Origin of the sequence: Marinobacter shunpengi, from assembly GCF_045449715.1 — a bacterium.
GTDB lineage: Bacteria > Pseudomonadota > Gammaproteobacteria > Pseudomonadales > Oleiphilaceae > Marinobacter.
Genome location: NZ_JBJJLA010000003.1, coordinates 1 through 112,046, shown reverse-complemented (window position 1 = coordinate 112,046; position 112,046 = coordinate 1). Strand labels below are relative to the sequence as shown.

Sequence of the window (112,046 nt, the reverse complement as noted above, 5' to 3'; positions counted from 1 at the left end):
TGGGCCTGGAAGCCCTTGTCGTCGAGAAGATTCCAGGCCATCTGCACCATGACCCCTTCCACCATCGGCATCATACGCACCGTCGTGACCTGCTGTTTAGCCAACTGGGCCGAGCGGATACCCCCGGAGGCTCCCCCGTAGCTCACAAAACCACAGGGCTTGTAGTTCCACTCCTTGTAGAGGTAGTCAACGGCATTGACGAAGGAGGGTGGCGGGCAATAGTTGTATTCGGGAATGACGAACACATAGGCATCGGCGTCCGCGATCGTCTCCGACCACTTCAGGGTATGTTCGTGTTCGTACTTCTGCATCGCCGGGTGGTTGGGCTCATCGAGCACCGGCAGGTTGAAGTCCGCCACATCCACCAGGGTGCTTTCGAACTGTCCCTGTTGATTGGCGTAGTTGTTGAACCACTGACCGATGGGTGGGCCGATACGGCCGGGACGGGTGCTGCAGATAATGGTCTGGAGTTTCAGTGTCATGGTTGGGCTTCCTTTCATAATGGTTAGCGAACGGGGCTTCCCTGGGGGGAAGCCGGGTAACTTGTTTGACTATAGCCCAGTGGCTTCCCGGAGTGATAACGGAGATATCCGCCTGATTTAATCAATCGGATTGAACATCCGGTTTTCACCGACCGACCATAGCGTGGTGTAGTGGCATGCATTATGACAACCAGTTAATGCCTGACCTTTCTGGCGATATTTATCGCAAGCTGACCTGTCACGTATACTGACGTTGACGCGCTGGTCGATCAGTAAATGATCAGCTTTCTTCAGGAAGGAGAGAGCCATGAAAGCCGCAACACTCTGGGTAGCTATCGGAATACTCTGCCTGCTGACCATTCTTGCCACCCCCACCCGGGCCACGCTTATCGCCTTTGAGGACCTTGACCCCTACGTCTGGCATTGGGATGAACGCGATCTCGGCTAAGCCAGGGAACACTTCCTTGCTGGCATGATGGGGCTGGAACTGTTGGTTGTGCGACGACTTTGACCTTGGCCTGCGGTTGCAGTATGAAGGAGGCGAGCTGGTAGATCCCTACCGCGATTTGTTGAAGCCGCCACGGAGCCTCTGCATGACCAATGCCATTGATTTTGCCCCCCGGTTTTCCCTGGAGCGACCCTACAACCGCAGAGCGAGGGAGGAAGACCCGTCCGGGTTCAGCCTGAAGGTCTGTGGTATCGGGAAGCTGGAGAACCAGTTGGAGAGCGACCGGGGGCGGATCATCAATTCGGCGGCGGTGCGGCGGCTGCAGCAGAAAACCCAGGTGTTCCCCCTGGAGCGCAATGCGGCGGTGCGCAGCCGCCTGACCCATTCCCTGGAGGTGCAGCAGACCGGGCGGTACATTGCCCGTATGGTGTTCAAGCGACTGGGGCGGGATGCGGAACGCTATGGCCTGCAGGGGCTGGATCGTGCCGTGGAAAGCCTGGTGGAAATGGCCTGCCTGATGCACGACGTGGGCAATCCGCCCTTTGGTCACTTCGGTGAGGCGGCCATTTCCCGCTGGTTTTCGGACAACCTCCCGGATCTGGAGCCGTTCGCCGGGGATGCCGGCAGCGGTCCACTCAGGCAGCCGTTGTTCCGGGAGTTGTCCTGCTTTGAAGGCAATGCCCAGGCGATGCGGCTGATCAGCCACCTGCAGAAGCTCAACCTGACTTATGTCCAGGCCGCCAGCATCTTCAAATACACCCGTGAGGCGACGGAACCCAAACCGGGAAAGGGGGAACCGCTTCATTACCTGCGAAAGAAGCCAGGCTACTATTTTTCGGAAGCCGGGTTCATCTCGGACATGCAACAGGCCCTGGGTATGGAGCCCGGGCATCGTCATCCACTGGCCTACATCATGGAGGCGGCGGACGACATCTCCTATTGCCTGGCGGACCTGGAGGACAGTGTCGACAAGGGCATCATGACGTTTCCGGCCATGGCGGAGGCACTGACGTCGGCGTTTGCCGACCAGCGACCGGAGGATCACCAGGAACGCCACTTCCGGGGCCCGAAAAAGGACCGGTCCTTTGCGGAACTGGTGGACGGCGCCTTGAGAATGGCCAGGGCGGAACCCATCAATGCCGACCACGAGTTCTTTGTCTGGTTGCGGGTCAACCTGATCCATCCGCTGGTGGACCATGCCGCGGGCGCGTTTATCGACAACATTGAGGATATCTTCCACGGCCGCCTGAACCGGGCGCTCCTGGAGGATGATTCTCCCTGTCACAGCGTCATTGATACCCTGAAGCAGGTGGCGGTACAGAAGGTGTTTTCGGTGCCGGAGGTGGAAACCCTGGAATTGCAGGGGTACCGCATTATTTCCTGTCTGCTGGAGCACTACCGCCCCCTGCTGGTGCTGTCAAAGGCGGATTTTGACCGGCTGGTGGAGGGCGGTCGCAAGGGGCTGCTGGTGGAGAGCCGGCTGTTCAAACGCCTTCCCGACAAACACGTCAGGGCCTACCTGACGCTGAGGGAAAATACCCCGGATGATGCCAGCGACGAGCTGTGGGAACGCTACTGCCGTTGTCGCCTGATGCAGGACATGGTCAGCGGTATGACGGACCAGTTCGCGCTGGATGAATTCCGGACCCTGTCCGTAATGGAAACCCTGTAGCGGGTTATGGGAATCGCTCAGTCGTAGCTCTCGGTTTCCAGCCGGAAACCTCGTGGCTGCACTTGCCCGGCGACCGCTTCCAGCATGCCGGAATGACCACAGGCATAGACCCGCGTGTTCCGGGGGCCCAGGCCGTGGTGTTCCAGGACATCGTCCACCAGAGAGTCGACACGACCGGTGTGCCCTGTCCACCCCTGATTCCGGGGCTCGTCCGGCCGGCTGACGGTGGGCAGGTAGGTCAGCAGGTCGGGGTGTGCATCCGCCAGGGCCTCCAGCTCCTCCCGGTAGCCGAATTCATCCTGGTAACTGGCGCCATGCATCAACAGCACCTGATGGCCCTGTTTCCCGTGATGGAGGTAATCCCGCACCAAGCTGATGAACGGGTTAATACCGGTAACCGTGGCAATCATCAGGTGGTTCCGCATTCCGTTATCGAACCGCAAACCGCCCTTGGGCGTGCCCAGGGCCAGAGAATCACCTACCTGAAGGCCTCGTAGCCGTTCGGACATCCGGCCACCGGGGGTGAGTTCCACGAAGAATTCCAGGAACGGTTCATGGGGGGCGGAGACGATGGAGTAGGACCGTCGCAGGTCATCCAGCCCCACCTTGACCGACTGGCCCGGCGAGAACTCGAACCCTGCCGGACGGGAGACCCTGAACACGATCAGGTCCGGGGAGACCTGCCGTCGCTCGATCACCGGTACACCATCACTGGTGCCGACTGCCGGTAAATCGACTTGACCGGAATGCCGGGCGTCCGGGGCCGGAGTGTCCGGTTGTCCGGCATCTGACTCGTGCCCTGACATGTCGGGCTGGCCCGGATCCGGAGCCGATATCGGAATGCTGTGCTGTTCATGGTGTTGCAACCACGCCAGCATTCGCCAGGTCTGTTCCGACTTGCGCTGGCCAATGTTGTGCAGGGTCGAGCGCAGGGCTTCGTCGCTGCACCAGGACTGGCGTTGGTCCAGTCTCTCCACCTCCGTCATCGCCTGTCGGGTAGCCTGGCGTGCCCGGGAAAGGTCTGACTCCGTGGTCATGGTGGCTATTTCTTCCGGATCAGGGTGCAGATGGCACCGGGTTCCTCCACCCGCATGACCAGGCTCTCGCTGGCAAACATCTGGTGGTGGATGCCATCGTTGGAGGAATAGCCGGTCATCAGGTCCTGGCCGATGATGATGCGGCCAACGCGGGGATCCAGCAGTACCCCACCTTCGATTTCCGCCTTGAAGACGCCCACCTCACACAGCCGCTTCAGGTGTTCGAGCTGCAGCATGTCGGTCCCCTCGTACCGGCGGAACAGCAGGTTGTACCAGGAGGGAGACAGGGCCAGGGCGTAAGGGCCGTGGAAGCCATTCTCGTCCAGGTGGTTAACCGCAGCGAGCACATTGTTAAGGGCCTGTTCCACCTTGCTCCAGTCGTCGCACTTGACCTCGTTGCGGCCCTTGGCGGTAAGCAGGCCTTCCAGTCCGAAATCCGGCTGACCATAGTAGATGAATTCCTCTTCCCGGCGGGCCACCGCCTCGGCAGCGTCTTCCACGGAGCGCAGGTCCAGGGGCTGGCCCATGGACTCGTAGCCCTCGATCCGGCGGACGCTCAGGCCAAAGCTCTTGCGCAGCATGGGGATGGCGCTGGCGCGACTGAGCACTGCGCCGGCTTCTTCCGGCGCAGGCTGGCGGCAGTAGTCTTCTTCCCCCACTTCAATGGCGGTCAGGCCCACGCCGTAGGGGCCGTCCACTTCCAGGAAGCGGCGCCCGGTAAGAACCTCCCGTGCCGCGCCAATGGCGGCCTCGTCAATCCGTTCCCAGATCTCTTTCGAAAAACAGGCATTTTCCCGGTTGAGATAGTTCATGGCGTTTACTCACCCTTCATGGAGCCGATGGTGAATTTGTTCAGCGACCTGGTGGAGGTGTCCTGGCTTGCGCCGCTGAGGTTGGCGTCCTCTTCCTCCGCCTCAAGGATCGGCTTGGTGGTGTAGAGGTAGATGTCCATCTGGGCGGAAAAATCCGGATGGTTGCGTCGCAGCCACTCAAGCACCATGCAGGCGTGTTCGATCTCCTCCCGCATGTTGTGGAGCAACAGGCCCTTGAGCTCCTCGTCGGTGGTGGCATCCGCCCGTTGCTGGTACCAGTCGACGGCCTCCAGCTCCTCCTGTACGGAGACCAGGGCGCGATGCATGTCCCGGGTCCTGTCGGTCAGTTGTTCAATGGGCTCATGGTAACTGTCGCTTGCACCTGCCATGTTGCTCTCCGTAATGAATGCGCGGTGAATTCATGGTGGAAAGATGTTGCGCGTACCTATTGAGCTTATGCCGGGAAGGTGTGATTTCAAGGTGGACAGGTCTGATGTTGCCGAGGTGCAATAAATCGGGCATTTTCGCGGCGCCTTGAATGACAGAGCCCCGGGTGGGCCGGGGCTCTGAAGGGCCGAAGTCGGCCTTTTGCCGTTCGGGTCCGGTTTCAGGAGGCCAGCACGGCGCCGGTCACCGCCAGGGCGGTGCCAATGCCGCGGGTGATGCGGTTGTCGGCCTTCATCAGCAGGGCGCCCAGGCCACTTCCCGCCAGGGTGATGCCCAGTGTCGAGATGCAGAAACCGGCCATGTAGGCGGCCAGGGTGGCGCCCGCCGGCATTTCCGCGCCATGGGCGAAGCCATGGCAGACCATGAAGGCCCCCACCAGCGTGGCGCCGACCAGCGTGGGCAGCTTTGCCAGGGAGGCAATCAGGATGCCTGCGATCAGCACGGACAGGGTGATGCCCATCTCCGCAAAGGGCAGGTTAAGGCCGCCGAAGGCCATCACCGCACCCAGCAGCATGCCGCCGATGACGAACAGGGGCGTGCCGCGTTTCATGACAGTGGACTGGCGTATGCTCCACAAGCCGATGGCCGCCATGGCCAGCAGGTGGTCCAGGCCCATCAGGGGGTGCAGCAGACCACTGAGGAAGCCGCCTTCGGCATGTCCGGGGTGTGCCATGGCGGTGGTGGTGGTCAGCATCAGGGCGATAGTGATCAGGATTTTCTGACTTGGTTTCATGGTGTGTCTCCAACCTGTTTGGATCTGTTGAATTCCTTTAATGCCGCGGGTCGCCAACAGCCCTGATCAGGGCAGGGATGACGGGGTGCGGGGCGTGCTCCCGGTGATGCCGGGGATACGCCAGATCACCCTTCCGAGCACCCGTTCCGGGGGGATGGGCCCCAGGGCTTCTGTGCTGGTACTCCGGGCGGCATTGTCACCCGCCAGCGACAGGGCTCCGTCCTGTCCAATGCCTATCACGCGCTTGATCATGCGCCCGTGAATGGCGTGCTCCACAACGACGACATCATTTACCCGCAGGGTCTGAGCGCGATGCCTCAGGGTCACGACGAAGGAACCCGCGGCGAGGTCCGGCAGCATGCTGTCACCGATTACCCGGTAGAGTTTCAGTTGCATCAGTCCAGCTTCGGGTAGACCACGGTTTCCTGGGGCGGATACGGGCAGGTGGCCCGGAAGGTGCCCACATCCTTGGTAGTCCAGAAAGCCTCGGCGAATTCATTGACCAGGGCCAACAGCTTTTCGCCCTTGTCCCGTTCGATGCCCTGCTTGCAGGCAGAGCCCGCGAGCATGATGTTGTGTACCAGCTCGCTGGCATCCGGGTACTTGTCGAACTGGGGTTGCTTGAAGTAGTCGCCCCAGATCACCCGCACCTCGTGCTTGGCCTTTTCGGCGTGATCTTCCTTTTCCCGCACCAGGCGGCTGAGTTGGGCCTGGTCGGCCACCGTCAGCAAATCCTTGGTGTCCAGGTCAGCAATCAGGTCCATGAACCGGAGAACACTCAGAGCCGCGATCTGGGCGCTGATGGGGTCGTAGATCTTGCAGGGTATATCGCAGTGGGCGGCGACGGTTTCCACGCCAACCTTGCGGTCATACCATGCCAGTAGCTTGCGTATCATGAGGCGCTCCTTCTTTTACGCTGGGCGTTCTGTTAAATACAATTAAAGGCAAATGCAAATCAATGGCATTTAAAGTCTATAGAAACCTGGGGAAGTATGCCAAGGGTGTTTGTCAGAACCGGTGTTATCGAACCCTTAAAAACTCAATGTAGTCGATGCGGTCGCCAGTAAGATGTTCGTTACTTCATGATTGTTGGCGTCCCGGGGGCGCCGGTTTGGCGTTTCCGCAGTGTATCGCGTAGGTTTATCGATACTGGACTGGGATGGAGGCAGTGATGCTGCAAGCTGTGGAAGCGGATCTGCAGGCGTGGTTGATACCGGGCCTGTCGGCGCTGTTTGCCGTGATCGCCACCTACCTCGTGTACAAGGTGTCGCTGGCCCTGATCCGGCGTTTCACCGAACGCAGAACGGTACCACGCCTGTTCCTGGACGCGGCCGCCCGGGCACTGGGCGTGGTCTCCTGCCTGTTGGTACTCCAGGGCATGCTCAATGCGTCACCGGATGACCTGCCACTCCTTTCTGCCGTGCAACAGGCGACCACACTGTTGCTGATCCTGTCCCTGACCTGGGCGGCGGTTCGCCTGACATCAGTGATCGGCGAGGTGATCGTACTGCTCAATCCGGTGCTGGAAGGGCAGTGGAGGCGGGCCCGGAAAGTGGAAACCCAGACCCGTTTCCTGGTTCGCTGCCTGAACATCCTTATCATCATCGTAGGCATTGGCGCCGCGCTGATGACTTTTGAATCGGTACGGCAGGTGGGTGCCAGCCTGCTGGCTTCCGCCGGGGTTGGCGGTATCATACTGGGCTTTGCCGCCCGACCGGTGCTCAGCAACCTGCTGGCGGGTATGCAGATAGCGCTTACCCAGCCTTTCCGTATCGACGATGTGCTCCATGTCCAGGGTGAGTGGTGTTGGGTCGAGGAAGTGACCGCCACCTATGTGGTCCTGCGGGTATGGGACCTGCGACGTCTGATCGTGCCGTTGCAGTGGTTCATTGAAAACCCGTTCCAGAACTGGTCCCGCAACACCGCGGATATGCTGGGCACGGTCTTTATCTGGGTGGACTACACCATGCCCGTCGAGCCGTTGCGTGAGGAATTCTTACGGCTTTTGGGCATCGCGAAACAGTGGGATGGGCAGGTGGCGACGGTTCAGGTCACCGATTCCAGTGACCAGGCCATGCAGATCCGCTTCCTGATGAGTGCGCCGGATTCCAGCCAGAACTGGGATCTGCGATGCGCCATCCGGGAAGGACTGGTGACGTTCATCCAGCAGCACTATCCCTCGCAATTGCCCCGGTTGCGCGCGCGCCTGGTGGACACCGCGCCTGAGGAGGGTGAATCGGATGACTCTTCGGATGAGCGGGCCAGGTCACCCCATGGCTAGAAGGCCTGGCCGAATCGCAGGTAGAAACCGCTGTTGTCGCCCTCGCCCTTGGCATAGTCCATGGTAACGACCATATTCTCGGAGGGTTTGATGACATACTGCCCGCCCAGTCCGTAGCTGAGGTAGAGGTTGTCACTGTCTCCGCATTCCTCACCATCGCCATACAGGCAGGCAGCGCCCGCAAACAGGTTGATGCTGAAACGGTTCCGGACATGCAGGCGTTCCTCAACTTCAACACTGGTGCTGTGTGGCGCCAGGTATTGCCCCCGGGTATAGCCCCTGAGGGTTACGCTGGAATAGCCACCGTTGGGCGCATCATGGGTCCAGCGCCCGCTGACGTGATAGGCCAGCACGTGCCCATCACCGTGGGGCAGGTACTGCCGGAAGTCGAGATTGAGACTGTCAAAGTTTTCCTCACCTCCCAGGGCCTCCCGGTACGCGAAGTTGTTGGCGGTAAAATGGATACCCGAGACAGGCGCATTCTGGTTGTTGCGGCTGTCGTACATCAGGACCAGGCCGAGGGCTCCGGAGTCCACGCCGTTCAGGCCGGCTAACTTGAGGATTTCCTGGGTCCGGAAGTCGTCACCCGCAATCAGGTAGTTGGTGTAGACGCCCTGGACACCGACGAACCACTGGTTATCGATTTCATGGAGATACCTGGTGAAGAAGGCCTTCATCTCGTCGGTTGTGGCGGCCGGCAGCCCCGAACCCAGGAAATCCGAATAGTCGTTGTTGATCCGGCCGCCACCGGCAAAGACCTGCAGGCGCCTGCTGTCGCCGTTCCAGAAGGTCCGGGCAAACAGCCCTCCCAGGAACGAGTCCGTATTGCTGTAGCTGCCGACCGCGCCGACCATGGAGGAGGTGGAATCCTGGTCGAGGCTGAACAGGTAACCGGCCAGGAAGCCGGCGGATGTACCCACTTTGGGGGTGCTGCTCACCTTTGGGACGAGTAGCCAGGGGGATGGCGCTGCGCTCTCGTCCGGTAATTCCGTTTCACTCACCGGGGTGTCGGGTTGAGCAAACGCCGACACCGATAATCCCCAGAGGATGCCCGCCAACACCCATACCTTTTGTTGTCCCTTCACATCCTGATCTCCAGCGTCAGCGGTATTATGCCAGTGTCTTCGTGTGGTGGCCCTACCTTCTACCCATTGCAGGATAGAACACCGGCGGGAAACAGACATGTCGGGATTGGCTGGAAATCAGGAATGGCTGCTCTCGGGCCAGATGGGGGCCGCTATTGTCCGTAGATCGGTGGCGGGGATTTACCGGAGCTGGCTACTGACCAGAAAAGCCATAGGGCGGCTGCCCTATGGCTTTGGTATGTACCAGGAAACTCTGTTGGCGTTTCAGGGCTTCTGGCGACGGGCAGCGCCCAGGCCGACAAGGCCGAGTCCCAGCAGTGCCAGAGTGCCCGGTTCCGGCACGTGAGCAACGGATTGAATGTAGACGGCCAGGTCGTTTACATCCTTGTCAGAGTTGGCGTAGGGAAGGTCTTCCCAGGAGATGATGTAGTCGTCTTCCTCCCAGAGGGTTGCACCGAGCCCAGGCAGGTTCAGCACATCAGTACCGTTGCCCTTGAATGCTGCCATCTGATCAGCGCCACCGGCATTGAGCGTGCTGTCTGAAAAGAACAGCGGCGCTGCGCGACCCAGATAGAACCCGAACTGGTCTCCGGTAAAATCAATCAGGGTGTCGATCCCTCCCTTGAGGACGGAGCCGTCGCCGGCAATGGTCAGTTCGATCTGATCAGCGGCTGTGTCCGAACCGGCGAAGAGTTCGACATAGGTGGCCGGATTACCCTTGTCGTAGATTCCGAAGGTGTTGGAGCCTTTTTTCCCGGCCAACTCAAGGACGAAGGTGGTTGTGGCGCCGCCCCCGAGGATGTTCCAGTGGGTGTCAAACGAGTCGTGAAGCTGGTCTGCATTGGCATCAACCGATGCACCAAGAATGTCCAGGCGTACTTGAAGATCGTTCCCGGTGGATTCGACTACGACAGCGCTGGTGGCGCCTGTCCAGGCCGACAGCGCTACTGCCGCGGCGATCAGTTTCATTTTCATGGCAATTCTCCAGTTGTTAAGCATGTTATCCATTAGCTTTATTTCACAACCAGACTGTCTCAATGTCCGTAGTTCAGAGATCCTTGGCTTTGTCTGGCAACCCGATGAGGTGGGCTGGGTGTAATGACCAGAGGGGATAAAGGCCATCTGTTAATTTTTTAAGCGATAATCGTGCCTGTATTAAAAATGTTTTATAAACATTGGGTTGCGGGCTCATGGAGCCGAAAGCGGCGCAAAGCACTTCGACAGCGAAGGTCCAGAATTAGGCCATAAAGTGTCAACGCTATCGGGGGGGTTATAGAGTTAGTCGACTGATGAGGTTATAAAAATTGAATAAAAACAATTATCTAACGTTTTTACTAGTGACAGATGCATATTGCCGATGCTTGGAAAGCTCATCGACATGTATTTTTTAAATTCTTGTTTGTTTTGAGGGCAGGTGTTTGTTTTCGGAGCCACCGGGAGACCTGACGAATCAATTCGTGGTCAATAGCCCTGACGCAGCATTCAGGTTGTTCATTTTTGAAAAGATACTTGTCAGGTTTTGGGAATACCTGTTCTCAATCAGACAGGCTAGCCTGTTCTCCAGTGGACATATAAAGGAGAGCGCGGCATGAACGTATTGATCGTACTGGCCCACCCGGAGCGGCAGTCCTTTAATGGCGGTCTGGCGGATGTAGCTGCGGCCACTCTGCGGGAGCAGGGGCATGAGGTGCTGCTGGACGACCTGTACGGGGAAGGATTTGACCCGGTGGAGCGTCCGGATTTCTACCCCCGGCGTGAGGCGGATTACTTTGCCCCCCTCACCGAGCAGCGCCGCCACTATGAAAAGGACGCCTTGCCCGAGGATGTCCGACGGGAAATCAGACGGCTGGAGTGGGCGGACCTGCTGATCCTCCAGTTTCCGCTCTGGTGGCACGCCCAGCCTGCCATTCTGAAGGGCTGGTTCGACCGGGTGCTGGTTTATGGCGGGCTCTATTCCGGCCAGCGTCGGTATGACCGGGGGCACTTCCGGGGCAAACGGGCGATCTGCTCCGTGACTGCCGGCTCACCGGAGCAGGCGTTCATGCCATACGGTCGTGCGGGCAACATGGTGGAGTGGCTCTGGCCGGTTCACTCTTCACTGTATTATGTGGGGTATGACGTGTTACCGCCCCAGGTCACCTACGGGGTCCAGGGGGGTGGTATCCGTTATCAGGATGAGTCCGTGTTCCTTGACCACTTGGAACAGGGCAAGAGTGACTGGGGTGCCCGCCTGGCAGGGTTGGACGGAGAAAGGGCCATTCCCTTTACCGGCTGGGATGACTGGGATGAACAGGGAATGCTGAGACAGCAACATCCGCAGCGGTGGCGGCTGTAAGGTCGGTGGACAGACGTGGCCCGAAACCAAAAACCGGGCTACGGATCTGCCGTAGCCCGGATCGGACCCTCACGTTGCCTGGTCCAGCACTGCAATCTTCAGGAACATGCCCTTAGTAGGGACAGGTGCCCCGGTATTCGGAGATGTTCCGGTCGGACTCGTGGTTGGGGCCGCAGACGAACTGATTGTAGCGCTGGTCCTTGTCCAGGTGCAGCTTCATCCAGGACACGCCCAGGCGGCTCAGCACGTCGTTGTAGGTGCCGCCGAAGCCACTGTTGCCGTTGGCGCAGGTGTGACTGCCACCATCCAGTTCAACGAAGGCCTTGGCGGTGGAGTCTGGAATCGCCTCATAGAACGGATCGGCATGGCTCCTGACCGATGCAACTGCGTCGTTTTCACAGGCAAAGATGAGGGTGGGGGTTTCAATGCTGCGGAACTGCAGGCTTGAGCTGTCCCACGGTGCCAGCGGAATGGCTGCGCTGACCCGGCCCTCGGTGGCAACGCGGAGGGTACCGCCGCCGCCCATGGACCAGCCCATAACACCCAGGCGTGCCGTATCAATCATGCCGTTGATCGGGCTACGACTGTTGTCGTTCTGCTCAATCAGGTAGTCCAGGGCATTGTTGAGCTGGGTTGCCCGGCTACCCGGCTGGTCATAGCCGCTGTTGGTGGCGATGGTCATGACCACAAAACCGTGGGAGGCCAGTTTCGGGCCCCACCAGGCGATAGAGGACTCAGGAGACACAAAGCCCGGAATCACAACGATCGCGGCCATGGTCCCCGTGGTGCCGGTAGGATAGTGGATGGTGCCGCCGCCAAAGCCGCTGACGAAGCTCGACACGCTGCTGGTGCGCACGCTGTAGGGTCCACTGGAGGCCTCCAGGAAGGATTCGGAGGGATCCGGGCCGCGCTCGTAGCCGCAGTCGCTCTCGCAACCGCCACCACCACCGCCATCGTCGCCGCCACCACCGACAGCGAGGGCTGTAGCCGAGAACATCAGACTACCCGCCGCGAGCAGCGACAAGGCTGATTTCTTTCCGATCTGCTTGAACATAATGATTTCCCTTTGGTGTTGTTATGTTGTGCATTGTTGGCAGGGAGCTGCGTCCCCGGTCATGAACAGTAGCCGGGTGGACAGGGGGCAGCTTTCACGAAATGGCACCCTTCGGGGCACCCGTCACGTTCTTCCTGGTGCGGGAGACCTGTGTTTCGAGATGGCTCGGAATTTGGCGTTTCGAGCGCTCGCTCTTTTTCGTGGGGTGTCGAGTCGTGGCGGACTTATTGTTCGCTGATCGTCGGTGGCAACGATCAGGGGGATACGCACAAAAACGGGCCATGGCGAACCATGACCCGTTGAGGCTGGCAGGGAAAACCAGCCGGATACGATCAGTCCTATATGACTAGGTTTTCGGTACGTCCCTGCTCAGTAGGGGCAGGTGCCGCGATACTCGGAAATCCGGTATTCGGACTCGTGGTCAGGCCCGCAGAGGAACTGGTTGTAGCGCTGGTCCTGGTCCAGATGCAGCTTCATCCAGGAGACACCGAGCCGACCGAGCTCGTCGTTGTAGCTGTTGTCACCATTACCGCAATAGTGGCTGCCGTTGTTCAGCTCGAAGAAGGCCTTGTCGGTGGAATCCGGGATCGCCTCGTAGAAGGGATCGGAATGGCTGCCCACCGGGGCGACGATGTCGGACTCACAGGCGAAGATCAGTGTCGGTGTCTGGATATTGCGGAACCGGAAGCTGGACGTATCCCAGGGTGCCAGGGGAATGGCTGCCTGGATCCGGCCTTCCGCCGCTACCCGCAGGGTGCCGCCACCGCCCATGGACCAGCCGATAACGCCCAGTCGGTTGGTGTCGATCATGCCGCTGTAGGGGCTGGTGCTGCTGTCGTTTTCCTCAATCAGGTAGTCCAGCGCGTTGTTGATCTGAGTCGCACGGCTGGGTGGCTGGTCGAAGCCGCTGTTGGTGTCGATGGTCATCACCACGAAACCATAGGAGGCCAGTTTCGGGCCCCACCAGTCGATGGAGGACTCGGCGGACACGAAGCCCGGGATAACCACGACCGCGGCCATGGTGCCCGTGGTGCCTGTGGGATAGTGCACGGTACCACCACCGAAGCCGCCCACAAAGCTGGACACGTTGTCGGTCCGTACGGAATAGGGGCCACTGGAGGCCTCCAGGAAGGATACCGTGGGGTCCGGGCCGCGCTGGTAACCGCAATCGCTGGTGCAGTCATCACCGCCATCGTCACCGCCACCGCCGGCGGCAAAGGCAGATGCGGACAGCAGGAGGGAGCCGGCTGCGATCAGTGACCGCAGCGGGTTGTTGGCATAGAGTTTAAACATAGTTGTTGTCCCTGTTTGCAGTACTTTGTTGGATTTGTTGTCGGGGAACCATATCCCCCGCGACAGACGGTATTCCCTCCAACAGGGAGCGTGCTTTTACGATCTGGCACTTAAACGTGCATTTATCACGGGAAGCGAATTTCGTTTGAACACGAGAAGCCAGGTCGAACAAATGAGGAGAGTCTCGGGTACTGTCTTCCCGATGTTGTGTCGAAGCGGAAATGGCTTTTTGGTTTTCGGCAGTGTCCGGACATGCTGGGTTATAGTAGGACCATGCCTGTTCCAATCCCGATATCTGGAGTCGATTCCGAGATGCCCCAAAAGAATCAGAGGACGGTGGCCGCATCGGCCATCGACAAACACGTCTACAAGGTCTTCCCGAACGACATGAACGCTCAGGACACGGTGTTCGGTGGCATGATCATGGCCAAATGCGATCGCCTGGCCCTGGTGGTGGCCGAGCGGCATTCGGCCCGGGTCTGTGTCACGGCCGCAGTGGACTCCATCCATTTCCGGGCCCCGGCCAAGGGCAACGATACCCTGCTGTTCAGCCTGTCACTGAACCGGAGCTGGGGGTCATCCATGGAAATCGGCGCGAGGGTCGAGGCAGAGAACAGTTATACCGGCGAGGTACGGCATATTCTGTCGGCGTTCTTTACCTTCGTGGCCCTGGATGACCATGGCAAGCCGGTGGATGTGCCGGCGGTCATTCCGGAAACCGATGACCAGCAGCGCCGCTATGATAACGCCGAGATTCGCCGGGAAGGCCGGCTGGCCACCCGGGAGAGGTTGTCCCGGTAACCATCACTCCGTCCACTGTGGTCTTTCCGGTAACTGGTCCAGCCAGCGTTGGCCACGACCGGAGGCAATGCCGTCAGCCCAGCGGGTGGTTTCCGGCAACCGGTAGCGGGTGACGCAGGCCATTACATAATGGATGGCCGTGGGCAGGCTGATCCGGTGTCCCGGTGATATATAGAGCGGTTTGACACCCTGGCGGGTACGCAGGACCGCACCAATGGTGTCGCCCCGGTCCTCAAGCACGGTCCAGCCCCCTTTCTCCTCCGGCACTGGGCCGTGACGACCGGTCAGCCGGCTCTTGCCCACACCGATGGTGGGCAGGCCGGTGAGGATGCCAGTGTGGGAAGCCACGCCCAGCCGTCGGGGATGAGCAATACCCTGGCCGTCACAGAGCAGCAGGTCCGGTTTGCGACTGAGTTTGCCAAGGGCTTCGAGGATCACCGGGCATTCCCGGAACGACAGCAGGCCGGGGATGTAGGGCATGGGCACCGGCTGGCGGGCGATGGCATGATCCATGGGTTTGAGGTCCGACAGCCGCAGGACCACGATGGCCGCCCGGGCGATGTCCCGACCCTCGAAACCCACGTCCACGCCGGCCACCGTGGTAACCGTGGGCAGATCGTCCCGGGTAATGACCTCTCCAGCGGCCTGTCGCTGGAGTCTGATGGCCTGTTGAGGCGTCAGGCCCTGCCAGTCAGCGGTTGGATCGTGCATCGGGCTCCCTTATCCTGCGCCGTGAAGGTTTAACGATACACTACACAGGAGGCGACATCATGAATCAGGTACTGATCACCGGTGCCAACCGGGGTATCGGGCTGGAACTGGCCCGCCTGTATGCGGCTAATGGCTGGCAGGTCATTGGCGTCTGCCGCCAGACATCCTCCGAGCTGGAGGCGGTGGCCGCCCGAGTCATCGACCGCATCGACGTAACCCGGGAGGCGGACGTGCTGGAGCTGAAACAGGCCCTGGCCGGCGAGCAGATCCACCTGCTGATCAACAACGCCGGGTTGCTGCAGGATGAGCAACTGGGCACCATCGACTTTGACTCCATCCGCACCCAGATGGAAGTCAACGCCTACGGCCCGCTACGGGTGGTGGAGGCCCTGGTGGATCTGATCCCGGAGGGCGGCAAGGTCGCCAACATCACCAGTCGTATGGGTTCCATTGCTGATAACGACTCCGGTGGTCGCTACGGCTACCGTGCCTCCAAGGCGGCTCTGAATGCCTTCGGCAAGTCTCTGTCGGTGGACCTCAAACCCCGGGGTATTGCCGTGGCACAGCTCCACCCGGGCTACGTGAAGACCCGCATGGTCAATTTTGGCGGCCTGATCTCCCCGGAGGAGGCTGCCCGGGGACTGGCAGACCGTATCGATGCCCTGAACCTGGAGAATACCGGGGGCTTCTGGCACAGCAACGGTGATGAACTGCCCTGGTAAGGGGCTGTCCGCCACAGCTGCCGCGCTTCATGGAAATGCGGCATGTCGTGAGTATGGCGCCAAAGTGCACTTTCAGACCGTGGCCTGGCCTTCAAGGAACGGGGAGACCAATGCCTTGGCCGACTTGTCGAGCACCGAGTCCAGATAGGGTTTGTTCAGAAAGGTGGACGACGGAGTGACACCGTTGACCTGGCGATAACAGCGGGACAGGTGGGCGGAATTGGAGAACCCGGCAAGCAGGGCCGCCTCGGTGATGGAATAGCCCAGCGCCATGATGATGGTGCTGATAAAGACCCGATAGCGAACCCGGTACTGGGTAATGGGCAGGCCCGCCTGTTCTTTGAACAGTTTTTCCAGTCGCGATTCGGACAGGTTTACCTCGTTCGCCAGGGTGGGGAGACTGGGTGCGTCGTGCAGGTCTTCCCGAATGCGTCTGGCAACGGTAAGGGCGCGGGGGTCGTATTCCCGGAAAGTCAGGCCCTGAAGGGCCGGGGGAATCAGGATGTCCCGAACCAGTGTGCGGGCTTCGTGCGGTGTGATGACCGGTCGGTTCCTGGCGTCGGTCATGGCCCGGATAACGGCGGTTTCGTCCTGGTGGTGGCAGTACAGGCCGTCGCCCAGATGAGTCATCCGGCTGGCGAGGGCGGGGTAGTCCTGGGAGAACGGTGACAGGAAATAGATGCCCAGCACCGGTTTGTGTCCTTCGATAAGCGTCCTGTCCAGCCAGGTGCCTGGTGGTATCAGGCAGCTACGGGTGGATACCGGGGCGTTGCTCCCGGGCCAGATGGTCAGGCTGCCCTCGAGGCAGACCACCATGAGCTCCTGGGTGGTCCGATAGGGCTCCTGGCGGCTGGGACAGGTGCCCAGGAACAGCACGTCGTGACTCCATACCAGTAACCTCGGAGTCGTGCATGGAATGCGATTGTTCTTGTTAGTCATGTTTTCTGCCCTGCTGAATGCCGACCAGCGGGAAACCCTCTACGTTCCCAGTGGCTGCCGTGGTTGGTATCCCGTTACGGGAACGAATGTCGTAGATCCAACCGCGCCACCCTGTTAAGTAATAGCAGTAGGTTGCGGTGATGGTGCCTCCGATTGAGCAATGCAGTTCACAATTCCTGAAGCTTCCCATTCTGGAAAGATTCCTTTAGCCAAACGCCCCATAGGTTTCCTGCACTGCTTGTGGTTGCCACCGGAAGTTGTTATTTAACTGTTTGTTTTTATTGGTTTTGTGGTTCTTTCGTAGGCGAAAACTGTAGTTCAGCAATGGGAAGAGGGCTTTCACGAATTGGCACTCATTCGGGCCTGCATCACAAAAAATGGTTGGTTGAAGTGTGGTCAGATTCCGTTAGGGCCGTGATTTCGACACTGGGGTTACCCGGTGAAGCTGGAAACTGCGGCACCAGGGCAACGGATGATTTCCGGATTGGCGAGCCGGTCGGTAGTGGATAGAATCACCCTCATGTCGATTCAACATGCCCTTTTGACCTCACTCCTCGAGAAACCGTCCACCGGCTTTCAGCTCGCCCGGCGCTTTGACCGCTCGATCGGTCATTTCTGGCAGGCCACCCATCAGCAGATCTACCGGGAGCTGCGCCGTATGGCGTCGTCGGGCTGGGTCGAGGTGGAGGAAAAGGGGGATGATGGCAGTCGAAAACGCAAGGTCTATCATGTGCTCCCCGATGGCCGGGATGAACTGGTGCGCTGGGCGTCGGAGCCCGGCAGCTCCGGTGAGAGTAATGAGGCCCTGATGGTGAAGATCCGTGCAGAGGCGGTACTGGGCCCCCTTGGGGTGCGGCAGGAACTTGAGCGGCTGATTGATTGGCATCAGGAACGGCTGGCCAACTACCGGGCGATCGAGGCCCGGGATTTTTCGGGGCCGGACCTGACCAGGGGGCAGCGTCTCCAGCACCGGGTCTTGCTCAAGGGCATTTCCTCCGAGGAAGACTGGCTTCAGTGGGCCCGGGGCACCCTGCCGCTGTTGTCGGAACTGGCCCCGGCCTGAAGGGCGTCAGGATGGATCCGGCGGGGGATACACTGGGGACTTGCCCGCCTGGCAGGTGCCGTACAGCGCCTGGCAGGTCTGAACCGGGGGCCTGGGATGCCCCCGGTGAAATTCATCAGGCGGGTTCGGCAACGGGAGCCATGTCAGCTTCCGTCAGCCCCAGGCGTTGGCGGGCCTGGCCATACTCGCGGATCAGACGGGTCACCAGGGTGTCCACGTCGCCAACATCCTTGACCGCACCCACGCCCTGACCGGCACCCCAGATATCCTTCCAGGCCTTGCTCTTGGACTCACCGCCTGAACCGAAATTCATCTTCGACGGGTCGGATTCCGGCAGGGCATTGGGGTCCATTCCGGCGTTCTCGATGCTCTTCTTCAGGTAGTTGCCATGCACGCCGGTGAACAGGTTGGAGTAGACGATATCCTCGGCGCCACTGTCGACGATCATCTGCTTGTAGGCTTCGTCGGCGTTGGCCTCGCGGGTGGCAATGAAGGCGGACCCGATGTAGGCCAGGTCGGCGCCGGCCGCCTGGGCCGCCAGTACCGCGTTGCCATTGGCGATAGAGCCGGACAGCAGCAGCGGGCCGTCGAACCACTCGCGGATTTCCTGGACCAGGGCAAACGGTGACTGGGTACCGGCATGGCCGCCGGCACCGGCTGCCACGGCGATCAGGCCGTCAGCGCCTTTCTCAATGGCCTTCTTCGCAAAGCGGTTGTTGATAACGTCGTGGAGGGTGATACCTCCCCATTCGTGGACCTTCTGGTTCAGGTCTTCCCGGGCGCCCAGGGAGGTGATGATGATGGGTACCTTGTACTTGGCGCACAGGTCCAGGTCGTGCTCCAGGCGGTCGTTGGACCGATGCACGATCTGGTTGACGGCAAAGGGCGCCGCCGGCTTGTCCGGGTTCTGCGCGTTGTATTCCGCCAGTTCGGTGGTGATCCGGTCCAGCCATTCCTCGAGCACGTGGGCAGGGCGGGCATTCAGGGCCGGGAAGGATCCCACGATACCGGCCTTGCACTGGGCGATGACCAGATCCGGATTGGAGATGATGAACAGCGGAGAAGCCACCGCCGGCAGCGACAGGCTCTTCAGGTTATCGGGTAACGACATGACAGCTCCTGAGTCAGGCCACCGCCAGGTCACAGGTGCTGGCGGTGGAGGGTTTGGCACATGACTGACAGTTCCACCAGGAGTCGGTTGGCTCTACTTGGTGCAACCAGTTGCACAAAATTACCAGTGACCGATTTTTTGTGCAACTGGTTTCATAACTGCACCCATCACCCAGTTACGGGCTGTCCGTGGCTTCTGAGGCAACCTTGCGCAGGGCGGCCACCAGAGTATCCGGTTCCTGGGCGCCGGAAATCATGTATCGCTGGTTGACAATGAAGGCCGGGACACCGGTGACACCGGCCTGCTGCCAGTAGGCTTCCTCCTGGCGGACCTGGTCGGCATAGCGGTCGGAGGCGAGCAGTTCCCGGGCCTGGTCGCCGTCCAGGCCGATGCCTTCGGCCTGTGCACGGAGTACGTCGTGGTCGGCAATATTGGCCGCGTGTCCGAAGTAGGCGTCGAACAGGGCCATCTTCATCTCGGTCTGCAGACCGGATTCGCCCGCCCACTTCACCAATCGGTGGCCGTCGAAGGTGTTTTGGGTATGGCGTTCCTGCATGCGGGAGAAATTCAGCCCCAGTTCTTCGGCAATGCGCATCATGTCGGCCTGGGCGGCTTCCATCTCCTGGGGGCTTCGGCCGTACTTCCTCGACAGGGCCTGGAGGATGGGTTCGCCGTCGCCGGAGGCATCCGGGTTCAGTTCGAAGGCCTGCCACTGGATCTGGAAGCTGATGTCGCTGGCCAGCCTGTCCATGGCCTGCTGTAACCGTGCGTAGCCAATGGCGCACCAGGGGCAGGCGATGTCGGAGACGATATCGATCTGGAGGTTGGTCATGGGAGCTCTCGCTGACGTTAATGGGTGGTCCCGGTCGGGATGCTATAACGTCACTGTATACGAGAGCGCACCGATTGCCGATGCCTGTGGTATCGCAAGGGGAGGGCGGGGCCGCGCCGCGCCGGGCGCCCCGCCCCTGTTAAACCATCTTCGGGGGAAGGGCTACTTTTTGGCGATTACCCACACCGCATGGACGATGCCGGGAATGTACCCCAGCAGGGTCAGGAGGATATTGATCCAGAAATGCTTGCCGATACCGACCTGGAGGAAAACGCCAAGCGGTGGCAGGATGATAGCGATGAGGATTCGGATCAGGTCCATGGACAACTCCTTTAACGGCCTGTGTCGGATGGTTGGGTGGGCCGGTTCCGTGGGTCTGCTGCCAGGACTTCCGGGCACCCAGCGTGCTATCCAGTCTTGTGATGAAGATTAGCAATAAAAGCCGGAGGACGAATTAAAGTTGGGCAATGCAGACGCCGGTACCGGCCTTTTCAACCATCATGACGGGCGACACCGGACATGTTGAGATCATCGCTGTCGGGCGAGCTGGTTCACCATACCCGGGATCGTATCGGGCCGATCATGGTAATCGACTATCGCCGCCACCGGGTGCTGACGTTCGATTCCGTGTTCGAACAGAGCAAGATCGACCGCCGCCGGCCCTGGCTGCCCGTGCACGAATACAACCGGGCGATGCTGTTGCCCGTAGCCTGGCAGCGGCCTTCCCGGGCCGTGGTGCTTGGTGTTGGTGGTGGGACACTGGTGGGGGCATTGCACCACCTGCTGCCTGACTGTCATATCCATGCAGTGGATCTTCGCCGTGAGGTCGTTCAGGTGGCCCGGGATTTCTTCAGCCTGCCGCAGACCGAACGGGTCCGGGTCACCATTGCGGAAGCGCGCCAGGTTCTGGACGATATGCCGGAAGGCAGTGCCGACCTGATCCTGGCGGATCTCTATGGTGCGGACCGCATGAGCCCGGCCCAGTCCCGCCGGCATTTTGTCGAATTGTGCCACCGGGTCCTGTCGGATCGAGGCTGGCTGGCGGTGAACTATCATCGCCCGCCGGATCCGGAGGGACGTCTTTCCCGGCAGTTGCGGCAGCAGTTTGCCAGCCTGTTCAGCTACACCAGCAAATCCAACAACACGGTGTTGCTGGCGTCGAGGCAGCGGGTCCCGCTGTTGCCCGGTAGGGAGCCAATATTCAGGGATCTTGAGAAGACACTGCCTATTGCCTGGCCTAAGCTGATGGCAAAGGTCAGAGAGGGACTGTGAAAGGAGCGACGCGATGTCTATCCAGTTGAAGCGCGCCTATGACCCGTTGGGTCAAGATGGCTATCGGGTACTGGTGGACCGGCTGTGGCCCAGGGGTATCCCAAAGGAGAAACTGCAGGCGGATGAGTGGCTGCGGGAGGTCGCCCCCTCCGACGACCTCCGCAAGGACTTTCACAAGGGCCGGCTTTCCTGGGACGAGTTCCGTCGTGGTTATCTCGGGGAACTGAAGCAACAGCGGGACAAACTGAGGCCGCTGGCCGAACGGGCGTCCGGGGAAACGGTCACCCTGTTGTTCAGCGCGAAGGACCGGGATCGCAATAACGCGGTGGTATTGCGCCAGTATCTGGCCATGCTGGGATGATCCGGGGACTCAGGCCTTGAGGATGCCGACGGCCAGCCGCCCGGCAAGGGCGATGAGCAGGACGCCGAAAAACCGTTCCAGCCATACCACATTGCGCTGGAGTCCGCCGAGGAGCCGGCGGTTGGAGAACAGCCAGGCCACCGTGAGATACCAGACGGTATCGATCACCATGGCCGTTGCCGCGTAACCCAGTTTCGCCAATGTCGGGGTTTCCGGCCCCACCACCTGGCTGAACAGGGCGATGAAGAACACCGCCACCTTGGGGTTGAGGAAGGCCAGCATGAATCCATCCCGCGCCGCGCTGGTGGTGGTCGGAACCTCCGGCAGCTCGTCATGCTGTGACCGCTTTGCCATCAGCCCCCTCACGCCGAGCCATGCCAGGTAGGCGGCCCCGAGCCACTGCAGGCCGGTAAACAGGAGCGGCGAGGCGATGATGATGGCCGCCAGGCCCATAATGCTCAGGAAGGCATACAGGCCGATGCCCAGGCCGTGGGTCACTGCGGCGGTCATGCCGTTTCGTCGGCCCCCGGACACGGTCTGCCTGAGGACCAGTGCCAGTGACGGGCCGGGGGACATGGCCCCGAGGGCGCAGATGGTGACAACAGTCAGCCAGGTGGTCAGGGTCATTGCAGGTTTCCGTTAGTTGTCCTCGTTTGACGGGCTCCCAGCAGGGTCAGGAATACCGCCACACCCAGTCCCCAGAAGCCGTTCAGTATCAGGCCGCCAAACCAGCTCTGTGCTGACACCTCCATCCCCTTGAGGGGAAAGACCACCAGCATGGCGACAGCGGTGGGACCGATGGCCCCCAGAACGATCATCAGGCACCAGAAGGCAGGGGGTTTCAGGTGCCCCAGAAGTGCCCAGAGCAAGACGCCCCAGAGCCCGCCGAAAAATGCCAATGATACCACGGCAGGCACCCCCAGTGGTGGCGCCGGGCTCAGGTTGAAGGGCCCGACCGGGACAACCCCCGCCAGGTAGAACAGGCCGAACAATCCCTGGTGAAAGATCAGGGTGGCCAGGAAACCGCTGATAAATGCCTTGATCCATGACATGGGGTATGCACCTCCAAGCGAGCTATTGACGGGTTCATGGAGTGTAGCGGTTTGCTGGCGATGGGGTAAGGCGGGACGAATGACCCTGGCTGGGCCAGGGTCATTACAACGGTAAGGCAACGGCAATCAGTCTACCCGGGTCAGGGTCACATCGATGTTGCCACGGGTGGCGTTGGAGTAGGGGCATACCTGGTGAGCCAGCTCGATCAGTTGTTGCGCCTGCTCGTCATCCATGCCGGGCAGTGAGATGCGCAGTTCCACCTGGATACCAAAGGCGTTACCGACCGGGCCAATACCCACCATGCCTTCGATGGAGGCGTCTTCCGGCATGGGCAGCTTGGCCTTGCCGGCCACTGCTTTCATCGCACCAATGAAACAGGCGGAATAGCCGGCGGCAAACAGTTGTTCCGGATTGGTGCCTTCGCCACCGGCACCGCCGAGTGCCTTGGGAGTGGCCAGGGCGACATCCAGCACGCCATCGGATGAAATGGCGCGGCCGTCACGGCCACCGGTGGCTTCTGCGGATGCGGTATAGAGTACCTTTTCCAGGGACATGGTGTTTCTCCTTCTGAGGATTGTCGGATGGGTCCCGGGCCGATCTGATGGGGAATGAGTCCGGGAACCTTGGTTGCCGGGGCCGGGGTGACCGGCCCGCTGTACATCACAAGGCACCATACGCCGCAAATTGATTGCTGGCAACTATGTTGTGCACAATTTAAATGACAGAAAGATTAACACGATGCCCTCGCGTGCGCTCAGAACAGGGGTTCGAGAATGGGAATGACCTCGCTGGCGTTATGGGTCCTGGCCAGGTCCAGGGCGGTGTCGCCTTCGGCGTCGGTCAACGCCGGGTTGGCGCCACAGCCCAGGAGAAGATCAGTGATGTCCGCCTGGTTATCCATCGCTGCCTGCATCAGCGGCGTCCGCTGGTGGTTGTCGGGCCGGTCAGGGTCAGCACCCTTGACCAGCAGCAGGCGGGCCGTGTCCAGGTGGCCGTTGCGGGTGGCGAGCATCAACAGGGTGTCGCCCTCGCTGGTGCGCATATTGACCGGAACGCCCGCCTCCAGCAGAGGGGAGAGCATGCCCGTGCCGCCATTCCTGGCAAGATCGAAGATGCCCTGGGCAAAGGCTATGGCGTCCTTGTCCTGTTCGTTTTCCGGTTGCCGGGGACCGGCTGGTTTGCCTTCGCTCATGGCGTCTCCCAAGACCCTGTACGGGTGATGATGGTTATCGGTTTCCGTCCACTGGCGACCGCTTTCGGAGAAGCCGCTGGCCTGTCGCGACCGTGGGACAGCCTGAAAGCGGTACGGATTATCTGTATGATTGCGGGCCATTTTACCAGAGTCTGACTTATCAGAGTCCAGGGAGCCGTGACCGATGTCGTCCCTTGAAGTCTACCAGTATGTGCTGATCGCCCTGATCTTTGTCTGGAGCGGGTTTGTCCGCTCGGGGCTGGGGTTTGGCGGCGCGGTCCTGTCACTGCCGTTCCTGTTGCTGGTGCACAACGAGCCACTGGTGTTCCTGCCCATCATCGCGGTTCATCTGCTGGTGTTCTCGTCCCTGACCATCTGGATGAATAACCGTGGGGGTGGAGGCGAGGGCGTCCCGGTGGAGAGCACCGTGGACTGGCGATACCTGGGGTATCTGCTGGCGGTGATGATCGTGCCCAAGCTGATCGGGGTGTTCGGGCTGATCACGCTGCCGTCACAGGTACTCAGTGCCATTATCTTCGTGATTGTGTCGGTCTACTCGCTCTCCTATATCTTCAACCGACCCTTCCGCAGTGGCAGCCGGGTGGTGGAGTTGGTGTTCCTGATGGTGGGTGGCTATATCAGTGGCACGTCGCTGATAGGGGCGCCGCTGATCATCGCCGTGGCGGCCCAGCACCTGCCGAAGACCAAGCTACGGGACACGCTGTTCGCCCTCTGGTTCATCCTCGTTCTCATCAAACTGGTGGCCTTTATCCTGGCCGATGTCGACCTGCAGCTCATCCATCATCTGTGGTTGCTGCCCTGTGCGGCTGTGGGCCATGTCATCGGGCTGTGGATCCATCAGCGGATGCTGCAGGCGGAAACCCCGGTGTTCTTTCGGGTGCTGGGCACGGTCCTGCTGGTGGTCAGCCTGGTGGGCCTGGTCCAGGCGTTCCTGTGATCCGCAATCGTTGCAGAAGATAGTAATTCTCATTAATATCTGTTCACGATTTTCAGTACGGGCGGGTTCCGTCCCGGTAGTTCACCATCTGGAGAAGTCATATGTTGCCTGATCAGGCTGGCGGTCGTTTTCGGCTGAAGGGGATTGTTCGTCTCACGGGATTGGGAATGATGTTGGCGGGCCTGGCGCCCGTGGCGATGGCGCAATCGACTGGAGAAGAGCAGGAACCCGGCGAGCTGCAGGCCCTCCAGGTGACCGGCAGTGTGCTGAAGGTGGATGTGCCGCTGGCGGAATCGCCGCGCCCGGCTTCCGTGGTGGACCGGGAGGAACTGGATGACCGCAATGTCCAGTCCCTGGACGAGAGCTTCCGTTACCGCGCTGGTGTGGTATCCGGCCACTATGGCGCCGACAACGACACCGACTGGTTCAAGGTTCGTGGTTTTGACCAGTCCACCTACCAGGACAGCCTGCGGATCTACCGTGAGGGCTATTTCCAGTGGTTGCCCGAACCCTTCGGCCTGGAACGGGTGGAGGTGCTCAAGGGGCCGGCGTCCATCCTCTATGGTGAGGCGCCTCCGGGCGGCATCATCAACGCGGTCAGCAAGCGCCCCTCCGACGAGAAATCCGGGATCATTGAATTGCAGGTTGGCAACCGTGAGCACCGCCAACTGAACCTCGACACCACCGGTGCTCTTACCGACACCGCCAGTTACCGGCTGGTGGCGGTCTACAAGGACCGGGAAGGGGATCTGGACCATACCGACAACGAGCGCTATTACCTGGCCCCCAGCGTTGCCATCGATCTGGGGGATCAGACACGCCTGACCGTACTGTCGAGCTTCCAGAAGGATGATGGTGTTCCGGTCAATGGCTTCAAGCTCCCGTACGGCACCATCGACGATACGCCCTATGGCAAGGTGGATCGTTCCACCAACCTGGGGCAACCCGGTTACGACAAGAATGATCGTACCCAGACCGCCATCGGCTACGAGCTGGAACACACCATGGATGAGACCTGGTCATTCATGCAGAACGTGCGTTATAACCGGCTGGACCTTGAATTGCGCAGTAGCTACGCCGGCGCCCAGAACCCCACGGATCCCCGTGTGGCGGACCAGGGCCTGGTCTACCGGGATGGCACCACCGATGGCTGGACCATGGACAACCGGCTGATGGGCCAGTTCTTTACGGATCGCCTGGAGAATACGTTGCTGGTCGGGCTCGACTACCAGCGGTTGACCGCCGAGGGCGACGAGTACGATGTATTTCCATCCTATGATTTCAACAATGGCGTGTACTTTACCCCGCCATTCGGCACGGTCGATATGTTTGATCCGACCTATGGCAACTTTACGCCCGTTACCGATGCCGACCTGACCGAAAGCGAGAGTTACAAGCGTCAGGTGGGCCTTTACCTGCAGAACCAGTTGCGGGTGGATGACCGCTGGGTTCTCCTGGCCAGCCTGCGCCAGGACTGGGCCAACACCGAGGTAGTGACCGGTGGCGCTCCCCAGGAATCCGATGATGAGGAACTGACGGTGTCGGCGGGCATCATGTACCTGGCGGATAACGGCCTGTCTCCTTATATCAGCTACAGCGAGTCCTTCGAGCCTCAGGTCGGTACCGATGCGAATGGTGACCTGTACGAGCCGCTGCATGGTGAGCAACTGGAAGCAGGCGTGAAGTACGCGCCCCTGTGGATGGATGGCTACGTTTCCGCGGCCGCCTTCAGGATCGAGGAAGAGAACGGTCTGGTGTTCGGTGGCGCCTCCCAGGTCCAGTTGGGTGAGAAGGAATCCCGAGGGTTTGAGCTTGAAGGCAACGTATACCTGACGGATCTCTGGCAGGTGACAGCCGCCTATACCTACATGGATACCGAAGTCCGAAACGATTTCGCCAACACCGAGGCCCGGGCGCCGTTGATTCCCCGCCACATGGCGTCGTTCTGGACAGACTATGACCTGAGCCAGCTCCTGCCCGGCCTGAAGGTGGGCGGTGGTCTCCGCTACAATGGTGAAACCAGGGATGGCGATACCACCGTACCGTCCTTCACCGTGGCGGACCTGATGGCGCGCTATGACTTTGACCAGAACTGGCGGATGCAGGTGAACGTCAACAACGTTACCGACAAGGAATACATCGCCAGTTGCGAGTACTGGTGCTACTACGGCGAATCCCGCAGCGTTATCGGTAGCCTGAGTTACCGCTGGTAAATCCCGCCCCAACAGACCTCCCGGCCAGCCCCCTTGCCGGGAGGTGTTTCAGAACAATCCCATCTGCTCCCCCGATGGCCGACGGAAAAGGTCGGTCCTCAGGGCGGCTTCCGCTTCCTGGTTAAGCCCGACGGCCCGCGCCTGCCGATTGAACCGCTGGCGGATCAGGTCCGCGTAGGGCCCGGTTCCGGTCATGCGCTTGCCAAACCCGCTCTGGTACACCTTACCCTCCCGCAGGTCGCGGATGCGGTTCATGACGTGTTCCGCCCGTTGTGGAAAGTGCCGTTGCAGCCAGTCCTGGAACAGTTCGTCCAGCTCCAGGGGGAGTCGCAGCATGACCCAGCTTGCCCGGGTCGCCCCGGCGTCCGCTGCCGATGCCAGAATGTGTTCCAGTTCGTGATCGTTTATGAAGGGGATCACCGGCCCCATGATGATCCCGGTGGGAATGCCGGCCGCGGACAGTTCCCGCAGCATCTTCAGCCGGGTGGCGGGCGCGGCGGTGCGGGGTTCCATGACCCGTTTGAGCTGATTATCCAGGGTGGTCAGGCTCACCCGGACCGAGCACAGCCCCAGCTTTGCAAGTTCGGTGAGCAGGTCCAGGTCCCGCAGTATCAGCGCCCCCTTGGTGATGATGGACACCGGGTGCCGGTATTCCAGCAGGACCTCCAGCAGGTCGCGCGTAATCCGCCGCTCCCGTTCCACTGGTTGATAGGCATCGGTGTTAATGCCCAGCGCGATTGGCGAGGGCGTGTAGCCGGGCTTATCCAGCTCGCGCCGTAGCTGCCGGGCGGCGTTGGGCTTGGCGATCAGCCGGGTCTCGAAATCCAGCCCCGGTGACATGTCCCAGTAGGCGTGGGTGGGTCGGGCAAAACAGTAGATGCAGGCATGTTCACAGCCCCGGTAGGGATTGATGGAACGGTCAAACGGTATATCCGGCGACTGGTTGCGGCTGATGATGGTGCGGACCTGTTCGTCCCTGACCTCGGTGGCCAGGGAGTCCGGATTCAGATCATCCTCCGGATCCCGGTACCAGTCTTCGTCACGGGCCCTGTCGGAGACCAGAGGCTGGAAACGGTTGTGGGGGTTGAGGGCCGTGCCGCGGGTTTTCATGGGAGCACCTGATACTGTCTGCATATACAGTATTCGATAGTACGTGCGGGGCCGCTCCCCTGCAATGCTGACGTTATTCGTTTTGCTTCTGCTTCAGGAACAACACGATCGCAGGTGGCATATGGGCCACGCCAACGGCGGTCAGAAAGGCCGCCAGGCCACCGCCTTCCTCCGCGCCCATGTAGACCCCGGACACCACCCAGCCAAAGGCCACCGCCACCAGAACCAGCAGTCCATGGCCGATCCAGCGCCGGGGAGAGGGCACCTGGCGGGACAGTTGCCAGTGGGCGTAGCCGGCGGCACCCAGGGTGACGACCAGCAAAAGCAGGGTGAGAACAACGCGCAAGGGCTTCTCCTGTCAGGTGGTATGGAATAAGCTGCCGTTAATCTGAACATGGTGGCGGCCCCGGGCCGGTTCAACGCCGCCTTTCCTTCAAAGTCATCCCAACAAGAACAGGAACCGTTCATGGCAGAATCAAATGTTGTAGCAGGCCTCTCGCTGGACCGCCTGGAAAATATCAGTCGCCACCTGGACGAAAACTACATTCGCCCCGGCAAACTCCCCGGAGCGGTGACGCTGGTTGCCCGCAAGGGCGAGGTGGCCTGGGTCAATGCCCAGGGAATGATGGATGTGGAACGGAACAAACCAGCCAGGCGCGACACCCTGTTCCGGATCTACTCCATGACCAAGCCGGTGACCTCTATCGCCATGATGCAGCTCTACGAGCAGGGGCGATTCCTGCTGGATGATCCGGTGCACAAGTACATTCCTTCCTGGAAGCACCTGGGTGTCTACGACAGTGGCATCTATCCGAACTTCGTCACCCGCCCGGCGATCACTACCATGACCATCCGTGACCTGTTCACCCACATGTCCGGGCTGACCTACGGGTTCCTGTTCCGCAGCAATGTGGACGCAGCTTACCGGGCCCTGAAGCTGGATGGTGGCAAGGACCTGACCCTGGACAGGCTGGTGGAGCACCTGGCGGAGATGCCCCTGGAGTTCGACCCGGGTACCGCCTGGAACTATTCGGTGGCCACCGACGTGCTGGGCTACCTGGTCCAGAAACTGTCGGGCCAGCCCCTGGACGACTATTTCCGGGAACACATCTTCGGGCCGCTGGGGATGTCGGATACCGGTTTCCGGGTGCGGGATGACCAGGTCGACCGTTTCGCGGCCTGCTACCTGTACCAGCCCGGCGATACCATGAAACTGCAGGATGACCCGGAAACCTCCCGCTACCGGCAACCGGCCAGCTTCCTCTCCGGCGGGGCGGGGCTGGTGTCCACGGTGGATGACTATTTCCGGTTTGCCCAGGCCCTGTGCCAGGGCGGGGCCCTCGATGGGCAGCGGATTATCGGTCGCAAGACCCTGGAGTTCATGCGCACCAACCACCTGCCCGACAACCAGGACCTGCCTGACCTCTCCATTGGTGCCTTCAGTGAAACGCCCTACGAAGGGAACGGCTTCGGCCTTGGCTTCTCGGTGAAGACCGATGTGGCCAAGTCCCGCACCAATGGTTCCGTCGGGGAATATGGCTGGGGCGGTCTGGCCAGCACCAACTTCTTCGTGGATCCAGCGGAGGAGATGGTCATGGTGTTCATGACCCAGTTGATCCCCTCATCCTCCTATCCGATACGGGAGGAGTTGAGGGCGATGATCAACGGGGCGCTGGTGTAGCGGCCCGGTGTGCCGTCTGGATCGTTCGCTGGCCACTGCGCGGCGAATGATCCAGACGGGACAGCCAGGAATGTCTTAGCCGGTGCGCCCGAACATCCTCTCCAGGAATCCTGCCTCACGGACATTGGGAACCGGCAGGGACTCCAGGGAGTCCATGGCCTCGCGCCAGAACCGGACCGGATTGTCCAGGCAGGCGACCTTTTCCTTTTCCTCCCGGGTAAAGGTGTTGTGGTCGCCGGTCAGGCCGGAGTCCAGGATCGCCCGGGTCCACAGGTACAGGCTGCCGCGGATGGTTTTCAGCACCTCGCAATAGGTGCTGCGGCTGATGTTGATGGCAAGCTCCGCCGACAGGTTGATCTTCTGTTGCAGGTCCAGTAACTGGTCTCCCGGCAGGGCGATGCGGTGGCCGTTGCCCTTCTTGCAGTTCAGACAGGCCTGTTCCAGGTTGGTGACGTCATCCCGCAGGTCCAGGTGGCCAAACTGACGCACCTGCTGCTGGTCGATGGGCGCCGGTATCCAGCCGTACTGCGGCGACCTGGCGACAATATGGCCATTGACGTCGTGGCGGTAGGCGGGCAATTCCGCCGTTTTGTCGTATCCTTCGAATTCCGCCCGGAGCCAGGCGGCGGTGTTCCTGTGGCGAAGCATCATTGCGAGGGTAATGGCTGAAGGCATGATGTCGGCCAGGTGTTCGCTGGCATCGACAACGCGCTCCTGAAGATGATCGACAGGTGCTGGCATGTGTGACTTACTCCCGTACCGGATAATCGTCGTTTCCGGCCTATTGTTGTTGTATATGGGTAAAAAGTAGACGTAGTCTCGTCTCACGTCTGTTTGATAAAAGTAATGACCAGGTAACACTTTGTATACACGAATGTGACCTGGGGCGCCAATAGCTTTCGATAATGTCACATCAGGTTTAGGGGGGCAGTTGTGGCGGGTCCGGCGTGATGTTGGACGTAACGACGAGTGAAAACATGTCGTCATTGGCGTTGTACTTTTTGGGCGACATATCCACTGGTTTCATAATTCTGTAGGGTTCCTCTTCCACTATCTATTACAGGCAGTCCATAATCTGGAAAGGAGAAGCACGAAAGCTGTCGCCACAATCCATATCACGGTAATAGCTTGCGTGGAACACAGCTCATGGTTTGGACACGTTACCTGTCCAGGAGAGCATCGCCAGTCTCCGGTACAGCTAACACCTCCTTCTAGCGAGGTCGTCGGGGTACGCTCACCGTCTGTCGTACTCATTGATTGGCCTGGAGGACGATGATGGGTATTGCCCGCAGAAAATCCGAGCCAGGCACCCAGCGCCAGCTATTGACGCTGCAGCACCTCAGGGGGCTGTTTCGTCGCCTCCCGTGGGTCCGGGGAGTCCGGGGGTTTCGGCTGGTCAGCTACTCGGTGGTCGTCCTGGCGGCCGTGATGCCGGCGCTGGTCTGGAACAGCCTCAGCATGCCCGGTGATACCTGGAGCGAGCCGGCATTACCCTTCCACGGCCCCATTGTGCTCATCGGCGGTATCCTGGTGCTGGAAGTGGCGCTGATTCTCTGGGTCAAGATGTTGCAGTTCGGCAACGAGCGGGTACAGCGGCGGCGTAAATCGCAGCAGCCGGCCCCGTCCATTGACCCCGGGAAGTCGTTTGCCCGGACCTATACGGAATCCCCGGACCCTGCCGTTGCCCCGGACGACAGGCCCCGGGTGCTGGTGGTGGACGATGACCCCATCAACCGCATGATCCTGCGCAAACAGTTGTTGAGGCTGAATGTGGAGCCGGTGAGTGCAGCAGACGGCATGGAAGCACTGGATACCGTGCAGCGGGGACACTGGGACATGATCCTGATGGACGGCCAGATGCCACGCCTTGACGGGCCCGAGACATCCCTGGAAATTCGTCTGAGGGAGCTTCTGCCCGCCGATATCCCCATCATCGGGATCACCACCAACGATACGCCGGAGTTCCGCGAACGGTGCCTGAAGTCCGGCATGCAGGCCTGCTACCACAAGCCCGTGCGCCGCTTCGTGATTGAAAAACTGGTGGACTTCTATATCCGGCAACGGGTCGCCGAGAACCCCGATAATATCCTGGAACGCAGGTTTACCACCTCCACCACGAACGCCTCCTGAGTCGTCCCATAGCCCTGCCTGGCCCGTTACGCATTTGTCATTCCAGATGCCGGAACATCAGGTAACCTGACTGAGCAATGTCGGCACCGGCACTTCAAGGGTGTCGGTGTGAAGGGGGATGTCCATGGATTCCAGGGTACGCCGACGGGAGGAGTGATGATGACCGACTGGCTGCTGGCAAATCCCCATGCGGGGGACGGTGAACGCAATGCGGATTTCTGGCGGGATCACCTGGCACGGGTCGGGTTGGAAAATGTCAGGGCCTGCGACCTGGACAATCTCGACTGGGTCCGGGAGGTGTGCAGCGGCGATCGCATCCTGGCGGCCGGTGGGGATGGGTCGGTCAACCAGGCGGCGGCCATCTGTCTGGAAACCGGGGCCTGCCTCGCGGTCCTGCCCTCTGGCACCGCCAACGACTTCTTTCGCAACCTGGGCATCAACCCCGATCCGGAGGCCATCTGCCGGGCGCTGATGGAATGCCATCAGCATCCGGTGGATGTGGGCCGGTTTGACCGGGGGGTATGCCTTAATGTGGCCCATGTCGGCCTGGGCACGCTGCCGGCCCGGGATGCCAACGCCAATGGCAACCGTAAGAAATGGCTTGGCCAGTTCAGCTACCTGGTGTCCTTGCTGGGGCGCCTGTTCTCCCAACGAGGCTTCCGGGCCACCATCGCGACGGACACGGCAACGGTGACGGGCCGGTGGCTGTCCATTGCCATTGCCAATGGGGCCTGGTTCGGCGGTGGCACTGAGGTGCCCGGGGCGGCCGTGGATAATGGCAGACTGGTGGTGATCGCGGTCCGGCCGGCATCCATGGTCAGCCTGGTGGGGGCGTTCATCATGACCCGGCTGCTGAGGCGAACGCCCAGGGATACGAAAACGGTGGTGGAGCTGGCCTGCCCCTGGTGTCGGATAACCACCCGCCGGCCCAGGACCGTCACCGTGGACGGGGATGTGGTGGGGAAGACTCCCCTTGAGATGACCTGCCGGCCAGGCGAATTGCGGGTGATCCGGAATTCCCCTGAGTAGTTTCGTGCCTCTGGGGGTGGCTATCAGTACCCTGAATAGGCCTCGGGGTGCCAGCCGGCAAAGGTCTCACCCATGGCTTGCGGTTCTGGCTGGGCCTCCGGTGCGACCAGTTCGGCGGTCAGGCGGTGGTCCCGTATCTCCTGCACCACCAGGTCGAAATCCGGTTCCATACGAACACGGGTATTGGCTCGGGGCTGGTTGTCCTTGCGTAACACCGGGAATTCTTCCGCCAGCGCACCGCAGACCCGCAGCAGGCTGATCGTGAGTGCCCCGTGATTGAGCCACGCCATTTCCCGGAGCTGTTTCCACTGGGTCGGGGCTTTGTCGTGCAGCCGGTAGATAACGCCGGCATTGTTGGCCGGGTCCGCCGGGATGACCACCAGTCGGGCGGTCGGAATCCGGCTCTGGTCGAACAGGGAACCACTGCCGAAGCGGGGCTTGATGGTCAGGCACAGCTCCGGGAATTGCAGATTCAGGTGTTCGAGCTGGGCCAGGAAGAAGGCACCGATGCCCGGTTCGATAAACAGGTGTCCATGAAGGGGCTCCCGGTCCAGGAACATCTCGTCACCGGTATCAAGATAACTTTGCAGTGCCAGCATCGGGATCATCTCCCGTACCATGGCGCTGCGCAGGGCCCAGGGGTGGTCCCGAAGCCGGGAAGATAGCTCGATCGCCAGGGGCTGGCAGGTTTCCGGGCAATAGCGAAAGCGTCCCAACTGCCGCTCGGCGGTATTGTAGCGAACGGTGAAGCCCTCACGGGAACGGAGGGTGCCGTTGAAGTACCGTTCGTTACACAGGTCAAACAGCGTCTGCAGGTCATTACAGGGAATGGGGTCGGCGCCGGCTGGCATGGGCGTCGTCCTCCGTCTTGTGGGATTACACCGAATTATAGTGAATTGTAGTTAATCCTCAGTGGCTATGCCGTAACAGCGAGTAACGCTTTGTGTCCCGGAATGCGCGTCGTGTGTAGGGAAGTACCGAGATAAAGTCAGGAAAAGCGGCTATCTTGCAAAATATGGAGTGTTTGGCGATGGATGTTTAGGCGCGTGGAGGAGATGAAGGGGATAATGATGGCCCGACCGCAGAACGGTCGGGCTTTGTGGTCGCTTATCGGTAGTTCTTGAGCACTTCCTTGGCGATGGCGTTACGGTGAACCTCGTCCGGACCATCCGCCGTGCGCAGGTGGCGGGCATACACCCACATATCGGCCAGGGGGAAGTCCTCGGTGTAGCCACCGGCGCCATGGGCCTGGATGGCCCAGTCGATCACCTTCAGGGCCATGTCCGGGGCGGCCACCTTGATCATGGCGATCTGCTGTTTGGCGACCTTGTTGCCCACCAGGTCCATCATCTGGGCGGCCTGCAGGACCATCAGGCGGGTCTGGTCAATGGCGATACGGCAGTCGGCGATGCGCTCGCGCCACACGCCCTGGTCGGCCAGGGTCTTGTGGAAGGCGACCCGTGAAGTCAGGCGCTGGCACATGATGTCGAAGGCCCGTTCGGCCTGACCGATCACCCGCATGCAGTGATGGATCCGGCCCGGCCCCAGGCGCCCCTGGGCAATCTCGAAGCCCCGGCCCTCGCCCAGGATCAGGTTGCTGGCGGGCACGCGGACATTATCGAACTGGATCTCCGGGTGGCCCTTGGGGGCGTGGTAGTAACCATACACCGGCATATCCCGGACAATGGTGACCCCCGGGGTGTCCTTGGGCACGATGATCATGGATTGCTGCTTGTGGCGGTCGGCATTATCCGGGTCGGACTTGCCCATCACGATGAAGAATCTGGTTTCCTCACCACAGCCGCCGGTGATAAACCACTTACGACCGTTGACGACATAGTCGTCGCCATCCCGCTGGATACGGGTTTCAATGTTGGTGGCATCACTGGAGGCCACTGCCGGCTCGGTCATGGCGAAGGAGGAGCGGATCTCACCGTTCAGCAGGGGGTTCAGCCAGGTCTCCTTCTGCTCCTCGCTGCCGTAGCGGGCCAGTACCTCCATATTACCGGTGTCCGGGGCAGCGCAGTTGAAAACCTCGGAGCTCCACAGGACCCGGCCCATGATCTCGGCCAGGGGGGCGTATTCCAGGTTGGTCAGACCGGGACCATATTCTTCCTCCGGCAGGAACAGGTTCCACAGGCCCTGTGCCTTGGCCTTTTCCTTCAACTCGTCAACGATGGGGACTTTGGCATACGCGCGGCCACGTTCTTTGTTGGCGGCCTTCTGCTGCTTGTAGGTTTCCTCGTTGGGGTAGATATAGTCGTCCATGAACGTCAGCAGTTGCTGGCGCAGTTCCTTGACCTTGTCGGAATACTGGAAATCCATGATCTGCCTCCTGGGCATCTAACAGTGATCGGTGGGCCTGAGCAGCGGAAGCTGTTCGGCGTCTGTTCAGTGGGATCACTATGGAGTGGGGTGCTGAATGAATCAACTGAATTATTCTGATTGAATAGTATAAGTTCTGCTTATTAATTGAGGTGCGGGCAGTCAATTCCGTCCGCCGGGGTGGCAAGGGGGGGCTTCCTTCGACCATACTGAGACAACATCCAATCTATCCTGAACAGATCAGAGGCGACGCATGACCAACAAAGAATTGCAGCAGCTGAAAGAGCGGTATGTGGCGGCCGGTGCAGCCAGCCCCAACGAGCAGTTTGCGGACCACGCCCGTAACGCTGAACTGTGGGATGCCGACGGCAAGCGGATGATCGATTTCGCTGGCGGTATCGGTGTGCTCAATATCGGCCATCGTCATCCGAAGGTGGTGGAAGCGGTCAAGGCCCAGTTGGACAAGCTGATGCATACCTGCCAGACCGTCATGCCGTATGAAGGTTATGTGAAGGTGGCAGAGAAGCTCAGCCAGGTGGCGCCGGTCCGCGGCCATGCCAAGGTGATGCTCGCCAACTCCGGCGCCGAGGCCCTGGAAAATGCGCTCAAGATAGCCCGCGCGGCGACCGGCAAGACCAACGTGATCTGTTTTGATGGCGGCTATCATGGCCGGACCTTCATGACCATGGCCATGAACGGCAAGGTGGCCCCCTATGCGTCCGATTTCGGCCCCATGCCCGGCACGGTGTTCCGCGCCCCCTATCCGGTGCCCTACCACGGTGTATCCGAGGATGAGGCGCTCCGTGGCCTGAAAATGGTCCTGAAGACCGATGCCAACCCCAGGGACACGGCAGCCATCGTGATTGAGCCGGTCCTGGGGGAGGGCGGTTTCTACCCGGCGCCGCCGAGCTTCCTGAAGAAGATCCGCGAGATCTGCGACGAACACGGCATGCTGATGATCGTGGACGAAGTGCAGAGTGGCTTTGGCCGGACCGGCAAGCTGTTTGCCATCGAACACAGCGGTGTCGAGCCGGACATCATGACCATGGCCAAGAGCATGGCCGACGGCATGCCCATTTCCGCCATTGTCGGTACCGACAAGGTGATGGACGCTTCCGGCCCCAATTCCCTGGGGGGCACCTACACCGGCAGTCCTACGGCCTGCGCCGCGGCCCTGGCGGTCATGGAAGTGTTCGAGGAAGAGGATATCCTCGGCAAGAGCCAGGTTCTGGGGAACAGGCTCGCCAAGCGCTTTGCCCAGTGGCAGGAGAAGTTTGACCATGTGGACAATGTGCGCAACCTCGGCCCCATGGCCGCCATCGAACTGGTCACCGACAAGCATGACTGCGAACCCCGTGCCGACCTGGCCGCCAAGGTCACCGGTTACGCCAAGGAGCACGGCCTGATCCTGCTCAGTTGCGGCATGTACGGCAACACCATCCGCTTCCTGATGCCGGTGACCATTGAGGATGAGGTGCTCGAGGAAGGCCTGCAGATTGTTGAGGACGCGTTGGCATCCATCGGCTGATCCCGGACGACGGTCAGGCTCCTGCCAGTGAGTTTTTCCTTCAGACAGTTGCGGTATTTCGTGGCGGTATCGGAGATCGGTTCGGTCTCCGGTGCCGCACGGGATCTCGCCGTATCCCAATCCACTGTTACGGAAGCCATCAAGGAGCTGGAAAGCGATCTCGGGGTGGTCCTGCTGGAACGTCATGCCCGGGGTATGGGGCTGACCCACAAGGGGCATGCGTTCCTGCGCCATGCCAACCGGATTCTGGCGGAAGTCAGTTACGCCAGGGGGGTGTTTTCGGAACAGGAGCAGGTAACCGGAACCCTGCATGTCGGGGTCACGTCGATCGTGGCGGGCTACGCCCTGCCGGATCTCCTGGCACGCTACCGGCGGGCTTTTAGTGGAACCGGCGTCCAGGTGGTGGAAGACGCCCCGGAATACCTTGAACACTACCTGCTCAATGGCGAACTGGATGTCGCCATACTGATCCTCTCTGCCCTTCAGGAACGCTCTGCCCTCAACACGGCAGTGATGGAAACATCACCCTTCCGGGCCTGGTTACCCATGGGGCATCGCCTGGCCAACGCGCCGGAAATTGACCGCGACGTTCTGCTGGAAGACCGCTTCATCCTGCTAAACACTGACGAGATCCGACTGGCAACTGCAGACCTGTGGCAGCGGGCGCGCCGAAATCCCCGCATGGCCATGCGAACGTCGTCGGTGGAAGCGGTGAGAAGCCTGGTAGCGACCGGAGCCGGTGTCTCCGTGCTGCCGGACCTTGTCTATCGCCCCTGGTCCCTGGAAGGAGACCGCATTGCCAGCGTCAACGTGGCGTCTCCGCTACCACCGGTGGAGGTTGGGCTGGCCTGGCGCCGTGGTGCCAAGCCTTCTGATGCCGCCCGAGCGTTTATTGATCTGGCCCTGGAGGAACCGGCCCTCCGCCATCGCTGACCACCCAAGCGTCCTTTCGGAAAACCCGATCACTCAATACCCTCCTGTTTTGCATTACATCCCACTACGTGATTCCACCTATAAATATCGGAATAACCGATATATGTTTTCTGATTTTATTTATGGCGATAGCTGAAGTGATTTCTATACTCGAAATGACCATCCGCATTCATGTCGCCATGAAAGACATGGTGAGCCCACACAGTTCGGGAGAGGAATCATGAAAAAGATAATGGTGTCGATGCTGACCACCACATTCTGTGTTGCCACGCTTGCCTCGGCAGCGGATATGAAAAAATCTGTCGGCGCAGGCGAGGGTGCGGTGGATATCGTGGCCTGGCCCGGCTACATCGAGCGTGGTGAAACCGACGAGAACTATGACTGGGTGACCGGATTCGAGGAGGAAACCGGATGTGAGGTAAGGGTGAAGACGGCCAACACCTCGGACGAGATGGTTGCCCTGATGAACGAGGGTGGCTTTGACCTGGTGACGGCCTCCGGTGATGCCTCCCTGCGGATTATATACGGCGACCGGGTACAGCCGGTGAACACGGACCTGATTCCCAGTTGGAGCACCATTGATGATCGGCTCAAGGATGCGCCCTGGCACACCGTGGATGGCGTTCACTATGGCGTTCCCTACCAGTGGGGGGCGAATGTGCTGATGTACAACACCGAGGTGTTCGGGGACCAGCCGCCAAAGAGTTGGCGGGTGGTGTTCAAGGAAATGACCCTTCCGGACGGTAAGTCCAACAAGGGGCGGGTCCAGGCGTTTGATGGGCCAATCTACATTGCCGATGCCGCCCTGTATCTAAAAGAACATCAGCCGGAACTGGGTATCGAGGATCCGTACGAACTGACCCAGGAGCAATATCAGGTGGCTCTGGACCTGTTGCGGGAGCAACGGAAGATCGTGGGGCGGTACTGGCATGACGCCTTTGTGCAGATTGATGATTTCACCAACGAGGGTGTTGTCGCATCTTCCGCCTGGCCGTTCCAGGCCAACATCCTGAAAGCTCAGGGGCAACCTGTCGCCACGGTCATACCGGATGAGGGTGCTACCGGCTGGGCAGATACCACCATGATGCACGTGGAGGCCCCCCATCCCAACTGCGCCTACAAGTGGATGGAGCACTCGCTTAACACCCGGCTGCAGGGGGATCTTGCTTCCTGGTTTGGTTCAGTGCCGGTGGTGCCGGCCGCCTGTGAAGGCAACGAACTGCTGGGTGAGAAAGGCTGCGAGACCAATGGCATGGAGAATTTTGAGCGTATCAGTTTCTGGCGTACCCCGGTTTCATCCTGTGGGGAAGGCAAACAATGCGTGCCCTACTACCGCTGGGTAACCGACTACATCGCCATCCTGGGTGGCCGGTAAGCCAGTCGAGAGTTCCATCGCCCCACTTTGCCGGGTGGGGCGATACGCATCAGGAGAGTTTCATGCCAACCACGGTCCGGAAGCCCATGTACGACACGGAAAAAGACGAGGTGAGCCCCGACCCGGCTGAACGGGTCAGTGCGGTGGAACTGTCGGGGATCAGCCGGCATTTTGGCACCGTTAAGGCGGTGGACCAGGTGAACCTCGATATCCCCGAGGGGGAGTTCTTTGGAATGCTGGGGCCGTCCGGTTCCGGCAAGACAACCTGCCTGAGGCTGATCGCGGGGTTCGAGCAGCCCACAGCCGGCCACCTGAAGATCTTTGGTGACACGGTGGATGGCCTTCCGCCCTATCGCCGCGCCGTTAACACGGTCTTCCAGGACTATGCCCTGTTCCCCCACATGAATGTGATCGATAACGTGGCCTATGCGCTGACGGTGCGCGGGGTAGGTCGCCGTCAACGGCATCGTCAGGCCATGGAGATGCTTGAACTGGTACGCCTGGGCGGGTTTGCGAAACGCCAGCCCGCGCAATTGTCCGGCGGGCAACGCCAGCGAGTTGCCCTGGCCCGGGCCCTGATAGGAAAGCCCAAGGTGTTGCTGCTGGACGAGCCCCTGGGGGCCCTTGACCTGAAGCTGAGGGAACAGATGCAGGTGGAACTCAAGTCCCTGCAGCGGGAACTGGGCATCACCTTTGTGTTCGTGACCCATGACCAGGGCGAGGCCCTGTCCATGAGTGACCGGGTGGCGGTCTTCAATCAGGGGCAGGTGGTTCAGGTGGGTACCCCGGAAGACATCTACGAGCGGCCCGAGCATCGTTTCGTGGCGGATTTCGTCGGTTCCTCCAACATACTGGAGCCGGAGCTCTGCCAGCGTATCGGTGCTCCCGAGGGGGTGTGGAGTCTGCGCCCGGAGAAAATCCACCTGGCCGACCAGTCGGTGTCCCGGGAAGATGGTGTAATCACCGTGTCCGCCACCATCAGTCACGTGCAGTACCAGGGTTCGGTGCGGCGGTGCGTGCTGTCCGTGGCGGGGCACTCGCTGTCCCTGTCGGTTCCCTCTGCGGTGGGTGGACTGGCTACCGGGCAGTCGGTCTATGCCCGCTGGAATCTGGACGACATGCACAGGATGGTGCCGTGATGTCTGACGACGGCATGGCAATCAACCAGCCGGCCGACGGTGTACTGGGCCGGGTATCCGACCTGCTGTTCCGGCGACCGGGGCTGTTGCTGACAATCCTGCTGGGGCCGCCGCTGATCTGGATTGGCGTGGTCTATGTCGGGTCGCTGGTGGCATTGCTGGTGCAGAGTTTCTATTCGATTGACGAGTTCTCAGGTCGTATCGTCCGGGAATTCACGCTCAAGACCTACGCGGAACTGTTGCGTCCCTCAAACCTCGATATCGTGTTGCGCACGGTACTGATGGCCGCGTCGGTGACCCTGGCATCCGCACTCATAGCGTTTCCCATCGCGTTCTATGCCGCCCGTTTCGCCCGTGGGTGGATCAAGGGGCTGTTCTTCATCGCCGTCATGCTGCCGCTCTGGTCCAGTTACCTGGTGAGGGTCTATGCCTGGAAACTGATCCTTGCCAATGAGGGCGTGCTCAACTGGAGCGTCGAGCGGGTGGGGCTCACCCCGCTGGTGGATGCGCTGTTATCCATGCCGGTGATTGGCGGGCCCTCGTTGTCGTTCAGTTATATCGGCACCTTTCTGGTATTCGTCTACCTGTGGCTGCCGTTCATGATCCTGCCGATCCAGGCGGCGCTGGAGCGGGTGCCGGGGTCCATGCTGGAGGCCTCGGACGACCTGGGGGCCCGGCCCGGGCAGACCTTCCGCAAGGTGATCTTCCCGCTGGCCCTGCCCGGTATCGTGGCCGGCTCCATTTTCACTTTCTCGCTGACCCTGGGGGACTATATCGCGCCCCAGATCGTGGGTTCCTCGCGACTGTTCATTGGCCAGGCGGTTTACATGCACCAGGGCACCGCCGGCAATCTTCCGATGGCAGCAGCCTTTTCCATGGTGCCCATCGTGGTCATGGCCATTTACCTCTGGATTGCGAAAAAGATGGGGGCCTTCAATGCGCTTTAGGAAGAGCCGTTCGGGCGCGTCGCTGAAGCTGAAAATCGGAGCGGTCGCCGGTTTACTGTTCTTGCACCTGCCTCTGTTGCTGATATTTCTGTATGCCTTCACCACCGAGGAAAAGAGTTACCAGTTTCCGCCCCCGGACTATACGTTGAAATGGTTTGCGGTGGTCTGGGACCGGCAGGACATCTGGGATGCGTTCGGCCTGTCCCTGAAGATCGCGCTGATCGCCACCGGCGCGGCCATCGTGCTGGGCACCCTGGCTGCGGGGGCGGTTGCCCGCACCCGGTTCTTCGGCCGTGAAACCGTGTCACTGCTGATTATCCTGCCCATCGCGCTTCCCGGGGTGGTAACCGGTATTGCGTTGCGCTCGGCCTTCGATATCGCCGATATTCCGTTTTCCTTCTGGACCATTGTGCTCGGTCACGCGACCTTCTGTGTGGTGGTGGTCTACAACAACGCGGTGGCGAGGCTCCGGCGTACATCGCCCTCCCTGCTGGAGGCCTCGCTGGATCTGGGGGCGAATGGTTTTCAGACTTTCCGGCATGTGCTGCTACCCAATCTTGCCACCGCACTGCTGGCGGGCGGCATGCTGGCCTTTGCCCTGTCCTTTGACGAGGTCATCGTGACTACCTTCACCGCAGGACAACAAACGACCCTGCCCATCTGGATGCTCAGCGAGCTGGTACGTCCCAGGCAGCGACCGGTGACCAACGTGGTGGCCGTGTTCGTGGTAATTATCACCTTCCTGCCCATTCTCATGGCTTATTACTTCACCCGCGGCGGCGAAGCGACCGCCGGGCAGGGTAAGTGACAGGCAATTCAGGCTAACAAGGAGATTTCCCCATGTCCCAGACAGGTAATGCAAGTGGTGCCCAGGCCCTGGATACCCGTTTATTGATTGGTGGAGACCTGGTGGCCGGAAACGGGCCGGAGGAACCCATACTCAATCCGCGTACCGCCGGGAAGATCATTGGTCTGCCCGAGGCCTCCGATGATCAGGTTAACCAGGCGGTTGCCGCGGCCCGCAAGGCTTTCCAGGGCTGGTCGAGAACCACGCCGGGGGAGCGTTCGCTGCTGTTGCTGCGGCTGGCGGACCGGATTGAGCAGCACGGCGAAACCTTTGCCCGGCTGGAGGCACTGAACTGCGGAAAACCGTTCCATATCGTGCTGGCGGAGGAGATCCCGGCGGTCGTGGACTGCCTGAGGTACTTTGCCGGCGCCGCCCGGTGCATGCAGGGAAGCGCGGCAGGGGAGTACATGGCGGGTCACACCTCAATGATCCGTCGCGACCCGGTGGGCGTGGTCGGCTCCATTGCACCATGGAACTACCCGCTGATGATGGCGGCCTGGAAAATCAGCCCGGCCCTGGCGGCGGGCAATACCGTTGTGATCAAGCCGTCCGAGCAGACACCCCTGACCAGCCTGCTGCTGGCACGGGTCGCCGCTGAAGTATTGCCTTCCGGTGTGCTCAATGTGATCACCGGTCGGGGGGAAAGTGTGGGTACATCCCTGGTCTGCCATCCGGATGTGGACATGATCTCGCTGACAGGGGATATCGCCACCGGCAAGAAGATCCTCACCAATGCCGCCAAGAGCGTGAAACGGACCCACCTTGAGCTGGGTGGCAAGGCCCCGGTACTCGTATTTGATGACGCCGATCTGGACGAAGTAGTCGAAGGCATCCGCACGTTCGGTTACTTCAACGCCGGACAGGATTGCACGGCGGCTTGCCGGATATACGCCGGAGCGGGGATCCACGACAGACTGGTGGAGAAGCTGACCGATGCGGTTTCCACCATCCGCTACAACCAGGGCAATGACGATGACAACGAGATTCCTCCCCTGATTTCCGAGCGGCAGCGGGACCGGGTAGCCAGTTTTGTTGAAAGGGCGGCGGAACAGTCTCACATGGAGGTGGCCGTGGGTGGTCGTATGCCCGATGGAAACGGTTTTTACTATGAGCCCACACTGATCACCGGGGCGCGACAGGATGATGAGATTGTCCGTCGGGAAGTGTTTGGTCCGGTGGTATCCGTTACCCGGTTCACGGATGATGACGATGTTGTCTCCTGGGCCAACCAGTCAGAATATGGCCTGTCGTCATCGGTGTGGACCAGGGACATTTCCAGGGCCATGGATGTCTCGTCACGCTTGCAGTATGGCTGCACCTGGGTGAACTGCCACTTCATGCTGGTGAACGAAATGCCCCACGGGGGCATGAAGCAGTCAGGATACGGAAAAGACATGTCGTCGTACTCTCTTGAAGATTACACCACTGTCCGCCATGTCATGATCCGGCACGGCTAGTCGCCGTAATGAACACAGGCAGTGGATTTCCTGTACAGGTACGGTATTCTCGGGATCAAGTTCAAACCTTTTGATCCCGAGGACACTTGGAATTCAGGATATGTCAGAGACCGGTCACGAAGCTGTGTTTTTCCGCGAGGGCGACGTTTTTGTGCCGACGGAACTGGGGCGCGGCCCCTGGAGCCCGGACGCGCTCCACGGGGGCGCTCCGGCGTCGTTGTTGGCGGGCTATGCCGAGGAGCAGGTGGGAGACCCGGACATGCTATTGTCGCGGCTGACCATGGAACTGGTACGCCCGGTTCCCATGGCGCCGCTGGCCATCCAGGCAAGTATGGGGAAGGGGCGCTCGGTCCGGCGGGTGGAAATGACCCTGACCAGCGGCGATACCGTGGTAGCCCGGGCCGTGGCGCTGTTCCTGCGTGCCGAACCCCTGGACATCGAAGCCCGGCTGGGCGGACACCCGCTACCGGGCCCCGACCGGTGCCAGGAACCCTTCGTGATTCCGGGTATGGAGCAGATGACCTCGTTCCACTACACCGCCATGGATATCCGTGTGGCCCACGGCCAGACCATGGGCCCAGGCCCGGCCGCAGGCTGGTTCCGCATGCAGTATCCGCTGGTTGGCGGAGAGAGCGTGTCCGCGGCCATGCGGGCGGTGGCCGCATCGGATTTCGGAAACGGCCTCAGCTGGATTCTTCCCGTTGACGAGTACACCTTTGTGAATACGGACCTGACCGTGTACCTGCATCGCCATCCGAGGACCGAGTGGGTTGCCCTGGATAGCCGTACGGTTATCGAACCCAATGGTATCGGCCTGGTCCGTTCGGAAATCTATGACGAACAGGGCCGTATTGGCACCGCTCAGCAGAATCTGCTGGTGCGGGCCCGGCAGGCCTGAGGACCTGTTACCGGACCCTGACCAAACCGTCATTGAAAGGCCATCACTTTACCTTGCCGGACCCCGTCGACCATGGCATAAACGGGCCTGACATTCATCGGTGGGGCATTTCCATGCGTCAGACAGTTTCCGGGGTGTTGGTCCCCTTGCTTATCATCGGCTTCCTTGCCTCCCAGGCGGTTCATGCCTCCCCTCTGGCGGAGTCGGTGGTTGAGGCGTCTCCCCTCGGGGCCATTGCGGACCAGTCTCCGGCCATGTTGAGGACAGGCATCCGTGATGGGCTGGTGGGCACCGGACAGGTGGACCCGTTCCTGGCGGAAACCATCGCCGGCATCGGCAGCCGGGCCTTCAGCCCGCAGCGGGTACGTTCGCAACTGGCCACGGCCCTGGCGGACGATCTGGGCAACGCCCAGTTGGAAGCGGTGAAGGACTGGTACGATTCGCCCCTGGGGCAGCAGTTGGCCCGGGCGGAGTCGCAAGCGGCGGCGCCCTCAAGCTGGGAGGCCATCCAGGCAGCCGGGCCGGCCCTGCGGGAACGATTCGAGGGCACGGCGCGCCAGCGGCTGTTCGACCGTTATGATCGGGCCACGGGTGCTACGTATACGGCGGTTGAAACCGCCATGGCGGTACAACTTGAACTGGCAGATTCACTGGCGTCGCTCAGTGAGGGAGATACCGTGGAATCCGTGCGAGCCCAGATCGAGGATAATCGCCCTGCGATTGAACGCCGGGTGGGCGAGCAGGTGTACCTGGCCTTCCTGTCCATGTACGAGGCGTTCCCGGACAAGGATCTCGACACCTATCTGACGTTCCTGGAATCTCCGGCCGGGCGGGCGTATACCGTCAGTGCGGGGGATGCGGTCCATGATGCCATCATGGAGCCCGTCAGCAGTGTCGGCAATCAACTGGTGCGTATGCTGGGGGCGGGTGGCCGATGAAGTGGTTGAGGATCACCCTGCGGTGGCTTTTCCTCCTGATACTATCGGTTATTGCCCTGGCACTCCTGTTGCTGTTGCTGTTCCGTTTTGTCAATCCACCCACCACGGCCTTTATCATGGCCTACCAGGCGGAGACCGGTAGCTTATCCGGCGTCCGCCAGACCTGGGTCCCCCTTGAGGAGATCTCGCCCTGGATGCCGCTGGCGGTGATCGCCAGTGAGGACCAGCGCTTCCTGAACCACTGGGGCCTCGACCTGGGGGCCATTGCCACCGCAGTCAATGCCTTCCAGGACGGTGACGGCCTCCGGGGAGCCAGTACCATCACTCAGCAGACCAGCAAGAACCTGTTCCTATGGGGTGGGCGAAGCTTCCTGCGCAAGGGTGTGGAGGCGATGCTGGCATTGGGGATGGACGGGCTCTGGCCCAAGCGCCGGATCATGGAGGTGTACCTCAATGTCGCGGAATTCGGTCCGGGAATCTACGGGGTCGAGGCGGCCAGCCAGGTGCATTTCGGCGTGTCAGCAGAGCAGTTGACGGCCACCCAGGCCGCTCGCCTGGCCGCGGTGCTGCCCAATCCCCGGATATTTGATGCCGGCGCGCCGACGCCCTATGTGTGGGAGCGGGTGTCCTGGATTCGCCAGCAGATGTCACAACTCGGTGGTACCGCGCTGGTGGGGGACTTCTACTGATGCCACTCAGCCGCTGAGCACTTCCCGCTCGAAACGCCCCAGCACCGTCATGGTGATCAGGGCGAAGGCCGACAGCAGTCCCGCCAGGGGCAGGTTACCGACGCCACTGGCAACACCGACGGCACCGGCAATCCAGATGGAGGCGCCGGTGGTGATGCCCTGTACACTGCCCCTGGCCTGGATAATGGAACCGGCGCCGAGAAAACCAATGCCCCCGATCACGCCTTCCACAATGCGGGTTGGATCTATCCTGGCGGAAGGATCCCCGGTGGCCGTGTCAAACAGGATCTGCATACCCACCATCACGAAGGCGGCGGCCCCCATCGACACCAGCATATGGGAGCGCAGCCCCGCCGGTTTGCCGCGCAATTCCCTTTCAAGCCCAAGCAGGAAGCCGAATCCTGTCGCAATGGACAGGCGAATCAGCATGTCGAGGAACGGTAGCTCGGATTGATTCATGGGCGTCAGTCTCCCCGGGAGGTGGTGGACACAAAAGCGGGCCCGCAGCAGGGCTACGGGCCCGGGAACCTGAGTTGCAGGTCTATTGCAAGGATAGACGCCGGTTTGGTCGCCTGCCTGCCGGCGACAGAGCATCCGGTCAGAACATGTATTGCAGGCCAACCCGGGCGGTGTCGAACTCGGGTCCGTCGTTGGTGACCTGACCATTGAAGTCGTCTTCGTCAACATCATCCACGTTGTAGCGGTTGTACTCGGCGAAGGCGGTCAGTGATGGAGTGACCATGAAATCGACACCGGCCCCCACAAACGGGCTTACCTCGTCGTAGGTCTCCTTCTCGTCAAAGGCGCTCACTTCCATATCGGACGCGAAGGCCCCGACCTTGCCGTAGACGCCGAAGGCCTGGGTAACCGGAATGCGGCCCTTGGCGGAGAGGGACAGACCCTTGAGGTCAGAGCGGACGTCATCCTCACCGAACTTGCCGAAGTCGATGTAGTCCGCTTCCAGGGCAAAGAAGGGGTTGAACTGGTAGCCGGCGGAGACGCCGTACAGGTCGCGCTTGTCATCAAACTCCCCACCATGGGATTTGTAGCCACCGTAGCTACCGCTAACGAAGAAACCGGATGAATCCCGTTCCGCCTTGCCCTGTGCCATAACGGCGGGGGTTGCCAGGACGGCGGTTGTGATAACAGTCATATACGCAATACCGGATGTCATTCGCATAATTCAGACCTCCCTGGGTCATCAGATAATGTCACTGCTGCGGGTCGAGACTGTGGGCTCGATCACGCGATTCCCAGCCTAAATCAAATTGGGTAGGTTCCAAGTTAAAGTCGAAGTACGCTTTGGTAATTGGCCTGTAACTCGTTAACTCATTGAAAAATATGATTTAAGAACCTGCCGGAAAGGTTTTCCCTGATGCGCCGCGCGAGGCCGGAAGGAGGAAAAGGCCGGCCCGCAGTCCGGGGCCGGCAATGAGGAGGAAGGGGGCAGCCCGGCAATGCCGGGCTGTTACTGCTGGGGAACGTCAGATTCCCCGATCAATGACGGCCTGGGTCACCACATCGTCTATGGAGCAGATCGGGTTCTCCTGCCCCACCCAGGGATCACCGCCAAAGTACTTCTGGAAGATCTTTTCGGCGGTTCGGGTCGCCAGTGCCTGGGACGTCAGGGTGGGGTTGGGCCCACCGATGGCGTTGGGCAATGCCGAATGATCCGCGATATAGAGACCTTCCACCGCACGGGCCTCGCAGTTCTCATCCAGTACCGAGTTCCGTGAGCTGTCACCCATCCGCATGGACGACTGCATGTGCAGCAGCACCGGGTTCCAGTCCAGGCGCACGATCTTCGAAGCCCCACCGGCGCGCAGTATTTCCGCTGCGCGGTTGCACAGGTAGTCCCGGTTACGCACGGTGCGACGGGAGCGGTTGCGCTTCTCCATGCGTATGCGGGCAACGGGACCATGCTCGTCGGTGAAGGCCTGGGAGACATCGACACGGTTCTGATATTCAACATCATCGTCCGTGAGAATCAGAATCGGCATCAGGCGATTGGCATCGGACATCATGTCCTTGAGTTCGTTGCCGTACACCCGACCGGACTTGCCATCCCAGGCGCCGGTGTTGGACAGGCCGTTATCGTAAAGCGAACGGATGCCCGTGTTGCTGTCGGTAAGGTTGTTGGCGTGAATGGCAGGCATACTGGAGGCGTTCTCCAGGGACCCATAGCCAGGGAAATCGGCCCGAGAGGACGATGAGGGCCCCCCGGTGCCGCCGACATCGTGGGGGAACTGGCCGACTACCCAGTCCAGGGCGTGGTCGGTCAGTCCACGGCCGACCCAGCCATTGAAGTCCGGCAGATCGCTGTTGTGCCACAGCCGCGGGTTTTCGATGCAGCCGCCGGCCATGATCACAACCCGGGCTTCCTCGCTGTGGGTCTCGCCGGTATTGGTGTCCCGCCATTCCACGCCTCTGGCGACCCTAGTCCGGCTGTACCAGGGGCGATCACTGATAACACGGGTGACATAGGCGTCGGTGATCAGGGTGATGGCCTTGCCGCCGGGCTTGTACAGGTCGGCGGTCAACGCCATGGGAATGTAGCTGTTGTCCGTGGACCGGCGAGCCTTCAGGTTACGTGGTGCACCCTTGGGCAACTGGCAGCCCTGGAAGCAGTGGCCACAGTGTGTGCAGCCGGTGGCATCCGGGTATCGCAGTTGTGAGCTGTCCCGGGTCTTGCCGGCATTACCCCCCGGTTGCAGGATCGCGTTCTCCTGTGGCCGGAAGCCCGCCCGGGTGACATCCTTGCTGGTAATCGGAGACAGACCCGCCGCCTCGGCACTGTCAAAGAAGGCCTTTTCCTTTTTGCCCATGGCAGCGGTCTGCACCGGAAGGGTGGCTTCAGTCCACTCATAGTACGGCCGCATTTCCTCATAGGTGAAGGGGAAGCGGTAGTCGTTGTCGTAAAGGTTCCGGTCGGCTCCGTTATAACCGGCGAAGATGCCTGGCATGGCCCGGGGGCTGTTGCCGTAGTAGTGCAGGGTGGTGCCACCGACCCCGGCTACCTGGGAAATGGTGGAGGGATTGGTGAGTTCCCTGAACCAGGCGGGTTTGGAGGGATCGGAGGGGCCTACCCGGAACTTGCCGGTCAGGGTGCTGTTCATGTGGTTTTCGAGGTAGGACCATTCCTGTTCCGGATTGGCGTGGCGGGCGCCACCCTCAAGTACCATGACATCCAGGCCACGTTCGGCCAGTTCCTTGGCGACGACAGGGCCACCGCCCCCGGCGCCGATCACGATGACATCACGCATTGTCTACACTCCTCCGTCCCTGGTAATAACCAATAACATCGTCGCCACCGTCCGGTAGAGGGGGCGCATCCGGCTCGTAGCCACTGATAACCCAACCCAGGGGGCGCTGTGTCACGGTGAGGTTCTCCGGATCGAACACCGCGAATTCGTTGTAACTGGCAAAGCTGGCAACGCGGATCACGGCTGAAATGAATGTCTGAAGGACTCCCGGCGCCGCCTCGCGGAAGGTGGCATCGGGAATGGTCCATTGCAGGGCATTCTTGAGCCAGGAGTCACTGCCATCCAGGGCCGCCATGACCCGGCCTTTCTGTTCCCAGGTCAGGTTGGAGAAGGGTGCGACGAATGGTCCGGTGCCGGGCTCGTCAATGACCTGGTTGGCCACCAGGTTCAGTAGCAGGGTCAGCATGATGGAATTGGCTACGTCCCCTTCAAGGTACTGGCTCAGGGTGGCGTCCAGGTTTTCCAGGATCCACTCGCCATTCTCTCCCAGGGAGGCAGCCGCCTCGTCGGGAATGGACAGCGGGGCGGCATTCAGGTACGCGCCGATACCGTCCAGCAACTGGTTCATGAACTGCGGCGGCAGGGGCACGAGACGGTCGATGCCGCCCGCCAGGTAAAGGTCTGCCCGGGTACCGATGCCACCGGGAACCGGTGAACTGACGCCCTGGTTCTGGGAGTAGGGGTCATCTCCGGGCACGGCAAAGGCGATCAGCCCGAAGAAGGTATCGTTGCGCAGGGCCTCCAGCGCGGCCTGGAGTTGCTCCGCGGTCCACTGGACGTCACCGCTGAGATCAGCGTAGGCCTTGCCGGGAACCAGCAATCCTGGCGCTACCGCCGCAGCGGCGCCCAGTATGCCGGAACCCACCAATAACCTGCGGCGGCCCTCATTGAGCAGGGGTTGAGGTGCTTCTCTCTCTCGTTTCACAAATGCCTCCTTGGCATGCTTCGAGTTGGGTGGCTTGGACACCACCTTCGTACGGAGCCTTTCCTGTCTCCTGCAATCGGATTGCGATACAGCGGGCAAGGTGCAGTGTGAACGACCGGAGGTGGCCCTGTTCTTGTTGGCCCTGGCGACGACAGTGACATGCCGCTATCAGGGGGCTATTTAACGGGTCCTTAAAATAAATACCCCCTGAAAATAGGCAGATGCGTACCGTGTTATAAGCAACTGACCGATGTCAGGGGACACTGGGATGTCAGGTTCATTATGCCTTTGCTTTGAGACTATTGTGTTAAGTGTCTCACCGAACTGTCAGGCGAATCGTGAGCGACCTGCCTATTTGCGGGATTAAGTGAATCTCGGGTAATTCAGGGAAGGGTTTGCGGCCAGGGATCCAACAGGCCCAGGGAGCCCACGCCGGGGAGCTTGATGGCCAGGTGACGGGGATCAACACCCAGGGAAAGCCCGAGAACATTCAGTTCCAGGCCCTCCCGGACACCGGCCAGGATGCCGATGTAACCGCCGGCGGACAGCTGGTAGCCGGCTCCTGACGGCGTCTCGGCAACATAGCCGTTGCCCAGGTAATCCTTACCGATGGCGGTATTGGGCAGGTTGACCTCCAGGCCGGGCACCTGGCGGATAATCCAGGCCACGAAGGTATTGCTGTTGGGGCCGGGCCAGGCCTCGTAGGTGTGGGGGTAGGGGTAGTCGGCAACGGCCTGTTCGATATCCGGGATCAGGCGTGCAGCGGTTTCTCCGGATATGCTGGCCAGCAGCGCCGGCGGAGCTCCGTACCAGGCTCGGTCTGGCAGGGACCGGTAGGACCGGACCTTGTTGCTTCCCCAGCCGGTCACCTCATGGACGGTGTAGCTGTCGGCGCCTTCCGGCTTGGTGGCGATCCAGGTGTGGATGGCAAAGTAACCGCGCCAACTGAACGCCCTTGCACCGTAGACCTGTACCAGGGCCTGGGGGGATTCGGTGACCAGGGGAGCCAACCCGGCACTGGAACGATCAGCGTCCCGCCAGTTGGCACTGGTATCCATATTGGAGCAGGCGACCATAAATACGGGGCCGGATAGCAGGATGGCGAGAAAAACAAGGACCCGGAGGCCCCATTTAACGGGTCTGGACATGGGCATCAGGACAGGTCTGTGAACAACAGTCCTTTGTAGCATACTCCTGATCGCGTCGACAGGGCGGGCCCTGGTCGGGCGTCGTTCAACGTCGGTCTGCGGAATTCAGGGCGTCGCTGATGGCGCGGGCCTCGGCTTCCAGGACCCGGTAGAGGAGCGAATTACCCTGTTTGCTCGCGGCGTTAAGTTGCTTCTGCTTGTTTGCGTACAGCCGGTGGAGAAGGTCCGCCTGCTGGCTGGAAGTGACAACGGTCATGACGAATCCCCAGTGATGTCAGCTTATTTTACGAACTGCCGGTAAACTGGCGTCTACGGGGAATGCAGCATAATCCAGGCCAAGGGCGCCAGGATGAGTGTTGGAGCGTTCCTGCCGTGACAGAGGTAGCGCCGGATACCGCTACCCGGTCGGAAAAGCGCCGGGAAGCGTTGTATAGTGACGCTCAGCGTCAACGCGGGTTGTAAAAAGGGAGGCGATAGGTGCCGGATTTGTTTACAGGTCAGGACGTGCTCAATGTCCCCGGCGAACCGGAAAAACTGGCCCCTGGCGCCTTCCTGTTCCGCCAGTATGCGTTGCCGGTGGCGGAGCAGTTGCTGGAAGCCATCTGGGCGGTATCGTCGGTGTCACCGTTCCGTCGGATGATGACACCGGGGGGGCGCCGGATGTCGGCGGCCATGACCGGTTGCGGTGAGCGCTGCTGGGTGACCGATCGCAAGGGCTATCGCTATGCTGACATGGACCCGGAAACCGGCAGGGCCTGGCCGTCCATGCCGCCTGTCATGGCCAGCCTGGCCCGGGAGGTATCCGCGCAGGCTGGCTTCCCGGGATTCGAGCCGGATGTCTGCCTGATCAACCGCTATGAGCCCGGTGCCCGCATGGGTCTCCACCAGGACCGGGACGAGGAGGATTTCCGCTGGCCAGTGGTGTCGGTTTCCCTGGGGCTGCCGGCAGTATTCCTCTGGGGTGGCCTGAAACGGGGCGGATCACCGGCACGGCTGAGGCTGGAACATGGGGATGTACTGGTATGGGGAGGGGAAGACCGGCTTCGATACCATGGTATCGCGCCGGTCCCGGATGACCGGTGTGAGGCCACCGGCCATGTGCGCTACAACCTGACGTTTCGCCGGGCCCGGGAGTCCCGGTGACGGATGTCGGGTTGCCGGGCGCTGTCAGGAGCGGCTGGTGACTTCCAGCAGGTGGTAGCCGAACTGGGTGCGGATCGGTCCGATCACCGTGTTCAGCTCGCCGTTGAACACGGCCTTGTCGAATTCCGGTACCATCTGGCCCGGCCCGAAGGAGCCGAGATCACCACCGTTGCGACCGGAGGGGCAGCGGGAGTGTTCGCGGGCAACCTCGGCGAAATCCTGTCCGTTCTCGATGGCCTGCTTGAGTTCGTCGCACTTGGCTTCGGTTTCAACAAGAATGTGGCGGGCGGTAGCCTGTGTCATGGTCAGTGTCCTGTTCTGTGTGTGGAACCGGAATGCTGCCTGCCGTATCTGTCCGTGGCAAGTCTTTTTGCGCCCGCCGGTTCCTGGCTATGCCCCGGATCTACCCGGTATCTTGCTGTTGGTCGCTGTTGCGTCGCTTATCCGGCCGCCGGACGGTTGGGCCGGAAGTAGACCGCGATCCGGTGTTGGGCGGTGTGAATCCAGCGAGCCACCGTCTTCACAGCTTTCCGTGCGGCTGCGCGGGTATAGGCCCGGCGAAGCTCAACGGCGTTGTGCAGCACGGTGGAGGGGACGGGGGTTACCATTACACGATCTTGCATACGTCTTACCTCCTCAGGTTGGGTTAATTGCATGATCAGGTCCCTCCCGACGGGAGGTCAGGCTGCGAGGAAGCAAGCCTTCAAACGTCCTGCCCGTCAGGATGGTTATATTCTGACCGGTCTTTTTTGCAGTTTAAATACGTTAAACTCCATAGTTCCGTTGCAGATTTGCAGTTATTAATCGATTGGAAAGTTGAATGGATTGGGATTACCTGAGATACGTACACGCCCTCGCCAATGGGGGCACCCTCGCCAGGGCCGGGGAGCTTCTGGGTGTCCACCAGACCACGGTGCTCCGGCGGCTGGACCAGATGGAAGAGGAACTGGGCGTCCAGCTCTTCGACCGGAACCGCGACGGCCTGGCCCTGACGCCCGCCGGCGAGCTGGCCTTCCAGGAGGCGGACCGGCTGTCGGTGGACATGGAAAACCTGGAGCGTCGTCTGGTGGGGCAGGAAGCCCAGCCAGAGGGCCGGGTCCGCCTGGCCACCACCGACAGTCTGCTCAACGGGTTGCTGGCACCCCTGCTGGCGGAGCTGGTGGCAGCCCATCCGGGCATTGAGGTGGAAGCTATTTCCAGCACCGACGTGGCCGGGCTGACCCAGCGGGACGCGGATCTGGTACTGCGACCCACCAACCAGCCCCAGCAGACAATGGTGGGGTCCCGGATTGGCTGTATCGAGTCGGCCATCTACGGCAGCCGTACCTACCTCGGCCAACATCCGTTTAATGAATCCGAGCTGCCCGGTGACCACGTATGGGTAGTACCGGATGAGAGTTTTGTGCACCTGGCCACGGGCAAGTGGTACCGGAAGAACCTGCGTCGCGCCGGGGCCACACTGAGGTGCAATAGTCTGTACGGCATGTTCAGCCTGATTCGTTCGGGCAGTGGTCTGGGTGTATTACCCTGTTATCTGGGGGACCGCGCCGACGACCTGGAACGGCTGTCCGGACCGCTTGAGGGGGAAAGCATTGATCTCTGGCTGCTGGCCCATCAGGATCAGCGCCGGATGGCCCGGGTCCGGGTGGCCCAGGATTTCCTGACGGAACGACTGATGACCCGGCAGCCGTGGCTGGAGGGTCAGGCAACTACCGGAGGCAATTGATGGCATCCATGCGCCCCACCACACGTTCAGTGCCCATGCCCCGCTCCGGACCGGAACCCGAGGAAATGGCGCCCCCGGAGGCGGCATCCAGGCTGGCGGAGTTTATCCATCGGCATCCCCGCCTGTTGGTGTTGACCGGGGCGGGCGTGAGCACTGACTCCGGTATTCCCGACTACCGGGATGCCGCCGGGGCCTGGAAGCGTCGCCAGCCGGTACAGCACCAGGCCTTTATGTCGGATGTATCACTGCGCCAGCGGTACTGGGGGCGGAGCCTGCTGGGCTGGCCGGTTATCCGTAATGCCACGCCCAACCAGGCGCATCACCATCTGGCGGCCCTGGAAGCCCGGGGATATACCGACCTGCTGGTGACACAGAACGTGGACCGGTTGCACCAGAAGGCCGGTAGCCGCACGGTGATCGATCTGCACGGTCGGGCCGACCAGGTGGTCTGCATGGCATGCGGGTACCGGTGTGAGCGGGATCAGGTGCATATCCGCTGTGCCGAACTGAATCCGGGTTTCCTGGATCTGAGTGCGGGTGCCGCCCCCGATGGCGACGCCGACCTGGAAGTGGATTTCAGCGGGTTCCGGGTGGCCGACTGCCCGCACTGTGGTGGGATACTCAAGCCCGACGTGGTGTTCTTCGGTGATTTCGTGCCGAAGGAACGGGTCAGCCAGGGCCTGGATTATCTGCGGGAGGCGGACGGCCTGCTGGTGGTGGGGTCGTCACTGATGGTGTATTCGGGGCTGCGTTTCTGTCGCTACGCCAGGGAGTGGGGCAAGCCCATGGCCGCCCTCAACCTGGGGCGCACCCGGGCCGACGGAATGCTGGATCTGCGCATCAACGCCAGGATCACCGAGACCCTGTCCCAGTGTCTCCGATCCCTCTCTGCATAGGGGCGCGGCCGGTCAGGCATAAAAAAGGCCCGGCAGAAACTGCCGGGCCAAACGACACTCTGCAAGCAGAGTGTTACCCCCAAACGTTCCCGGAGTCCTTCCGGCTGGTGCCGCCGTTCCCTGGCGGCGCTGGTGTTATGGGCCGGTCAGCCTGTGATGCCAACCGGCAAAGTGGCTTTTAGATACCCCGGTTGATAACGGCCTGTGTGACCACGTCATCAATGGAGCAGATCGGGCTTTCGTTGCCGACCCAGGTATCGCCGCCAAAGTACTGCTGGAAGATCTTCTCGGCAGTACGGGTGGCCAGCGCCTGGGTGCTCAGGGTCGGGTTGGGCCCGCCCAGGGAGTTCGGCAGCGCCGAGTTGTCGGCAATGAACAACCCTTCCACGGCCCGTGCTTCACAGTTCTCGTCCAGCACGGAGTTGCGGTGGTTATCGCCCATGCGCATGGAGGATTGCAGGTGCAGCAGCACCGGCGTCCAGTCGGTACGTACGATCTTCTTCGCGCCAGCGGCACGAAGGATTTCCGCGCACTTGTTGGCCAGGAAGTCACGGTTGCGTTTGGTACGGCGTGAGCGGCGTCGCTTGTCGATGCTGACCCGGGCCACCGGACCATGGTCGTCCTCGAACACGCGGGACACGTCTACCTTGTTCTGGTGCTCTACGTCGTCATCGGTCAGCACCAGGATGCTCATCTGGCGATTGATGTCGGACATCATCTCCTTGAGTTCGGTGCCGAAGACGCGCCCCGGCTGGCCGTCCCAGGCGCCCTGGCCACCGGCGCCGTTGGTATAGGCACCACGGATGCCACTGTCGCTGGCCGCCAGGTTGTTGGCAGCGACGCCAGGCGTATTCGCCGTATTCTGGATCGCGCCGTAACCCGGGAAGTCGGCACGGGAGGAACAGGAGGTACCCCTGGCCCCACCCACATCGTGATCGAAGATGCCGGTCACCCAGTCCAGGGCGTGATCGGTCAGACCACGGCCAACCCAGCCGTTGGGATCGGGAAGATCGCTGTTCATCCACAGGCGCGGGTTCTCGATACAGCCGCCGGCCATGACCACGACCTTGGCGTCTTCGCTATGAACCTCGCCGGTGTTGACGTCACGCCACTCGACCCCGGTGGCCTTCTGCATGCGACGACCCCAGCGACGATCAGACAGGATGCGGGTTACGTAGGCATCACTGATCAGGGTGATGGCCTTGCCGCCGGGCTTCCACAGGTCAGCCGTCAGCGCCATGGGCGTGTAGCTGTTGTCCGTGGAGCGACGGGCCTTCAGGTTTCGGGGTGCGCCCTTGGGCAGCATGCAACCCTGGAAACAGTGACCGCACAGGGTACAGCCGGTGGCGTTGGGATAGTTCAGCTGTGACGCATCGCTGGTCTTGCCCGCGGTACCGCCGGGTTGCAGGATGGCATTCTCCTGGGGGCGGAAACCGGCGTGGGTAATGTCCTTGCCGGTAATGGGCTGCAGGCCCGAGGCTGCGGCAGCGTCGAAGAACGCCTTTTCCTTGGTGCCCATGGCTGCTGTCTGAACCGGCAGGGTCGCCTCGGTCCATTCATAGTAGCGACGCATCTCGTCGTAGCTGAACGGGAAGCGGTGCCGGTGGTCGTACAGGCGACTGTCACGCCCCCGGTATCCGGCAAAGACACCAGGCATGGCCCGGGGGCTGTTGCCGTAGTAGTGGAGTGTGGTACCGCCGACCCCGGCTACCTGTGAAAAAGTACCGGGTGTTGCGTTTTCACGGAACCAGGCCGGCTTGGCCGGGTCCGACGGACCAAAGCGCAGCTTGCCGGTCAGGGAACTGTTCATGTGGTTCTCAAGGGCGGACCATTCCTGCTCCGGGTTGGCATGGCGTGCGCCTGCCTCGAGAACCAGTACATCCAGGCCACGTTCGGCCAGCTCTTTGGCTACGACAGGACCACCGCCGCCAGCGCCAACAACAATGACATCACGCATCAAACACTCCTCCGACCCTGGAAATAACCGATAAAGTCGTCACTACCGATACCGCTGGGCGGCGCATCGGGCGCATACTGGCTCAGAACCCAACCCAGCGGGCGCTGGGCCACTTCACGGGTGGCGGGGTTGAACACGGCGAACTCGCAGTAGCTGCCAAAACCGGAGATGCGCATCATGAACGCAATCATCAGGTTGAGTACGCCCGGGGCGGCTTCCCGGTAATCCCGGTTGGGGATGGCCCAGGTAATGGCCCGCTTGAGCCAGGAGTGTTCGTTCTCCAGTTCCTCGAATACCTTGGCTTTCTGCTCCCAGGTCAGGTTGGCAAAGGGTGACGGGAAGGGGCCGTCAATGGAGCCGGAGACGCGGGTGGCGGCCAGGTTGAGTAGTAGTGCCACCAGTACCGAATTGGAGACTTCACCTTCCAGCAACTCGGTGAAGGTGCTGTCCAGGTTCTCCAGGATGTATTCGCCGTTCTCGCCCACGTCTTCAGCGGCCATTTCGGGAATGTCCATGGGGGACAGTTTCAGATAGGTGGCAATGGAAGCCAGCATCTGGTCCATGAATTCCGGGGGCATGGGGACCAGCAGATCGGTACCGCCGGACAGGTACAGGTCGGCCCGGGTGGTGATGCCGCCGGGGTAGGGTGTGCTGACACCCTGGTATTCGGAATAGGGATCGTTGCCGGGAACACCGAAAGCGATCATGGCAAAGAATGTGTCATCCCTGAGTGCAGTGAGTGCCGTGCGCAACTGGTCGACGGTCCAGTCGACAGGCTCGACGTTCTCATCCGGGTTCCACCATCCCCAGCCGCCCCTGCCCCAGTGGGCAAAGGCCACTCCGGGATTGACCGCCGCTGCTGCGCCGAGCAGGCCAGAGCCGATCAGCAACTGACGCCTCCCCGAGCTGATGGGGACATTGGTCGGTTTGTCTTCAGACACAGGCACCTCCCTCTCATCACTTCTCGGGCCCACTGGAGGTGGCTGTGCCGGCCACCGGGCCCTGTTTTTATTGGAGAAACTCCCGTTCCTCCCATATTGGATTGCCGGTTTTTAACCGGAACCTGTATAGCAAGGCTAATGGTTAATTAAGACAAAACCAGTAAATGTCTCGAAAAATATGACATGTGTTACATGAAACCTTTCGTAATGAGACCTGGTTTGCGTTTTATGTTGAAAAATGGAGGGTTATGCCATGGTGTGGCTCACAACATGATGCGGGCCTGTCGTTTCGGTCCTGGGCTTTACAGGATCTTTACCCGGTTCCAAACATGGCTTTACATATCACGCGGTAGGGTGGAACCACAGCCTCAACGGCGTGTGCGGTGTATCCGCGCAAGGTTTCGCAAGGGAGAACCCTATGAAAAAACTGCTGATTGCCCTACTGGGTATGGCCATGCTGGCTTCCGCCCCGTCTGCCATGGCGGACCGGGATCGCGATTGGGACCGTGATCGGGGATCGGGCTGGAACAGGGAGCATGACAGACACGAAGGACATCTGAGGATGAGGGTCAGGGACCGCCACAAGCACCACCACCATCGCGGCCATGGTCGTTACCGCGACCATCACCCGGGTCGCCACGGGCACCACTGGCGTGGTCACGACAGACGAGATCACCGCTATCATGGCGGCCATAGAGACAGAAGCAGGCACGACCACCGGGACCGCCGGCACTACCACCAGGATCGCAGCATCGTTATCGGTATCGGCGATGACCGGCAGGGTGTCCTGATCTGGAACCGATAGACAACAAGGGGTTTCCGGCGGACAGGGAGGTCGGACGCCTGGCTCTTACCCTGTCATTGCCGGCGTCATAGGAACCGGCTTTCCAGCCTATTGAGCACGCCAATTTAAAAAATGGGCAAACCGGGTCTATTTTTAAATGGAGAGATCTTACGGTTTTCTGCCCAAGCGTCTTGGTAGGGGGAGTTTACATGGAGCTGTCAAAACAGTCTGGAAAGGCATCACTCTCGGGGCGATCGTCCCTCCAGGATTATCTTCGTGAACTGCTGGAGAAAGCCGACATTACCCTGGGTGGCGACCGCCCCTGGGATATGCAGCTCAATACGCCCGGGGTAGCGGAGCGGATCTTTACCGGCGGCAGTCTGGGGCTGGGCGAGAGCTATATGGATGGCGACTGGGAAGTTCAGTCACTGGATGAATTCATTCACCGGGTACTGCGCGCCCGGCTGGCCCGGCAGGTGCGCCCGACCCGGGTGCTGTTGCACTACCTGAAAGCCCGCCTGCTCAACCGGCAGACCGTGTCCCGGGCTCGGGAGGTAGGCGAAAGACACTATGATCTGGGCAATGAATTCTATGGCGCCATGCTGGATGCCCGCATGACCTATACCTGCGGTTACTGGAAGAATGCCAGCAACCTGGACGAGGCCCAGGAAGCCAAGCTCGACCTGATCTGTCGCAAGCTGCAGCTGGGGCCCGGCATGCGGGTGCTGGATATTGGTTGTGGCTGGGGCAGTTTCATGGCCTACGCCGCCGAGCATTACGGGGTGGAATGCGTGGGGATTACTATTTCCCGGCAGCAGGCGGAGTATGCCCGTCGCAAATACCCGGACCTGCCGCTGGAATTCCGGCTGCAGGATTACCGGGAGGTGGACGAAACCTTCGACCGTATTGTCAGCATAGGCATGTTCGAGCATGTGGGTGACAAAAACTACCGCACCTATATGGAAGTGGCTCAGCGCTGCCTGAGGGATGGGGGGCTGTTCCTGTTGCATACCATCGGCTCGAACCATCGCTCCCATGGCAGTGACCCCTGGATTGACAAGTACATCTTCCCCAACGGTGAACTACCCTCCGTGGGCCAGATTGGTGATGCGGTGGACGACCTGTTCGTAGTGGAGGATTTGCACAACTTCGGTCCGGATTACGACAGGACTCTGATGGCCTGGTACCGTAACTTTGAGGAGGCCTGGCCCCGGTTCGCCGAGGAGCTCGGGGAACGCTTCTTCCGTATGTGGCGGTTCTATCTGTTGTCCTGCGCGGGAGCCTTCCGTGCCCGGGACCTCCAGCTCTGGCAGTGGGTGTTGTCCAAAGGGGGCACTCAGGATGTCTATCCCCGTGTAACCTGACGTTTTCCGGGAGTCAGGCATACAGCCCAGCCCGGGCCAGCAGGGCATCCTCGTCGATTGGATCCACCTGGCTACTGTCCAGGTGGTGTCTGGCGTAGTCCTGCCAGACACCGGAGCGTACGAAGAAGCCAAAGGTATCGCCATCCAGGTGACCACCGGCCACCATATCCGCCATGATGGCCAGGGTCATGCTCAGTGGCTTGCCATCCTTGTAGGGGCGGTCGGCAGCGGTCAGGGCCTCGAACACGTCGGCAATGGCCATGATTTTTTCCGGAACGCTCATGTCCTCGCCGTGCAGCCGGAACGGATACCCTTCCCCATCCATCCGCTCATGGTGGGTGCCGGCGAGCCGGGGCACCTGCTTGAGCCCTGCCGGCAGGGGCAGGCTCGACAATAGCCGGATGGTCTGCACGATATGGTTGTTGATATGGAACCGCTCCTCATCGGTCAGTGTGCCCCTGGCCACCGACAGGTTGTGGAGCTCCCCCAGGTTGAAGGAATGGGTCGGCAGGGTCATGTCGAAGCCCCAGCGGTTGTCCGGATCATCCCGCTGCACCGGTGGTTTGCGCTCTCCCCAGGGAATCCGGTGTTCCGGGCGGTCCGACAGCAGTGGCTCGGTCACCGGCAGGGAGGGCTCCGGTACCGCCCGGAGGCGCAACGCCTCGTCGTGGGACAGCCCCAGGCGGTCACTGAAGTGCCTTTGCCAGGTTTCCCGGCTGATCCTGTCCAGTTCCGCCAGTGTTTCCGGGGCCAGGAACTCACCGCCCTGGTTACAGCGCGCGACCAGCGCGAAATCCTGCTGCAACTGCTGTTGGCGCCGGTCCCGTTGTTGGCGGGCCTGTGTCTTGTCGTCGCCCCGTAGCAAGGCCTCCAGGTAATCCAGCTCGGCGTCCCGGTGCAGCACCTCGAAGCGTGTACGGATCTCGTGGATGCGGTTGTAGAGGGTTTCCAGCTTGGTGGCCTTGTCCACCACATACTCCGGTGTGGTGATCTTGCCGCAGTCATGGAGCCAGGCGGCGATGTGGAACTCCTGTAATTCCGGTTCACTCAGGGTAAAGCGCCTGAACGGCCCCTCGCGACTGGCCATGGCCTTATCCAGGATCATCCGGGCCAGTATCGGGACCCGTTCGCAGTGACCGCTGGTGTAGGGAGACTTGGCGTCAATGGCATCCGCCACCAGCCGGATAATGCCGTCGAGCAGGGCCTGCTGGCTTTCGATCAGTTGCCGGGTCTCGATGGCAACGGCGGCGGCACCGGATATCCGCGTGATGAAATCCACCAGCTCATCGGCGGGGCGGTCGGCACCGTCCTCCAGCTCGATCACCAGCACACCGGTGAGGTGCTGGTTCCGGTCCCGGAGAACGGAGACCACGGTATTGCCGGGCAGGGTGGTACGCAGGGTGGCAATGATTTCCGCATCGCTCTGGCGATTCCGGATGTTGGCGAAGAAGGCCGGCAGGCCCGGAGAATTGGCCGAACGAGCCAGTGTCAGCTGGTTGTCGTCGGGCTCGAACAGGTAGATGCCCCCCGAGCGCTCGCCCAGAATCCGGAGCAACTGGTCCAGCACGCCGGACAGCATCCGGTCGAGTTGACGCTCCCGGTTCAGGGTCAGGGACAGGGTCTCGAAGCCGCGAATGGCGTTGCTCATGCCGGAGAGGGTGCGCCCCAACTGGGCGGCCTCCCGCACCCGGCTGTCAGAGGGCGGCTGGCGTTGGAAGTCGAAACGGGCAAGGGACCGGATATGGTCCGTAAGCCGGTGGAAAGGGGTGGCAATGCGGTGCCCCAGCAGCCACCCGACAACCACGAACAGGGCCAGTATGCCGATGGAAACCAGTGTCTGGTTAACCAGGGTGGTGCGGGCGTCCGCCAGCAGTTCGTCCTCTGGTATGGCGACCACCAGGTTGAGCGCTTCCGTGGGTAGTCCCGTTAACGGAAGGTTCACCCCGAACCATCGGTCGCCGTCGTACTCCAGTGATTTCACCTCTCCCCCCTGGGGCAACCCGGCGGCAGTGGCCAGGGCATCCTCAGCGGGCCGGTTACCGGGCCTCCCCGGCATCAGTGTGCGCAGTTGCAGGGTGGCTCCATCCCCGGTCAGGCGCATTCTGTCCCGGTCCGGGTGGGCCAGTAGTTGCTGCTGTTTATTCACGATGGCCAGTTCCGTGCCCGGCGTCAGGCGCAGGCCATGCAGTTGTCCCCCCAGGTCGGTCAGTGTGGCATCCAGCCCCAGGATGGTGCCGGTGCCCGGACTGCGGCGTGCCATGGTGACGCCGATCTCACGGGTGGTGAAGAACACGTAGGGGGCGGTAACCACGGTGTCCGTGGTGTCACGGGCCCGCGAGAACCAGGGGCGGTTACGGGGATCAAAGCGATAGTCCGGCATCGCGCGTTCGGACAGAAGCGCCAGGTTATCGTCGTAGAACCGCCATCGGCCGGTGACTGAGTCGCCATCTTTCCCGCGTTCCACGGATTGCAGCAGATAGCGGCTTCCCGGCGGACCGGCCAGTGGATCCTGCTCCGGTGCCCCGGCCAGGTCCCGGAGCAGCAGGAAATCCCCGTCGGCATAGCCCAGGTAAACCGCACTGACCAGTTCGCTGTCCTGGAGCCAGTCCAGTAACACGGGGAGGTGACGCAGGCGCTCATCGAGTGAATCCGCCCCGGTGACCGGGTGGTATCGCAGCCACTGCAGGTCGGTCTCCGGCTTGCCCAGTATGGCTTTCACGCGGGCGTTCAGAGTGGTGCTGAGCTGATGTGTGTAGTCCGTTGCCGCAGTGACCAGGGCCCCGGACATGCTCCGGTACCCTGTTGCAATGAGGATGCTGGCCAGTAACACCAGAGACAGGGAAATAACGGCGGCGGTCAGGAAACCCAGGGAGAACTGTTTACGAGGGTGCCCCATACGGCAACGGTCCTTTCGTTGGGAATGGTCTGGTCGGCGAGTGATGGGTGGATCCCGTCTTCAGGATAGTCCGGATATCAGGGATTTGCGTTGCGCTATGGAACTGTTCCCCGCCCTGTGCGAGGCTGTTGCCTCTGCGCTGTGTGCCCCGGCAGGCGTGTCTGGCGCGTACGGTTGCTTCCCAGTGTCCTGTTATATGAGAGTGAAAGATCATGGTTGCCAGTCAGGTGGAGTCCCGGGAATTCCTGTTTCAGCTTTTCGATATCCTCGATACCGGCACGCTGGTCTCCCGCGACCGCTACCAGGGGCACTCGGATATGTCCCTCAGAACCGTGGTGGAAACCTTCAGCCGGCTGTCCGCAGGGCGCAGCGGCGCCGGCGATGACCATGCACAAGCCCTCGCGGAAGGGGCCGTGGGAGTCGTGCCGGAAGTGATCCTGACGCTTGGCAATGGTCTCTACGAGGCCGCCGGTCAGCCATCACGACTGTTCCGCACCCGCTCCGAGGAACTGGTGGCCAGCCCCATGGCCGCCTCCCTGGCGGCCTGGCAGGGTTACCGTGAAGCCCTGGAGCCACTGTCCGCCGATGCCCTGGATAGCGCCGACGCGGCAGACCTGAGGGGGCGTCTGCTGGCCGCGAAGAGCCGCTGTGAGGCGGCCCTGTCCATGTGCCTGTATGGCGCATCGCTGGTGGAGGATACCCAGAGCCATCCGGATCCGGAGCGCCATGAGGCATGCGAGCGCCTGCTGGCCTTCCTCCAGCCACTGATTGCCTGGTGGCCCCATTATGCCGCGTGGCAAACGTCGGTGAGTCTGGGGAACAGCGCCGCCCCGGCGCCGGATCCCGCTGAGGTCAGTGATTACGCCAGGGATTTCCTGGGGCAGCGCGTATGGCAACACCAGAGTCACGGACTGCAGCTTTTCCTGCAGGCATTACAGAAGGATCTGGAGGCAGCCACCACCCAGGATACCCAGCAATGGGCCCTGTCCCTGAGTGAAACCCTGCAACGGGCGGTGAAAGTGACCCAGGGCCTGGGGCAGGGGTTGCAGGCCGGCTCCCGGGACCGGGTACTGGCCAATGCCGCCCGTTACCTCCATCTGTTCGGCGAAATACTCGCCGGCTGGATGTGGTTGCGCCAGGCCAACGCGGCGGCCAGGGGGCTGGCCAGTGCGGAAGCCGGCGATGAGGGGTTCTACCGGGGCAAGTTGCAGGCGGCCCGGTACTTCTTCCACTGGACCCTGCCGGAAGTCGCCCAGGACCTGGTCCTGCTACAGAACCAGGACACTACTGGCCTGGATATGCGGGCCGGCTGGTTCTGATTCCGAGGGATCAGGCAAAGATACCGATCAGGATAATCCCCAGCACGATGCGGTAGGCCACGAAAGGCATCATCCCGATGTGTTTGATAAAGGCCAGGAAATAGTGGATGCACAGGTAGGCGGAAACCCCGGACAGCAGGACGCCCACCGCCATGAACCCCCATTGGATGGGTTCCGGGGTCTCGATCAGGTCCTTGATCAGCAGGCCGCAGGCCAGCACGATGACCGGGATGGACAGCAGGAACGAAAAGCGGGACGCCGCCTCCCGGTTCATGCCCATGAACAGGGCGGCCGTGATGGTGATACCTGAGCGGGAGGTGCCCGGAAACAGGGCCACTGCCTGGGCGCAGCCGATCACCAGTACATCTTTCCAGGTCATCTGGTGTTCGGTGCGGCTGCCCCGGTGACGCAAGTCCGCCCAGGCCAGCACCACACCGAACACGATCAGGCCGGCAGCCAGGTATAGCGGCGACCGGAGCACGGTCTCTATGGTGTCCTTGAAGGCCAGTCCGGCCAGCCCCACCGGGATGGTTCCCAGCAGTACCGCCCAGGCCAGCCTGGCGTCGGCATCGGGGCGGCGGGTTCGCAGGGAGCGGCCCCAACTGATGGTCATGGCTGTCAGGTCCCGACGGAAATACAGCACCACCGCCAGCAGGCTGCCCAGGTGTAGCGCCACATCAAAAGCCAGCCCCTGGTCCTGCCAGTTGGTGAGCACCGGTACCAGGATCAAGTGGGCGGAGGACGATACCGGCAGGAACTCGGTAATTCCCTGTACCAGGGCAAGGATCACAACCTGAAGCCAGTCCATGGGGCATCCTGTCTCGGGTAAAGTGGAAGGTTTGGTAACCTGTTGAAACGGGGCTATTCTAAACAAAACGCCGGGCAGGGAACAGGCAGGTCAGGGAAATGGCCTGACAGGCCCGGGCCAAACAACGGTTTCTGGAAAATGCCGGCAATGTGATCCAGACTTTTGCTGGTGCCCGATACTAATCAATCAGCGGACCATCCAGTGCCCCATCAGGGTTCCGCTTATCACAGGCAAGGATATGGCTAACGCAAGGCCCTTACTGGAAACGTCCCTCAGGTCGAAACTGACCCATTACATTCTTCGGCAGCAGATTGTTGAACTGGTCTACCGTGACGCCTCTGGCCAGGTGCAGGTCGTACATTCACGTATACGGGACCTGTTTACGCGCCCCGGGGGCGATTTTGTCGCCCTGGACAAGGGTGTACTGCTGGCGGTGGATCACATCCTGATTATCGACGGTTACAATCTGAACGGTTATTGAAATGCGGTAACCTCATGGCAATGCAAACATTACATGACGTGCCCTAGTATCGGGGGTGACTACACGGCGGCGTGAACCTGGTCTCGGTTCACACGAGGTTGGCCGTGTTCTCACTAACCAAAAGGGATGACCGATGAAAAAACTGACGCTGAGTTTCTTCACACTGATGTTGGTTCTGGGCCTCGCTGCCTGCAGCGACGACACTGAAGAAGGCGCAGATATGGAGCAGGCTGCAGAGAATGTTGAGGAAATGGCGGAAGATGCAGCCGACGCCACCGAGGAAACCTTTGAGGATGCAACCGGCACCCAGGAAGATCCAATGGAGCAGGCCGCGGAATCCACCTCCGAAGCGACCGAAGAGATGGGCGATGAGATGGAAGAGGCCGGTGAGGAAATGGAAGAGACCGCGGACGACATGACCCAGTAACCCGGTCCTGGTTTTCTGAGTACAAAGGCAGGCGTCAGCGCCTGCCTTTTTTATGGTCTGTCATCCGACTTCCCACTCCTTGCCCTCATCTCACTAAAGTCGGAGTTTCTCCGGCAGACGGATCACGTATGCTTGGTTTGACTACAATATGAACAAAACAAGCATAACGAGAGGTCTCAATGGGGACATCAAGCCGGTTTGCCGTATTGGCCGGGCTGATTGCAGTCCTGATTGTTGGTTGTGTTGCCGGCCTGGCCGACATGGCCAGTGGGTCGCACCCCCTGCTGGTGGCAGTGTCCACCACGGTGGCGGCCATGGTGGTCGCGGTGCTCTGGTGGCGGCTGTCAATGGCGCCTCTGGTCTCCACCGCAGACAGGCTTGCCCGTGGCGAGCTGAACCAGCGTCACCCCTGGTATTCCCGACTGGAACCCCTGCTGGAACAGGCCGCCGCCGGACGGGCATTGGTGGAAACCCTGTCTTCGTCTGCGGACCAGAATGCGGTCTCCGCGGCTGAAGTGTCCTGGGCCGCGGACCAGCTTAAGCAGCGCCTGGATCAGCAGGTGAGTGAAATCGGGCAGATGGCGGATTATGCCAGGCAGGTGACGGAAACCGTCCAGCACAGCGCCCGGCAGGCCGGTGAGGCGTCCGAGCGGGCGCGGGGCGCCAGCCACCTGAGTGGTGAGGGGCGTCAGGCCCTGGGCGCGGCCATCGGCGATATCCGGGAGGTGCACCAGCAGTCGGAACAGAACCTGTCGCTGATCCGCGACCTGAATGACAAGTCGGACCGGATCCAGGGTGTGACCTCGGTAATCGAGGGCATTGCCGAACAGACCAACCTGTTGGCGTTGAACGCGGCGATCGAGGCGGCCCGGGCTGGCGAACAGGGGCGCGGGTTTGCGGTGGTGGCGGACGAAGTTCGCAGCCTGGCCTCCCGGACTACCGACGCTACCTCCGAAGTGGCGGGGGTACTGGCAGGGATACGCCAGGCCACCGCCAGCATCCTGGAGGGAGTGGAGAGCCTGTCCCGTTCCGTGGAACGGGGGCTGGAGTCCGTGGAATCCGTGTCCGGCAACCTGGAACATATTGGCAACGAAGCTGACCAGTTGGCTGGCGAGGTGTCCGCCATCGCCGACAGCGACCTGGAAAACGAACGCAACCTGGCGCAGGTCCTTCAGGGGGTGGAAACCCTTCGTGACCAGATGGCGGACAGTGACCGGGGCGTCGGGGAGCTGGCGACCCAGGCGGCACGCCTGATGGATATCGCGGAGCAGGCCAATGCGGCGTTCGCCGCCAGTAGCCGCGAGAGTTACCACCGGTTCTTCTATGAACAGGCCGCCCGGGCCGCCGATACCATTGGCAAACGCTTCGAACAGGCCCTGTCACGCGGGGAGCTTACCGAGTCACAATTATTCGACCAGCAGCGGACGCCGATACCGGACACCTCGCCCACCAAGTACCACAGCGGCTTTGATGAATTCACCGACCGGGTGCTGCCGGATATCCAGGAACCGGTGGTCCAGTCCCACGACGCCCTGGTATTCGCCATTGCCACGGCGCCGGATGGTTATGTGCCGACCCATAACCGGGCCTTTTCCCATGAGCCCACCGGTAACCCCGAGCAGGATCTGGTGCGCAGTCGCAGCAAGCGGCTGTTCAACGACCGTACCGGTGCCCGCTGCGGCAGTCATACCAATACCATGTTGCTTCAGACCTACCGTCGGGATACCGGCGAGATCATGCACGACCTGTCGGTGCCCATCCTTGTGAACGGTCGCCACTGGGGCGGGCTGCGGCTGGGCTACCGACCGGCCGTCGGCACGGGTTAGCCGGCAGCGGCCCGCCGGATGGTCGAAGGCCTGCTGTACGTCCTATACTGGGTGCCGATACCCGATTCGTCCGGTTACCGGGCTGACCGAACGCAACACCAGACACAGGAATCGCCCCTTGACTGATCCGGAACTGATTCCCACAGGCCGCACCAGCCACCGGTACACGGAAGACCCGCTATGGAAGGTGGTGGTGGCGGTCTATCTGTTGCAGGCCCTGGCCATTCCCACCAGCGGCCTGATGGCCGTCGCCGGTGTGATCATCAATTACCTCAAGCAGGACGAGGCCCGCAACAGCCCGCTTGAGCCCCATTTCCGCTGGCAGATCCGCACCTTCTGGATTGGCTTGCTCTGGGGCGTCATTGGCACGGTGACCACCTTCCTGCTGATCGGCTGGTTCATCCTGCTGGGGCTGGCCATCTGGTACATCTACCGGGTGGTACGGGGCGCCCTGGCCCTTAACGATGGCCGCGCGCCCTAGTGCACGGTTTGGTTAATTCGCTGACTTACTGACGCCCTGAGAATCTGGAAAGCAAGGCGCGGTGGTGGTCAGACCTCTTTCAGCCGCAGGGCGCTGACGGTGCCCGCCAGGCCCATGAAACCGAGGAACAGGATAACGGCGGTATCGGATATCAGGGCCACCAGGGCGGTCAGCCCCCCGGTGACCAGCAGGAGCAGTCCGATCACCGAGTTGCTGACCGAGGTGTAGTCTGTGCGCTTGTTGCCGCCGGCCATATCCACCAGGTAGGTCTTGCGCCCCAGGCGAACCCCGGCGTGGGCGATGCTGAGGATGAAGAACGCCAGTGGGTAGAACCAGCGGCCACCAACCTGCTCCCCGAGGAACAGACCGGCGGCCCCCACCATCAGGCAGGTGCCGCTGGCGATGATGGCGCCGCGGATCATCACCCGCCGACTGCTGGCGTCCGCCATCCAGCCCCAGACGCTGGCGCTGATGGAGCTCGCCAGGCTGCTGGCCAGCAGGAACACACCCAGAAGCCAGGCGGAGTCTTCCTGTTTCTGGGCCAGCAGCACGAAGTAGGGAGAGGCCAGGGCAGAGCACAGCAGCAGAGCGCGGGTGATCACGAAATGACGGAACGGTGGATCCGTTCGCAGCAGTCCCAGGTTGTTGAAGGCGTCCCTGAGCGCATTGCCGCCGCCGCTGGTTTCCCCTTCATACTCGTCAACACTGGCGAACAGCATTCCGGCCACCACCCAGAAACCGGCGGCCAGTAACAGCAGCAGGGTGTAGAACAACATCGAGGGCTCGCCCCGGTCCCAGAAGAGCAGCACGGTCAGGATGGCCGTGGCGCTGCCGCCCAGGGTCGTGGCCAGGCCTGACAGGCGGCCACGGCGGCCCTTGGGGATGCACTTGCCCTGTACGTCCTTCATGGACACGGAGCAGAACCCCCTGGCCAGGGAAAAGACCACCAGCGCGGCCACCACCCCGCCACCGGCGGCATAGCCATCCAGGAACCACACGCTGGCGGCCATGCCGGTCACACTGACCGCCTGGCCCAGTGCACCCAGGGTCCAGAACCACTTGCGCACCGGCTTTCGCCGCACCCAGGCACCGATCACCATCTGCGGCAGCATGGAGCCGGATTCCCGGATCGGCACCAGCCAGGCCACCAGGGCGGGCGCCCCTACCGCATTCAGCAGCCAGGCCAGTACCGTCTTGGGACTGATCAGCAGGTCGCCAAGTTTGGTGAGCACGTTACTGGCCAGGATCAGGAAGAAATTGCGGGGCACCTCCTGGCAGGCTTCATCCGGCAGATCGGTGCAGACCCGGGCATCTTCCTCATTGGCAATCAGGCTGTAGAGGTGTTCGGCTGTGTCGTTCAGGCTCCGGCTTTCAGGCAAGGGGCGGTACTCCGGTTGGCTGGGGAGGAAGGTTGACGGTAGCAGGTAGACGGGGTCCGGGATTGGGGTCAGTCTGCTCCCGTATCCAGGGACAGGGACTGCACCCGTTGCAGGATGCGTTCCCCACGTTCCCCGGCCCGCTCGAGGAAGTTGTCCCGGGCCGGCAGGCTAGCCTCCCGGAACCGCTCCCGCTGTTCGTCCGTCAGGCGTTCCATGGTAATACGCCCCGATTCCCGGATCTGTTGCAGGCGTCGACGGTTGTAGTTCCGCTGTACCTCGTTGATAAACTCCGGCATGCCCGCCCGGGCGGCGTTCAGCCATTGACGCTGGTTGTCGTCGAGGTTCCGGTACCAGTCCCGGTTGCTGACCACACTGGCCACGAAGCGTGTGGCCTGCGGCATCGTCATGACGGACTGGACTTCATGGAAGTTCATCTCGGCAATAGCGAAGGCCGGGTTGCTCTGACCATCCACCTGACCCAGTTGCAGGGCGTCGTATACCTTCGAGTAGGGCATGGGGACCGGTTCGGCGCCCCAGGCCCGGAATACCTCCGCCTGCAGGGGGGCCGTCATGGTACGCATACGCAAGCCGGCGAAATCTTCCGGGGAATGGATGGGTCTGTCCGCGGTCCAGATCATCCAGCCTTCGGGCACCAGGTCCAGCAACTGCAGGCCGGCGTCCTGCCAGCCCGATTGCAACAGCGCCAGCAGTTCGCTGTCCGCCAGTATCCGGCGATTGGCCTCGTCGGACTCGGGAAACAGGAACGGCAGCAGGAAAATGCCGGCTTCCGGAATGTCATCGGCAACATGCCCTGGGGAGGCGAACGCCAAGTGTACCCGGCCGTCCTCCACCAGTCGGGTGAGCTGAGGTGAGGTGCCGATGGAGCCGTAGGGGTAGATTTCCACCTGCACCTGGCCCTCGGAAAGCTCGCTGATGCGGCGGCGGAATTCCTGGGCCCAGGCATCCTGAACGCTGCCACCGATTTCCTCCAGGGCAAACCGCCAGATCTCCGGCTCCGGTTCGTTCGGGAACAGCCCGGTTACCGTATCGTCATTGTCGCTGCAGGCGGAAAGAAAAAGGCAACTGACCATGGCCAGTACCAGGGCGCCGTTTTGCCTGGCTTTCATGGGTGGTGATATCTCCTTGCACAAATAGCGGCGGATCTTATCCCAAAAGCCCTATCCTAGACGAGTTGGCCCGAATGCGGTACCGGCCCCGGCCCCGGGGAGACCACCGGATAAAAAAAAGCCCCGTCATGAGACGGGGCAAGCTGAGGCAGGAGCTATCGTGACAACGTTTACATCAGGGCATCGACCCGGTTCCGGACGCTGGGCTCGCTGTTGTAAGCCGTGGCAATGGCGTTGTAGGTGGGGATGTCCAGTCCGGCGTCCTCAATGACAGTCACCATCTCGTCGTTGGCTTCCATCTGGAGTTCACGGGCTTCGTCCTGGGAACCGGCTTCCTCGATCTTGGCCATGTACTCGTCGCGGATATCGTTGATGCCGTCCTGGGCCTCGACAAACTTGCGCAGTTCCTCGTCGTTGTAGTCGGTCTTTGCCTCACCGGCGGCGGATGGATTGCTGTAGCTGCCCTGGTCGGTCTGCGTGGGCTCCTGGGCCTGGGACTGCGCGAACACAGCCGGTGCACCGGCGACCAGTGTGATGGCAACGGCGGCGGAAGTCAGAAGGTGTTTCATGGTTGAAGTCCTCGTGCTTGTTTACGGTTCACTGGCCAGTGATTCAATTGTCGTGCCAATGCTAAAATTTCCATAAAGTTCAATTTAATCAATCAGTTATGATGTATTCTCGGTGACGAAATGGTAATCTGGATTGAGGCAATATGCCACATGTGACATCCTGCTGTGACATTTATGTCGGTCAACACCCATAGGCCTTTCATCCACCTGTGACTCACTCTGTTCAGGATATCAACCATGAGCCGACTTCTCGGTAGTGCCGGCCAGGTCTTCCATTCCGTAAGGTTGACCCTGTTCCTAAGTATCGTGGTACCGCTGATGCTGGTGGTGGGTGCCGGTATTGTGCTGGCGGTCAATGCGATTGAGGACAACCTCGATCAGCGGCTCCGGGAAGACCTGGAACTGGTGGCCCGTGCCGCCAGTGGCCCATTAGCCCGGGCCGTGGAGGATGGCAACGAAATCGTGCTGGATCAGGCCCTCAAGTCGATTTTCCGTATCGGTCGTGTCTATGGCGCGTCGATTTTCGATGCCGATGGAACCCAGGTCGCCAGCCTGGGGGTGGCGGACACCAGCGTGCGCACCAGTCGCAGTGCCAACGAGGTGATCCAGAGCGGGGAACGGGGCGGAACCTTCCGCCGGGTGGATGGCGTGCCGGTGTTCTCCCAGTTCACCCCCCTGGTGTCCGGGGATGGCCGTATCATCGGATTGCTGCAGGTGACCCGCAAGCGCAGCGATTTCCATCGCCAGGTGGCATCGGCCCGGACCTGGGCGGTGGCCCTGTGGTGCCTGGTCCTGGTGGTGGTCAGCCTGGTGGTGGTGCTGGGGCATTACGGGGCGGTGGGCCGATACGTCAACCGGCTGCTGGAGGCCATGGGCGGAATGGCCCCGGGGCACTGGCAGATCCGGTCCGACGCCTCCGGCCCCCGGGAGATACGGCAGTTACATGAAGGCCTGTGTCACCTGGGGGACCGCATGGCCCAGGCGGAGGAGGAAATCCGCCAGCGGGTCCAGCGGGAACAGGAACTGGGGGAACAGCTTGAGTACCAGGAAAAGGTGGCCATGATTGGCCGCGTGGCGGGCGGGGTGGCCCACGAACTGGGGGCACCCCTGAACGTTATCCAGGGCAGGGCATCGATCCTGGCCCGGGGGGAGCTGGGGCCGGAGGAACTCCGGCAACTGGACGATATCCGTCACCAGGTGCAGCGTATGACACGGATTATTGAGCAGTTGCTGGACTGTTTCCGGCATGTGCCGGATGCCCGCCGCCCGGTGGACCTGGCCCCCCTCCTGCGGGAACTGGTGGCCCAGGTGGGTGAGGAATCCTCGGCCAGCGGCAAATCGATAACACTGTCCATGCCGGATGAGCCGGTCTTTGTCGAGGCTGAGCCGACGCGACTGGAGCTGGCCTGTGTCAACGTTATTCGCAATGCCTGTGAGGCCGGCCACGATCAGGTGACGGTAACCGTCGAACCGTCCGGGGACTACTGGCAGGTTCGGGTGGACGACGACGGGCCGGGCATCCCGGAAGCGCAGCGGGAGCGGATCTTCGAGCCCTTTTTCAGTACACGACCCGCCGGCGAGGGGACGGGCCTTGGCCTGGCCATGGTCAAGAGTGTGATCAAGGAGCATCGGGGCCGCCTGACGGTGACGGACAGTCCCCTGGGTGGCTGTCGCATGGGCCTGTTCTGGCCCGTTGCTTCGCCACCGGCTGAAGGACAGGAGCAAACGGTATGACAACCCGGGAAACACTGTTGTTGATCGAGGACGACGCCAGCCTGAGAACCCTGTTACAGGAGGAACTGGCCCTGGACGGCTATCGGGTGCTGGTCGCTTCCACCTCGGCGGAGGGCATGGCCATGGTCCTGGAGCGGTCGCCGGATCTGGTGATATCCGACCTTCGACTGCCGGACGGGGATGGGCTGGATGTGTTGCGAAAACTCCAGGCGGAAGGCCGCATGGTGCCTTTTGTCATCATCACCGCCTTTGGCACCGTGGATCAGGCGGTGGATGCCCTCCAGGCCGGAGCGGACGACTTCCTCACCAAACCCCTGTCCACCGAACACCTGCGCCTGAAAGTGAAGCGGCTGCTGGCCCATGCCGCCCTGAGCCACGAGCTGGCCCGCTATCGGTCCACCTCGGGCCAGCCCGCCAACCTGGGGCTGGTGGGAGAGAGTGCGGCCATGGACCGGCTGCGACAGGAAATACGCCAGGTGGCCCGCAGCCAGGCGGCGGTGCTCGTCAACGGTGAAAGCGGCACCGGCAAGGAACTGGTGGCCAGGGCCATACACCAGGAAAGCGGGCGCCGGGACCAGCCATTCATTCCGGTGAACTGCGCCGGTATTCCCCATGAGCTGATGGAAAGCGAGTTCTTTGGTCATGAGGCCGGCGCCTTCACTGGCGCCCGCCAGTCCCGCAAGGGGCTGTTCGCCGAGGCCAGTGGCGGCACCCTGTTGTTGGACGAGGTGGGGGAGATGCCCCTGGCGCTCCAGGCCAAACTGTTGCGGGTGCTGCAGGAAGGCCGGGTCAAGCCGGTGGGCGCCGAGCGGGAAGAAGCGGTGGATGTGCGGGTGATTGCCGCAACCCATGTGGACCTGCTGGACGCCGTGGCACGGGGGGAATTCCGCGAAGACCTCTACTATCGCCTGGAAACCCTGGCGCTGTCGGTGCCGCCCCTGCGGCAAAGGGGGGATGACGTGGAGCTGCTGGCCATGCACTTCCTGCGGCAGTCAGCGGATCGCCACGGCAGGGGTTTCCTGCGGCTGGGGGAGGCGACCCTGCAGACTCTGGGGGACTATCCGTTTCCCGGCAACGTCCGTGAGCTGTCCAGTGCCATGGAGCGGGCGGTGACCTTCTGCGAGGGGGATGTGGTCCAGCCGGAACATTTGCCGGCCCGCATCCGCAAACGCCAGGCGGGGGGCATGACCTCGCCCGTGGAGAGTGAAGCGGATGATGGCAGTATCGCCCACTGGCCGACACTGGATGCCCTTCAGCAGGACTATGTCGGCAAGGTGATGAAGGCCGTCGGCGGAAACAAGCGCCGTGCTGCCCAGATCCTGGGGATCAACCGGCGCACGCTCTACCGGTGGCTCGACAGTACGGGAGGAAACGAATGAAGAACCAGCGCCTTGCCATGTTGTCCGGGCTGGGTGCCGTCCTGCTCTGGTCCACCGTGGCCACCGCGTTCAAGCTGACCCTGCAACACTACACCCCCCTGCAGATGATGCTGATGGCCAGCCTCACCTCGGTTGTGGTCATGGCCGTGCTGCTGGCATTCCAGGGTCGACTGGGTGGGGTGCTGCAGCTTTCCCGCTGGCAGTACCTGCAATCCCTGGGGCTGGGCCTGATCAACCCGTGCCTGTACTACCTGCTGCTGTTCGGGGCATTCGACCGCCTGCCGGCCCAGGAGGCCCAGCCCATCAACTACACCTGGGCCCTGGTCCTTGCCTACCTGTCGGTGCCCTTCCTGGGGCATCGGCTGCGGGGCATGGATATCCTGGCGGGGCTGGTCTGTTATGGCGGGGTGGTGGTGATCGCTACCCGTGGCAACTTTGCCGATCTGTCATTCTCGGATCCGCTCGGGGTCACGCTGGCCATCGCCAGTACCCTGGTCTGGGCCAGCTACTGGATACTGGCCACCCGTGACCGCAGGGAGCCGGTGACCGGATTGTTGCTCAACTTTCTGTTCGCGCTGCCGTTCATCGCCCTGCTGACCTGGTGGCAGGACGGCCTGCCGTCCCTGACCAGTGGTGGCTTTGCCGGCAGTCTCTATGTGGGCGTGTTCGAGATGGGGCTGGCCTTCGTGCTCTGGTCACGGGCCATGAAGCTGGCCACCAATACCTCGCGGGTCAGCAACCTGATCTTCATTTCGCCCTTCCTGTCCCTGGTCTTCATCTACCTGATCCTCGGGGAGGTGATACTGGCTTCCACCTGGGTCGGGCTGGTGCTGATCGTGGCCGGGCTGTGGCTGCAACAGGTGGGCGCCCGACCGTCCGCCGGGGAAACCGACGGCCATGGCTGACTGGCACCTGTACATCCTCCGGACGGCCAGTGGCAGTCTCTATACCGGCGTGACCACGGATGTGCAGCGGCGCCTGTCCGAACATCAGTCAGGTGGTCCCCGATGTGCCCGAAGCCTGCGGGGCAGGGGGCCCCTGGAGCTGGTGTTCAGTCATCCGGTGGGGGACCGGTCCAGGGCCCTGAGCCTGGAGTGGCACATCAAGCGATGGCCCCGACGGCACAAGGATGCGCTGATCCGTGGCGATCGTGTCATTCCACCGCTTTGCCAGGTAAAGAAGCCGTAAATTCCGCTCCGGGGGCGGATGGCGAAAATGACTGTGTTATTCTCGCGGTGTTCCCGATGGAACGCGATCCAATAAACAGACGTGTAGGTATACGTGTACTGGAAAAAAGACAAGATCGGTATTCCCCAGTGGGAGAGCGACGCGGTCCGGGGTGACCTCAGGCCGTTTTCCCCGCAAGAGGGGCAGGACCTGAGCCCGGACATGCAGGCCTACTGTCGCTACTATGGCCTGGATCTCTGGGTGGAGTACCCGGAGGTGCGCTATTCACCGGGCCTGGTGGAAGCCGGGGGGCACCAGGTGGCGGTGCACTTCTATCGGCTGCCCGAGCAACGGCACACCAAGGGCACCGTTTTCATCCTGCACGGCTATTTCGACCACGTCGGACTCTACAGCCAGTTGATTGAACGCTGCCTGTCTGCCGGTTATCACGTGCTGGCGTGGGATCAGCCCGGCCATGGCCTGTCCAGTGGTGCACCGGCTGCCATCGGCAGTTTCATGGAATATCAGGCCGTACTGAGCGACCTGATGGCCAGGGTCCGTCGTCATGCCCCCGGGCCCTGGCACGCCGTGGGGCAGAGCACCGGCAGCGGCATACTGATCGATTACCTGCTGTCCAACCACCATAGCGTGAACACCTCCGCCTTCCGCTCCGTAGTGCTTCTGGCGCCACTGGTGCGCCCGGTGGGCTGGTTGGGTGCCCGGGCGCTGCACAGTGTGGCGAAGCCCTTTCTGAAACGCTGGAAACGGGCCTTTACCGCCAACAGTACCAACACCCGCTTTCTGGAGTTCCTGCGGGAACATGACCCGTTGCAGGCCAGGGCCGTGCATGTGGACTGGGTATCGGCATTGCGTCAGTGGGTGCCGCACATTGAAGCCGCCCGCCCGGTGGATTTCCCGGTGACGGTGATCCAGGGGGAAAAGGACCAGACGGTGGACTGGCGGCACAACCTTCGCATTATCAGGAACAAGTTTTCTTCGGTGGACGAGATCAGGCTGCCCACCGGGCGGCATCATCTGGTCAACGAAGCACAGGATCTGCAGGCAACCGTGTTCAATGGCATCATCGATACCTTTGATCGCGCCGTCACTGAAGACGGGGTTGCCCGGCATCGACAAAAACGGTTACCAACACAGGAGATCTGACCGTGAAAAAAACTCTGATGGCAATCACCGTGGCCTCAGTCGGCCTGTCAGGCTGTATGACCTATGACCCCTACACCGGCGAGGAGAAAACCTCCAACGCTACCAAGGGCAGCATCATCGGGGCGATCGGCGGTGCCGCAATCGGTGCCGCCACCTCCAGTGACAGTGACCGTGGCAAGGGCGCCCTGATCGGGGCCGCCGGTGGTGCTGCCGTTGGTGGTGGTATCGGTTATTACATGGACAAGCAGGAGGCGGAACTGCGCCGCAAGCTGGAAGGCACCGGCGTGCGGGTGGTACGTAACGGCGACCAGATCGAACTGATCATGCCCGGCAATATCACCTTCGATACTGACCAGGCCTCCATCAAGTCGTCCTTCACCGGCGTGCTGGAGTCCGTGGGGCTGGTGCTGCAGGAGTTCGACAAGACCGTTATCCAGATCGACGGCCATACCGACAGCACCGGTTCCGACAGCTACAACCAGATGCTCTCGGAACGCCGTGCCAGCTCGGTACGGGATTTCCTGCTCAACCAGGGCATTGCGCCAGCGCGCACCCGCGCCACCGGTTATGGCGAGCGCTACCCGGTGGCCACCAACGACACCCCCGCCGGCCGCGAGCAGAACCGCCGCGTGGAGCTGACACTGGTGCCCACCCAGCAGTAACGGGACGGATATCCAGCCACAAAAAAGGGGTGCCGGCCGGCACCCCTTTTTTCGTTACGTCATGACGACGGATCAGAACAGCACGCGGCAGCGGATGGTGCCCTTGACCTTGCGCAGTTTCTCCAGCGCCAGCTCGCCATAGGCCTTGTCCACGTCGATCACCACGTAGCCGATCTCCTCCTTGGTCTGCAGGTACTGGCCGCAGACGTTGATGCCGTTCTCGGAGAAGACCTGGTTGATCTCCGACATCACCCCCGGCACATTCTCGTGGATATGCAGCAGGCGGTGCTGGTTGGGGTGGGACGGCAGTGCCACCTCCGGGAAGTTGACGGAGGACACGGAGGTGCCGTTGTCGCTGTACATGGCCAGCTTCTCGGCCACTTCCTTGCCGATGTTCTCCTGGGCTTCCATGGTGGAGCCACCGACGTGCGGGGTCAGGATCACATTGTCGAACTCCCGCAGCGGAGACACGAATTCCTCGTCGTTGGACTTGGGCTCCACCGGGAACACGTCGATGGCGGCACCCAGCAGCTTGCCACTGCTGATGGCCTCGGCCAGGGCGTCGATATCCACCACGGTGCCACGGGAGGCATTCATCAGGATGCTGCCCGGTTTCATCTGGGCGAACTGTTCGGCGCCGAACATGTAGTGGGTCGCCTGGGTTGCCGGCACATGGAGGCTGACCACGTCCGCCAGGTTCAGCAGTTCCTTCAGGGAGCCTACCTGCCTGGCGTTGCCGATGGGCAGCTTGGAAACCACGTCATAGAAATAGACTTCCATACCCAGGGATTCCGCCAGTACCGAGAACTGGGTACCGATGTTGCCGTAACCGATGATGCCCAGCTTCTTGCCACGAATCTCGTAGCTGTCCTTGGCGGACTTCAGCCAGCCGCCGCGATGGGCGCGGGCGTTCTTCTCGGGAATGCCGCGCAGCAGCAGGATGGCCTGGGCCAGCACCAGTTCCGCCACGCTGCGGGTATTGGAGAAGGGGGCGTTGAACACGGCGACACCGCGGCGGGTGGCCGCCTGCAGGTCCACCTGGTTGGTACCGATGCAGAAACAGCCTACCGCAACCAGCTTTTTCGCGGCTTCGAACACCTTCTCGGTGAGCTGGGTACGGGAGCGGATGCCGATGAAATGGGCGTCGGCAATCTTCTCGATCAGCTCATCCTCCGCCAGGGAGTGTGTGAGGTATTCGATGTTGGTGTAACCGGCTGCGTGCAGGGTATCCAGCGCAGACTGGTGAACCCCTTCCAGCAGCAGGATGCGGATCTTGCTCTTTTCAAGAGACGTTTCTGACATGGGTAAGCTTCCAGACCTTCTATTGCGTGGTGTGAAGCGCCGGGGTGTCCGGGCTCCCTGGACCAGAAAACACCTGCAAGCCCGGGGCCTTCCGCGACCGGTTCTGGCGCGGGCTCACAGAACAGGGGCGGTATGATACCATAACGGCAAATTTTCACAGCCGGCCCGTTAACCTGAATCAACCCGTGTCGGGGGCGGGCCCCACTATCCGAGAGATCCCGCGACCCATGAACCCGGAACAGATCATCGCGTCCCTGAAAACCCTGGTGGATGATGGCAAGGTCCTGACGGAACCGGCCGACCTGGACGCCTACGGCAAGGACTGGACCAGGCAGTATGCACCCCGCCCGCTGGCGATTGTGCTGCCCAAGACTACCGAACAGGTACAGGCGGTGGTGCGGTTTGCCAACGACAACCAGGTGGCGCTGGTGCCCTCCGGCGGGCGCACCGGGCTCAGTGCCGGTGCGGTGGCCGCCAACGGCGAAGTCGTGGTGGCGTTTGACAACATGAACCGGATCCTGGACTTCAGCCCCAGTGACCGCACGGTCCGTTGCCAGGCCGGGGTGGTGACCGAACAGTTGCAGACCTTCGCCGACGACAACGGCCTGTTCTATCCCGTGGATTTCGCGTCGGCGGGCTCCAGCCAGCTTGGCGGCAACCTGTCCACCAATGCTGGCGGCATCAAGGTCATCCGCTACGGCATGAGCCGTGACTGGGTGGCCGGCCTCAAGGTGGTTACCGGCAAGGGTGATATCCTTGAGCTGAACCTGGACCTGGAGAAGAACAACACCGGCTACGACCTGCGCCACCTGTTTATCGGTGCCGAGGGCACCCTGGGCTTTATCACCGAGGCCACCATGAAACTGACCCGGCAGCCCACCAACCTGACGGTGATGGTGCTGGGCCTGGCGGACCTCACCAACACCATGGATGTGCTGCAGACGTTCCTGAAGACGGTGGACCTGACCGCCTACGAGTTCTTCTCCCACCAGGCCATGGGGCATGTGCTGGCCCACGGCCAGGTGCAGGCGCCGTTCGAAACGGAAGCGCCTTACTATGCCCTGCTGGAATTCGAGGCGGTCTCCGACCAGGTCATGGACGATGCCATGGCACTGTTCGAACAGTGTGTCGAGAATGGCTGGGTGCTGGATGGTGTGATCAGTCAGAGTGAGACCCAGGCCAGCAACCTGTGGCAACTGCGTGAGCGGATTTCCGAGTCTATCGCCCCGCGTACCCCCTACAAGAACGATATTTCCGTGGTGGTCTCCAAGGTGCCGGAATTCCTCACCGAAATCGACCAGGTGGTAACCGAGCACTACCCGGACTTCGAGATCATCTGGTTCGGCCATATCGGTGACGGCAACCTGCACCTGAACATCCTCAAGCCCGAAGACATGGCGAAGGAGGAGTTCTTCGACAAGTGCCAGCAGGTGAACAAATGGGTGTTCGATATCGTGCAGCGGCACCGGGGCAGTGTCTCCGCCGAACACGGGGTGGGCCTGGTCAAGAAGGACTACCTGCAATATACCCGTTCGCCCACGGAGATCGCCTACCTCCGGGGCATCAAGCAGGTTTTCGATCCCAACGGCATTATGAATCCCGGCAAGATCTTCGACCCGCAGTAGGGCTGCGAATGAACCAGACCGGACACCAGACACCACCCGAGTGGCAGGAGGTGCCATGAAAGACCACGTGGTCGTACTGACAGGGGCCGGCATCAGTGCCGAAAGTGGCCTGTCCACCTTCCGTGACAGCGGCGGTCTCTGGGAAAAGCATAGCATCGAGGAGGTGGCCACCCCGGAGGCCTTTGCCCGCAACCCGGAACGGGTACTGGATTTCTACAATCAGCGTCGCAGGCAGTTGGGCAGCGTTGAACCCAATGCCGCCCATCGCGCCCTTGCGGAGCTGGAGCAGACGCACCAGGTCACCGTGATCACCCAGAATGTGGATGACCTGCACGAACGGGCCGGCTCCAGCAATGTGGTGCACCTGCACGGCGAACTGACCAAGGTGCGTAGTTCGAAAGTGCCGGAACTGATCTACCACCTTGGCTACGATGAGATTCGCCTGGGCGACACCTGCGAGCAGGGCAGCCAGCTTCGTCCCCATGTGGTCTGGTTCGGTGAGGCGGTGCCGATGATCGAGGCGGCCGCCGAAATCGTTCCCATGGCGGATCACCTGCTGATCGTGGGCACGTCCCTGCAGGTCTATCCGGCGGCCGGGCTGGTGGAGCTGGCCGGCTTCGATGTGCCGGTGACGGTGATCGATCCCGGCGAGGTGCCGGCCATGACCCGGGCCCGGGTGCTCCGGGAACCTGCCAGCGTTGGAGTCCCCCGGTGGGTAAGGGCGCTGACTGGGGGTTGAGACTGTCGCCTGACAAGGATGTTTGATCGTCCTTCCGTCCGGCTTTCATGGCCGTGACATTAAACATTGTTAGTCCCCGGACAGAGCCGGTTGTACTTGGCTAGACTGGCCTACATCCACTAGTAAGGGTAGTGGCTCGGGGAGGCTGAAATGAAGATGACCATGCATGTATCCGGAGAAACCCTGGACCACAAGCTGGCCGCCAGGTGTGGCACTGCTACGGAGGCGGAGAAGATTGCCGATGACCTGTGCACGGCGACCAGCCTGAGTCGGGGGCAGGTTCGAATTATCCACCCTGGCGATGACCATAAGGGGTCGAAGCTGGAGCCCGAGGATCAGGGCATCATGCACACGGCCATCCGGTCCCACATATGGCTGGGGTTGGCGGGCGTTGCCGGTGGTCTGTTGCTGTTCTCGGTACTGGCGGCCGCGGGCCTGCCCTTCGTGGCCCAGAACCTGATCTGGGCCGGTGCCCTGTTTGCGGTATTCGGCGGTGTGGCAGGCCTGCTGCTCGGCGGGGTCTACACCCTGCGTCCAGACCATACGGTGTATGTCTCCCGTTCGGCGTCAGCGCTGGACAAGGGCCACTACATGGTTACCATACATGCCCGCGACCGGGACCAGGTCGGTGAGGCACAGCGTTATCTGAAAGCCCGTCATATTCATACGGTGCGGAGTTTTTAGCGCACCGTTTGCGGCGCTAGTCCCGCAAGTAGCTGTCCAGGTTGCCCCGGAAGGCTGCCTGCACACCAAGCTGCTTCAGTATCCAGTAGTGCCCCGCCACCATGCGGTCGATGAACATGCTGTCCACGGCTGGCTGGAAACGGTCCAGGTAGCGGAATACGGTGTGGGTTCGGGCCGCAATCTGCCGGTGCAGATCTGACCGGCCGAAATCGTAGGGTTCGTCGCCATCGAAGGGCTCGATCAGCATGTTGCGCCACATGGCGTAGTAATCCGGATTGATGGCCGGTTTTTCCGCCACCCTTGCCCCCAGGTCAATCAGGTGCCGGTCCAGGGCCTCGTAATCCTCGTCCAGTGCCGCTATCAGTGCCTGTCGGTAGTAGGCCACCACCGACGGGCGCAGTGACTTGACACAGCCGAAATCATAGAGGATCAGCGTACCGTCCGGCCGGAAGGCAAAATTGCCGGCATGGGGGTCGCCATGGATGCACTGGAAGTCGAACAGCTCATCGGCCATGGTAATGAACAGGTGTTCGCCCAGACGGTTGATGGTCGCCTGACTGTACCGGTCCGGTGTGATCTGTTGCAGGTGATCGCCCTCGGCCAGCTCCAGGGTCAGGATATGCCGGGTGGAGTGGCTGTCGATGACCCGGGGGATCAGCACCCAGGGGTGGCGCTGGTGATAGTCCCGGAACCGGCGGATATTGGTGGCCTCGTTCTCGTAGTCCAGTTCTTCCTTCAGGCGTACCCGGATCTCCTCGAACAGCCGGTCGGCGCTTTCCTTGGGCATCCGCAGCAGTCCACCCAGCCGTAGCGCCATGCGAAGCTGTTTCAGGTCCGAATCGCAGGATTCATCGACCCCCGGATACTGGACCTTCACGATGACCTCGGTGCCGTCCTTCAGCCGGGCCCGGTGGACCTGGCCGATGGACGCGGCGGCGTAGGGTTTTTCCTGGAGCTCGTCAAACAGTTCGTCCACCGAAGCACCCAACTCCGCTTCCACCTGCTGGCGGATCACCTCGAAGGGCATGGGCGGAGCTTCCTTCTGCAGTCGCTGCAGGGCCTGGGAGAACTCCTTGGGCAGGAAATCCTGGGTCTGGGAGGCAACCTGGCCCACCTTCATCACCGCACCCTTGAGTTCCCCCAGGGTGTCGACGATTTCGTCCGCCATGCGGGCATACTGGAGGGAGCGTTCCTCATCCGATTCACGGCCCAGGAAACGGCGGGCCCGGTGGCCGGCGAACTGACCGGCCACGGAGGCGGTCATGCCGGCGAGTTTCAGGAAGCGTCCGCTGCGGGAGGTTACGGGTTTTTTGGCCATACTTGTGTTAAGGGACACCAGGGTGAGCGGCACCAGAAGAATGTTGGTTGCCTACTCTACGCTGGTTTCCACGTGAAGCCTACCGTCCAGCTCCAGCTCCAGGCGCTGTCCGGGGGATAATTCACCCACGCCCGCGGGGGTGCCGGTGAGAACCACATCCCCGGGCAGGAGAGTGAAGGTTTCGGAGGCGTAGGCAATAAGGGTGAGTACCGGGGTAATCATGTCGCTGGTGTCGCCCCGCTGTCGGATGTTGCCATCGATGGCCAGGGAAAACGACAGGTTGCCGAAGTTATCCCCCTGGTGCAGCGGTATGAAGGACGACAACGGGCAGGCGCCATCGAAAGCCTTGGCGCGTTCCCATGGATGGCCCTTGGCCTTGAGTTCCGACTGCAGCTCCCGCAGGGTCAGGTCCAGGGCCAGGCCGATGCCCACGCTGGCTTCCCGGACCTCGCTCTCGCTGGCGTGTCGCAAGGGGGCGCCGATCAGCACGGCCAGTTCCGCCTCGTAGTGCACCTCGCCCTGGTCCGTGGGCAGGCGTATGGGGTCGGTCAGCGGTACCACGGCTGTGGCTGGCTTCATGAACAGCAGCGGCTGCTCGGGAATCGGGTTGTTGAGCTCGGCCGCGTGCTGGGCGTAGTTGCGGCCCACGCAGACCACCTTGCCAAGGGGCCAGTCAATGGGACGGCCATCCTGCCACTGGTGCCGATAGTTCATGGTTACCCCCCGATTATCCCTTCAACGCTGGTTTGCCGTTACAGGCACACTAGTTGCCTTCGAACTCGCACACAGTATAGACGTTCAATCCTTCGTCGCGCAGCTTGCGGGAGCCGCCCAGGTCCGGCAGATCGATCATGGCGGACACCTCCACGATTTCCGCGCCGATCTGACGGATCAGGCGGCTGGCGGCCAGCATGGTGCCGCCAGTGGCGATGAGATCATCCACCAGCACCACCTTGTCCCCCGGTCTGAAGGCATCCTTGTGCAACTCCACGGAGGCGGTGCCGTACTCCAGTTCATAGTCTTCCACCAGGGTGTCGAAGGGGAGCTTGCCCTTCTTGCGCACCAGTACCAGGCCGGCGTTCAGTTCGTAGGCCAGGGGCGAGCCGATGATGAAACCCCGGGCATCGATGGCAGCAACAACGTCGATCTGCTGGTCGTGGTAGCGGTGGACAAAGGCGTCCACCAGTTTGCGGAAGGAAGTGCGGTCCTGCAGTACGGTGGTGATGTCACGGAAAGCCACGCCGGGTTTGGGCCAGTCCGGGACCGTACGAATGGCTTTCTTGATGCTGTCGGCAAAGTAGTCCATGGCGTTGGTTCTCCGGTGCCGGTCAGGCGTCGAGGAAAATGAACTTGAGTACGAACACGATGGCAATGATCGCCACGCTGGGGTTCAGGTCTGACCAGCGACCGCTCAGGGCCTTGAGGGCGGCATAGGTGATAAAGCCGGCGGCGATGCCATCGGCAATGGAGAAGGTCAGCGGCATGATCAGTGCGGTGGCCACGGCGGGCGCGGCGTCGGTCACGTCCTCCCAGTCGATCAGCTTGAGGCCGCTGGTCATCAGCACCGCCACGTAGAGCAGGGCGGGGGCGGTGGCGTAGGCCGGGATCACGCTGGCAATGGGGGCGAACAGCAGGCAGGCCAGGAACAGCGCGGCCACCACCACGGCGGTCAGGCCGGTACGGCCGCCGGCGGTGATACCGGCGGTGGACTCCACATAGCTGGTGGTGGTGGAGGTGCCCAGGGCAGCCCCGGACATGGTGGCCACGGAGTCGGACATCAGCGCCCGGCCCAGTCGCGGCAGCTTGCCGTCCTTGTCCAGCAGGCCGCCACGCTGGGCGGCGCCGATCAGGGTGCCGGAGGTATCAAACAGGTCCACGAACAGGAACGCGAAGATCACCGAGATCATGCCCACGTTCAGGGCGCCGGCAATGTCCAGCTCCAGGAAGGTGGGTGCCAGGCTGGGCGGGGCGGAGACCAGCCCTTCGTATTCCACCAGTCCCATGGCCATGGCGATGCCGGTGATGGCCAGGATGCCGATCATCACCGCGCCGGTAACGCGGCGATAGGCCATGGCACAGATGGCGGCGAAACCGGCAAAGAACAGCAGGGCCTCCGGTGTCTTGATGTCGCCCATGGTCACCAGGGTGGCGGGGTTGTCCACCACGATGCCGGCGTTCTTGAGGGCGATGAAGGCCAGGAAGAAGCCGATACCGGCGGAGATGCCGAAGCGCAGGGACAGGGGGATGCTGTTGATGATCCATTCCCGCACCTTGAAAATGCTCAGCAGGAAGAAGATCAGGCCCGACATGAACACTGCGCCCAGGGCCACTTGCCAGCTATAGCCCATGTTGCCCACCACGGTGAACGAGAAGAAGGCGTTCAGGCCCATGCCCGGGGCCAGGGCGATGGGGTAGTTGGCCCACAGGCCCATGATCAGGGTGCCGATGACGGCGGCAATGCACGTGGCCACGAACACGGCCCCGAAATCCATACCGGTGGCAGAGAGGATGGACGGGTTGACCACCACGATGTAGGCCATGGTCAGGAAGGTGGTAATGCCGGCGATGACCTCACGTTTGACAGTGGTGCCATGGGCCTGCAACTGGAAGAGCTTTTCGAGCATGGGGGGAAGCCTCGATGCGTTCGGATTGTGGGCAAACGTTAAAGGGGCGTAATGATACCTCAGGCGACGGAGCCAGACCATGACAGTGCCAAGCCTGTCAGTGGTGGCTGTCCCGTTGCAACCGGATATCAAATCGCACGGCGGCCATCCTGACGATGACGATAAAAAGCAGGCCGATGGTCAGGGCCAGGGTTTCGCTCTCCAGCAGCCACTGGCAGGCAAAGTAGAGCCAGCAGCCGGCAAAGGAGATGGAGGCGTAGATCTGGTCCTTGCGAAAGATAAAGGGCACCTCATTGCAGAGGGTATCCCGCAGGGCACCCCCGAAGGTGCCGGTCATCACCCCCAGAAGCGAGGCGATAAACCAGGAATGCCCCAGGTCCAGGGCCAGTTGCGCGCCCAGGATGGAGAAGATCCCCAGCCCGATGGCATCCGGAAACACGATACGGGATTCCCGGATACGGCGCCCCAGTCCGGCATAGCTGAACACCACCGCCATGGCCAGGATCAGGATAGGCTGCTCCTGGTGCTTGATCCAGTACAGGGGGTGATTGTCCATCATCAGGTCACGCAACGTACCGCCGCCCAGGGCGGTGACAAAACCGATGGTGAACACCCCCACCGGGTCCATGTTTTTCTGCTGGGCGACGATCATGCCGGAAATCGCAAAGGCGACCACGCCGATCATTTCCAGCACATAGATGATGTCAGGCATAGGGCAGGTCAGGCAGGCTGTGAACGGTGCGCGAAGGATAGCCGATTTCCGGGCCGGTATCATCCGAAGGTGAAGGCTGATCAATAACAGTGATGCCAATCCATAAGCTATCCTTATTTGATTCATGACTTGCGTCGGGTTAGCTTGAACCGTTATCCCGGGTGTCCCCGTCCCGGCGTCCCGCCGAGGGAAGCTGGCCACGGGGACCCATCAACAACATCAATACCCTGATACAGGATCGGAGCAACAGAATGCGTGCAATTCTCTGCAAGGAGTACGGCCCGGCGGAAAAGCTGGTGATCGAGGATATCGAATGCCCGGAGCCCACCGGCGGCCAGGTCAAGGTTCGCGTCAAGGCCGCGGGGCTGAACTTCCCGGATACCCTGATCATTGAAGGCAAGTACCAGATCAAGCCCGAGATGCCGTTCTCCCCCGGTGGCGAAATGGCTGGCGAGGTGGTATCCGTGGGCGACAAGGTCAGCCGCTTCAAGCCCGGTGACCGGGTGATCGGCATGACCGGTTACGGCGCCTTTGCCGAGGAAATGCTGGTGGACGAGAACCGCCTGCTGCCCCTGGCCGAGGGCATGAGCAACGAGGAAGGCGCGGCGTTCACCATGGTGTACGGCACCTCCTACCACGCCCTCAAGCAGCGGGCCGACATCCAGCCGGGCGAGACCCTGCTGGTACTGGGCGCCAGTGGCGGCGTGGGCCTGGCGGCGGTGGAACTGGGCAAGGCCATGGGCGCCCATGTGATCGCGGCGGCCAGCACCGATGCCAAGCTGCAGGTGGCGAAGGAAGCCGGTGCCGACGAACTGCTCAACTACAGCAACACCGACAAGCCCCTGAAGGACGTGATCAAGGAAATGACCGGCGGCAAGGGCGTCGACGTGATCTACGATCCCGTGGGCGGCGACTTCACCGAGCAGTCGCTGCGGGCCATGGCCTGGAACGGCCGCCACCTGATCATCGGCTTCGCCGCCGGCGACATCCCCAAGATTCCCGCCAACCTGACCCTGCTCAAGAGCTGTTCCGTGGTCGGTGTGTTCTGGGGTGCCTTCACCCAGAAAGAGCCGCAGAACCACGTGCAGAACATGAAAGAGCTGTTCCAGATGCACGCGGAAGGCAAGATCAAGCCCAAGGTCAGCGAAGTATTCGCCTTCGAGGACTATGTGAAGGCCCTCGACGCCCTCACCGGACGGACCGCCACCGGCAAGGTGGTGCTGAAGGTCGGCGACTGAGTCCCGGTTATTGCGGATAAAAACCTGTCCTTCCTGAGTACGGAGCGCCACTTTGGCGCTCCGTTTCTCGTTTTTTACGATCCCTACCTGCTACCCTTCCGTAATAAGCAGTAACTTTTCATCGGTTCGCCGGTCACAGGACGCAGGTGCATCGGGTGTATAGGCCGTCACCGGTTAATGCCGGTGCTGAACGATAGAGATATCAGGCTATATGGATACCAGATTGTCTTTCGGTCGGAAAAGCACACTTTCCTTCATCACGTTGGCACTGAGTGGTCTGCTTGCAAGCTGCGGCGGCGGTGGTGGAGGCTCCGGAGACGACGACCTTGGTCGCGGCTCAACGGGGATCCAGGGCGTGATTGATATCGCCGCCGGCAGCCGGGTGGACCGGGATTATGCCGACCTGTGGCGGGTAAACGACGGTAACTGGCCAGCCGGCAGTGACGGTATTGTCACGTTGCCGGTGCCCGCCACCGTGGGCGGCTACCTGAGCCATGCCAGTGGATCCGATAGCTCGGGACGCCTTTACCCGGAAGACAATACCGACACCTACGTGGCTCCGATGGTGAACGGTGACCGCTACGTACTCCAATGCTTTTCGTCCCTTGGCCTGGACGAGGACGGACTGGATGTGACCCTGGCGCTGGACGGCACTGACGACAATTCAGATGCCTGCGGCTCCGGAGGCATCTATGACGGCGGAAGCGGAAATGTCCAGGTCACGGTGTCCACCAACAGTGACAGTGGCCCCCTGCGCTATGTGCTGACCATTGTTCCCCAGGGCTCCCTGAGTACCTTCGATGTGCGCTGGCCGGAGCCAGACCTGCGAGTGGATGAGGCCATTGTGACCGGCCCCGTGGCCTTCGCCAGCACCCTGTCTTCCTCCGGCCTCCGGGCCAGTTCCGTGATGGAAGTGGGACGCTCCATCGGGCCGGATACCTGGCATGTGCGCCGGGACGAGGGCGTCAATGCCCTGTCGGCCCGGTCCACCGGCGCCAGCGATCCCCGGGCGGAGACCATCGAGTGGATCCGGGGCATGCGGGAGGATTTCGGGCTGGAGGTGGACCCGAACTATCTGCTTAACACTGCGACGGTTCCTGGAAACGATCCTTATTACAACACTACCAATGATGATACCGGTCTGGATGACAACTGGAATCTCAAGCAGATTAAGGTGGACACGGCGTGGACTCAGATTGGAACCTGGGGCCAAGACGTGGGCGTTGCCATTATGGATACCGGCTTGTACAGCACCGATATGGACAATTATGGCAGTTGGCACGAGGACTTGGCCGCCAATGTCGTGGTTGAGGGTGGCTTGCTGGATTTCGTCAGCGCTGACTATGACGTGGATGACGATACTGGTCGTGACGGTAACCCCGCCACGCCGCCGACACCCGGGGCGGAGAGCACCAGCTACCACGGCACTCATGTAGCCGGAATAGTCGCTGCTGAGGACAACTCACTGGGTACCGTCGGGATTGCCCATCAAGCTACCATCCTGCCCTACCGGGTACTGGGGGTGGATCCGGTGACCGGCGATGACGGCACAGGGGCCGTATCCGACCTGATTGATGCGATCAACAATGCGGTGGATCGAAACGGTAATGCCGAGGGTGGTGACGATGTGGATGTGATCAACCTCAGCCTCGGGGGGCTGCCGCCGCTGCTCCCGGTGCAGACAGCCACCGACCGGGCGTACGATGATGGCATCCTGGTGGTGGCCGCTGGCGGTAATAGTGGCGATGCGTCCGCTGTCTACCCGGCTGCCAACCGACGTGTGGTGGGTGTTGGTGCCACCAACCGTAGCGGGGAACTGGCGAGTTACTCCAACTACGGACAGTCCGTTGACCTGCTGGCCCCTGGCGGGGCACTGGATGACGGTATCCTGAACGCCTATGGGGAAGTCGACGGTGAGATCTACGGCTACCTGGCTGGCACGTCCATGGCTGTGCCGCACCTGAGTGGGGTGTATGCCCTGGTGAAGGGCGTCAACCCTGGCCTGACCCCGGACCAGTTCCGGGCCCAGATGATTGCAGGGTATCTGACCAATTCTGAGGATACTGATCCTCCAGGACTGAGAAACTATGCGTTATATGGGGCCGGTCTTCTGAATGCGCAAAAAGCGTTGGATCCGGCTACACGTGGTCTCTATCCCACAGTGGTCAGCGCCTGGCCCCGGGTGCTGGAGGTCAGCTCATCCGGAAACGAGTCGTCCGTGTTGCTGGAGGTCTTGAAAGAAGGTTCCCAGGACGCCCCGGTCGTCAGCGGTGAGCCCGTCATACCCACATCCTTCGAAATGACGGACGGTGACGGGCAACCCGTCAACGATGGTGAGCCGATTCCGGAGGAGCTGCGTATTCGCGTTGACCCGGACGCTCTGCCCCCCAATCGAGAGGTTTCGGGAGAAATTGTCATTGGATATACCACGGAATCCGCGGATCGGGACCTGGTTATCCCGGTCTACGTCCAGTCCACGGACGAGCAGGAAGATCGCAGTGCCGGGCGTCACTATGTCCTGCTGCTGGATGCCGACGATTTCAACTCGTCCCGATCCATGCAGGTGGTTGCCCGGGAAGACAACGGCGAGTATGAGTACTCTATGGACGGTGTGACACCGGGTGACTACATCCTGGTGGCCGGTACCGACCTGGACAGCAACGGCTTTATCTGCGAAAACGGCGAAGCCTGCGCCGAGTACCCCAGTGCCGGTTCCCGTGAGGTGATCTCCATCAGTGAGGGTGAGACGCTGCGGCTGGATATGACCACCAGCTTCCGGCGGCCGACCATCGCCGAGATGGGGCTGCCGCGTTACGGGTTCGAGGGGTACCCCGTGCCCGATCGGTCCACGGGCGATACGTCCGTGGACCGGCAGTTGAAGTAGTACGGTAACCTGAGGAGAGTCCCATGGGGTTCTGGAAACACCGATGTTCCGTTGTCGCCGGCGTCCTCCTGTTGTCGGTGTTGTCCGCCTGTGCCATGAACCGTGACACCACCTCCGACGGTGCGCCCCTGGCCCGGCAGATCACCGCCTCCGGCCAGTGTGGCTTCACCGCTCCTGGGCTGGTCTACATGGATTCCCGGGAGCGCCTGGACGCCCTGTCTGAGGCCCGTGGGGTGAATCTGGTGGCGGTGGAGAACCATGACTTCGAGCGGGAGCACCTGCTGCTGGTGGCCGCAGGCCGCAAGCCCAGTGGTGGCTATGGCGTCGCCCTGGAGGAGTCCCGTATCCGCGAAGGCGTGCTGGAGATCACCGTGCAGGTGCGCAGCCCGGCCCCCGACCAGGCGGTGACCATGGCCCTGACCAGCCCCTGCGCCCTGCTGGCGGTCACCGCCGAGGGCTGGAGCCGGGCGACGGTGTCCGGCCCCGGGTTCGACGAACTGTCATTCCAGCGGTGACCGACAGCTCATTCAGCGCTGTCGGGACATTGATCTTTGCACCAGATTCCCTAAGCTATGGGGCCACAACCCATCCCCGCAGATCCGGAGCTGTACCCTCCCTATGAGCCAGAAAACCTACAACGCCGACTCCATTGAAGTCCTCAGCGGTCTGGACCCGGTGCGTAAGCGTCCGGGTATGTACACCGACACCAGTCGGCCCAACCATCTGGCCCAGGAAGTCATCGACAACAGCGTGGATGAGGCGCTGGCCGGCCACGCCCGGCGTATGGACGTCATCCTGCATGCCGACGGTTCCCTGTCGGTGGAGGACGACGGTCGTGGTATGCCGGTGGACATGCACAAGGAGGAAGGTCTGTCCGGGGTGGAGCTGATCCTCAGCCGGCTGCATGCCGGGGGCAAGTTCTCCCAGGGCAACTACAATTTCTCCGGCGGCCTGCACGGGGTGGGGGTATCGGTGGTGAACGCCCTGTCCACCCACCTGGAAGTGACCATCAAACGGGACGGCAACCTCTACCGCATGACCTTCGCCGATGGCGAGAAGGCCAGTGATCTGGCCGTGGTGGACACCGTGGGTAAGCGCAATACCGGTACCCGCCTGCATTTCATGCCGGACCCGAAGTACTTTGATTCCCCGAAGTTCTCCGTCAGCCGCCTGCGCCACAACCTGCGGGCCAAGGCGGTACTGTGCCCGGGGCTGAACGTGACCTTCCTGCAGGGAGCCTCCGGCGAGAAGGACGAGTGGTTCTACGAGGACGGCCTGCGGGACTACCTGCGCAGTGAGCTGGCGGACCTGGAAGCCGTGCCCCTGGAGCCCTTCACCGGTCGCTTCGCCGGCAACAGCGAGGAAGTGGACTGGGCGGTACAGTGGCTGCCGGAAGGTGGTGAGTCGGTCACCGAAAGCTACGTGAACCTGATCCCCACCGTCCAGGGGGGCACCCACGTCAACGGGTTCCGCACCGGGCTTCTGGAGGCCATGCGGGAGTTCTGCGAGTTCCGCAACCTGCTGCCCCGGGGTGTGAAGCTGACGCCGGAGGATATCTGGGAGCGCTGCGCCTACGTGCTCTCGTTCAAGATGCAGGACCCCCAGTTCTCCGGTCAGACCAAGGAGCGCCTGTCGTCCCGCGAGGCGGCGGCGTTTATCTCCGGGGTGGTCAAGGACGCGTTCAGCCTTTGGCTGAACCAGCATACCAGCGTGGCGGAAGCCCTGGCGGATGTGTTTATCAGCAACGCCCAGCGCCGCCTGCGGGCGAGCCGCAAGGTGGCCCGCAAGAAGGTAACCTCCGGCCCGGCCCTGCCGGGCAAGCTGGCGGACTGTTCCGGTGCCGACGCCAGTCGCTCCGAACTGTTCCTGGTGGAAGGGGACTCGGCGGGCGGTTCCGCCAAGCAGGCCCGTGACCGGGAGTTCCAGGCGGTGATGCCGCTGCGGGGCAAGATCCTCAATACCTGGGAAGTGGATTCGTCCGAAATTCTGGCATCCCAGGAAGTGCATGACATCGCAGTGGCCATCGGCGTGGACCCTGGTTCCGACAGGCTGGACGGCCTGCGCTACAACAAGGTCTGTATCCTGGCGGATGCGGACTCCGATGGCCTGCATATCGCGACCCTGCTGTGCGCGCTGTTTGTCCAGCACTTCCGCCCCGTGGTGCAGGCGGGGCACGTGTTCGTGGCCATGCCTCCACTGTACCGGGTGGATCTGGGCAAGGAGACCTTCTACGCCCTCGACGAACACGAGAAACAGGGCATCATCGACCGGATCGCCGCCGAGAAGCGCAAGGGCAAGATTCAGGTCACCCGCTTCAAGGGACTGGGTGAGATGAACCCGCTGCAGCTCCGGGAGACCACCATGGCTCCGGACACCCGTCGCCTGGTGATGCTGACCCTGGAGGAGGGGGACGACACCATCGAACGGATGGACATGCTGCTGGGCAAGAAGCGGGCGGGGGACCGCCGGAACTGGCTGGAGACCTACGGCAATATGGCCGACGTCGCCGTCTGACCGGAACGGAACACGGGCCCTAGGCGCTGGCCAGTGGCCCCTGTTCCGCCAGGATATCGCAACAGAGCACCCGCAATTCACCCCGGAATCGGAAACCCAGTGACAGGGTCACGCACATGTAGACCCCGGTAATGGAGAGGTAGGGACTGGTCACCTGCATACGGTTGGGCTGGGCCAGGGCCTGCTTGAGGTAATGCTGCCGGTACCAGTCGGCGCTGCTGGTGTTCTCCAGCGGCCGGTACCGGGGGTCGAGCTGGATGGCGCCGGTGGCGGATACCTGGGTGTCGTCGATCTGCACCCCCCGCTGGTCGATCAGGTAACACCGGGACACCGTGTGGTGGGCCATGATCTCGGCGCAGGCTTCCCTCAGGTGGTTGTCGTCCTGCAGTCGCTGGATCGCCCGCTGGAAGTGACTGGTGAAGAACTCCGCCAGTTGCTGGGTGGGGTCCAGCCGGATGCGGTTGCGGTTCTTGTAGTCCGACAGCAGGGTCTCGAAGTCCGGCGCGTCCCGCTGGATGCAGCCGAGTTCCACCCTGGGGTGGCAGAAATAATACCCCTGCACAAAGTCCACACCGGCATCAATGGCGATCATGGCCTGGTCATGGGTTTCCACCCCTTCCAGCAATACCAGGCAGCTCGACTGGTGCAGCAGGGTGACAATGCCGTTGAGGATCTGGCGGGCCTTGGGGTCTTTGCCGGCCCGCAGGGTGAGGGTCCGGTCCAGCTTGACGATGTCCGGGGACAGGTTCCAGATCCGTTCGAAATTGGAATGGCCGGCACCGAAGTCGTCGATGGCGGTCAGGCATCCCAGGTCCTTGTAGTAGTTCACGGTTTCCCGCAGGCGTTCGGAGTCGTCCGTGGGCTGCTCGACAATTTCCACCACGATGCGGTGGGGCGGTAGCCCGGTCTGGCGTAGCAGCTCACCGAAGAAGGAATCGCAGCGGTAGCCGGAGGCCACCACCTGGGGGGACACGTTCAGGAACAGCCAGTTCACCTCGTCCTGGAAGCCGGCGTAGTTGCGTATATGCAGCAGCCGGCACAGGCGGTCCAGCAGTACGTTCTCCTGTTCCGAGTCCGGCAGTGCAAAAAGCTGGTAAGGGGGTACACTGGCATTATCGGGATCGAATGCGCGAATCAGGGCTTCGTAGCCAATAATGCGTTTGTGGGAGATTGAAAAGATGGGTTGAAGCGCAGTCTTCAGGGTCAGGCCGTGGAACAGGCCCGTCCACTGATCATCCTGCCGGTGGAGCAGGGGATCAAGTAGTTCCAGGTCGGCGCCCGTAAGGTGGTCTGACAGATAGGTCATGGATCCGCAATTCTGACTGCTGACAAGAACCCGGAAGACTGCCTCGCAAACCATTAAGTTGCGGTCATAAACGGGTGTATGAACCGGAGCATGCCAGAACTTTTTAGGCGGTGCCAGTCGCTTATGTCAAACTTTGTTACCTGGTGACCTGAGTGATGTCATTAAACGGTGATCTGGTATCTCCGGCTACATATGGTGTGAGGCAGGTAATATCTTGGTCCTGACTCAGTTATTACTGGGTACGACAACGGATTCGTCGAATTCGAGTTCCATGGTTCTGCTCCCTGGGGTTACGGCGGTCAGCCTGAAAAGTTATAGAGCAATTATATGGATCTGATGGTTTTCCTGAATCCGTAATACCCGTATTCGACCAATGGCTCAGGGTAGGTCCGGGAGCGATAGGTCATCATCAGAAAAACTGAACAGGGTGAGCAGAATATTGCGGTTGGCCTGGTACCCATAACGGCTTACTCTCACGGCACAGACGCTGGTGACAGTCAGGGAGCGCGGTGCACATGCAGTTGAGGAATTCCAGGGGGCGCTATGGCGCGGTGAGTGCCGGTCTGCACTGGCTGGTGGCATTGGCGGTGTTTGGCCTGTTCGGGCTTGGCTACTACATGGTCGACCTGAGCTACTATGATCAGTGGTACCGGCTGGTGCCCCATATCCACCGGAGCATCGGCATACTGCTGTTGATAGCGGTGGTGCTGCGGCTGCTCTGGCGAGTCGTTGAGCTGGCGCCGTCACCACTGTCCACCCATTCCCGTTTCGAGGTACGGTCAGCCCATGCTGCTCACTGGCTGCTGTATCTGCTGATGCTGACCGCCATGGTCAGCGGGTACCTGATTTCCACGGCAGACGGCTCGGCCATCCAGGTGTTCGACTGGTTCGAGGTGCCGTCGGTGACCGGGCGGATCCGGGGCATGGAGGACGTTGCCGGAGACGTGCATTACTGGGTGACCTGGGCCCTGGTGGTCCTGGCTGCCCTCCACGGCCTGGCGGCCATCAAGCACCACCTCATTGACCGTGACGATACGCTTCGCCGCATGCTTCCCGTGCGGCTGAAACACCGGTGATTCCCACCCATCCGAAGATGTGATCATCAAGCAAGGAGACAGACCACATGAAGAAGACGATCATTGCCTCAGCGGTATCCCTGGCCATGGCTGGCGCGGTTCAGGCAGACCAGCACGGCGGCACCTATGCGTTCGATACCGAGGGCTCGCACCAGTTCATCACCTTCGAGATCTCCCATTTGGGCTACAGCACGCTTTTCGGGCGTTTCAACGACTTCGATGGCCAGTTTGTGTTCGATGAGGAAAATCCAGAGAACAGCAGTGTTGAAGTCACCATTGATACCTCCAGTGTCGATACCAACCACGCCGAGCGCGACAAGCACCTGCGCAGCGAAGACTTCCTGTACGTGGATGAGTATCCCGAGGCAATCTTCAAGAGCACCCGTGTTGAGCTGGATGACGATGGCGACGAAGCCGATGTGGTTGGTGAGCTGACCCTGCGCGGTGTCACCCGTGAAGTGACCCTTGATGTCGAGATGCAGGGGCACGGTGAGGACCCCTGGGGCGGCTACCGCATGGGCTTTGATGCGGAAACCGAGATCAGGTTGGCGGACTTTGGCATTCCCACCAATCTGGGCAAGGCCTCGGAGACTGTGAAGCTGGAAATTTCCGTGGAAGGTATTCGCCAGTAACCGGCGGCGGAAGGAAGAACGAAAGCGGGGCCCCTATTTGTTGGCGGCCCCGTTTTCGTTACAACGACAGAGTCTGAGCTGGCGAAAGAACTGGGCCACGAAAATCACCAGGGCTACCAGCAGGCCAGCTATCAGGAACGGCCTTGTCATCGCCAGGCTGCCACTGAGCGAGAACTCCACCAGGAGCATCAGCGCCAGGGCGAGTGCACCGTTGATCAGTGCGGTGAAAACCGCCTGACGGCACGCCTTGAGAGTCAGTTTCATAATGTTCGCTCTGATTGGAAACCCGGAAATCCTTGAGGACTGTCTTTGGTTCCTTGAACGGGAAGCAGAATACGGTGCGCGGGTTTGTGGAAACATGCGGGAATTCCGCTATTGGAAAAATCCTCCGGGGATTTCTTCCGCGGCATTGGTCTATTGCGCCCTCCCTCCATATAATGTCCCAGCCTTACAGCAGTCTTGAATTCCCCCGGGCAGGGGATTCGTGTGAATACATTCCTGGAGCAAGGGGCATCCATGCCAGAGTTTGAAACGACCGACGAGGGCTTTGAGCGGGTTTCATTGCGGGACTACACCGAGAAGGCCTACCTGGATTATTCCATGTACGTCATTCTCGACCGGGCCCTGCCCAATGTGGGAGACGGGCTAAAGCCGGTCCAGCGGCGTATTATCTACGCCATGTCCGAGCTGGGGCTGAAGTCCACCAGCAAGTACAAGAAGTCCGCCCGCACCGTTGGCGACGTGCTCGGCAAGTTCCATCCCCATGGTGACAGTGCCTGTTACGAGGCCATGGTGCTCATGGCCCAGCCCTTCTCTTACCGCTACCCGCTGGTGGACGGCCAGGGTAACTGGGGGTCACCGGATGATCCCAAGTCTTTCGCCGCCATGCGGTATACCGAGTCGCGGTTGTCGAAATTCTCTGAGGTCCTGCTCAGCGAGCTGGGGCAGGGCACCGTTGACTGGGTGCCGAACTTCGACGGCACCATGGACGAGCCTTCCACCCTGCCGGCGCGACTGCCCCACGTGCTGCTCAATGGTACTACCGGTATCGCCGTGGGCATGGCGACGGACATTCCGCCCCACAACGTGCGTGAGGTCACCGCCGCCTGCATCCGGCTGCTGGACAAACCGGATACCGACGTTGACGAACTCTGCGAACACATCAAGGGACCGGATTTTCCCACCGGCGCCGAGGTCATCACGCCCCGCCGGGACCTGCGGCAGATGTACCACACCGGTCGCGGCAGCCTGCGCATGCGGGCCCGCTGGATTCGTGAGAACGGCGAGGTGGTAATCACCGACCTGCCGCACCAGGTGTCCGGCAACCGGGTACTGGAGCAGATTGCCCATCAGATGCAGACCCGCAAGCTGCCCATGGTGGCGGACCTGCGGGACGAGTCGGACCACGAGAACCCCACTCGCCTGGTGATCGTGCCCCGTTCCTCCCGGGTGGATGTGGATGGCCTGATGGCCCACCTGTTCGCCAGTACCGACCTGGAGAAGACCTACCGGGTCAACCTCAATGTCATCGGCAACGATGGTCGCCCGGCGGTGAAGAACCTGCATACCATGCTCACCGAATGGCTGGCTTACCGCCGGACCACCGTTACCCGTCGGCTCCAGTACCGCCTGGACAAGGTACTGGCGCGCCTGCATATCCTCGAAGGCCTGTTGATTGCTTATCTCAACATTGACGAGGTGATCAACATCATCCGTTACGAGGACGAGCCCAAGGCGGAGCTGATCAAGCGGTTCGGACTGTCCGCCGAGCAGGCGGAAGCCATCCTTGAGCTGAAACTGCGCCACCTGGCCAAGCTGGAGGAAATGAAGATCCGCGGCGAGCAGGACGAGCTGTCCGCCGAACGGGACGAGCTCCAGTCCATCCTGGGGTCGGAGGACCGGCTGCGGGAGCTGATCAAGCAGGAACTGCAGGCGGACGCCGAAACTTACGGCGACGACCGGTGTTCCCCCATTGTGGAACGGGAGGAGGCCCGGGCCTTCTCCGAGGCCGATCTGGTCTCCAACGACCCGGTCACCGTGGTGCTGTCCGAGAAAGGCTGGGTACGGGCCGCGAAGGGGCACGACATCGACCCTGCCGGGCTAAACTACAAGGCCGGTGACAAATTCGCCCTGGCCTCGAAAGGCCGCAACAACCAGAATGCGGTGTTCCTGGATTCCACCGGTCGGGCCTATTCCCTGATGGCCCACAGCCTGCCGTCGGCTCGGGGGCAGGGGGAGCCGCTCACCGGCCGCATCAACCCGCCCTCCGGAGCCACCTTCGCGGGCCTGATGGTGACCAACCCGGACGAGAAATACCTGCTGGCCACCGATGCCGGCTATGGTTTTGTGGGCACCGCGTCCGACCTGATCAGCAAGAACCGTAACGGTAAATCCGTGGTGACGATTCCCAAGGGGGCCAGGCTGCTGCCGCCGGTCACCATTCCCCGCCGGGAGCAGACCCTGTACCTGGCGGCGGTCTCCAACGAGGGTCGCATGCTGGTGTTCCCGCTGGAGCAGTTGCCGGAACTGGCCCGGGGCAAGGGCAACAAGATCATCAGCATTCCCTCGGCCCGGGTGCAGAACCGGGAGGAGTTCGTGGTGGCCCTGTCGGTCTTCGGCGAGGCGGATCAGCTTGAGATTCGCGCCGGCAAGCGCAAGCTTGGGCTACGCTTTGGGGACCTGGAACACTACCTGGGCGAACGTGGCCGCCGTGGTCACAAGCTGCCCCGGGGGCTGCAACGGGTCGACGGTATCGAGGTGATTGCCGCCGCGGGTACGGAAGAACCAGCCGCCGGAGACAACGACAGTGAGTGAACTGGTCCTGATTAACGTGTCCGGTCGGGACAAGCCCGGCCTGACCTCCGAAATCACCGGTATTATGGGCCGTTACGATGTCCGTATCCTCGATATCGGGCAGGCGGTGATCCACGACTACCTGACCTGGGGCATCCTGGCTGAAATTCCGGACGAGTCCCAGGCGTCGCCGGTGATTCGGGAGTTGCTGTTCCGCCTGCATGCCCTGGACCTGCAGGTGCGGTTCGCGCCCATCACCGAGGCCGAATACCAGCAGTGGGCGGAGGGCCGCAACCGGGCCTGCTATATGGTCACCCTGCTGTCCCGGGACATCACCGCGGAGCAGATTGCCCGGGTGTCCGAGATCACCGCCCGTCACGGCCTGAACATCGATAATATCACCCGACTGTCGGCCCGGCCGTCCCTGAGCCGTACGGACAACCGCATTGCCTGTGTCGAGTTCTCGGTGCGGGGTACGCCGGCAAACCTGGAGGCCCTGCGTACGGACTTCCTCAGGATCGCTGGTGACATGAACGTGGATATCGCCTTCCAGGAGGATTCTATCTTCCGTCGCAACCGACGACTGGTGGTGTTCGACATGGATTCCACCCTGATTGAGGCGGAAGTCATCGACGAACTGGCCCTGGAGGCCGGTGTCGGTGAGCAGGTGGCTGAGATTACCGAAAGGGCCATGCGCGGCGAGCTGGATTTCAGCGAGAGCTTCGCCGAGCGGCTGGCCCTGCTGAAGGGTCTGGACGAAGGGGTACTGGAGCGGATTGCCGGTCGCCTCTCCCTGACGGAGGGGGCGGAGTACCTGATCCGGACACTGCGTTCACTGGGGTATCGGACCGCGATCCTTTCGGGGGGCTTTAACTACTTTGCGCGCCATCTGCAGGAAAAGCTGGGTATTGACTACATCTATGCCAACGAGCTGGAAATTGTCGATGGCAAGGTGACCGGGCGCGTGGTCGGGCCCATCGTGGATGGCGACCGTAAGGCGCAGCTGCTGCTTGAGATTGCCGAGCGGGAGAAGATCTCCCGGGAGCAGGTGATTGCCGTGGGGGACGGTGCCAATGACCTGCCCATGCTCAGCCAGGCCGGCCTGGGCGTTGCCTTCCGGGCCAAGCCCCTGGTGAAGGAGTCCGCCCGGCACGCTATTTCCACCCTGGGCCTGGATGCCATCCTGTACCTGCTGGGGTACCGGGAGTCCGAGGCCCGCCTGGCCTCTCCGGACTGAGGCTTGGAGCCCCTGCCCGCAGAGACGGGCAGGGCACCCTTATGAGCGGTTATTGGTCGCCGAAGTCGTAGTTCATTTCCGGAACCGGGGCCTGCAGGTAGTAGCCCTGGATATAGTTGACCCCCGCCTGCCACAGGGTGGCCAGCACCGAGGCATTTTCCACCAGCGGGATAATGGTCAGCTTGCCGTTTTTCTGGAGTGACTGGACCATCTCCTTGACCTGTGCCTTGGCTTCGTCGTTCTTCTGGATTTCCTCGGTGAAGGAACCGTCGATCTTCACGTAGTCCACGTCCACGTGCTTGAGGTTGTTGAACGGGTTCAGGGCGCAGCCGAACTGGGAGATGGCCACCTTGCAGTGCAGCTCATGCAGCGATTTGGCAAACTCCCTGGCCTGCTTCAGGTAGCTGTTGGCATCGCCCTCGCGCATCTGGAAGATCAGTGAATCCCCGGGCAGCCTGGCCGCCTTCAGGGCCACGCTGAGCCACTGGCTGAAGGTCTTGTCCTGCAGGGTTTCCGCAGTCACGTTCAGGAACAGGCGGGTATCGTGCCCGCGACTGCGGTGCTGGGAAAGCTGCTTGATGGTCTGCAGCACCACCCAGCGGTCGATGCGGATCGCCATGTCCGACGGCCCGGCGGGGGGCAGGAAATCGTAGGGGGACACTTCCTTGTCATCCTTGTCGAGCATACGCACCAGTGCCTCGTAATGCTCCTCACCTTCACCGCGCAGGTTGATGATGGGCTGGAACAGCAGGCGGAATCGGTTTTCCTCCAGGGCCTTGGCAATGGCGTCCATGGAGTTGGCATCGTCCAGTTTCTCGTAATCCGCCGGGTTGTAGGTGACCACGCCGTTGCCGTTCTCGTGGCCCGGCTGGCTCCTGACGGCGCTATGGGCGGTATGGGCGCGGCCCAGCAGATCCGCCGCCTTGGGCGCGTTCTCGGTAATGGCGGCAACACCGATGGAGACGGTCACCTGGGCGGTGCGCCCCTGGATATCGAACAGGTGGTCATCCACGGTCTTGCGGATGGTTTCGCCCAGGTCGGCCATGGCCTGTTCTTCCAGCGGCAGCGCCAGGATACAGAAGGCCTCGTCACTGATCCGGGCCAGGGTCATGCTGTCGTTGGTCTGCCCCTCCAGCAGGGCGGCAAAGTCCCGCAGCAGCAGGTCGGTGCCGGCGATACCCAGATCGTTCTTGAGGGTGACAAAGCCGTCGATGCCGATGTAGGCCAGGGCGCCGGTCTCGTTCTTCTCGCCGGCGGTGGCAATGGCGCTGGTGAGCCGCTCCGTCAGGTACTGGCGGTTGTTCAGGCCGGTCAGCAGGTCCTGGTTGCTGATCTCGCGGATCTTCTCCTGCAGCTCGGCATCGTTATGCTCGGGCTGGACCACCACCTGGATACAGGCTTCGCCGTCGTAGGTGGCGGCGGACACCGTCATGGTGATGTTGATGTCCCGCTCGTCGCTGCGCCTGGCGACACAGTTGAGCTTCATGCCGTCCTCGTGGGTTTCGGAGAAACTCTTCATGAACTTGCGCAGGTCGTCCTGGCTCTGTGGGGCCAGGGTATCCAGCAGCGGGATACACATGAGTTCGTCCAGGTCGTCGTAACCCAGGAATTCCATATACGCCTGGTTGGCGTAGATGTGCATGCCATCGTTGACGTAGGCAATGGCATCCTTGGAGCTTTCCAGTAATAGCTGGCAGCGTTGCTCGGATTCCCGCAGGTGGGACTCAAGCACACGCCGCCGGCGGCGCTCCTCCAGGTTGGTCAGCTCGCGGTTGATGACGAGCATCAGCCGCTCCACATCTTTCGCCGGCGCGGTATCCTGGGCTCCGGCTTTCATGATGCCCAGGGACCGTTCGCTGTCGTCACTCTCTGTAAGCAGGACGAAGGGGATATCCTTGTCCAGGCGGCGGATCATTGCCAGGGCGTCGTCCGGAATGAAATCCGCCTGGCAATCCCTGGCCAGGAAAAGGTCCCACTGACCGGTCCGGATGGCCTCGTCCAGGTCTTCCTCGGAGGTTACCCGGTGAGCGCGGGTGGCACGGCCGGAATTCCTCAGCAGGCTGACCAGGGATTCCGCGTCGTTCTGGGACGGATCCATGATCAGGAGATGGACGGTGCTCTTTTGCTTCTGCATGCGCTGGCGGTCTCGCTGTCTGTCGGGTGCCAACCTGGGCACGGTGTTCTTCAACGGGCCATCCATTGCCAGGGGGTGGTGCGTTCCATTTTGCACCCATTATCACGGTGTGCGGGCGGGCACATCTGTGAACCGGTAACCGTAAATGATGCAGAGGAAAAAGGCCAATAACAAGCCTGTGCGACCTGTAGCGGGAGCTGGCGCGCAGTTTTTGTGGGCTTGTTTTTCTATGTGAATCTTTTGGCTACAGGTTTGGCCACAGTGAGTCGAATTCGTCTTCACTGGTGCCGAAGGGGTTCTTCCTGCCGCCAGGCTCCGGGCCCGCGTCATCCGGCCGGCTGTACAGGCGCAGCTCGAACTGGCTGATACTGCCGGTAGCGGCGATCCTGTGGCCAAGGGTGCCCTGATCCTGAATGCCCTCATGGAGCAGGCTGATCCGGCTTCCGGTCTGGAACGGCAGGTTCGGTGTGACCAGGCTCCTGGGTTGGTGGGCGCCGGGAATCTCGGGTAACAGCAGGCCCCTGAGAAATTCGCTGCTGTTGCCGGTCTTCTGGATCAGTTGCACGCCGCAGGGGGTGGCATTGGGGCCGATCACTTCGATGCCCACGCGGGTGCCTTCGCCACGGCTTTGCCGCAGCCAGCGCACGATGGCCACGCTCCAGGGGTGGTGGCGATGCTCCCGCACCCCCAGGATTTCACCGGCCTGAAGGTTGGCGGGGATGTTGGCGCTCCAGACAACGCAGTACCCGCCCGGGCTGGTGTTCACTATCCGTGTCAGGTAGGACCGTGGCAGGTTCCGGTTGGCGCTGTCGGTCGCCGGTGCGTTGACGGACTGATAGTTGATGGGCGTATCCGCCGAGGGCAATACCCGTTCGTCGGAAATGCCCGCATCGAAGGCCTCGGACCAGGCGTCCCGGCGTGAGGGCTTCATGAAGCGGTTGTCCCCTCCGGTCGCGGAGGCCGCCGAGTTACCGATCACGAACTCGTTGAACGGCGTTTCGCCGGCGATGAAATAGTGCACGGGTGTCAGTCCCGCGCAGATCTCCAGTTGGCCGTCGGAACTGAGCCGGTTGAAGTTACGCTGGGTCAACAGCGCCAGGGCCTGGCCAAGATGGGACAGCAGGGTATCGCTGACGCCGGCAATCAGGGGCAGATCGGTGCCCGTGTCGGTCTTTTTCCCGGTCTTGCTCCTGGCGTCACCGGCGTCATGTTGGTGAGCACTGATGCGGTTGGCCAGCGCGGCCGTATCGAAACCCCACCAGGTCTTGCCGGCAGCCGCCGGGGCCAGGGAGTGGTAGCACGGAGGCGCGTCACTTTCCATGTTGACCAGGAATACCGCAGACTCCGTGAGATCCGGTGCGCACCGCACCTCTGGCGCCCAGAGTTCGAACAGCTCCGATGCCTGTTCCATCTCGTTCTGGCGCAACTGGTTGGTCCGGGCGCTTCCCAGCAGCAGGGTCTGGACATAGGCGTCGGTAATCGTGGATTCCTGGCGCCGCGGAAGTTGATCGTCATTGATGGTAAGCGCCTGGAGGTCGTGCTCGCAGGCAAAGCGGAACAGCCGGTGACTTTCCCGCCAGCTACCGGCCGGGTTGGCGGTGTAGAGCTGCTGGGAGCGCAGGATAGTGGCCCCCAGTTCGGTGATAGCCCGATGGCAGGCCTGGGCCAGGGGCTTTCGCTGGCGCTCGATATTGCCGCTGTCCAGCAGTTCCATGATGGTGAGCTTGTAACCCGAGGCCAGGTGGAGCTGAAGCGCCTGGGACAGGTTGGCAATCTTGCGCTGTTTCTCTGGCAGGGCGATGGCCATCCCCAGGTAATGGCGGGAGAGTTCCGCACAGACAAAGCGCAGTCGGGGGCGAATCAGTTCCAGCAGCTGGAGCCGTTGTGCCGGCGAGCAGAAAAGCTGGTTGAGCTCGATAATGCCATGGTAGAGCTGCCGCGACAGTTCGCCCAGGTTGGCCATGGGAAGGTGGTCCACCCAATAGCGGAAGGCCTTGGGGCTGGCATCACAAAACGACAGGCTCGCAATCCTGGGTTCGGGAACGGTGAGTTCGGGTTTCTGCATTCTCTTAACCAGTGTTACCTCTCGCGCAGACGGCGGATGCGTGCCTGTGCGGGCAGGTGAGTTGACCGGGCCCGCGTCGTCCTGGGGGGATTCTTCCAGAATTACAAATTGTTATAGGGTACTCCGAGACTATCCTTAAAATAGCAAATACACTACAGAAAGCCAGCCCGGTAGCGGCGGCAAAAGGCTTGCACCTTCCAAAAAGCATGATCTTTGCAAGATTTTACAGTCTGCGGCCCGAAAGTGGCGAATAAACCTGTTGTTCGGGTTTTCCGGCGCTACTCCCCACCTTCCTCCATACCAACGTCCAGCAGGGTCTTGCCGGGCCGGTCCGGGACTTCCCGCACCAGTCTCGGCACCAGGTAGCCCGGCAGCCTGGCCTGGAGCTGGCGGACCAGTTCCCGGGCCCGCTGGTCGTTGACGTCGAAATGATGCGCTCCCGCCACCGGGTCAAAGCCGTGCAGGTAATAGGGCAGTATGCCAGCGTCAAAAAGCCTTTCGCTGAGTGCCTGCAGGGTATCCGGGTCGTCGTTCACACCCTTGAGGATCACGCTCTGGTTCAGGAGTGTGGCACCTGCCTGCCTGAGTCTTGCCATGGCGCGACAGACCTGGTCATCGATCTCCCGGGGATGATTGACATGGACCACCATCACCACGCTCAGGCGGGTCGAGCCGATCCATTCCAGCAGCGCGTCGTCGACTCTCTGGGGGATGACCACGGGCAGGCGGCTGTGGATGCGCAGGCGAGTCAGCGAGGGTACCGTCGAGAGTGCCGAGGCCCATTGCGACAGCAGGTGGTCGTTCACGGCCAGGGGGTCGCCGCCGCTGAAGATCACCTCGTTGATTTCCGGGCTTGCCCGGAGGGTATCGATAACCGTTTCCCGCTGGCGAGGTGTCAGCCGGTGGTCCTCGTAGGGAAAGTGGCGGCGGAAGCAGTAGCGACAATTGATGGCGCACTGGCCGGTCACCATCAGCAGGGCGCGGCTGCGATACTTGCGGATAAGTCCCGGCGCGGCGGTGGCGTCGGCTTCCTGCAGTGGGTCGGTGACAAAGCCGGGGCGCTCCTCGCCCTCATCGGCCAGTGGCAGTACCTGGCGTAACAGGGGGTCGGCTGGATCACCGTACCGGATGCGTGCCAGCCAGGGCTCCGGAACCCTCACCGGAAACGCGGCATGGCCGATACGCGAGCCTTCCCCCAGCAGGGACGAATCCAGGCCGAGGCGTTGCAGCAGGGTGCTGGGGTCGGTGATGGACCGGGCCAGCAGGCTCTGCCAGGAGGCACCTTCGATATCGGGATCACGGGCTTCTATACGGGCGGTGGTTCGCTGTATCATAGCGGACTTTCACATTCCAACAGCGTCTTTTCAGGTGAGTGTTTCATGGCATCATATTCTACCAACGAATTCCGCGGCGGTCTTAAGGTTTTGCTTGATGGTGACCCCTGCATCATTCTCGAGAATGAATTCGTCAAGCCCGGCAAGGGGCAGGCCTTCAATCGCGTCAAGCTCCGTAACCTGATGACCAACCGCCAGTGGGAGCGTACCTTCAAGTCTGGTGAAACGCTGGAAGCCGCTGACGTCATCGACCAGGACATGGAGTACCTGTACACGGACGGTGAGTTCTGGCACTTCATGAAGACCGACGGTTCGTTCGAACAGTTCCCGGCGGACGCCAAGGCCGTGGGTGATACCGTCAAATGGCTGAAAGAGCAGGACGTCTACACGGTCACCCTGTACAACGGTGCGCCGCTGACGGTGACCCCCCCGAACTTCGTTGAGCTTGAGGTAGTGGAGACCGACCCCGGCATGAAGGGTGATACCGCCCAGGGTGGCTCCAAGCCAGCTACGCTGTCTACCGGTGCGGTGGTGAACGTACCGCTGTTTATTGCCATTGGTGAAGTGCTGAAGGTGGATACCCGTACCGGGGAATACGTCAGCCGCGTGAAGACCTGATCGGGAGCCGGTAATGGCATCCGGTCGGGAAACCTCACCGGCAGGCCCAGTCTGGCAGCCCTCTGCCGGCCGCAGGGTACTGGAAAGCCGCGCACAACAGCTAAGCTGGGTGCGCGGCTTTTTTGCGGACAGGAGGGTACTGGAAGTGGAAACGCCGGTATTGGGCCAGTGCGGTGTTACTGATGTGAACATCGACAGTGTGCCGGCCTCTCCCATGCCGGTTGCCGCCCGGTCGACCGGGACAGGGTGGCTGCAGACCTCGCCGGAATACCACATGAAACGTCTGTTGGCGGCGGGTAGTGGCAGTATCTACCAGGTCAGTCATGTGTTCCGGGACGGAGAGCGGGGGCGGCGCCACAACCCCGAGTTCTCGCTGCTGGAGTGGTACCGTCCCGGCTTTGATGATGAGGCGCTGATGTCGGAAGTGGCGGCTCTGGTGTGTGGCTGGCTGGAGCTGCCGGAGCCGGACCGGTGCTGTTACCGCCACCTGCTGCTTGATCACGCCGGCATTGATCCGTTCGAGGCCAGCCTGGCCGATCTGCGGGACGCCTGCCGTCCGCTGGTGGGGGACGACACCCTGCTGACGGATCTGGACCGGGACGGCTGCCTGGACCTGTTGATGAGCTTCCGGGTTGAACCGGCACTGGGCTTTGACCGCCCGGTCTTCGTTACCCGCTACCCGGCCAGCCAAGCGGCCCTGGCACGAATTTCCGTTGAGGACGGGCATCCGGTGGCCCATCGTTTCGAGCTGTATGTGCGGGGCGTCGAGCTGTGCAATGGCTACTGGGAACTGACGGACCCCGAGGAGCAGCGTCGCCGCTTCCGGCAGGACAATGCCCGTCGCCGCAGTCTCGGGAAGCCGGAAATGCCCGAGGATGACGCCTTCCTGGCGGCGCTGGAAGCCGGCCTTCCGGACTGCGCCGGCGTGGCCCTGGGACTGGACCGGCTGCTGATGCTGAAGTGTGGCGCCAGCGATATCAGCGAGGTGCTGGCGTTTCCCGCGGAGCGTGCGTGACCTCACCGAAGGCTTCGCCCATCCGGACCACCGACCGGGCCTTGAGTTCCTTCTGCCAGTGGCTGGCGTCCTTCGGGAACAGCAGGATAACCGTGGAGCCCAGGCGGAAGCGGCCCATTTCCTCGCCCCGGTCATAGCGGATGGCATTGGACAGGTGACGGTAGTCGGATGTGCTCACCTCGCGTCGACCGTTGGTGGGGGCGACAACCCCCGCCCAGCGGGTTTCCACGCTACCGACGATCATGGCCCCCACCATGACCATGGCCATGGGGCCGGCCTCGGTGTTGAAGGTGGCCACCACCCGCTCGTTGCGGGCGAACAGCCGGGGCACGGCGGCGGCGGTCACCGGGTTGACCGAGAACAGGCGGCCGGGAACGTAGACCATCTCCCGGAGTTGCCCCGCCAGTGGCATATGGATGCGGTGGTAGTCCTTGGGGGCCAGGTAGATAGTGGCAAACTGCCCGTCCACGAAGGGGCGCGCCCGTTCCTCATCTCCGCCGAGCAGCTCGGTCAGGTTGAACGACTGGCCCTTGGCCTGGAATACCCGGTCACGCTCAATCTGCCCGAGCTGGCTGACGGTACCGTCCACGGGGCTGGCGATAGTGCGTTCGTTCCCGGCCATGGGGCGAACGCCTGGCTTGAGCTCACGGGTGAAGAACGCATTGAAGGAGGGGTAACGGGTCGGGTCCTCCTCGGCGGCTTCGCTCATGTTTACGCCGTAGCGGCCGATAAACCAGCGTATAACCGCGTTTTTCAGTACGGCGGGCGGGCTGCTGTCGGCCAGTTTCCCTGCGATCCGGGAGATCAGGATCTGGGGCAGGACGTATTGTACTAGGACGAAAAGCCGGTCGAGCATAGGTTGGAGTCTCTGGTCACGGGGCGCGGAAGTTTAGCAAACCCGTACGGGCCGGTAGAAATGGTTTATGCTTTTCGTGGTTACAAAAAGTCATTGCTATCATGGCAGAAGACCGCATAACCTGCCGGTCAAGTCGGGCGTCGGCGTCCGGCACGGTGAGATGCCGTCTCTGCCTACAAACAAATACAGGTGAAGTAGCGTTTCATGGGTCTGATACTCGGTTCGGTCATTGTCCTGGCCTGTGTGCTCACAGGTTATGTCCTTCACGGTGGCAACCTGATGGTGCTCTGGCAACCCACCGAAGTCCTGATTATCGGCGGGGCCGCCGTAGGTTCGTTCATCATTGCCAATCCCTTCCATACCATCAAGCAGGTCTTCGCCGGCAGTCTGCGCCTGATCACGGGGACGCCGTTCAACAAGGCGTTCTATATGGATCTGCTGAGCCTGATGTACGACATTTTCGACAAGTCCCGCAAACAGGGGGTGATGTCCATCGAGGAAGACGTCGACAACCCCGAGCAGAGCCAGATCTTCTCCCGCTACCCCGCGGTCATGAAGTCAAAGCACCTGACGGCGTTCATCACCGACTACCTGCGCATCATCAGTGCGGGCAACATGGCTCCCCATGAACTGGAGGGGTTGATGGACCAGGAACTGGATACCCGTCAGCATGAGCTGGAAGAACCGGCCCATGCCCTGAACAAGATCGCCGACGCCCTGCCGGGGCTGGGTATCGTGGCAGCGGTTCTGGGTATTGTGATCACCATGAATTTCATGACCGAGGGGCCGGAGAAGATCGGTCTCAGTGTGGCGGCGGCCCTGGTGGGTACCTTTCTGGGCATTTTCCTGGGCTACGGTTTTGTCGGGCCCACCTCCATCGCCCTGGAGCATCATGCCAAGTACGAGCTCAAGGCCTATGAATGCGCCAAGGCGGCCATTCTCGCGACCGTGTCGGGCCAGGCCCCGCAGATGGCAATCGAATTTGGCCGCAAGGCATTGCCCAGCGACAAGCGACCGGATTTCCAGGAACTCAACGATCACGTGCGTTCCAAGTAGCTGGCAATCAGGGCGCTCTGAACAGGTGGCGTAGTGGACAATCAGCCGATCATTGTAAAACGGGTCAAGAAGGTTGCAGCAGGCCACCATGGTGGGTCCTGGAAGGTGGCCTTTGCCGATTTCGCCACCGCCATGATGGCCTTCTTCCTCGTACTGTGGTTGACCACGCAGACTTCACCGGAACAGAAACGGGCCCTGGAAGGGTACTTCAAGGACCCGGTAGGCTACACCGAAGGCGGCAGCCGCAATCCGGTGGACCTGGGGGGCAGTGCGTCGGTCGTGGAAGCCAGTGACGCGGACCAGGCGGGCAATGAGGTGCCGGTGGATGATGAACGCATCGAGACCATGGCCCAGCAACTGGAACAGCGACAGATGGAGGAGTTGTTCCAGGACCTCCGTGAAAGCATCGAGAACAGCGAAACCCTGAATGAATTCAAGGACCAGTTGCTGATCGATATTACCGACGAGGGGTTGCGGATCCAGATCGTCGACCGTTCCCAGCGGCCTATGTTTGACAGTGGCAGCGCCCAGCTCAAGTACTATTCCCAGGACATCCTCTTCGAACTGGCCAAACCCCTGGGTTCGGTCACCAACAAGCTTTCCATTACCGGCCACACTGACGCCACCCCCTTCAGCGGACGCCCGGGTTACACCAACTGGGAGCTGTCGGCGGACAGGGCCAATACCGCCCGCCGTGCACTGGTGACCGGTGGTGTGCGCCCGGAGCAGATTGGCCGTGTGGTGGGGCTCAGCGACTCGGTGTTGTTTGACCAGGATGATCCCACCGCACCTGTGAATCGGCGGATTTCGATTATCGTGCTGAACAAGAAGGCGGCCGGCGAAATCCAGGGGCGGGCCAGCCGTTCCGGTGAGCCGTTGATCGATCTGACCCAGCCCACCGAGGAAGAGCAGGAAGCGGCCAGGGAGCAGCTTGAAAGCGGTGACTGGGAGCAGGAAGAGGAACCGGTACAGCCCGGTGAGCTGGACTGGTAAGCGGCTATAGTTTTAGCCCCCGGGCCTGCTGTTCGGCCATATCCTGCAGTATCCGCCGAAAGCTCTGTAGCCGCTGGGGTGAGATGCGTCCCTCCGTTGCCGCTTTCTCCAGGGCGCAGCCCGGCTCTCTCTGATGGCGACAGTCCCGGAACCGGCACAGGCCGGTAATTTCACGAATTTCCCGGAAACCGTATTCGATCTCCGCCGGAGTCATGTGCCAGAGACCGAACTCGCGGATGCCGGGGGAGTCGATCAGATCGCCACCGCGGTCCAGGTGGAACAGTCGTGCCGTAGTGGTGGTGTGGATGCCCTTGCCGGTGCTGTCCGACACGGCGCCGACTTTCAGCTCATGCTCTGGCACCAGGGTCTGGATCAGTGAGGACTTGCCAACCCCGGACTGGCCCACGAAGACGCTGGTGCGTCCCCGGACCAGTGAGGTGATGGTGTCATCGTGCCGGTCCGGATGGTGTGCCGAGGCGGTGACGACCTGGTAGCCGAGGTTCCGGTAGCGGTCGAGCATGGGGTCCAGCCGGTGCCGGTTGTCGTCGTTGAGCAGGTCGGACTTGTTCAGCAGGATAACGGCCGGGATATCGGTATTCTCGGCGGCCACCAGGTAGCGGTCGATCAGGTTGTCGTGGGGTTCCGGCAGCGGTGCGATCACCAGCACGATGTGGTCGATGTTGGCGGCTACCGGTTTGAGCTGACCAAAGTTGTCCGGGCGTTGCAGCAGGGTGTGCCGGTCCTGGCGGGCGACGATGACGCCGGTGTTGTCGTCCCCCCGGCACCAGACCACCCGGTCGCCGGTCACCAGGCTGTCGATGTTGGCGCGCACGAAGCAGCGGAACAGTTCCCCCCGGTGGTCGCCATCCAGGGCTTCCACGTCAAGCTGCTGGCCGTAGTGGGCAATGATCAGGCCGGACTGTTCGGAACCCAGTTCGCCGGCTTCCCGCTGGTCGTTAATGGTCTGCTCGCGTTTGCCGGCCCGGCGGGCCCGTTCTTCCTGGATCTTGCGGATGCGGTGTTGCTGCTGCTTGCTGAGGCGGCGCCTGGCCATGGGTATCCTGATTGTTCTGGAAGTTGGGATGGTCCATCATACCTGACCCAAGGAGTCTCTGAACAACTTCCGGATCGCCTCCGGGACGTTGAGGGGCTCTCCAAAGTAATACTGTGGCGGAGGACACCATGGCTGAGGCAGACAATAATCGTCTGGTCTGGATTGATCTGGAGATGACGGGTCTGGATCCGGAGAAGGAGCGGATCATTGAGATCGCGACCATTGTGACGGATTCGGACCTGAAGGTGATCGCCGAGGGCCCGGTTCTGGCGGTCCATCAGTCCGACGAGGTGCTCGATGCCATGGATGAGTGGTGTACCACCACCCACGGCAACAGTGGTCTGACCAAGCGGGTGAAAGAGAGTCCGATTACCGAGTCCGCGGCGGAGGAGCAGACGCTGAATTTCCTCGCCCAGTACCTGGAGCCGGGTAAGTCGCCGTTGTGTGGCAACAGTATCGGCCAGGATCGGCGGTTCCTGGTGAAGTATATGCCGCGCCTGGAGGGGTTCTTCCACTACAGGAACCTGGATGTGAGTACCATCAAGGAGCTGGCCCGGCGCTGGCGGCCGGATGTGCTGACGGGCGTTCGCAAGAAGGGTACGCATCTGGCCCTGGATGATATCCGCGATTCCATTGCGGAGTTGCAGCATTATCGGGAGACGTTTTTTAAGCTCTGAGTTGGGGGGCTTTGGTGTAGGGCGGGTGCTTGGGAGGCTAGTCCCGGTCGCTTTCTTCACC

Annotated in this window: 109 protein-coding genes (1 of these 109 running past the window's edge); 56 read left to right on the top strand and 53 right to left on the bottom strand. The window is 61.5% G+C overall.

Going from position 1 to position 112,046, the window contains the following annotated elements; genetic code table 11:
• A protein-coding gene (locus tag ACJO3T_RS00910; protein WP_406964003.1) for an NADPH-dependent FMN reductase crosses the window boundary here: on the bottom strand, window positions 1-482 show its 5' portion. 82 nt of this gene lie to the left of the window's left edge; 482 of the gene's 564 nt are visible here — the first part of the coding sequence; the start codon lies at window positions 480-482; the stop codon falls past the left edge of the window.
• 307 nt (window positions 483-789) lie between these two features.
• Here ACJO3T_RS00910 and ACJO3T_RS00905 point away from each other — a divergent pair, with 307 nt between their 5' ends.
• Both ACJO3T_RS00905 and dgt read left to right on the top strand, forming a co-directional pair.
• Window positions 790-930 (top strand): hypothetical protein, encoded by a 141-nt coding sequence (locus ACJO3T_RS00905; RefSeq protein WP_406964004.1) that lies wholly within the window; start codon window positions 790-792, stop codon window positions 928-930.
• A gap of 145 nt (window positions 931-1,075) precedes the next feature.
• On the top strand, window positions 1,076-2,602 hold the full coding sequence (gene dgt, locus ACJO3T_RS00900) for a dGTPase (RefSeq protein WP_406977535.1): 1,527 nt from the start codon (window positions 1,076-1,078) through the stop codon (window positions 2,600-2,602).
• Between the two features lie 17 nt (window positions 2,603-2,619).
• On the opposite strand, the gene ACJO3T_RS00895 is transcribed toward dgt, so the two are convergent.
• The 6 genes from ACJO3T_RS00895 to sodN form a co-directional block, all read right to left on the bottom strand.
• Window positions 2,620-3,639 carry an FAD-binding oxidoreductase gene (locus ACJO3T_RS00895; protein WP_406977534.1) on the bottom strand — a complete coding sequence of 340 codons (1,020 nt, stop codon included), beginning with the start codon at window positions 3,637-3,639 and terminating at the stop codon, window positions 2,620-2,622.
• 5 nt (window positions 3,640-3,644) lie between these two features.
• The gene (locus ACJO3T_RS00890) at window positions 3,645-4,451 is read right to left on the bottom strand and encodes a family 1 encapsulin nanocompartment shell protein (protein ID WP_406964007.1); all 807 of its coding nucleotides are present in this window, start codon (window positions 4,449-4,451) and stop codon (window positions 3,645-3,647) included.
• A 5-nt stretch (window positions 4,452-4,456) separates the two neighbouring features.
• The gene (locus ACJO3T_RS00885; RefSeq protein WP_406964008.1) at window positions 4,457-4,840 is read right to left on the bottom strand and encodes an encapsulin-associated ferritin-like protein; all 384 of its coding nucleotides are present in this window, start codon (window positions 4,838-4,840) and stop codon (window positions 4,457-4,459) included.
• 218 nt (window positions 4,841-5,058) lie between these two features.
• Window positions 5,059-5,631 (bottom strand): HupE/UreJ family protein, encoded by a 573-nt coding sequence (locus ACJO3T_RS00880; protein ID WP_406977533.1) that lies wholly within the window; start codon window positions 5,629-5,631, stop codon window positions 5,059-5,061.
• 66 nt (window positions 5,632-5,697) lie between these two features.
• Window positions 5,698-6,027, bottom strand: a complete 330-nt coding sequence (locus ACJO3T_RS00875) for a S24/S26 family peptidase (protein WP_406977532.1) — start codon at window positions 6,025-6,027, stop codon at window positions 5,698-5,700.
• A complete protein-coding gene (gene sodN, locus ACJO3T_RS00870) occupies window positions 6,027-6,527 on the bottom strand; it encodes a superoxide dismutase, Ni (RefSeq protein ID WP_406977531.1) in 501 nt (166 codons plus the stop codon). Before sodN ends, ACJO3T_RS00875 begins: the two co-directional genes overlap by 1 nt.
• Window positions 6,528-6,802: 275 nt before the next feature.
• On the opposite strand from sodN, the gene ACJO3T_RS00865 reads away from it, so the two are divergent.
• Complete coding sequence (locus ACJO3T_RS00865; protein ID WP_406964012.1) at window positions 6,803-7,912, top strand: mechanosensitive ion channel family protein; 1,110 nt, start codon at window positions 6,803-6,805, stop codon at window positions 7,910-7,912.
• On the opposite strand, the gene ACJO3T_RS00860 is transcribed toward ACJO3T_RS00865, so the two are convergent.
• Together ACJO3T_RS00860 and ACJO3T_RS00855 are read right to left on the bottom strand one after the other, a co-directional pair.
• The gene (locus tag ACJO3T_RS00860; protein WP_406977530.1) at window positions 7,909-8,997 is read right to left on the bottom strand and encodes a BamA/TamA family outer membrane protein; all 1,089 of its coding nucleotides are present in this window, start codon (window positions 8,995-8,997) and stop codon (window positions 7,909-7,911) included. The genes ACJO3T_RS00865 and ACJO3T_RS00860 overlap by 4 nt on opposite strands.
• 264 nt (window positions 8,998-9,261) lie before the next feature.
• Window positions 9,262-9,966 carry a PEP-CTERM sorting domain-containing protein gene (locus ACJO3T_RS00855; protein WP_406977529.1) on the bottom strand — a complete coding sequence of 235 codons (705 nt, stop codon included), beginning with the start codon at window positions 9,964-9,966 and terminating at the stop codon, window positions 9,262-9,264.
• 619 nt (window positions 9,967-10,585) lie between these two features.
• On the opposite strand from ACJO3T_RS00855, the gene ACJO3T_RS00850 reads away from it, so the two are divergent.
• Window positions 10,586-11,332: an NAD(P)H-dependent oxidoreductase gene (locus tag ACJO3T_RS00850; RefSeq protein ID WP_406964015.1), complete on the top strand. Its 747-nt coding sequence runs from the start codon at window positions 10,586-10,588 to the stop codon at window positions 11,330-11,332.
• Between the two features lie 112 nt (window positions 11,333-11,444).
• Here ACJO3T_RS00850 and ACJO3T_RS00845 read toward each other — a convergent pair whose 3' ends face one another.
• On the bottom strand, window positions 11,445-12,386 hold the full coding sequence (locus tag ACJO3T_RS00845; RefSeq protein WP_406964016.1) for an alpha/beta hydrolase family protein: 942 nt from the start codon (window positions 12,384-12,386) through the stop codon (window positions 11,445-11,447).
• A gap of 369 nt (window positions 12,387-12,755) precedes the next feature.
• Window positions 12,756-13,679, bottom strand: coding sequence for an alpha/beta hydrolase family protein (locus tag ACJO3T_RS00840; RefSeq protein ID WP_406964017.1), 924 nt, complete (start codon window positions 13,677-13,679; stop codon window positions 12,756-12,758).
• 312 nt (window positions 13,680-13,991) lie between these two features.
• On the opposite strand from ACJO3T_RS00840, the gene ACJO3T_RS00835 reads away from it, so the two are divergent.
• A complete protein-coding gene (locus ACJO3T_RS00835) occupies window positions 13,992-14,480 on the top strand; it encodes an acyl-CoA thioesterase (RefSeq protein ID WP_406964018.1) in 489 nt (162 codons plus the stop codon).
• Between the two features lie 3 nt (window positions 14,481-14,483).
• On the opposite strand, the gene nfi is transcribed toward ACJO3T_RS00835, so the two are convergent.
• A complete protein-coding gene (nfi, locus tag ACJO3T_RS00830) occupies window positions 14,484-15,191 on the bottom strand; it encodes a deoxyribonuclease V (RefSeq protein WP_406964019.1) in 708 nt (235 codons plus the stop codon).
• A 59-nt stretch (window positions 15,192-15,250) separates the two neighbouring features.
• On the opposite strand from nfi, the gene ACJO3T_RS00825 reads away from it, so the two are divergent.
• A complete protein-coding gene (locus ACJO3T_RS00825) occupies window positions 15,251-15,913 on the top strand; it encodes an SDR family oxidoreductase (protein ID WP_406977528.1) in 663 nt (220 codons plus the stop codon).
• 72 nt (window positions 15,914-15,985) lie between these two features.
• On the opposite strand, the gene ACJO3T_RS00820 is transcribed toward ACJO3T_RS00825, so the two are convergent.
• Complete coding sequence (locus tag ACJO3T_RS00820; RefSeq protein ID WP_406964021.1) at window positions 15,986-16,852, bottom strand: helix-turn-helix domain-containing protein; 867 nt, start codon at window positions 16,850-16,852, stop codon at window positions 15,986-15,988.
• A gap of 520 nt (window positions 16,853-17,372) precedes the next feature.
• On the opposite strand from ACJO3T_RS00820, the gene ACJO3T_RS00815 reads away from it, so the two are divergent.
• A complete protein-coding gene (locus tag ACJO3T_RS00815) occupies window positions 17,373-17,915 on the top strand; it encodes a PadR family transcriptional regulator (RefSeq protein WP_406964022.1) in 543 nt (180 codons plus the stop codon).
• 115 nt (window positions 17,916-18,030) lie between these two features.
• Here ACJO3T_RS00815 and ACJO3T_RS00810 read toward each other — a convergent pair whose 3' ends face one another.
• From ACJO3T_RS00810 to ACJO3T_RS00800, 3 genes are all read right to left on the bottom strand, one after another.
• Complete coding sequence (locus tag ACJO3T_RS00810) at window positions 18,031-19,026, bottom strand: NAD(P)H-dependent flavin oxidoreductase (RefSeq protein WP_406977527.1); 996 nt, start codon at window positions 19,024-19,026, stop codon at window positions 18,031-18,033.
• A gap of 175 nt (window positions 19,027-19,201) precedes the next feature.
• Entirely contained in the window at window positions 19,202-19,858 is a 657-nt protein-coding gene (locus ACJO3T_RS00805) for a DsbA family oxidoreductase (RefSeq protein WP_406964024.1), read from the bottom strand.
• A 162-nt stretch (window positions 19,859-20,020) separates the two neighbouring features.
• Window positions 20,021-20,179: a YqaE/Pmp3 family membrane protein gene (locus ACJO3T_RS00800; RefSeq protein WP_328185865.1), complete on the bottom strand. Its 159-nt coding sequence runs from the start codon at window positions 20,177-20,179 to the stop codon at window positions 20,021-20,023.
• A gap of 198 nt (window positions 20,180-20,377) precedes the next feature.
• Between ACJO3T_RS00800 and ACJO3T_RS00795 the strand changes: the two genes are divergently transcribed.
• Together ACJO3T_RS00795 and ACJO3T_RS00790 are read left to right on the top strand one after the other, a co-directional pair.
• Window positions 20,378-21,130, top strand: a complete 753-nt coding sequence (locus ACJO3T_RS00795; RefSeq protein ID WP_406964025.1) for a spermidine synthase — start codon at window positions 20,378-20,380, stop codon at window positions 21,128-21,130.
• 13 nt (window positions 21,131-21,143) lie between these two features.
• Window positions 21,144-21,491, top strand: coding sequence for a DUF488 domain-containing protein (locus ACJO3T_RS00790; RefSeq protein ID WP_406964026.1), 348 nt, complete (start codon window positions 21,144-21,146; stop codon window positions 21,489-21,491).
• A 9-nt stretch (window positions 21,492-21,500) separates the two neighbouring features.
• Here ACJO3T_RS00790 and ACJO3T_RS00785 read toward each other — a convergent pair whose 3' ends face one another.
• The 4 genes from ACJO3T_RS00785 to ACJO3T_RS00770 form a co-directional block, all read right to left on the bottom strand.
• Entirely contained in the window at window positions 21,501-22,118 is a 618-nt protein-coding gene (locus ACJO3T_RS00785) for a LysE family translocator (protein WP_406964027.1), read from the bottom strand.
• Complete coding sequence (locus ACJO3T_RS00780; RefSeq protein ID WP_406977526.1) at window positions 22,115-22,543, bottom strand: hypothetical protein; 429 nt, start codon at window positions 22,541-22,543, stop codon at window positions 22,115-22,117. Before ACJO3T_RS00780 ends, ACJO3T_RS00785 begins: the two co-directional genes overlap by 4 nt.
• Before the next feature lie 126 nt (window positions 22,544-22,669).
• The gene (locus tag ACJO3T_RS00775; RefSeq protein WP_406964029.1) at window positions 22,670-23,098 is read right to left on the bottom strand and encodes an organic hydroperoxide resistance protein; all 429 of its coding nucleotides are present in this window, start codon (window positions 23,096-23,098) and stop codon (window positions 22,670-22,672) included.
• Between the two features lie 200 nt (window positions 23,099-23,298).
• Window positions 23,299-23,736 (bottom strand): ankyrin repeat domain-containing protein, encoded by a 438-nt coding sequence (locus ACJO3T_RS00770; RefSeq protein ID WP_406977525.1) that lies wholly within the window; start codon window positions 23,734-23,736, stop codon window positions 23,299-23,301.
• Between the two features lie 184 nt (window positions 23,737-23,920).
• Here ACJO3T_RS00770 and ACJO3T_RS00765 point away from each other — a divergent pair, with 184 nt between their 5' ends.
• Both ACJO3T_RS00765 and ACJO3T_RS00760 read left to right on the top strand, forming a co-directional pair.
• The gene (locus ACJO3T_RS00765) at window positions 23,921-24,694 is read left to right on the top strand and encodes a TSUP family transporter (protein WP_406964031.1); all 774 of its coding nucleotides are present in this window, start codon (window positions 23,921-23,923) and stop codon (window positions 24,692-24,694) included.
• Window positions 24,695-24,861: 167 nt separating this feature from the next.
• Complete coding sequence (locus ACJO3T_RS00760) at window positions 24,862-26,907, top strand: TonB-dependent siderophore receptor (protein ID WP_406964032.1); 2,046 nt, start codon at window positions 24,862-24,864, stop codon at window positions 26,905-26,907.
• Window positions 26,908-26,955: 48 nt separating this feature from the next.
• Here ACJO3T_RS00760 and ACJO3T_RS00755 read toward each other — a convergent pair whose 3' ends face one another.
• Together ACJO3T_RS00755 and ACJO3T_RS00750 are read right to left on the bottom strand one after the other, a co-directional pair.
• Window positions 26,956-28,017: a PA0069 family radical SAM protein gene (locus ACJO3T_RS00755; RefSeq protein ID WP_406964033.1), complete on the bottom strand. Its 1,062-nt coding sequence runs from the start codon at window positions 28,015-28,017 to the stop codon at window positions 26,956-26,958.
• Window positions 28,018-28,090: 73 nt separating this feature from the next.
• Window positions 28,091-28,363 carry a hypothetical protein gene (locus tag ACJO3T_RS00750; RefSeq protein ID WP_406977524.1) on the bottom strand — a complete coding sequence of 91 codons (273 nt, stop codon included), beginning with the start codon at window positions 28,361-28,363 and terminating at the stop codon, window positions 28,091-28,093.
• 120 nt (window positions 28,364-28,483) lie between these two features.
• Here ACJO3T_RS00750 and ACJO3T_RS00745 point away from each other — a divergent pair, with 120 nt between their 5' ends.
• Window positions 28,484-29,698 (top strand): serine hydrolase domain-containing protein, encoded by a 1,215-nt coding sequence (locus tag ACJO3T_RS00745; RefSeq protein WP_406977523.1) that lies wholly within the window; start codon window positions 28,484-28,486, stop codon window positions 29,696-29,698.
• Between the two features lie 75 nt (window positions 29,699-29,773).
• Here ACJO3T_RS00745 and ACJO3T_RS00740 read toward each other — a convergent pair whose 3' ends face one another.
• Entirely contained in the window at window positions 29,774-30,439 is a 666-nt protein-coding gene (locus tag ACJO3T_RS00740; protein WP_406964036.1) for an AbiTii domain-containing protein, read from the bottom strand.
• 534 nt (window positions 30,440-30,973) lie between these two features.
• Here ACJO3T_RS00740 and ACJO3T_RS00735 point away from each other — a divergent pair.
• Together ACJO3T_RS00735 and ACJO3T_RS00730 are read left to right on the top strand one after the other, a co-directional pair.
• A complete protein-coding gene (locus tag ACJO3T_RS00735) occupies window positions 30,974-31,828 on the top strand; it encodes a response regulator (RefSeq protein WP_406977522.1) in 855 nt (284 codons plus the stop codon).
• Window positions 31,829-31,987: 159 nt separating this feature from the next.
• Window positions 31,988-32,857: a diacylglycerol/lipid kinase family protein gene (locus ACJO3T_RS00730; protein ID WP_406964038.1), complete on the top strand. Its 870-nt coding sequence runs from the start codon at window positions 31,988-31,990 to the stop codon at window positions 32,855-32,857.
• 23 nt (window positions 32,858-32,880) lie between these two features.
• Here the strand turns inward: ACJO3T_RS00730 and ACJO3T_RS00725 are convergent, their stop codons facing one another.
• Both ACJO3T_RS00725 and ACJO3T_RS00720 read right to left on the bottom strand, forming a co-directional pair.
• Window positions 32,881-33,708 carry a hypothetical protein gene (locus ACJO3T_RS00725; RefSeq protein ID WP_406964039.1) on the bottom strand — a complete coding sequence of 276 codons (828 nt, stop codon included), beginning with the start codon at window positions 33,706-33,708 and terminating at the stop codon, window positions 32,881-32,883.
• A 256-nt stretch (window positions 33,709-33,964) separates the two neighbouring features.
• Window positions 33,965-35,182, bottom strand: a complete 1,218-nt coding sequence (locus ACJO3T_RS00720; RefSeq protein ID WP_406964040.1) for an acyl-CoA dehydrogenase family protein — start codon at window positions 35,180-35,182, stop codon at window positions 33,965-33,967.
• Window positions 35,183-35,435: 253 nt separating this feature from the next.
• Here ACJO3T_RS00720 and gabT point away from each other — a divergent pair, with 253 nt between their 5' ends.
• The 10 genes from gabT to mtgA all read left to right on the top strand — a co-directional run bounded on the left by gabT (window position 35,436) and on the right by mtgA (window position 45,933).
• Window positions 35,436-36,710: a 4-aminobutyrate--2-oxoglutarate transaminase gene (gene gabT, locus ACJO3T_RS00715; RefSeq protein WP_406964041.1), complete on the top strand. Its 1,275-nt coding sequence runs from the start codon at window positions 35,436-35,438 to the stop codon at window positions 36,708-36,710.
• A gap of 27 nt (window positions 36,711-36,737) precedes the next feature.
• Window positions 36,738-37,643 (top strand): LysR family transcriptional regulator, encoded by a 906-nt coding sequence (locus ACJO3T_RS00710; protein ID WP_406964042.1) that lies wholly within the window; start codon window positions 36,738-36,740, stop codon window positions 37,641-37,643.
• 220 nt (window positions 37,644-37,863) lie between these two features.
• A complete protein-coding gene (locus ACJO3T_RS00705) occupies window positions 37,864-39,018 on the top strand; it encodes an ABC transporter substrate-binding protein (RefSeq protein ID WP_406964043.1) in 1,155 nt (384 codons plus the stop codon).
• Window positions 39,019-39,104: 86 nt separating this feature from the next.
• Complete coding sequence (locus tag ACJO3T_RS00700; RefSeq protein ID WP_406977611.1) at window positions 39,105-40,157, top strand: ABC transporter ATP-binding protein; 1,053 nt, start codon at window positions 39,105-39,107, stop codon at window positions 40,155-40,157.
• A complete protein-coding gene (locus ACJO3T_RS00695; protein WP_406964138.1) occupies window positions 40,157-41,104 on the top strand; it encodes an ABC transporter permease in 948 nt (315 codons plus the stop codon). Before ACJO3T_RS00700 ends, ACJO3T_RS00695 begins: the two co-directional genes overlap by 1 nt.
• Window positions 41,094-41,912, top strand: coding sequence for an ABC transporter permease (locus tag ACJO3T_RS00690; protein WP_406964044.1), 819 nt, complete (start codon window positions 41,094-41,096; stop codon window positions 41,910-41,912). The genes ACJO3T_RS00695 and ACJO3T_RS00690 overlap by 11 nt, the downstream gene beginning before the upstream one ends.
• Window positions 41,913-41,980: 68 nt before the next feature.
• Entirely contained in the window at window positions 41,981-43,408 is a 1,428-nt protein-coding gene (locus ACJO3T_RS00685) for a gamma-aminobutyraldehyde dehydrogenase (RefSeq protein WP_406977610.1), read from the top strand.
• Window positions 43,409-43,508: 100 nt separating this feature from the next.
• A complete protein-coding gene (locus ACJO3T_RS00680) occupies window positions 43,509-44,306 on the top strand; it encodes a thioesterase family protein (protein WP_406964045.1) in 798 nt (265 codons plus the stop codon).
• A 113-nt stretch (window positions 44,307-44,419) separates the two neighbouring features.
• On the top strand, window positions 44,420-45,244 hold the full coding sequence (locus ACJO3T_RS00675) for a DUF2059 domain-containing protein (RefSeq protein ID WP_406977521.1): 825 nt from the start codon (window positions 44,420-44,422) through the stop codon (window positions 45,242-45,244).
• Window positions 45,241-45,933, top strand: a complete 693-nt coding sequence (mtgA, locus tag ACJO3T_RS00670; protein WP_406964047.1) for a monofunctional biosynthetic peptidoglycan transglycosylase — start codon at window positions 45,241-45,243, stop codon at window positions 45,931-45,933. Before ACJO3T_RS00675 ends, mtgA begins: the two co-directional genes overlap by 4 nt.
• 6 nt (window positions 45,934-45,939) lie before the next feature.
• On the opposite strand, the gene ACJO3T_RS00665 is transcribed toward mtgA, so the two are convergent.
• From ACJO3T_RS00665 to ACJO3T_RS00640, 6 genes are all read right to left on the bottom strand, one after another.
• Window positions 45,940-46,392, bottom strand: a complete 453-nt coding sequence (locus ACJO3T_RS00665; protein ID WP_406964048.1) for an MgtC/SapB family protein — start codon at window positions 46,390-46,392, stop codon at window positions 45,940-45,942.
• Window positions 46,393-46,531: 139 nt separating this feature from the next.
• Window positions 46,532-47,086 carry a porin family protein gene (locus ACJO3T_RS00660; RefSeq protein WP_406964049.1) on the bottom strand — a complete coding sequence of 185 codons (555 nt, stop codon included), beginning with the start codon at window positions 47,084-47,086 and terminating at the stop codon, window positions 46,532-46,534.
• A 331-nt stretch (window positions 47,087-47,417) separates the two neighbouring features.
• A complete protein-coding gene (locus ACJO3T_RS00655; RefSeq protein WP_406964050.1) occupies window positions 47,418-49,196 on the bottom strand; it encodes a GMC oxidoreductase in 1,779 nt (592 codons plus the stop codon).
• Entirely contained in the window at window positions 49,189-50,121 is a 933-nt protein-coding gene (locus ACJO3T_RS00650; protein WP_406964051.1) for a hypothetical protein, read from the bottom strand. Before ACJO3T_RS00650 ends, ACJO3T_RS00655 begins: the two co-directional genes overlap by 8 nt.
• A 383-nt stretch (window positions 50,122-50,504) precedes the next feature.
• Window positions 50,505-51,269: a DUF3750 domain-containing protein gene (locus ACJO3T_RS00645; RefSeq protein ID WP_406977520.1), complete on the bottom strand. Its 765-nt coding sequence runs from the start codon at window positions 51,267-51,269 to the stop codon at window positions 50,505-50,507.
• Between the two features lie 85 nt (window positions 51,270-51,354).
• Entirely contained in the window at window positions 51,355-51,525 is a 171-nt protein-coding gene (locus ACJO3T_RS00640; RefSeq protein ID WP_328185820.1) for a hypothetical protein, read from the bottom strand.
• Window positions 51,526-51,746: 221 nt separating this feature from the next.
• On the opposite strand from ACJO3T_RS00640, the gene alkB reads away from it, so the two are divergent.
• Entirely contained in the window at window positions 51,747-52,412 is a 666-nt protein-coding gene (gene alkB / locus ACJO3T_RS00635; RefSeq protein ID WP_406964053.1) for a DNA oxidative demethylase AlkB, read from the top strand.
• A 24-nt stretch (window positions 52,413-52,436) separates the two neighbouring features.
• Here alkB and ACJO3T_RS00630 read toward each other — a convergent pair whose 3' ends face one another.
• Both ACJO3T_RS00630 and ACJO3T_RS00625 read right to left on the bottom strand, forming a co-directional pair.
• The gene (locus ACJO3T_RS00630) at window positions 52,437-52,715 is read right to left on the bottom strand and encodes a peptidylprolyl isomerase (protein ID WP_406964054.1); all 279 of its coding nucleotides are present in this window, start codon (window positions 52,713-52,715) and stop codon (window positions 52,437-52,439) included.
• 137 nt (window positions 52,716-52,852) lie between these two features.
• Entirely contained in the window at window positions 52,853-53,035 is a 183-nt protein-coding gene (locus tag ACJO3T_RS00625) for a hypothetical protein (protein ID WP_406964055.1), read from the bottom strand.
• A gap of 197 nt (window positions 53,036-53,232) precedes the next feature.
• On the opposite strand from ACJO3T_RS00625, the gene ACJO3T_RS00620 reads away from it, so the two are divergent.
• Window positions 53,233-54,138 carry a LysR family transcriptional regulator gene (locus ACJO3T_RS00620; RefSeq protein ID WP_406964056.1) on the top strand — a complete coding sequence of 302 codons (906 nt, stop codon included), beginning with the start codon at window positions 53,233-53,235 and terminating at the stop codon, window positions 54,136-54,138.
• Window positions 54,139-54,146: 8 nt separating this feature from the next.
• A complete protein-coding gene (locus tag ACJO3T_RS00615; protein ID WP_406977609.1) occupies window positions 54,147-55,034 on the top strand; it encodes an NAD-dependent protein deacetylase in 888 nt (295 codons plus the stop codon).
• Between the two features lie 178 nt (window positions 55,035-55,212).
• Here ACJO3T_RS00615 and ACJO3T_RS00610 read toward each other — a convergent pair whose 3' ends face one another.
• Window positions 55,213-56,991 carry a GMC family oxidoreductase N-terminal domain-containing protein gene (locus ACJO3T_RS00610; protein WP_406977519.1) on the bottom strand — a complete coding sequence of 593 codons (1,779 nt, stop codon included), beginning with the start codon at window positions 56,989-56,991 and terminating at the stop codon, window positions 55,213-55,215.
• The gene (locus ACJO3T_RS00605; RefSeq protein WP_406977518.1) at window positions 56,991-57,932 is read right to left on the bottom strand and encodes a hypothetical protein; all 942 of its coding nucleotides are present in this window, start codon (window positions 57,930-57,932) and stop codon (window positions 56,991-56,993) included. The genes ACJO3T_RS00610 and ACJO3T_RS00605 overlap by 1 nt, the downstream gene beginning before the upstream one ends.
• 418 nt (window positions 57,933-58,350) lie before the next feature.
• Here ACJO3T_RS00605 and ACJO3T_RS00600 point away from each other — a divergent pair, with 418 nt between their 5' ends.
• Both ACJO3T_RS00600 and cfa read left to right on the top strand, forming a co-directional pair.
• The gene (locus tag ACJO3T_RS00600) at window positions 58,351-58,737 is read left to right on the top strand and encodes a hypothetical protein (RefSeq protein WP_406977517.1); all 387 of its coding nucleotides are present in this window, start codon (window positions 58,351-58,353) and stop codon (window positions 58,735-58,737) included.
• Window positions 58,738-58,925: 188 nt separating this feature from the next.
• On the top strand, window positions 58,926-60,080 hold the full coding sequence (gene cfa / locus ACJO3T_RS00595) for a cyclopropane fatty acyl phospholipid synthase (protein WP_406977516.1): 1,155 nt from the start codon (window positions 58,926-58,928) through the stop codon (window positions 60,078-60,080).
• 13 nt (window positions 60,081-60,093) lie between these two features.
• On the opposite strand, the gene ACJO3T_RS00590 is transcribed toward cfa, so the two are convergent.
• The gene (locus ACJO3T_RS00590; RefSeq protein ID WP_406977515.1) at window positions 60,094-62,976 is read right to left on the bottom strand and encodes an HD domain-containing phosphohydrolase; all 2,883 of its coding nucleotides are present in this window, start codon (window positions 62,974-62,976) and stop codon (window positions 60,094-60,096) included.
• A 212-nt stretch (window positions 62,977-63,188) separates the two neighbouring features.
• Between ACJO3T_RS00590 and ACJO3T_RS00585 the strand changes: the two genes are divergently transcribed.
• Window positions 63,189-64,295 (top strand): acyl-CoA dehydrogenase C-terminal domain-containing protein, encoded by a 1,107-nt coding sequence (locus ACJO3T_RS00585; RefSeq protein ID WP_406964062.1) that lies wholly within the window; start codon window positions 63,189-63,191, stop codon window positions 64,293-64,295.
• A gap of 10 nt (window positions 64,296-64,305) precedes the next feature.
• Here the strand turns inward: ACJO3T_RS00585 and ACJO3T_RS00580 are convergent, their stop codons facing one another.
• Window positions 64,306-65,103, bottom strand: coding sequence for an undecaprenyl-diphosphate phosphatase (locus ACJO3T_RS00580; RefSeq protein ID WP_406977514.1), 798 nt, complete (start codon window positions 65,101-65,103; stop codon window positions 64,306-64,308).
• A 238-nt stretch (window positions 65,104-65,341) separates the two neighbouring features.
• Between ACJO3T_RS00580 and ACJO3T_RS00575 the strand changes: the two genes are divergently transcribed.
• The 4 genes from ACJO3T_RS00575 to ACJO3T_RS00560 all read left to right on the top strand — a co-directional run bounded on the left by ACJO3T_RS00575 (window position 65,342) and on the right by ACJO3T_RS00560 (window position 68,318).
• Window positions 65,342-65,584 (top strand): hypothetical protein, encoded by a 243-nt coding sequence (locus ACJO3T_RS00575; protein WP_406964064.1) that lies wholly within the window; start codon window positions 65,342-65,344, stop codon window positions 65,582-65,584.
• 133 nt (window positions 65,585-65,717) lie between these two features.
• The gene (locus ACJO3T_RS00570; RefSeq protein WP_406964065.1) at window positions 65,718-66,011 is read left to right on the top strand and encodes a hypothetical protein; all 294 of its coding nucleotides are present in this window, start codon (window positions 65,718-65,720) and stop codon (window positions 66,009-66,011) included.
• A 179-nt stretch (window positions 66,012-66,190) separates the two neighbouring features.
• Window positions 66,191-67,837 carry a methyl-accepting chemotaxis protein gene (locus ACJO3T_RS00565; RefSeq protein ID WP_406977513.1) on the top strand — a complete coding sequence of 549 codons (1,647 nt, stop codon included), beginning with the start codon at window positions 66,191-66,193 and terminating at the stop codon, window positions 67,835-67,837.
• Between the two features lie 118 nt (window positions 67,838-67,955).
• Window positions 67,956-68,318, top strand: coding sequence for a DUF4870 family protein (locus ACJO3T_RS00560; RefSeq protein ID WP_406977512.1), 363 nt, complete (start codon window positions 67,956-67,958; stop codon window positions 68,316-68,318).
• Window positions 68,319-68,386: 68 nt separating this feature from the next.
• Here the strand turns inward: ACJO3T_RS00560 and ACJO3T_RS00555 are convergent, their stop codons facing one another.
• The 3 genes from ACJO3T_RS00555 to ACJO3T_RS00545 all read right to left on the bottom strand — a co-directional run bounded on the left by ACJO3T_RS00555 (window position 68,387) and on the right by ACJO3T_RS00545 (window position 71,393).
• Window positions 68,387-69,697, bottom strand: a complete 1,311-nt coding sequence (locus ACJO3T_RS00555) for an MFS transporter (protein ID WP_406977511.1) — start codon at window positions 69,695-69,697, stop codon at window positions 68,387-68,389.
• Between the two features lie 68 nt (window positions 69,698-69,765).
• Window positions 69,766-70,824 carry a TRAP transporter substrate-binding protein DctP gene (gene dctP / locus ACJO3T_RS00550; protein ID WP_406964069.1) on the bottom strand — a complete coding sequence of 353 codons (1,059 nt, stop codon included), beginning with the start codon at window positions 70,822-70,824 and terminating at the stop codon, window positions 69,766-69,768.
• A gap of 170 nt (window positions 70,825-70,994) precedes the next feature.
• Window positions 70,995-71,393 (bottom strand): DUF4168 domain-containing protein, encoded by a 399-nt coding sequence (locus ACJO3T_RS00545; RefSeq protein WP_406964070.1) that lies wholly within the window; start codon window positions 71,391-71,393, stop codon window positions 70,995-70,997.
• 237 nt (window positions 71,394-71,630) lie between these two features.
• On the opposite strand from ACJO3T_RS00545, the gene ACJO3T_RS00540 reads away from it, so the two are divergent.
• The 6 genes from ACJO3T_RS00540 to ACJO3T_RS00515 all read left to right on the top strand — a co-directional run bounded on the left by ACJO3T_RS00540 (window position 71,631) and on the right by ACJO3T_RS00515 (window position 77,499).
• Window positions 71,631-73,127 carry a sensor histidine kinase gene (locus ACJO3T_RS00540; protein WP_406964071.1) on the top strand — a complete coding sequence of 499 codons (1,497 nt, stop codon included), beginning with the start codon at window positions 71,631-71,633 and terminating at the stop codon, window positions 73,125-73,127.
• Window positions 73,124-74,506, top strand: a complete 1,383-nt coding sequence (locus ACJO3T_RS00535) for a sigma-54-dependent transcriptional regulator (protein WP_406964072.1) — start codon at window positions 73,124-73,126, stop codon at window positions 74,504-74,506. The genes ACJO3T_RS00540 and ACJO3T_RS00535 overlap by 4 nt, the downstream gene beginning before the upstream one ends.
• Window positions 74,503-75,411, top strand: a complete 909-nt coding sequence (locus ACJO3T_RS00530) for a DMT family transporter (RefSeq protein WP_406964073.1) — start codon at window positions 74,503-74,505, stop codon at window positions 75,409-75,411. The genes ACJO3T_RS00535 and ACJO3T_RS00530 overlap by 4 nt, the downstream gene beginning before the upstream one ends.
• Window positions 75,404-75,694 carry a GIY-YIG nuclease family protein gene (locus tag ACJO3T_RS00525; RefSeq protein ID WP_406964074.1) on the top strand — a complete coding sequence of 97 codons (291 nt, stop codon included), beginning with the start codon at window positions 75,404-75,406 and terminating at the stop codon, window positions 75,692-75,694. The genes ACJO3T_RS00530 and ACJO3T_RS00525 overlap by 8 nt, the downstream gene beginning before the upstream one ends.
• Window positions 75,695-75,787: 93 nt before the next feature.
• Window positions 75,788-76,837, top strand: coding sequence for an alpha/beta hydrolase (locus ACJO3T_RS00520; RefSeq protein WP_406977510.1), 1,050 nt, complete (start codon window positions 75,788-75,790; stop codon window positions 76,835-76,837).
• Between the two features lie 2 nt (window positions 76,838-76,839).
• Window positions 76,840-77,499 (top strand): YiaD family glycine zipper/OmpA-like lipoprotein, encoded by a 660-nt coding sequence (locus ACJO3T_RS00515; protein WP_406964076.1) that lies wholly within the window; start codon window positions 76,840-76,842, stop codon window positions 77,497-77,499.
• A gap of 72 nt (window positions 77,500-77,571) precedes the next feature.
• Here ACJO3T_RS00515 and serA read toward each other — a convergent pair whose 3' ends face one another.
• The gene (serA, locus tag ACJO3T_RS00510) at window positions 77,572-78,801 is read right to left on the bottom strand and encodes a phosphoglycerate dehydrogenase (RefSeq protein ID WP_406964077.1); all 1,230 of its coding nucleotides are present in this window, start codon (window positions 78,799-78,801) and stop codon (window positions 77,572-77,574) included.
• 227 nt (window positions 78,802-79,028) lie between these two features.
• On the opposite strand from serA, the gene ACJO3T_RS00505 reads away from it, so the two are divergent.
• The 3 genes from ACJO3T_RS00505 (at window position 79,029) to ACJO3T_RS00495 (ending at window position 81,849) form a co-directional block, all read left to right on the top strand.
• Window positions 79,029-80,426 carry a D-2-hydroxyglutarate dehydrogenase gene (locus tag ACJO3T_RS00505; RefSeq protein ID WP_406977509.1) on the top strand — a complete coding sequence of 466 codons (1,398 nt, stop codon included), beginning with the start codon at window positions 79,029-79,031 and terminating at the stop codon, window positions 80,424-80,426.
• A gap of 55 nt (window positions 80,427-80,481) precedes the next feature.
• Window positions 80,482-81,165: an SIR2 family NAD-dependent protein deacylase gene (locus tag ACJO3T_RS00500; protein ID WP_406964079.1), complete on the top strand. Its 684-nt coding sequence runs from the start codon at window positions 80,482-80,484 to the stop codon at window positions 81,163-81,165.
• Window positions 81,166-81,315: 150 nt separating this feature from the next.
• The gene (locus tag ACJO3T_RS00495) at window positions 81,316-81,849 is read left to right on the top strand and encodes a hypothetical protein (protein ID WP_406964080.1); all 534 of its coding nucleotides are present in this window, start codon (window positions 81,316-81,318) and stop codon (window positions 81,847-81,849) included.
• Between the two features lie 16 nt (window positions 81,850-81,865).
• Here the strand turns inward: ACJO3T_RS00495 and ACJO3T_RS00490 are convergent, their stop codons facing one another.
• From ACJO3T_RS00490 to ACJO3T_RS00470, 5 genes are all read right to left on the bottom strand, one after another.
• Window positions 81,866-83,167, bottom strand: a complete 1,302-nt coding sequence (locus ACJO3T_RS00490) for an ABC1 kinase family protein (RefSeq protein WP_406964081.1) — start codon at window positions 83,165-83,167, stop codon at window positions 81,866-81,868.
• A 51-nt stretch (window positions 83,168-83,218) separates the two neighbouring features.
• A complete protein-coding gene (locus ACJO3T_RS00485) occupies window positions 83,219-83,881 on the bottom strand; it encodes a fumarylacetoacetate hydrolase family protein (protein ID WP_406964082.1) in 663 nt (220 codons plus the stop codon).
• Window positions 83,882-83,930: 49 nt separating this feature from the next.
• A complete protein-coding gene (locus tag ACJO3T_RS00480) occupies window positions 83,931-84,473 on the bottom strand; it encodes an adenine phosphoribosyltransferase (protein WP_406964083.1) in 543 nt (180 codons plus the stop codon).
• Between the two features lie 22 nt (window positions 84,474-84,495).
• On the bottom strand, window positions 84,496-85,791 hold the full coding sequence (locus tag ACJO3T_RS00475) for an NCS2 family permease (protein ID WP_406964084.1): 1,296 nt from the start codon (window positions 85,789-85,791) through the stop codon (window positions 84,496-84,498).
• Window positions 85,792-85,888: 97 nt separating this feature from the next.
• Window positions 85,889-86,503 carry a trimeric intracellular cation channel family protein gene (locus ACJO3T_RS00470; RefSeq protein WP_406964085.1) on the bottom strand — a complete coding sequence of 205 codons (615 nt, stop codon included), beginning with the start codon at window positions 86,501-86,503 and terminating at the stop codon, window positions 85,889-85,891.
• A 251-nt stretch (window positions 86,504-86,754) separates the two neighbouring features.
• Between ACJO3T_RS00470 and ACJO3T_RS00465 the strand changes: the two genes are divergently transcribed.
• The 4 genes from ACJO3T_RS00465 to parE all read left to right on the top strand — a co-directional run bounded on the left by ACJO3T_RS00465 (window position 86,755) and on the right by parE (window position 93,139).
• A complete protein-coding gene (locus tag ACJO3T_RS00465) occupies window positions 86,755-87,741 on the top strand; it encodes an NADPH:quinone oxidoreductase family protein (protein WP_406964086.1) in 987 nt (328 codons plus the stop codon).
• Window positions 87,742-87,964: 223 nt separating this feature from the next.
• Entirely contained in the window at window positions 87,965-90,625 is a 2,661-nt protein-coding gene (locus tag ACJO3T_RS00460; protein ID WP_406977508.1) for a S8 family serine peptidase, read from the top strand.
• 23 nt (window positions 90,626-90,648) lie between these two features.
• Window positions 90,649-91,140, top strand: coding sequence for a protease complex subunit PrcB family protein (locus tag ACJO3T_RS00455; RefSeq protein ID WP_406977507.1), 492 nt, complete (start codon window positions 90,649-90,651; stop codon window positions 91,138-91,140).
• Window positions 91,141-91,243: 103 nt separating this feature from the next.
• Window positions 91,244-93,139 (top strand): DNA topoisomerase IV subunit B, encoded by a 1,896-nt coding sequence (parE, locus tag ACJO3T_RS00450; RefSeq protein WP_406977506.1) that lies wholly within the window; start codon window positions 91,244-91,246, stop codon window positions 93,137-93,139.
• Window positions 93,140-93,158: 19 nt separating this feature from the next.
• Here the strand turns inward: parE and ACJO3T_RS00445 are convergent, their stop codons facing one another.
• On the bottom strand, window positions 93,159-94,445 hold the full coding sequence (locus ACJO3T_RS00445; RefSeq protein ID WP_406964090.1) for an EAL domain-containing protein: 1,287 nt from the start codon (window positions 94,443-94,445) through the stop codon (window positions 93,159-93,161).
• A 515-nt stretch (window positions 94,446-94,960) separates the two neighbouring features.
• On the opposite strand from ACJO3T_RS00445, the gene ACJO3T_RS00440 reads away from it, so the two are divergent.
• Window positions 94,961-95,521 carry a cytochrome b gene (locus tag ACJO3T_RS00440; RefSeq protein WP_406964091.1) on the top strand — a complete coding sequence of 187 codons (561 nt, stop codon included), beginning with the start codon at window positions 94,961-94,963 and terminating at the stop codon, window positions 95,519-95,521.
• A 47-nt stretch (window positions 95,522-95,568) separates the two neighbouring features.
• Window positions 95,569-96,153, top strand: a complete 585-nt coding sequence (locus tag ACJO3T_RS00435) for a YceI family protein (RefSeq protein WP_406964092.1) — start codon at window positions 95,569-95,571, stop codon at window positions 96,151-96,153.
• A gap of 33 nt (window positions 96,154-96,186) precedes the next feature.
• On the opposite strand, the gene ACJO3T_RS00430 is transcribed toward ACJO3T_RS00435, so the two are convergent.
• A complete protein-coding gene (locus ACJO3T_RS00430) occupies window positions 96,187-96,417 on the bottom strand; it encodes a hypothetical protein (protein WP_406964093.1) in 231 nt (76 codons plus the stop codon).
• Window positions 96,418-96,669: 252 nt separating this feature from the next.
• Here ACJO3T_RS00430 and parC point away from each other — a divergent pair, with 252 nt between their 5' ends.
• Both parC and serB read left to right on the top strand, forming a co-directional pair.
• Window positions 96,670-98,967, top strand: coding sequence for a DNA topoisomerase IV subunit A (gene parC, locus ACJO3T_RS00425; RefSeq protein WP_406964094.1), 2,298 nt, complete (start codon window positions 96,670-96,672; stop codon window positions 98,965-98,967).
• Window positions 98,960-100,183 (top strand): phosphoserine phosphatase SerB, encoded by a 1,224-nt coding sequence (gene serB / locus ACJO3T_RS00420; protein ID WP_406964095.1) that lies wholly within the window; start codon window positions 98,960-98,962, stop codon window positions 100,181-100,183. The genes parC and serB overlap by 8 nt, the downstream gene beginning before the upstream one ends.
• Window positions 100,184-100,232: 49 nt before the next feature.
• On the opposite strand, the gene ACJO3T_RS00415 is transcribed toward serB, so the two are convergent.
• From ACJO3T_RS00415 to epmB, 3 genes are all read right to left on the bottom strand, one after another.
• Window positions 100,233-102,317 carry an EAL domain-containing response regulator gene (locus ACJO3T_RS00415; protein ID WP_406977505.1) on the bottom strand — a complete coding sequence of 695 codons (2,085 nt, stop codon included), beginning with the start codon at window positions 102,315-102,317 and terminating at the stop codon, window positions 100,233-100,235.
• A 244-nt stretch (window positions 102,318-102,561) separates the two neighbouring features.
• Window positions 102,562-104,382 (bottom strand): cyclic-di-GMP receptor FimW-related protein, encoded by a 1,821-nt coding sequence (locus tag ACJO3T_RS00410; protein ID WP_406977504.1) that lies wholly within the window; start codon window positions 104,380-104,382, stop codon window positions 102,562-102,564.
• A 278-nt stretch (window positions 104,383-104,660) separates the two neighbouring features.
• Window positions 104,661-105,716 carry an EF-P beta-lysylation protein EpmB gene (epmB, locus tag ACJO3T_RS00405; RefSeq protein WP_406977503.1) on the bottom strand — a complete coding sequence of 352 codons (1,056 nt, stop codon included), beginning with the start codon at window positions 105,714-105,716 and terminating at the stop codon, window positions 104,661-104,663.
• A 45-nt stretch (window positions 105,717-105,761) separates the two neighbouring features.
• On the opposite strand from epmB, the gene efp reads away from it, so the two are divergent.
• Both efp and epmA read left to right on the top strand, forming a co-directional pair.
• A complete protein-coding gene (gene efp, locus ACJO3T_RS00400) occupies window positions 105,762-106,334 on the top strand; it encodes an elongation factor P (protein WP_406964099.1) in 573 nt (190 codons plus the stop codon).
• A gap of 13 nt (window positions 106,335-106,347) precedes the next feature.
• Entirely contained in the window at window positions 106,348-107,349 is a 1,002-nt protein-coding gene (gene epmA / locus ACJO3T_RS00395) for an EF-P lysine aminoacylase EpmA (protein WP_406964100.1), read from the top strand.
• Here the strand turns inward: epmA and asd are convergent.
• The gene (asd, locus tag ACJO3T_RS00390) at window positions 107,312-108,205 is read right to left on the bottom strand and encodes an archaetidylserine decarboxylase (protein WP_406977502.1); all 894 of its coding nucleotides are present in this window, start codon (window positions 108,203-108,205) and stop codon (window positions 107,312-107,314) included. The two genes, epmA and asd, sit on opposite strands and share 38 nt — an antisense overlap.
• 204 nt (window positions 108,206-108,409) lie before the next feature.
• Here asd and motA point away from each other — a divergent pair, with 204 nt between their 5' ends.
• Together motA and motB are read left to right on the top strand one after the other, a co-directional pair.
• The gene (gene motA, locus ACJO3T_RS00385) at window positions 108,410-109,261 is read left to right on the top strand and encodes a flagellar motor stator protein MotA (RefSeq protein WP_406964102.1); all 852 of its coding nucleotides are present in this window, start codon (window positions 108,410-108,412) and stop codon (window positions 109,259-109,261) included.
• A gap of 33 nt (window positions 109,262-109,294) precedes the next feature.
• The gene (motB, locus tag ACJO3T_RS00380; protein ID WP_406964103.1) at window positions 109,295-110,254 is read left to right on the top strand and encodes a flagellar motor protein MotB; all 960 of its coding nucleotides are present in this window, start codon (window positions 109,295-109,297) and stop codon (window positions 110,252-110,254) included.
• Window positions 110,255-110,258: 4 nt separating this feature from the next.
• On the opposite strand, the gene rsgA is transcribed toward motB, so the two are convergent.
• Window positions 110,259-111,308, bottom strand: a complete 1,050-nt coding sequence (gene rsgA, locus ACJO3T_RS00375; RefSeq protein WP_406977501.1) for a small ribosomal subunit biogenesis GTPase RsgA — start codon at window positions 111,306-111,308, stop codon at window positions 110,259-110,261.
• A gap of 128 nt (window positions 111,309-111,436) precedes the next feature.
• On the opposite strand from rsgA, the gene orn reads away from it, so the two are divergent.
• The gene (gene orn / locus ACJO3T_RS00370; protein ID WP_406964105.1) at window positions 111,437-111,985 is read left to right on the top strand and encodes an oligoribonuclease; all 549 of its coding nucleotides are present in this window, start codon (window positions 111,437-111,439) and stop codon (window positions 111,983-111,985) included.
• Window positions 111,986-112,046: the final 61 nt, after the last annotated feature.

Bases quoted from the DNA above. Each gene is read 5' to 3' on its own strand.
- ACJO3T_RS00905 (WP_406964004.1), top strand. From the start codon at position 790: ATGAAAGCCGCAACACTCTGGGTAGCTATCGGAATACTCTGCCTGCTG.
- dgt (WP_406977535.1), top strand. From the start codon at position 1,076: ATGACCAATGCCATTGATTTTGCCCCCCGGTTTTCCCTGGAGCGACCC.
- ACJO3T_RS00895 (WP_406977534.1), bottom strand. From the start codon at position 3,639: ATGACCACGGAGTCAGACCTTTCCCGGGCACGCCAGGCTACCCGACAG.
- ACJO3T_RS00890 (WP_406964007.1), bottom strand. From the start codon at position 4,451: ATGAACTATCTCAACCGGGAAAATGCCTGTTTTTCGAAAGAGATCTGG.
- ACJO3T_RS00885 (WP_406964008.1), bottom strand. From the start codon at position 4,840: ATGGCAGGTGCAAGCGACAGTTACCATGAGCCCATTGAACAACTGACC.
- ACJO3T_RS00880 (WP_406977533.1), bottom strand. From the start codon at position 5,631: ATGAAACCAAGTCAGAAAATCCTGATCACTATCGCCCTGATGCTGACC.
- ACJO3T_RS00875 (WP_406977532.1), bottom strand. From the start codon at position 6,027: ATGCAACTGAAACTCTACCGGGTAATCGGTGACAGCATGCTGCCGGAC.
- sodN (WP_406977531.1), bottom strand. From the start codon at position 6,527: ATGATACGCAAGCTACTGGCATGGTATGACCGCAAGGTTGGCGTGGAA.
- ACJO3T_RS00865 (WP_406964012.1), top strand. From the start codon at position 6,803: ATGCTGCAAGCTGTGGAAGCGGATCTGCAGGCGTGGTTGATACCGGGC.
- ACJO3T_RS00855 (WP_406977529.1), bottom strand. From the start codon at position 9,966: ATGAAACTGATCGCCGCGGCAGTAGCGCTGTCGGCCTGGACAGGCGCC.
- ACJO3T_RS00850 (WP_406964015.1), top strand. From the start codon at position 10,586: ATGAACGTATTGATCGTACTGGCCCACCCGGAGCGGCAGTCCTTTAAT.
- ACJO3T_RS00845 (WP_406964016.1), bottom strand. From the start codon at position 12,386: ATGTTCAAGCAGATCGGAAAGAAATCAGCCTTGTCGCTGCTCGCGGCG.
- ACJO3T_RS00840 (WP_406964017.1), bottom strand. From the start codon at position 13,679: ATGTTTAAACTCTATGCCAACAACCCGCTGCGGTCACTGATCGCAGCC.
- ACJO3T_RS00835 (WP_406964018.1), top strand. From the start codon at position 13,992: ATGCCCCAAAAGAATCAGAGGACGGTGGCCGCATCGGCCATCGACAAA.
- nfi (WP_406964019.1), bottom strand. From the start codon at position 15,191: ATGCACGATCCAACCGCTGACTGGCAGGGCCTGACGCCTCAACAGGCC.
- ACJO3T_RS00825 (WP_406977528.1), top strand. From the start codon at position 15,251: ATGAATCAGGTACTGATCACCGGTGCCAACCGGGGTATCGGGCTGGAA.
- ACJO3T_RS00820 (WP_406964021.1), bottom strand. From the start codon at position 16,852: ATGACTAACAAGAACAATCGCATTCCATGCACGACTCCGAGGTTACTG.
- ACJO3T_RS00815 (WP_406964022.1), top strand. From the start codon at position 17,373: ATGTCGATTCAACATGCCCTTTTGACCTCACTCCTCGAGAAACCGTCC.
- ACJO3T_RS00810 (WP_406977527.1), bottom strand. From the start codon at position 19,026: ATGTCGTTACCCGATAACCTGAAGAGCCTGTCGCTGCCGGCGGTGGCT.
- ACJO3T_RS00805 (WP_406964024.1), bottom strand. From the start codon at position 19,858: ATGACCAACCTCCAGATCGATATCGTCTCCGACATCGCCTGCCCCTGG.
- ACJO3T_RS00800 (WP_328185865.1), bottom strand. From the start codon at position 20,179: ATGGACCTGATCCGAATCCTCATCGCTATCATCCTGCCACCGCTTGGC.
- ACJO3T_RS00795 (WP_406964025.1), top strand. From the start codon at position 20,378: ATGTTGAGATCATCGCTGTCGGGCGAGCTGGTTCACCATACCCGGGAT.
- ACJO3T_RS00790 (WP_406964026.1), top strand. From the start codon at position 21,144: ATGTCTATCCAGTTGAAGCGCGCCTATGACCCGTTGGGTCAAGATGGC.
- ACJO3T_RS00785 (WP_406964027.1), bottom strand. From the start codon at position 22,118: ATGACCCTGACCACCTGGCTGACTGTTGTCACCATCTGCGCCCTCGGG.
- ACJO3T_RS00780 (WP_406977526.1), bottom strand. From the start codon at position 22,543: ATGTCATGGATCAAGGCATTTATCAGCGGTTTCCTGGCCACCCTGATC.
- ACJO3T_RS00775 (WP_406964029.1), bottom strand. From the start codon at position 23,098: ATGTCCCTGGAAAAGGTACTCTATACCGCATCCGCAGAAGCCACCGGT.
- ACJO3T_RS00770 (WP_406977525.1), bottom strand. From the start codon at position 23,736: ATGAGCGAAGGCAAACCAGCCGGTCCCCGGCAACCGGAAAACGAACAG.
- ACJO3T_RS00765 (WP_406964031.1), top strand. From the start codon at position 23,921: ATGTCGTCCCTTGAAGTCTACCAGTATGTGCTGATCGCCCTGATCTTT.
- ACJO3T_RS00760 (WP_406964032.1), top strand. From the start codon at position 24,862: ATGATGTTGGCGGGCCTGGCGCCCGTGGCGATGGCGCAATCGACTGGA.
- ACJO3T_RS00755 (WP_406964033.1), bottom strand. From the start codon at position 28,017: ATGAAAACCCGCGGCACGGCCCTCAACCCCCACAACCGTTTCCAGCCT.
- ACJO3T_RS00745 (WP_406977523.1), top strand. From the start codon at position 28,484: ATGGCAGAATCAAATGTTGTAGCAGGCCTCTCGCTGGACCGCCTGGAA.
- ACJO3T_RS00740 (WP_406964036.1), bottom strand. From the start codon at position 30,439: ATGCCAGCACCTGTCGATCATCTTCAGGAGCGCGTTGTCGATGCCAGC.
- ACJO3T_RS00735 (WP_406977522.1), top strand. From the start codon at position 30,974: ATGGGTATTGCCCGCAGAAAATCCGAGCCAGGCACCCAGCGCCAGCTA.
- ACJO3T_RS00730 (WP_406964038.1), top strand. From the start codon at position 31,988: ATGACCGACTGGCTGCTGGCAAATCCCCATGCGGGGGACGGTGAACGC.
- ACJO3T_RS00725 (WP_406964039.1), bottom strand. From the start codon at position 33,708: ATGCCAGCCGGCGCCGACCCCATTCCCTGTAATGACCTGCAGACGCTG.
- ACJO3T_RS00720 (WP_406964040.1), bottom strand. From the start codon at position 35,182: ATGGATTTCCAGTATTCCGACAAGGTCAAGGAACTGCGCCAGCAACTG.
- gabT (WP_406964041.1), top strand. From the start codon at position 35,436: ATGACCAACAAAGAATTGCAGCAGCTGAAAGAGCGGTATGTGGCGGCC.
- ACJO3T_RS00705 (WP_406964043.1), top strand. From the start codon at position 37,864: ATGAAAAAGATAATGGTGTCGATGCTGACCACCACATTCTGTGTTGCC.
- ACJO3T_RS00700 (WP_406977611.1), top strand. From the start codon at position 39,105: ATGTACGACACGGAAAAAGACGAGGTGAGCCCCGACCCGGCTGAACGG.
- ACJO3T_RS00695 (WP_406964138.1), top strand. From the start codon at position 40,157: ATGTCTGACGACGGCATGGCAATCAACCAGCCGGCCGACGGTGTACTG.
- ACJO3T_RS00690 (WP_406964044.1), top strand. From the start codon at position 41,094: ATGCGCTTTAGGAAGAGCCGTTCGGGCGCGTCGCTGAAGCTGAAAATC.
- ACJO3T_RS00680 (WP_406964045.1), top strand. From the start codon at position 43,509: ATGTCAGAGACCGGTCACGAAGCTGTGTTTTTCCGCGAGGGCGACGTT.
- ACJO3T_RS00675 (WP_406977521.1), top strand. From the start codon at position 44,420: ATGCGTCAGACAGTTTCCGGGGTGTTGGTCCCCTTGCTTATCATCGGC.
- mtgA (WP_406964047.1), top strand. From the start codon at position 45,241: ATGAAGTGGTTGAGGATCACCCTGCGGTGGCTTTTCCTCCTGATACTA.
- ACJO3T_RS00665 (WP_406964048.1), bottom strand. From the start codon at position 46,392: ATGAATCAATCCGAGCTACCGTTCCTCGACATGCTGATTCGCCTGTCC.
- ACJO3T_RS00660 (WP_406964049.1), bottom strand. From the start codon at position 47,086: ATGACTGTTATCACAACCGCCGTCCTGGCAACCCCCGCCGTTATGGCA.
- ACJO3T_RS00655 (WP_406964050.1), bottom strand. From the start codon at position 49,196: ATGCGTGATGTCATCGTGATCGGCGCCGGGGGCGGTGGCCCTGTCGTC.
- ACJO3T_RS00645 (WP_406977520.1), bottom strand. From the start codon at position 51,269: ATGTCCAGACCCGTTAAATGGGGCCTCCGGGTCCTTGTTTTTCTCGCC.
- ACJO3T_RS00640 (WP_328185820.1), bottom strand. From the start codon at position 51,525: ATGACCGTTGTCACTTCCAGCCAGCAGGCGGACCTTCTCCACCGGCTG.
- ACJO3T_RS00630 (WP_406964054.1), bottom strand. From the start codon at position 52,715: ATGACACAGGCTACCGCCCGCCACATTCTTGTTGAAACCGAAGCCAAG.
- ACJO3T_RS00625 (WP_406964055.1), bottom strand. From the start codon at position 53,035: ATGCAAGATCGTGTAATGGTAACCCCCGTCCCCTCCACCGTGCTGCAC.
- ACJO3T_RS00620 (WP_406964056.1), top strand. From the start codon at position 53,233: ATGGATTGGGATTACCTGAGATACGTACACGCCCTCGCCAATGGGGGC.
- ACJO3T_RS00615 (WP_406977609.1), top strand. From the start codon at position 54,147: ATGCGCCCCACCACACGTTCAGTGCCCATGCCCCGCTCCGGACCGGAA.
- ACJO3T_RS00610 (WP_406977519.1), bottom strand. From the start codon at position 56,991: ATGCGTGATGTCATTGTTGTTGGCGCTGGCGGCGGTGGTCCTGTCGTA.
- ACJO3T_RS00600 (WP_406977517.1), top strand. From the start codon at position 58,351: ATGAAAAAACTGCTGATTGCCCTACTGGGTATGGCCATGCTGGCTTCC.
- cfa (WP_406977516.1), top strand. From the start codon at position 58,926: ATGGAGCTGTCAAAACAGTCTGGAAAGGCATCACTCTCGGGGCGATCG.
- ACJO3T_RS00590 (WP_406977515.1), bottom strand. From the start codon at position 62,976: ATGGGGCACCCTCGTAAACAGTTCTCCCTGGGTTTCCTGACCGCCGCC.
- ACJO3T_RS00585 (WP_406964062.1), top strand. From the start codon at position 63,189: ATGGTTGCCAGTCAGGTGGAGTCCCGGGAATTCCTGTTTCAGCTTTTC.
- ACJO3T_RS00580 (WP_406977514.1), bottom strand. From the start codon at position 65,103: ATGGACTGGCTTCAGGTTGTGATCCTTGCCCTGGTACAGGGAATTACC.
- ACJO3T_RS00575 (WP_406964064.1), top strand. From the start codon at position 65,342: ATGGCTAACGCAAGGCCCTTACTGGAAACGTCCCTCAGGTCGAAACTG.
- ACJO3T_RS00570 (WP_406964065.1), top strand. From the start codon at position 65,718: ATGAAAAAACTGACGCTGAGTTTCTTCACACTGATGTTGGTTCTGGGC.
- ACJO3T_RS00565 (WP_406977513.1), top strand. From the start codon at position 66,191: ATGGGGACATCAAGCCGGTTTGCCGTATTGGCCGGGCTGATTGCAGTC.
- dctP (WP_406964069.1), bottom strand. From the start codon at position 70,824: ATGAAAGCCAGGCAAAACGGCGCCCTGGTACTGGCCATGGTCAGTTGC.
- ACJO3T_RS00545 (WP_406964070.1), bottom strand. From the start codon at position 71,393: ATGAAACACCTTCTGACTTCCGCCGCCGTTGCCATCACACTGGTCGCC.
- ACJO3T_RS00540 (WP_406964071.1), top strand. From the start codon at position 71,631: ATGAGCCGACTTCTCGGTAGTGCCGGCCAGGTCTTCCATTCCGTAAGG.
- ACJO3T_RS00535 (WP_406964072.1), top strand. From the start codon at position 73,124: ATGACAACCCGGGAAACACTGTTGTTGATCGAGGACGACGCCAGCCTG.
- ACJO3T_RS00530 (WP_406964073.1), top strand. From the start codon at position 74,503: ATGAAGAACCAGCGCCTTGCCATGTTGTCCGGGCTGGGTGCCGTCCTG.
- ACJO3T_RS00525 (WP_406964074.1), top strand. From the start codon at position 75,404: ATGGCTGACTGGCACCTGTACATCCTCCGGACGGCCAGTGGCAGTCTC.
- serA (WP_406964077.1), bottom strand. From the start codon at position 78,801: ATGTCAGAAACGTCTCTTGAAAAGAGCAAGATCCGCATCCTGCTGCTG.
- ACJO3T_RS00505 (WP_406977509.1), top strand. From the start codon at position 79,029: ATGAACCCGGAACAGATCATCGCGTCCCTGAAAACCCTGGTGGATGAT.
- ACJO3T_RS00500 (WP_406964079.1), top strand. From the start codon at position 80,482: ATGAAAGACCACGTGGTCGTACTGACAGGGGCCGGCATCAGTGCCGAA.
- ACJO3T_RS00495 (WP_406964080.1), top strand. From the start codon at position 81,316: ATGAAGATGACCATGCATGTATCCGGAGAAACCCTGGACCACAAGCTG.
- ACJO3T_RS00490 (WP_406964081.1), bottom strand. From the start codon at position 83,167: ATGGCCAAAAAACCCGTAACCTCCCGCAGCGGACGCTTCCTGAAACTC.
- ACJO3T_RS00485 (WP_406964082.1), bottom strand. From the start codon at position 83,881: ATGAACTATCGGCACCAGTGGCAGGATGGCCGTCCCATTGACTGGCCC.
- ACJO3T_RS00480 (WP_406964083.1), bottom strand. From the start codon at position 84,473: ATGGACTACTTTGCCGACAGCATCAAGAAAGCCATTCGTACGGTCCCG.
- ACJO3T_RS00475 (WP_406964084.1), bottom strand. From the start codon at position 85,791: ATGCTCGAAAAGCTCTTCCAGTTGCAGGCCCATGGCACCACTGTCAAA.
- ACJO3T_RS00470 (WP_406964085.1), bottom strand. From the start codon at position 86,503: ATGCCTGACATCATCTATGTGCTGGAAATGATCGGCGTGGTCGCCTTT.
- ACJO3T_RS00465 (WP_406964086.1), top strand. From the start codon at position 86,755: ATGCGTGCAATTCTCTGCAAGGAGTACGGCCCGGCGGAAAAGCTGGTG.
- ACJO3T_RS00455 (WP_406977507.1), top strand. From the start codon at position 90,649: ATGGGGTTCTGGAAACACCGATGTTCCGTTGTCGCCGGCGTCCTCCTG.
- parE (WP_406977506.1), top strand. From the start codon at position 91,244: ATGAGCCAGAAAACCTACAACGCCGACTCCATTGAAGTCCTCAGCGGT.
- ACJO3T_RS00445 (WP_406964090.1), bottom strand. From the start codon at position 94,445: ATGACCTATCTGTCAGACCACCTTACGGGCGCCGACCTGGAACTACTT.
- ACJO3T_RS00440 (WP_406964091.1), top strand. From the start codon at position 94,961: ATGCAGTTGAGGAATTCCAGGGGGCGCTATGGCGCGGTGAGTGCCGGT.
- ACJO3T_RS00435 (WP_406964092.1), top strand. From the start codon at position 95,569: ATGAAGAAGACGATCATTGCCTCAGCGGTATCCCTGGCCATGGCTGGC.
- ACJO3T_RS00430 (WP_406964093.1), bottom strand. From the start codon at position 96,417: ATGAAACTGACTCTCAAGGCGTGCCGTCAGGCGGTTTTCACCGCACTG.
- parC (WP_406964094.1), top strand. From the start codon at position 96,670: ATGCCAGAGTTTGAAACGACCGACGAGGGCTTTGAGCGGGTTTCATTG.
- ACJO3T_RS00415 (WP_406977505.1), bottom strand. From the start codon at position 102,317: ATGCAGAAGCAAAAGAGCACCGTCCATCTCCTGATCATGGATCCGTCC.
- ACJO3T_RS00410 (WP_406977504.1), bottom strand. From the start codon at position 104,382: ATGCAGAAACCCGAACTCACCGTTCCCGAACCCAGGATTGCGAGCCTG.
- epmB (WP_406977503.1), bottom strand. From the start codon at position 105,716: ATGATACAGCGAACCACCGCCCGTATAGAAGCCCGTGATCCCGATATC.
- efp (WP_406964099.1), top strand. From the start codon at position 105,762: ATGGCATCATATTCTACCAACGAATTCCGCGGCGGTCTTAAGGTTTTG.
- epmA (WP_406964100.1), top strand. From the start codon at position 106,348: ATGGCATCCGGTCGGGAAACCTCACCGGCAGGCCCAGTCTGGCAGCCC.
- asd (WP_406977502.1), bottom strand. From the start codon at position 108,205: ATGCTCGACCGGCTTTTCGTCCTAGTACAATACGTCCTGCCCCAGATC.
- motA (WP_406964102.1), top strand. From the start codon at position 108,410: ATGGGTCTGATACTCGGTTCGGTCATTGTCCTGGCCTGTGTGCTCACA.
- rsgA (WP_406977501.1), bottom strand. From the start codon at position 111,308: ATGGCCAGGCGCCGCCTCAGCAAGCAGCAGCAACACCGCATCCGCAAG.
- orn (WP_406964105.1), top strand. From the start codon at position 111,437: ATGGCTGAGGCAGACAATAATCGTCTGGTCTGGATTGATCTGGAGATG.